The sequence below is a fragment of the Bacillus salipaludis genome (genome assembly GCF_004358205.1).
Genome location: NZ_SMYO01000006.1, coordinates 287,326 through 402,668 on the forward strand (window position 1 = coordinate 287,326; position 115,343 = coordinate 402,668).

The 115,343-nt window shown below is 37.8% G+C and carries 111 protein-coding genes, 2 pseudogenes and 1 riboswitch (2 of these 114 only partly in view); of the genes and pseudogenes, 85 read left to right on the top strand and 28 right to left on the bottom strand.

The window, feature by feature from the left end; all coding sequences use genetic code 11:
* Positions 1-656 carry the 5' portion of an NCS2 family permease gene (locus E2K98_RS14545; RefSeq protein WP_133335261.1) on the bottom strand. Its footprint begins 634 nt before the window's first position, so only the first 656 of its 1,290 coding nucleotides appear in the window; it begins with the start codon at positions 654-656; the stop codon falls past the left edge of the window.
* Between the two features lie 252 nt (positions 657-908).
* Between E2K98_RS14545 and E2K98_RS14550 the strand changes: the two genes are divergently transcribed.
* Together E2K98_RS14550 and E2K98_RS14555 are read left to right on the top strand one after the other, a co-directional pair.
* A complete protein-coding gene (locus E2K98_RS14550; protein ID WP_133335264.1) occupies positions 909-1,157 on the top strand; it encodes a hypothetical protein in 249 nt (82 codons plus the stop codon).
* A 63-nt stretch (positions 1,158-1,220) separates the two neighbouring features.
* Positions 1,221-1,517 (top strand): 4a-hydroxytetrahydrobiopterin dehydratase, encoded by a 297-nt coding sequence (locus E2K98_RS14555; protein WP_133335266.1) that lies wholly within the window; start codon positions 1,221-1,223, stop codon positions 1,515-1,517.
* A 20-nt stretch (positions 1,518-1,537) separates the two neighbouring features.
* Here the strand turns inward: E2K98_RS14555 and E2K98_RS14560 are convergent, their stop codons facing one another.
* The gene (locus E2K98_RS14560) at positions 1,538-2,908 is read right to left on the bottom strand and encodes an aldehyde dehydrogenase (RefSeq protein ID WP_133335268.1); all 1,371 of its coding nucleotides are present in this window, start codon (positions 2,906-2,908) and stop codon (positions 1,538-1,540) included.
* 45 nt (positions 2,909-2,953) lie between these two features.
* On the opposite strand from E2K98_RS14560, the gene E2K98_RS14565 reads away from it, so the two are divergent.
* The 4 genes from E2K98_RS14565 to E2K98_RS14580 all read left to right on the top strand — a co-directional run bounded on the left by E2K98_RS14565 (position 2,954) and on the right by E2K98_RS14580 (position 6,005).
* Positions 2,954-3,376 (top strand): hypothetical protein, encoded by a 423-nt coding sequence (locus E2K98_RS14565; RefSeq protein ID WP_133335270.1) that lies wholly within the window; start codon positions 2,954-2,956, stop codon positions 3,374-3,376.
* Positions 3,377-3,485: 109 nt separating this feature from the next.
* The gene (locus tag E2K98_RS14570; RefSeq protein ID WP_133335272.1) at positions 3,486-4,094 is read left to right on the top strand and encodes a hypothetical protein; all 609 of its coding nucleotides are present in this window, start codon (positions 3,486-3,488) and stop codon (positions 4,092-4,094) included.
* Positions 4,095-4,354: 260 nt separating this feature from the next.
* Positions 4,355-5,296: an agmatinase gene (gene speB / locus E2K98_RS14575; RefSeq protein ID WP_133335274.1), complete on the top strand. Its 942-nt coding sequence runs from the start codon at positions 4,355-4,357 to the stop codon at positions 5,294-5,296.
* Between the two features lie 127 nt (positions 5,297-5,423).
* On the top strand, positions 5,424-6,005 hold the full coding sequence (locus E2K98_RS14580) for a TetR/AcrR family transcriptional regulator (RefSeq protein WP_133335276.1): 582 nt from the start codon (positions 5,424-5,426) through the stop codon (positions 6,003-6,005).
* A 32-nt stretch (positions 6,006-6,037) separates the two neighbouring features.
* On the opposite strand, the gene E2K98_RS14585 is transcribed toward E2K98_RS14580, so the two are convergent.
* Positions 6,038-6,577: a helix-turn-helix domain-containing protein gene (locus E2K98_RS14585; protein WP_133335585.1), complete on the bottom strand. Its 540-nt coding sequence runs from the start codon at positions 6,575-6,577 to the stop codon at positions 6,038-6,040.
* 241 nt (positions 6,578-6,818) lie between these two features.
* On the opposite strand from E2K98_RS14585, the gene E2K98_RS14590 reads away from it, so the two are divergent.
* From E2K98_RS14590 to E2K98_RS14610, 5 genes are all read left to right on the top strand, one after another.
* On the top strand, positions 6,819-7,463 hold the full coding sequence (locus E2K98_RS14590; protein WP_133335278.1) for an alpha/beta hydrolase: 645 nt from the start codon (positions 6,819-6,821) through the stop codon (positions 7,461-7,463).
* Positions 7,464-7,505: 42 nt separating this feature from the next.
* The gene (locus E2K98_RS14595; RefSeq protein WP_133335280.1) at positions 7,506-7,928 is read left to right on the top strand and encodes a DoxX family protein; all 423 of its coding nucleotides are present in this window, start codon (positions 7,506-7,508) and stop codon (positions 7,926-7,928) included.
* A 51-nt stretch (positions 7,929-7,979) separates the two neighbouring features.
* On the top strand, positions 7,980-8,759 hold the full coding sequence (locus E2K98_RS14600; protein WP_133335282.1) for a DODA-type extradiol aromatic ring-opening family dioxygenase: 780 nt from the start codon (positions 7,980-7,982) through the stop codon (positions 8,757-8,759).
* Between the two features lie 145 nt (positions 8,760-8,904).
* Positions 8,905-9,327, top strand: a complete 423-nt coding sequence (locus E2K98_RS14605) for an OsmC family protein (RefSeq protein WP_133335284.1) — start codon at positions 8,905-8,907, stop codon at positions 9,325-9,327.
* A 25-nt stretch (positions 9,328-9,352) separates the two neighbouring features.
* A complete protein-coding gene (locus E2K98_RS14610; protein ID WP_328591977.1) occupies positions 9,353-10,147 on the top strand; it encodes an alpha/beta fold hydrolase in 795 nt (264 codons plus the stop codon).
* A gap of 42 nt (positions 10,148-10,189) precedes the next feature.
* Here the strand turns inward: E2K98_RS14610 and E2K98_RS14615 are convergent, their stop codons facing one another.
* Positions 10,190-11,344 carry a glycosyl hydrolase family 18 protein gene (locus tag E2K98_RS14615; protein WP_133335286.1) on the bottom strand — a complete coding sequence of 385 codons (1,155 nt, stop codon included), beginning with the start codon at positions 11,342-11,344 and terminating at the stop codon, positions 10,190-10,192.
* A gap of 164 nt (positions 11,345-11,508) precedes the next feature.
* Here E2K98_RS14615 and pepF point away from each other — a divergent pair, with 164 nt between their 5' ends.
* The 18 genes from pepF to E2K98_RS14705 all read left to right on the top strand — a co-directional run bounded on the left by pepF (position 11,509) and on the right by E2K98_RS14705 (position 31,775).
* Positions 11,509-13,296 (top strand): oligoendopeptidase F, encoded by a 1,788-nt coding sequence (gene pepF, locus E2K98_RS14620; protein WP_133335288.1) that lies wholly within the window; start codon positions 11,509-11,511, stop codon positions 13,294-13,296.
* Between the two features lie 120 nt (positions 13,297-13,416).
* Positions 13,417-13,992, top strand: a complete 576-nt coding sequence (locus tag E2K98_RS14625; RefSeq protein WP_133335290.1) for a GNAT family N-acetyltransferase — start codon at positions 13,417-13,419, stop codon at positions 13,990-13,992.
* 386 nt (positions 13,993-14,378) lie between these two features.
* The gene (gene pruA, locus E2K98_RS14630) at positions 14,379-16,010 is read left to right on the top strand and encodes an L-glutamate gamma-semialdehyde dehydrogenase (protein ID WP_133335292.1); all 1,632 of its coding nucleotides are present in this window, start codon (positions 14,379-14,381) and stop codon (positions 16,008-16,010) included.
* A gap of 378 nt (positions 16,011-16,388) precedes the next feature.
* Positions 16,389-17,090: a FadR/GntR family transcriptional regulator gene (locus E2K98_RS14635; RefSeq protein WP_235824811.1), complete on the top strand. Its 702-nt coding sequence runs from the start codon at positions 16,389-16,391 to the stop codon at positions 17,088-17,090.
* A 199-nt stretch (positions 17,091-17,289) separates the two neighbouring features.
* The gene (locus E2K98_RS14640) at positions 17,290-17,634 is read left to right on the top strand and encodes a hypothetical protein (RefSeq protein ID WP_133335294.1); all 345 of its coding nucleotides are present in this window, start codon (positions 17,290-17,292) and stop codon (positions 17,632-17,634) included.
* Positions 17,616-18,623 carry a DMT family transporter gene (locus tag E2K98_RS14645; RefSeq protein WP_133335296.1) on the top strand — a complete coding sequence of 336 codons (1,008 nt, stop codon included), beginning with the start codon at positions 17,616-17,618 and terminating at the stop codon, positions 18,621-18,623. The genes E2K98_RS14640 and E2K98_RS14645 overlap by 19 nt, the downstream gene beginning before the upstream one ends.
* Positions 18,624-18,639: 16 nt before the next feature.
* Positions 18,640-18,879 (top strand): hypothetical protein, encoded by a 240-nt coding sequence (locus tag E2K98_RS14650; RefSeq protein ID WP_133335298.1) that lies wholly within the window; start codon positions 18,640-18,642, stop codon positions 18,877-18,879.
* Positions 18,880-18,980: 101 nt separating this feature from the next.
* Positions 18,981-21,017, top strand: a complete 2,037-nt coding sequence (locus E2K98_RS14655) for a hydantoinase/oxoprolinase family protein (RefSeq protein WP_133335300.1) — start codon at positions 18,981-18,983, stop codon at positions 21,015-21,017.
* Between the two features lie 6 nt (positions 21,018-21,023).
* Positions 21,024-22,703, top strand: a complete 1,680-nt coding sequence (locus tag E2K98_RS14660) for a hydantoinase B/oxoprolinase family protein (RefSeq protein WP_133335302.1) — start codon at positions 21,024-21,026, stop codon at positions 22,701-22,703.
* A 38-nt stretch (positions 22,704-22,741) separates the two neighbouring features.
* The gene (locus E2K98_RS14665) at positions 22,742-22,936 is read left to right on the top strand and encodes a hypothetical protein (RefSeq protein ID WP_133335304.1); all 195 of its coding nucleotides are present in this window, start codon (positions 22,742-22,744) and stop codon (positions 22,934-22,936) included.
* Positions 22,937-23,093: 157 nt separating this feature from the next.
* Positions 23,094-24,434, top strand: a complete 1,341-nt coding sequence (locus tag E2K98_RS14670; protein WP_133335306.1) for an aminotransferase family protein — start codon at positions 23,094-23,096, stop codon at positions 24,432-24,434.
* Positions 24,435-24,580: 146 nt separating this feature from the next.
* A complete protein-coding gene (locus E2K98_RS14675) occupies positions 24,581-25,990 on the top strand; it encodes an FAD-binding oxidoreductase (protein ID WP_407921211.1) in 1,410 nt (469 codons plus the stop codon).
* A gap of 1 nt (position 25,991) precedes the next feature.
* Positions 25,992-27,302, top strand: a complete 1,311-nt coding sequence (locus E2K98_RS14680; RefSeq protein WP_133335308.1) for a (Fe-S)-binding protein — start codon at positions 25,992-25,994, stop codon at positions 27,300-27,302.
* A gap of 67 nt (positions 27,303-27,369) precedes the next feature.
* On the top strand, positions 27,370-28,263 hold the full coding sequence (locus E2K98_RS14685; RefSeq protein ID WP_133335310.1) for a 5-oxoprolinase subunit B family protein: 894 nt from the start codon (positions 27,370-27,372) through the stop codon (positions 28,261-28,263).
* Positions 28,256-29,248 (top strand): 5-oxoprolinase subunit C family protein, encoded by a 993-nt coding sequence (locus E2K98_RS14690; protein ID WP_133335312.1) that lies wholly within the window; start codon positions 28,256-28,258, stop codon positions 29,246-29,248. Before E2K98_RS14685 ends, E2K98_RS14690 begins: the two co-directional genes overlap by 8 nt.
* A gap of 5 nt (positions 29,249-29,253) precedes the next feature.
* Positions 29,254-29,502 carry a biotin/lipoyl-containing protein gene (locus tag E2K98_RS14695; RefSeq protein WP_133335314.1) on the top strand — a complete coding sequence of 83 codons (249 nt, stop codon included), beginning with the start codon at positions 29,254-29,256 and terminating at the stop codon, positions 29,500-29,502.
* 37 nt (positions 29,503-29,539) lie between these two features.
* Positions 29,540-30,979, top strand: coding sequence for an NAD-dependent succinate-semialdehyde dehydrogenase (locus E2K98_RS14700; RefSeq protein ID WP_328591978.1), 1,440 nt, complete (start codon positions 29,540-29,542; stop codon positions 30,977-30,979).
* Between the two features lie 25 nt (positions 30,980-31,004).
* Complete coding sequence (locus E2K98_RS14705; protein WP_133335316.1) at positions 31,005-31,775, top strand: LamB/YcsF family protein; 771 nt, start codon at positions 31,005-31,007, stop codon at positions 31,773-31,775.
* A 103-nt stretch (positions 31,776-31,878) separates the two neighbouring features.
* On the opposite strand, the gene E2K98_RS14710 is transcribed toward E2K98_RS14705, so the two are convergent.
* Positions 31,879-32,820, bottom strand: coding sequence for an AEC family transporter (locus E2K98_RS14710; protein WP_133335318.1), 942 nt, complete (start codon positions 32,818-32,820; stop codon positions 31,879-31,881).
* A 200-nt stretch (positions 32,821-33,020) separates the two neighbouring features.
* On the opposite strand from E2K98_RS14710, the gene E2K98_RS14715 reads away from it, so the two are divergent.
* The 3 genes from E2K98_RS14715 to E2K98_RS30955 all read left to right on the top strand — a co-directional run bounded on the left by E2K98_RS14715 (position 33,021) and on the right by E2K98_RS30955 (position 36,324).
* Positions 33,021-34,385, top strand: coding sequence for a sigma-54 interaction domain-containing protein (locus E2K98_RS14715; RefSeq protein ID WP_133335320.1), 1,365 nt, complete (start codon positions 33,021-33,023; stop codon positions 34,383-34,385).
* Positions 34,386-34,506: 121 nt separating this feature from the next.
* On the top strand, positions 34,507-36,102 hold the full coding sequence (locus E2K98_RS14720; RefSeq protein WP_133335322.1) for an amidohydrolase: 1,596 nt from the start codon (positions 34,507-34,509) through the stop codon (positions 36,100-36,102).
* Positions 36,103-36,174: 72 nt separating this feature from the next.
* On the top strand, positions 36,175-36,324 hold the full coding sequence (locus E2K98_RS30955) for a hypothetical protein (RefSeq protein ID WP_155925791.1): 150 nt from the start codon (positions 36,175-36,177) through the stop codon (positions 36,322-36,324).
* 30 nt (positions 36,325-36,354) lie between these two features.
* On the opposite strand, the gene E2K98_RS14725 is transcribed toward E2K98_RS30955, so the two are convergent.
* Both E2K98_RS14725 and E2K98_RS14730 read right to left on the bottom strand, forming a co-directional pair.
* On the bottom strand, positions 36,355-36,750 hold the full coding sequence (locus E2K98_RS14725) for a spore coat protein (protein ID WP_235824812.1): 396 nt from the start codon (positions 36,748-36,750) through the stop codon (positions 36,355-36,357).
* 18 nt (positions 36,751-36,768) lie between these two features.
* A complete protein-coding gene (locus E2K98_RS14730; protein ID WP_133335324.1) occupies positions 36,769-37,059 on the bottom strand; it encodes a ferritin-like domain-containing protein in 291 nt (96 codons plus the stop codon).
* A 188-nt stretch (positions 37,060-37,247) separates the two neighbouring features.
* On the opposite strand from E2K98_RS14730, the gene E2K98_RS14735 reads away from it, so the two are divergent.
* The 4 genes from E2K98_RS14735 (at position 37,248) to E2K98_RS14750 (ending at position 40,898) form a co-directional block, all read left to right on the top strand.
* Complete coding sequence (locus tag E2K98_RS14735) at positions 37,248-37,631, top strand: hypothetical protein (RefSeq protein WP_328591979.1); 384 nt, start codon at positions 37,248-37,250, stop codon at positions 37,629-37,631.
* Positions 37,621-38,115, top strand: coding sequence for an aminodeoxychorismate lyase (locus tag E2K98_RS14740; protein ID WP_133335326.1), 495 nt, complete (start codon positions 37,621-37,623; stop codon positions 38,113-38,115). The genes E2K98_RS14735 and E2K98_RS14740 overlap by 11 nt, the downstream gene beginning before the upstream one ends.
* Positions 38,116-38,474: 359 nt before the next feature.
* A complete protein-coding gene (locus E2K98_RS14745; protein WP_133335328.1) occupies positions 38,475-39,716 on the top strand; it encodes an ATP-grasp domain-containing protein in 1,242 nt (413 codons plus the stop codon).
* 129 nt (positions 39,717-39,845) lie between these two features.
* Positions 39,846-40,898 (top strand): YheC/YheD family endospore coat-associated protein, encoded by a 1,053-nt coding sequence (locus E2K98_RS14750; RefSeq protein ID WP_133335330.1) that lies wholly within the window; start codon positions 39,846-39,848, stop codon positions 40,896-40,898.
* A 175-nt stretch (positions 40,899-41,073) separates the two neighbouring features.
* On the opposite strand, the gene E2K98_RS14755 is transcribed toward E2K98_RS14750, so the two are convergent.
* Positions 41,074-42,459: a UDP-N-acetylmuramoyl-tripeptide--D-alanyl-D-alanine ligase gene (locus tag E2K98_RS14755; protein WP_133335332.1), complete on the bottom strand. Its 1,386-nt coding sequence runs from the start codon at positions 42,457-42,459 to the stop codon at positions 41,074-41,076.
* Positions 42,460-42,800: 341 nt separating this feature from the next.
* On the opposite strand from E2K98_RS14755, the gene E2K98_RS14760 reads away from it, so the two are divergent.
* The 5 genes from E2K98_RS14760 to E2K98_RS14775 all read left to right on the top strand — a co-directional run bounded on the left by E2K98_RS14760 (position 42,801) and on the right by E2K98_RS14775 (position 47,422).
* Complete coding sequence (locus tag E2K98_RS14760; RefSeq protein ID WP_133335334.1) at positions 42,801-43,124, top strand: hypothetical protein; 324 nt, start codon at positions 42,801-42,803, stop codon at positions 43,122-43,124.
* A gap of 318 nt (positions 43,125-43,442) precedes the next feature.
* Positions 43,443-43,850 carry a GNAT family N-acetyltransferase gene (locus tag E2K98_RS14765; protein ID WP_165976275.1) on the top strand — a complete coding sequence of 136 codons (408 nt, stop codon included), beginning with the start codon at positions 43,443-43,445 and terminating at the stop codon, positions 43,848-43,850.
* A 428-nt stretch (positions 43,851-44,278) separates the two neighbouring features.
* Positions 44,279-45,733 (top strand): spore germination protein, encoded by a 1,455-nt coding sequence (locus E2K98_RS14770; RefSeq protein WP_133335338.1) that lies wholly within the window; start codon positions 44,279-44,281, stop codon positions 45,731-45,733.
* 170 nt (positions 45,734-45,903) lie between these two features.
* Positions 45,904-46,035, top strand: a complete 132-nt coding sequence (locus E2K98_RS32050) for a hypothetical protein (RefSeq protein WP_268884103.1) — start codon at positions 45,904-45,906, stop codon at positions 46,033-46,035.
* A gap of 547 nt (positions 46,036-46,582) precedes the next feature.
* A complete protein-coding gene (locus tag E2K98_RS14775; protein ID WP_133335340.1) occupies positions 46,583-47,422 on the top strand; it encodes a YitT family protein in 840 nt (279 codons plus the stop codon).
* A 432-nt stretch (positions 47,423-47,854) separates the two neighbouring features.
* Here E2K98_RS14775 and E2K98_RS14780 read toward each other — a convergent pair whose 3' ends face one another.
* Positions 47,855-48,352 carry an exosporium protein C gene (locus E2K98_RS14780; RefSeq protein WP_133335599.1) on the bottom strand — a complete coding sequence of 166 codons (498 nt, stop codon included), beginning with the start codon at positions 48,350-48,352 and terminating at the stop codon, positions 47,855-47,857.
* Positions 48,353-48,740: 388 nt separating this feature from the next.
* Between E2K98_RS14780 and E2K98_RS32330 the strand changes: the two genes are divergently transcribed.
* Complete coding sequence (locus E2K98_RS32330; protein ID WP_407921212.1) at positions 48,741-49,298, top strand: CotD family spore coat protein; 558 nt, start codon at positions 48,741-48,743, stop codon at positions 49,296-49,298.
* Positions 49,299-49,553: 255 nt separating this feature from the next.
* On the opposite strand, the gene E2K98_RS14790 is transcribed toward E2K98_RS32330, so the two are convergent.
* Complete coding sequence (locus E2K98_RS14790) at positions 49,554-50,183, bottom strand: hypothetical protein (protein ID WP_133335342.1); 630 nt, start codon at positions 50,181-50,183, stop codon at positions 49,554-49,556.
* Positions 50,184-50,605: 422 nt separating this feature from the next.
* Between E2K98_RS14790 and E2K98_RS14795 the strand changes: the two genes are divergently transcribed.
* The gene (locus E2K98_RS14795) at positions 50,606-51,013 is read left to right on the top strand and encodes a hypothetical protein (RefSeq protein WP_165976276.1); all 408 of its coding nucleotides are present in this window, start codon (positions 50,606-50,608) and stop codon (positions 51,011-51,013) included.
* Positions 51,014-51,278: 265 nt separating this feature from the next.
* Here E2K98_RS14795 and E2K98_RS14800 read toward each other — a convergent pair whose 3' ends face one another.
* Entirely contained in the window at positions 51,279-51,491 is a 213-nt protein-coding gene (locus E2K98_RS14800) for a hypothetical protein (protein WP_165976263.1), read from the bottom strand.
* Positions 51,492-51,976: 485 nt separating this feature from the next.
* Between E2K98_RS14800 and E2K98_RS14805 the strand changes: the two are divergent.
* Positions 51,977-52,338: pseudogene (locus E2K98_RS14805) on the top strand (DUF3231 family protein).
* Positions 52,339-52,410: 72 nt separating this feature from the next.
* On the opposite strand, the gene E2K98_RS14810 reads toward E2K98_RS14805, so the two are convergent.
* On the bottom strand, positions 52,411-53,499 hold the full coding sequence (locus tag E2K98_RS14810; RefSeq protein ID WP_133335348.1) for a GerAB/ArcD/ProY family transporter: 1,089 nt from the start codon (positions 53,497-53,499) through the stop codon (positions 52,411-52,413).
* A gap of 434 nt (positions 53,500-53,933) precedes the next feature.
* Between E2K98_RS14810 and E2K98_RS32335 the strand changes: the two genes are divergently transcribed.
* From E2K98_RS32335 to E2K98_RS30965, 13 genes are all read left to right on the top strand, one after another.
* On the top strand, positions 53,934-54,233 hold the full coding sequence (locus E2K98_RS32335; RefSeq protein ID WP_133335350.1) for a heterocycloanthracin/sonorensin family bacteriocin: 300 nt from the start codon (positions 53,934-53,936) through the stop codon (positions 54,231-54,233).
* A gap of 165 nt (positions 54,234-54,398) precedes the next feature.
* The gene (locus E2K98_RS14820; protein WP_133335352.1) at positions 54,399-56,357 is read left to right on the top strand and encodes a putative thiazole-containing bacteriocin maturation protein; all 1,959 of its coding nucleotides are present in this window, start codon (positions 54,399-54,401) and stop codon (positions 56,355-56,357) included.
* The gene (locus E2K98_RS14825) at positions 56,357-58,297 is read left to right on the top strand and encodes a TOMM precursor leader peptide-binding protein (protein WP_133335353.1); all 1,941 of its coding nucleotides are present in this window, start codon (positions 56,357-56,359) and stop codon (positions 58,295-58,297) included. The genes E2K98_RS14820 and E2K98_RS14825 overlap by 1 nt, the downstream gene beginning before the upstream one ends.
* Positions 58,298-58,318: 21 nt before the next feature.
* Positions 58,319-59,911 (top strand): SagB family peptide dehydrogenase, encoded by a 1,593-nt coding sequence (locus E2K98_RS14830; protein ID WP_133335355.1) that lies wholly within the window; start codon positions 58,319-58,321, stop codon positions 59,909-59,911.
* Between the two features lie 317 nt (positions 59,912-60,228).
* A complete protein-coding gene (locus tag E2K98_RS14835) occupies positions 60,229-60,900 on the top strand; it encodes a DUF975 family protein (RefSeq protein ID WP_328591980.1) in 672 nt (223 codons plus the stop codon).
* 166 nt (positions 60,901-61,066) lie between these two features.
* On the top strand, positions 61,067-62,068 hold the full coding sequence (locus E2K98_RS14840; RefSeq protein WP_133335359.1) for a macro domain-containing protein: 1,002 nt from the start codon (positions 61,067-61,069) through the stop codon (positions 62,066-62,068).
* 350 nt (positions 62,069-62,418) lie between these two features.
* On the top strand, positions 62,419-62,811 hold the full coding sequence (locus E2K98_RS31690) for a vWA domain-containing protein (RefSeq protein WP_235824814.1): 393 nt from the start codon (positions 62,419-62,421) through the stop codon (positions 62,809-62,811).
* Positions 62,812-62,814: 3 nt separating this feature from the next.
* Positions 62,815-63,069: a hypothetical protein gene (locus E2K98_RS31695; RefSeq protein ID WP_235824815.1), complete on the top strand. Its 255-nt coding sequence runs from the start codon at positions 62,815-62,817 to the stop codon at positions 63,067-63,069.
* 184 nt (positions 63,070-63,253) lie between these two features.
* Positions 63,254-64,600, top strand: a complete 1,347-nt coding sequence (locus E2K98_RS14850) for a cation:proton antiporter (RefSeq protein ID WP_133335361.1) — start codon at positions 63,254-63,256, stop codon at positions 64,598-64,600.
* 162 nt (positions 64,601-64,762) lie between these two features.
* Complete coding sequence (locus E2K98_RS14855) at positions 64,763-65,500, top strand: DUF2161 domain-containing phosphodiesterase (RefSeq protein ID WP_133335363.1); 738 nt, start codon at positions 64,763-64,765, stop codon at positions 65,498-65,500.
* A 188-nt stretch (positions 65,501-65,688) separates the two neighbouring features.
* Entirely contained in the window at positions 65,689-65,868 is a 180-nt protein-coding gene (locus E2K98_RS14860) for a hypothetical protein (protein ID WP_133335365.1), read from the top strand.
* Positions 65,869-65,892: 24 nt separating this feature from the next.
* Positions 65,893-66,042 carry a hypothetical protein gene (locus E2K98_RS30960; RefSeq protein ID WP_165976277.1) on the top strand — a complete coding sequence of 50 codons (150 nt, stop codon included), beginning with the start codon at positions 65,893-65,895 and terminating at the stop codon, positions 66,040-66,042.
* A gap of 187 nt (positions 66,043-66,229) precedes the next feature.
* Complete coding sequence (locus tag E2K98_RS30965) at positions 66,230-66,379, top strand: hypothetical protein (protein WP_165976278.1); 150 nt, start codon at positions 66,230-66,232, stop codon at positions 66,377-66,379.
* 54 nt (positions 66,380-66,433) lie between these two features.
* Here the strand turns inward: E2K98_RS30965 and E2K98_RS14865 are convergent, their stop codons facing one another.
* Positions 66,434-69,760 carry a polysaccharide deacetylase family protein gene (locus E2K98_RS14865; RefSeq protein ID WP_133335603.1) on the bottom strand — a complete coding sequence of 1,109 codons (3,327 nt, stop codon included), beginning with the start codon at positions 69,758-69,760 and terminating at the stop codon, positions 66,434-66,436.
* 695 nt (positions 69,761-70,455) lie between these two features.
* Between E2K98_RS14865 and E2K98_RS14870 the strand changes: the two genes are divergently transcribed.
* On the top strand, positions 70,456-71,175 hold the full coding sequence (locus E2K98_RS14870; RefSeq protein WP_133335367.1) for a hypothetical protein: 720 nt from the start codon (positions 70,456-70,458) through the stop codon (positions 71,173-71,175).
* 74 nt (positions 71,176-71,249) lie between these two features.
* Here E2K98_RS14870 and E2K98_RS30970 read toward each other — a convergent pair whose 3' ends face one another.
* From E2K98_RS30970 to E2K98_RS14895, 6 genes are all read right to left on the bottom strand, one after another.
* On the bottom strand, positions 71,250-71,417 hold the full coding sequence (locus E2K98_RS30970) for a hypothetical protein (protein WP_165976279.1): 168 nt from the start codon (positions 71,415-71,417) through the stop codon (positions 71,250-71,252).
* A gap of 237 nt (positions 71,418-71,654) precedes the next feature.
* Positions 71,655-72,548, bottom strand: coding sequence for a permease-like cell division protein FtsX (ftsX, locus tag E2K98_RS14875; RefSeq protein ID WP_165976280.1), 894 nt, complete (start codon positions 72,546-72,548; stop codon positions 71,655-71,657).
* Positions 72,545-73,225 carry a cell division ATP-binding protein FtsE gene (gene ftsE / locus E2K98_RS14880; protein ID WP_133335371.1) on the bottom strand — a complete coding sequence of 227 codons (681 nt, stop codon included), beginning with the start codon at positions 73,223-73,225 and terminating at the stop codon, positions 72,545-72,547. The genes ftsX and ftsE overlap by 4 nt, the downstream gene beginning before the upstream one ends.
* 30 nt (positions 73,226-73,255) lie before the next feature.
* Complete coding sequence (locus tag E2K98_RS14885; protein WP_133335373.1) at positions 73,256-74,488, bottom strand: glucosaminidase domain-containing protein; 1,233 nt, start codon at positions 74,486-74,488, stop codon at positions 73,256-73,258.
* Between the two features lie 357 nt (positions 74,489-74,845).
* Positions 74,846-76,342 (bottom strand): sodium:solute symporter family protein, encoded by a 1,497-nt coding sequence (locus E2K98_RS14890; protein WP_133335375.1) that lies wholly within the window; start codon positions 76,340-76,342, stop codon positions 74,846-74,848.
* Positions 76,339-76,545, bottom strand: a complete 207-nt coding sequence (locus tag E2K98_RS14895; protein ID WP_133335377.1) for a DUF3311 domain-containing protein — start codon at positions 76,543-76,545, stop codon at positions 76,339-76,341. The genes E2K98_RS14890 and E2K98_RS14895 overlap by 4 nt, the downstream gene beginning before the upstream one ends.
* Before the next feature lie 367 nt (positions 76,546-76,912).
* Between E2K98_RS14895 and E2K98_RS14900 the strand changes: the two genes are divergently transcribed.
* The 3 genes from E2K98_RS14900 (at position 76,913) to E2K98_RS14910 (ending at position 81,152) form a co-directional block, all read left to right on the top strand.
* On the top strand, positions 76,913-77,863 hold the full coding sequence (locus E2K98_RS14900) for a ribose-phosphate diphosphokinase (RefSeq protein ID WP_026572934.1): 951 nt from the start codon (positions 76,913-76,915) through the stop codon (positions 77,861-77,863).
* Positions 77,864-78,256: 393 nt separating this feature from the next.
* Positions 78,257-79,426, top strand: coding sequence for a tryptophan synthase subunit beta (gene trpB, locus E2K98_RS14905; RefSeq protein ID WP_133335379.1), 1,170 nt, complete (start codon positions 78,257-78,259; stop codon positions 79,424-79,426).
* Positions 79,427-79,643: 217 nt separating this feature from the next.
* The gene (locus tag E2K98_RS14910; protein ID WP_133335381.1) at positions 79,644-81,152 is read left to right on the top strand and encodes a DHA2 family efflux MFS transporter permease subunit; all 1,509 of its coding nucleotides are present in this window, start codon (positions 79,644-79,646) and stop codon (positions 81,150-81,152) included.
* 44 nt (positions 81,153-81,196) lie between these two features.
* On the opposite strand, the gene E2K98_RS14915 is transcribed toward E2K98_RS14910, so the two are convergent.
* Positions 81,197-82,222: an acyltransferase gene (locus tag E2K98_RS14915; protein ID WP_165976281.1), complete on the bottom strand. Its 1,026-nt coding sequence runs from the start codon at positions 82,220-82,222 to the stop codon at positions 81,197-81,199.
* Positions 82,223-82,465: 243 nt separating this feature from the next.
* Between E2K98_RS14915 and E2K98_RS14920 the strand changes: the two genes are divergently transcribed.
* From E2K98_RS14920 to E2K98_RS14930, 3 genes are all read left to right on the top strand, one after another.
* On the top strand, positions 82,466-83,377 hold the full coding sequence (locus tag E2K98_RS14920; protein WP_133335385.1) for a DMT family transporter: 912 nt from the start codon (positions 82,466-82,468) through the stop codon (positions 83,375-83,377).
* A gap of 125 nt (positions 83,378-83,502) precedes the next feature.
* Positions 83,503-83,826, top strand: a complete 324-nt coding sequence (locus E2K98_RS14925) for a hypothetical protein (RefSeq protein WP_133335387.1) — start codon at positions 83,503-83,505, stop codon at positions 83,824-83,826.
* 455 nt (positions 83,827-84,281) lie between these two features.
* Positions 84,282-84,755: a hypothetical protein gene (locus tag E2K98_RS14930; RefSeq protein WP_133335389.1), complete on the top strand. Its 474-nt coding sequence runs from the start codon at positions 84,282-84,284 to the stop codon at positions 84,753-84,755.
* Positions 84,756-84,762: 7 nt separating this feature from the next.
* Here the strand turns inward: E2K98_RS14930 and E2K98_RS14935 are convergent, their stop codons facing one another.
* On the bottom strand, positions 84,763-84,966 hold the full coding sequence (locus E2K98_RS14935; RefSeq protein ID WP_133335391.1) for a hypothetical protein: 204 nt from the start codon (positions 84,964-84,966) through the stop codon (positions 84,763-84,765).
* A 176-nt stretch (positions 84,967-85,142) separates the two neighbouring features.
* On the opposite strand from E2K98_RS14935, the gene E2K98_RS14940 reads away from it, so the two are divergent.
* The 3 genes from E2K98_RS14940 to E2K98_RS14950 all read left to right on the top strand — a co-directional run bounded on the left by E2K98_RS14940 (position 85,143) and on the right by E2K98_RS14950 (position 87,162).
* Complete coding sequence (locus E2K98_RS14940; protein WP_133335393.1) at positions 85,143-85,664, top strand: DUF2179 domain-containing protein; 522 nt, start codon at positions 85,143-85,145, stop codon at positions 85,662-85,664.
* A 92-nt stretch (positions 85,665-85,756) separates the two neighbouring features.
* Positions 85,757-86,182 carry a hypothetical protein gene (locus E2K98_RS14945; protein ID WP_133335395.1) on the top strand — a complete coding sequence of 142 codons (426 nt, stop codon included), beginning with the start codon at positions 85,757-85,759 and terminating at the stop codon, positions 86,180-86,182.
* 80 nt (positions 86,183-86,262) lie between these two features.
* Complete coding sequence (locus tag E2K98_RS14950; RefSeq protein ID WP_133335397.1) at positions 86,263-87,162, top strand: TIGR01777 family oxidoreductase; 900 nt, start codon at positions 86,263-86,265, stop codon at positions 87,160-87,162.
* A 64-nt stretch (positions 87,163-87,226) separates the two neighbouring features.
* On the opposite strand, the gene E2K98_RS14955 is transcribed toward E2K98_RS14950, so the two are convergent.
* Both E2K98_RS14955 and E2K98_RS14960 read right to left on the bottom strand, forming a co-directional pair.
* A complete protein-coding gene (locus E2K98_RS14955; protein WP_133335399.1) occupies positions 87,227-88,570 on the bottom strand; it encodes a TldD/PmbA family protein in 1,344 nt (447 codons plus the stop codon).
* Between the two features lie 3 nt (positions 88,571-88,573).
* Entirely contained in the window at positions 88,574-89,962 is a 1,389-nt protein-coding gene (locus E2K98_RS14960; protein WP_133335401.1) for a TldD/PmbA family protein, read from the bottom strand.
* A gap of 180 nt (positions 89,963-90,142) precedes the next feature.
* Here E2K98_RS14960 and E2K98_RS14965 point away from each other — a divergent pair, with 180 nt between their 5' ends.
* The 4 genes from E2K98_RS14965 to E2K98_RS14980 all read left to right on the top strand — a co-directional run bounded on the left by E2K98_RS14965 (position 90,143) and on the right by E2K98_RS14980 (position 94,512).
* Positions 90,143-90,724 carry a hypothetical protein gene (locus tag E2K98_RS14965; protein ID WP_133335403.1) on the top strand — a complete coding sequence of 194 codons (582 nt, stop codon included), beginning with the start codon at positions 90,143-90,145 and terminating at the stop codon, positions 90,722-90,724.
* A 134-nt stretch (positions 90,725-90,858) separates the two neighbouring features.
* Complete coding sequence (locus tag E2K98_RS14970) at positions 90,859-91,359, top strand: hypothetical protein (RefSeq protein ID WP_133335405.1); 501 nt, start codon at positions 90,859-90,861, stop codon at positions 91,357-91,359.
* A 556-nt stretch (positions 91,360-91,915) separates the two neighbouring features.
* The gene (ltrA, locus tag E2K98_RS14975) at positions 91,916-93,190 is read left to right on the top strand and encodes a group II intron reverse transcriptase/maturase (protein WP_133335407.1); all 1,275 of its coding nucleotides are present in this window, start codon (positions 91,916-91,918) and stop codon (positions 93,188-93,190) included.
* Between the two features lie 239 nt (positions 93,191-93,429).
* On the top strand, positions 93,430-94,512 hold the full coding sequence (locus E2K98_RS14980) for an inorganic phosphate transporter (RefSeq protein ID WP_133335409.1): 1,083 nt from the start codon (positions 93,430-93,432) through the stop codon (positions 94,510-94,512).
* Positions 94,513-94,576: 64 nt separating this feature from the next.
* Here E2K98_RS14980 and E2K98_RS30975 read toward each other — a convergent pair whose 3' ends face one another.
* Positions 94,577-94,732 (bottom strand): hypothetical protein, encoded by a 156-nt coding sequence (locus tag E2K98_RS30975; RefSeq protein WP_165976282.1) that lies wholly within the window; start codon positions 94,730-94,732, stop codon positions 94,577-94,579.
* A 413-nt stretch (positions 94,733-95,145) separates the two neighbouring features.
* Entirely contained in the window at positions 95,146-96,525 is a 1,380-nt protein-coding gene (gene purF / locus E2K98_RS14985; RefSeq protein ID WP_133335411.1) for an amidophosphoribosyltransferase, read from the bottom strand.
* A gap of 154 nt (positions 96,526-96,679) precedes the next feature.
* On the opposite strand from purF, the pseudogene purK reads away from it, so the two are divergent.
* The 7 genes and pseudogenes from purK to purN all read left to right on the top strand — a co-directional run bounded on the left by purK (position 96,680) and on the right by purN (position 103,411).
* Positions 96,680-97,790 (top strand): annotated as a pseudogene (gene purK, locus E2K98_RS14990) (5-(carboxyamino)imidazole ribonucleotide synthase).
* A 64-nt stretch (positions 97,791-97,854) separates the two neighbouring features.
* Positions 97,855-98,574, top strand: a complete 720-nt coding sequence (purC, locus tag E2K98_RS14995) for a phosphoribosylaminoimidazolesuccinocarboxamide synthase (protein ID WP_133335413.1) — start codon at positions 97,855-97,857, stop codon at positions 98,572-98,574.
* Positions 98,567-98,821: a phosphoribosylformylglycinamidine synthase subunit PurS gene (gene purS / locus E2K98_RS15000; protein ID WP_133335415.1), complete on the top strand. Its 255-nt coding sequence runs from the start codon at positions 98,567-98,569 to the stop codon at positions 98,819-98,821. The genes purC and purS overlap by 8 nt, the downstream gene beginning before the upstream one ends.
* A 1-nt stretch (position 98,822) precedes the next feature.
* A complete protein-coding gene (gene purQ / locus E2K98_RS15005) occupies positions 98,823-99,506 on the top strand; it encodes a phosphoribosylformylglycinamidine synthase subunit PurQ (protein WP_133335417.1) in 684 nt (227 codons plus the stop codon).
* Positions 99,493-101,781: a phosphoribosylformylglycinamidine synthase subunit PurL gene (gene purL, locus E2K98_RS15010; RefSeq protein WP_133335419.1), complete on the top strand. Its 2,289-nt coding sequence runs from the start codon at positions 99,493-99,495 to the stop codon at positions 101,779-101,781. Before purQ ends, purL begins: the two co-directional genes overlap by 14 nt.
* A 14-nt stretch (positions 101,782-101,795) precedes the next feature.
* Positions 101,796-102,830, top strand: a complete 1,035-nt coding sequence (purM, locus tag E2K98_RS15015; RefSeq protein WP_133335421.1) for a phosphoribosylformylglycinamidine cyclo-ligase — start codon at positions 101,796-101,798, stop codon at positions 102,828-102,830.
* Positions 102,830-103,411 carry a phosphoribosylglycinamide formyltransferase gene (gene purN / locus E2K98_RS15020; RefSeq protein WP_133335423.1) on the top strand — a complete coding sequence of 194 codons (582 nt, stop codon included), beginning with the start codon at positions 102,830-102,832 and terminating at the stop codon, positions 103,409-103,411. The genes purM and purN overlap by 1 nt, the downstream gene beginning before the upstream one ends.
* A 606-nt stretch (positions 103,412-104,017) precedes the next feature.
* On the opposite strand, the gene E2K98_RS15025 is transcribed toward purN, so the two are convergent.
* The 3 genes from E2K98_RS15025 to E2K98_RS15035 all read right to left on the bottom strand — a co-directional run bounded on the left by E2K98_RS15025 (position 104,018) and on the right by E2K98_RS15035 (position 108,086).
* Positions 104,018-106,330, bottom strand: coding sequence for a thiamine pyrophosphate-dependent enzyme (locus E2K98_RS15025; RefSeq protein ID WP_133335425.1), 2,313 nt, complete (start codon positions 106,328-106,330; stop codon positions 104,018-104,020).
* 19 nt (positions 106,331-106,349) lie between these two features.
* Positions 106,350-107,360, bottom strand: a complete 1,011-nt coding sequence (locus E2K98_RS15030) for a 2-oxoacid:acceptor oxidoreductase family protein (RefSeq protein WP_133335427.1) — start codon at positions 107,358-107,360, stop codon at positions 106,350-106,352.
* 252 nt (positions 107,361-107,612) lie between these two features.
* The gene (locus tag E2K98_RS15035) at positions 107,613-108,086 is read right to left on the bottom strand and encodes a hypothetical protein (protein ID WP_133335429.1); all 474 of its coding nucleotides are present in this window, start codon (positions 108,084-108,086) and stop codon (positions 107,613-107,615) included.
* Positions 108,087-108,244: 158 nt separating this feature from the next.
* On the opposite strand from E2K98_RS15035, the gene E2K98_RS15040 reads away from it, so the two are divergent.
* The 7 genes from E2K98_RS15040 to thiC all read left to right on the top strand — a co-directional run.
* Positions 108,245-108,655 (top strand): hypothetical protein, encoded by a 411-nt coding sequence (locus tag E2K98_RS15040; RefSeq protein WP_133335431.1) that lies wholly within the window; start codon positions 108,245-108,247, stop codon positions 108,653-108,655.
* A gap of 116 nt (positions 108,656-108,771) precedes the next feature.
* Positions 108,772-109,491 carry a TerC family protein gene (locus tag E2K98_RS15045; RefSeq protein WP_133335433.1) on the top strand — a complete coding sequence of 240 codons (720 nt, stop codon included), beginning with the start codon at positions 108,772-108,774 and terminating at the stop codon, positions 109,489-109,491.
* A gap of 71 nt (positions 109,492-109,562) precedes the next feature.
* Positions 109,563-109,943 (top strand): hypothetical protein, encoded by a 381-nt coding sequence (locus tag E2K98_RS15050; protein WP_133335435.1) that lies wholly within the window; start codon positions 109,563-109,565, stop codon positions 109,941-109,943.
* An 812-nt stretch (positions 109,944-110,755) separates the two neighbouring features.
* On the top strand, positions 110,756-110,956 hold the full coding sequence (locus E2K98_RS15055; RefSeq protein WP_026572960.1) for a hypothetical protein: 201 nt from the start codon (positions 110,756-110,758) through the stop codon (positions 110,954-110,956).
* A gap of 64 nt (positions 110,957-111,020) precedes the next feature.
* A complete protein-coding gene (locus E2K98_RS15060; RefSeq protein ID WP_133335437.1) occupies positions 111,021-113,213 on the top strand; it encodes a transglycosylase domain-containing protein in 2,193 nt (730 codons plus the stop codon).
* 144 nt (positions 113,214-113,357) lie between these two features.
* Positions 113,358-113,702 carry a hypothetical protein gene (locus E2K98_RS15065; RefSeq protein WP_133335439.1) on the top strand — a complete coding sequence of 115 codons (345 nt, stop codon included), beginning with the start codon at positions 113,358-113,360 and terminating at the stop codon, positions 113,700-113,702.
* A gap of 123 nt (positions 113,703-113,825) precedes the next feature.
* Positions 113,826-113,939, top strand: a riboswitch (TPP riboswitch).
* Between the two features lie 141 nt (positions 113,940-114,080).
* On the top strand, positions 114,081-115,343 hold the 5' portion of the coding sequence (thiC, locus tag E2K98_RS15070) for a phosphomethylpyrimidine synthase ThiC (protein ID WP_133335441.1). Its footprint extends 507 nt past the window's final position; the window shows 1,263 of its 1,770 coding nt (coding positions 1-1,263); the start codon lies at positions 114,081-114,083; its stop codon lies beyond the right edge, outside the window.

Here is a 115,343-nt window from a genome sequence, read left to right on the forward strand (position 1 = left end):
AATCCTTTGTCCATATGTGAAAAATCAATCACACCTAAAAAATAGGATGTTAGTGTACCTAAAATGATACTAATTAAAAAATTCCCCGGAACCTTTTTTAAAAATAAAAACAAGGTAATCACTAGATTAATAATAGAAGCTAGCACTATCGGAGACGATAAGTCACCTAAAGCCACGAAATTATTCGGGTTCTCTACTATAAGGCCGCTTTTTTGAAGGCCGATAAAAGCGATAAACAAGCCAATTCCTACAGTGATAGCTTCCTTTAATGATGATGGAATCGATTTTGAAATAATCGAAGCTAATTTGGAAAAAGCGATAATCGCAAATAACACTCCGGAAACAACAACCGCTCCTAAAGCTTCCTGATAACTTAATCCCATCGATCCAACAAAGGTATACGTAAATAAGGCATTAATGCCCATTCCGGGAACAATCATTAATGGTGCATTTGGAACAAAGGCTGCGAGCAAGCATCCCACAAGCGAGGCAAATATGGTTGCAATGATTCCTGCTTCGAGCGGCATTCCTGAGTCATGCAAAATATGTCCATTTACTGCAATAATATAGACGATGGAAAAAAATGATGTAAACCCTGCCATAACCTCCTTTTTCAAATTTGTTTTGTGTTCTTTAAGCTTGAAAACTCCCTTCATTATTTATCACACTTTCGTATTCTCCCTCTCCCACCCGCATTTAGTATAATTCTATACTTATGCCGAAAAACATTATAACACATAAATGCAAAAGGAGAACTGGGAATTGAAAGGTTTTTAAAACATTTAACATAATAATCTGAAAAAGATAATTAAATATAAGGAGAGGGTTGTGTCCGAATATGGTAAAATTATGTATGTATAAATTTACCTGAGGCATACTATTAGTAAATGAGTAAAAGGAGTTCTCAAATGCTAATAGAAGAAGGAACAAAGTATCAAATTTCTCAAGGAATTCAAGGTAATTTCAATTCCGCCGAAACGATGACAATCACTAGTAATAATGGAGTAACAGTCCAATTTAGTCTCGGAGAAAACAAAGGTCGGGGTTCCATGCCGGTCGAACATTTATCCTACTTATTAAAAAAGGCAAACCTCACGCAAATTCCAAATAAACGGTTATTAATAAATTTAGAAAATAATGAAGAACAAATCAGCTAGGGAAATAAGACACTGCTTTCTTTTAATAAAGTAGTGTCTTTTATGTTTAAGGGGGAGAGGAAAATGGAAAAATTAAATGATCAGGAAATTCAAGAGAAATTAACGACTATTCAAAGTTGGAAGCTGACAGACACAAAATGGATTGAACGAAAATATCGCTTCAATGAATATTTAAATGGTGTGGAGTTTGTTCAGCAAGTGGCCAACCTGTCAGAGAAGGTCAATCATCATCCGTTTATTTCCATTGATTATAAAATGGTTACGTTAAGGATTACTTCTTGGCATGCGAAAGGGTTAACGGCTTTAGATTTTGACTTAGCCAAAAAATATGATGAATTATTTTTACAAATAAAAAGATAAACCCAGCCATTTGGCTGGGTTTATTTTATAAACATTTTAATTTGTTTTAGAGCGTTTTTGCGGTTCGGATAGCGGAAGGGCAGATCAAAAGAGGTTGTTTGTTTTAGGACACTTTTTTCATGTGAAAAGACGTCAAAACTACCTTTCCCATGGTAGGCTCCAATCCCGCTTTCGCCAACGCCTCCAAAGGGCAGGTAGGGGGAACTGAGATGATAAACCGTATCGTTAATACAGCCGCCGCCGAATGAAATCTGATTTAAAATGAATGACTGAAATTCATTGCTTTCTGAAAAAAGGTAAAGGGATAGCGGCTTAGGCCGGGCATTTATTTTTTCAACCATTTTTTCGGCAATACCATATTCTAGGACAGGAAGGATGGGACCGAAAATTTCATCCTGCATAACGGAATCATTCCACGATATGTGATCAAGAATGGTAGGTTCAATGGTAAGTGATTTCATTTCCTGCTTTCCACCGTAGTAAACTTCTCCATTGGAAAGAAAACCAAGTAAGCGGTTAAAATGTCTCTCACTGACGATTTTTGTAAATGCTCCACTGTTAAATACATTGTGACTATACAGTTCTTCAATGGCGTTAACCAATGCGTTCAAGAATTCTTCCTTAATGTCACGATGAACATATAAATAATCAGGGGCCACACAGGTTTGTCCTGCATTTAAATATTTCCCCCACGCAATCCGTTTTGCTGCCAATTTTAGATTAGCATCCTTATGTATAATACAAGGACTTTTCCCACCCAATTCGAGTGTTACGGGAGTTAAATTTTTAGCAGCGGCTTCCATGATAACTTTACCGACCGAAACACTACCTGTGAAGAAGATATAATCAAAGTTTTCATTTAAAAGGGCCTTGCTTGTTTCAACGGCGCCTTCAACAACGGTGATATATTCTTCAGGAAAGGTTTGTCCGATTAATGTTGCCAATAGCTTTGAGGTTTGCGGCGTCAGCTCGGATGGCTTTAAAACAGCGCAATTTCCTGCTGCAATTGCTCCAATTAATGGGGCAATCGCAAGTTGGAATGGATAGTTCCATGGGGAAATAATTAAAGTTACACCGTACGGTTCTGGATAGATATAGCTTTTGGAACCAATTTGAGCAAGTGCTGCTTTTACTTTTCTGGATTTGGCCCATTTTTTAACATGCCTAAGGGAGAAGCGAATCTCCTCTAGAACAATCCCAATTTCGGTTATATAGGAGTCAAATTCGCTTTTATTTAGATCTCTTTTTAAGGCGGCCATGATTTCCGTTTCATTTGTGCGGATCAACTGTCCCAGTGCCTGTAGGGCTTGAATTCGATAGGAAATTTCTTTTGTTTTCCCACTCTGAAAGAAAGTTCGCTGTTTTGTTAATAAATCATGATAATTTTCCAAAATCTCCACCACCTAACCTTGTAATGTTATTTTATCATATTGTTTTTGTGTATAGAAAAAGATGTAAAAGAGCAAAAGGTCGATGAAGGCCAAAATTCATCAGGGAAGCGAAGAATCGTCCTTCATAAGGTCGAAGCGGTCGGCTTATTAGAAATAAAACGGTCGATGAAGGCCAAAACTCATCAAGGAAGCAAAGGGAACGTCCTTCATAAGGTCGATGAAGGCCAAAACTCATCAAGGAAGCAAAGAAATGTCCTTCAAAAGGTCGATGAAGGCCAAAATTCATCAAGGAAGCGAAGAAACGTCCTTCATAAGGTCGATGAAGGCCAAAACTCATCAAGCAAGCGAAGAAACGTCCTTCATAAGGTCGATGAAGGCCAAAACTCATCAAGGAAGCGAAGGAACGTCCTTCATAAGGTCGATGAAGGCCAAAATTCATCAAGGAAGCAAAGGGAACGTCCTTCATAAGGTCGATGAAGGCCAAAATTCATCAAGGAAGCAAAGGGAACGTCCTTCAAAAGGTCGATGAAGGCCAAAATTCATCAGGGAAGCAAAGGGAACGTCCTTCATAAGGTCGATGAAAGCCAAAACTCATCAAGGAAGCGAAGAAACGTCCTTCATAAGGTCGATGAAGGCCAAAACTCATCAAGGAAGCGAAGAAACGTCCTTTAAAAGGTCGATGAAGGCAAAAATTCATCAAGGAAGCGAAGAAACGTCCTTCATAAGGTCGATGAAGGACAAATCTCATCAGGGGAGCGAAGAAATGTCCTTCATAAGGTCGATGAAAGCCAGAACTCATCAAGCAAGCGAAGAAATGTCCTTCATAAGGTCGATGAAAGCCAGAACTCATCAAGCAAGCGAAGAAACGTCCTTCATAAGGTCGATGAAAGCCAAAACTCATCAAGGAAGCGAAGAAACGTCCTTCATAAGGTCGATGAAGGCCAAAACTCATCAAGGGAGCGAAGAAACGTCCTTCATAAGGTCGATGAAGGCCAAAATTCATCAAGGAAGCGAAGAAACGTCCTTCATAAGGTCGATGAAGGCCAAAATTCATCAAGGAAGCGAAGGGAACGTCCTTCAAAAGGTCGATGAAGGCCAAAACTCATCAAGGAAGCGAAGGAACGTACTTCATAAGGTCGATGAAGGCCAAAATTCATCAAGGAAGCAAAGGGAACGTCCTTCATAAGGTCGATGAAAGCCAAAACTCATCAAGGAAGCGAAGAAACGTCCTTCATAAAGTCGATGAAAAAAATTCATCAAGGAAGCAAAGAAACAATCCTTTATATGTTCGAAGCGGTCCGCTTATTAGAAATAAAACGGTATAGGTTGCCTTAAAATCTTAAAAATATTTTAAAAGAATTGTTTGACTATTCAATTCCTTCACCTTATAATTTAATTAAACTAACTACCGGTAGTTAATACTTAATTTTAAGGAGACAAATTATCATGAAATACCCATTAAGTCCTGATGTAAAACCAGAATTTTGTACAAGCGGAACGTTTATGCGATTACCAGTTGAACGAGAAAATGCGAAGTTAGCAATCATAGGGATGCCTTTTGATACAGCTGCTTCCTTTAAGGTCGGAGCACGTTTTGCACCGCAAGCTATTCGTCAGTCTTCGATGACATTATTTCCTTATCATCCAGTTCATAAGGTATTTCCTTTTGAAGATACGAATGCCATCGATGTTGGTGACATTTCAGTAGTTCCACATAATATCCATCGCAGCTATCAATTAATTGAAGCAGCAGTGTCTGATTTAATGAACAAAAATATTATTCCTATCGGTTTAGGTGGAGACCACTCTGTGACTTTAGCCAATCTCCGTGCTGCAGCTAAAAAGTATGGACCAGTGGCAATGATTCATTTTGATTCCCATACAGATACTTGGGACACTTATTATGATGAAAAATACTGGCACGGTTCACCATTTATTCGTGCTTATGAAGAAGGATTATTAATCCCAGAAAAAGTATTCCAGATTGGAATTAGAGGAACATTGAACGATCCGGGTGACTTAGATGCCAGCTATGAGTTAGGTTACAAAGTCGTTACTACTCCAGAACTTAGTGAACGTGGTTTTGCAGATGTTTTACGTGAGATGAAAGAAGTAATTGGTGACACACCATGTTTCTTAACATTTGACATTGATTTCGTTGATCCATCCTGTGCACCTGGAACAGGAACATTAGAAGTAGGCGGATTTAGTAGCCTTGAAACATTGAAAATGGTTCGCTCCTTAACTGATTTCAATTTTATCGGTTATGACTTGGTAGAGGTATTGCCATCTTATGACCCAACAGGAATTACCTCATTATTGGCAGCAACGCTTGTTCATGAATTTGCTAGTTTAGCAACCTTAAAGATTAAAAAAGAAACGGTATAAATCTTGAGAAAGTTCTGTTTTGGGCAAAACAGAACTTTTTTTAATGAAGGAAAACTGTCTCCTTTAGACTTTTCGTATCATTAGGGTTTATAATTGACGAAAGATGTAATTTTTTCGGGGGACAGTTATGACAAGAGATAAAATTATTGCAGCAGCATTATCACTTTTCGCAAAAAATGGATATGAAGGAACGAGCTTATCTGAAATTGCAAAGGCAGTGGGGATTCAAAAGCCTTCTATTTATAACCATTTCAAAAGTAAAGAAGAGATTTTTCTGACGATTTACGAGAATATTTTGATGTTTCATGTTCAAAAAATTAAAAATATCATGGATAGTATTAAAGGTTTAACAGCTGAAGAGCAGCTCCTTCAAATTCTTAAGGTAACTTTTGAATATTATATTGAGTTTGAGGATCAATCCACTTTTCTAAATAGAGCAATGGTTTTTCCTCCAGAGTCATTAAAGGAACAATTACACCATCAGTTTTTCCGTTCTGAAGAAGAAATGTCTGATATCTTTCGGACGCTTATTAGGGAAGGGATGGAAAAAGGGGAAATTCGCGAAGGGAATATCGAGGATTTCATCATGTCTTTCTATTGTTTAATTGACGGGATTTTCATTGAATTATCCTTTTATGGTGCTGAAAAGATGAAACCAAGGATTGCAAATATCTGGACAAACTTTTGGTATGGGCTTAAAAATGATTAACAGCTGCGGATATTCGCAGCTGTTTTTTCATCTTAAAACAAATCCCTCAGCTCTGTATCTGAATAAATCGAAATTAATACGACTGCTTTTGTGTCACCGATATTCTTAACAAAATGCGGGACACTTGCATTCCAGCTAAAGGAATCGCCTTCTTCTAAAATAATGGAATCCTCTCCCTGTTCCGCCAGGACTTTGCCTTCTAAGACCAAATGACATTCTTCCCCTTCATGCGCATTCGCTTCCCCCATTGACGCCCCAGGGGGGAACTCCACACTCATCATTCGCAATCCGCCTTTTGATGAAATATGTTCGATTTTTAACGTATGAAAAGTTGTTTGCGAACGCTCATTTTTCCTCACTACCCGCATATGGTGTTCTTTTTTTAACAATAAATATGGCAATGGTACTTCCAGAAATTCAGCAATGGTTTGCAAGGTATTAATGGATGGGGAAGTGTTATTGTTTTCCACATTACTGATAAAACCTTTTGAAAGACCAGTACTTTCACACATTTGGGCAATGGTAATTTTTTTTCTCTTACGTATTGCGCGAATTTTTGAACCAATATCCAGAATAACCACCTCGTAAGTTTTCTAATAGGAAACATAATTATATATTAGCAAAAAAATAATTGACATTCTATATGCAATATTGTTATCTTATAAATAAATAATATTCATATTAGGAAACATTATTTCTTTTGAGTTTTGTAATATGAATTTAATATTATTATGTGGATACTAATGTTTTGGATTTTATATTCATAAATAGCCAACCTATTAGTAAAAGAAATAAATGAAAGGATGATCACTCATGAATTCACCGATGATTTATGAACTAAGAAGACCAAAACAAACAGACCCAAATAAAATCTATCCCGCCTTGTTTGTTATGCACGGAATCGGCAGCAATGAACAAAATATGTTGTCTTTAGTAGAGGGACTAGAAGAGAAGTTTTTCATTTTTAGTGTTCGGGGACATTTAACACAGCCGCCTGGCTATGCTTTCTTTACGATTGAAGGCTATGGAAAACCGCATCGATCGGTGTTTGATGAAGGAATTCGCAAGCTAACCAGCTTTATTGATTATGCTAGCGAACAATACCCAATTGATCCAAATCAATTGTATTTGCTTGGTTTTAGTCAAGGTGCAATTGTTTCGATGACGCTTGGTTTAACATTAGGCAATCGGATCAAAGGAATTATTGCACTCAGTGGATATATTCCTGGTTTCGTTAAAGAGGAGTATGATATCAAACCAGTCAATGACTTGTCTTTGTTTATTTCTCATGGTGATATGGATCAGGTTCTTCCATATGAATGGGGAGTGGCCAATGATGAATATTTCAGGGAGTTAGGTGCGGATGTTACGTTCAAAACCTATCATGAAGGACATACCGTTTCATTAATGAACCAGCAGGATTTTATGGAATGGATCATAAACAGTTTAAAGAATTAATTAGAAAAGAATTATAGTGGAAAAATAGAGGAGGAAGAAAAAATGATGAAGAAATATGAGGTTGGTACGATTATTTTACGTGTAATATTAGGGATAACATTTTTTATTCATGGGTTAGCTAAGTTCCAAGGCGGGATTGAAAATATTGTCGGCTGGTTTAGCAGTATGGGATTACCAGGATTCATGGCATATGTTGTAGCTTCTTTTGAAATCCTTGGAGGTATTCTACTTGTTATTGGTTTAGGAAGCAGAGTGGTTGCAGGATTATTTGTTTTGTTAATGGCTGGAGCAACGTTAAAAGTAAAATTAGCAGTAGGTTTTTTAGGAAATGGTCAAATGGCTGGTTATGAATTAGATCTTGCATTCCTTGCAATGGCAATCTTTATCGCAATCAATGGAAGCAAACTGTTTTCGCTCGATTCCCTAATTGTCAAAGGACAAAAAACGAATACAACATCACTTTAATAGGTGAAATCAGAATTTTATTTGGAAATTAAAAAGTGAGGAGGAAATAACATGATACCATCACTGTTTATTGCACACGGTGCACCGTTAATTGCAATTGAAAACAATGAGTATACCCAGTTTATTACCCAGTTGGGTCAATCGATGCCACGTCCAAAAGCGATTGTTGTTTTTTCTGCGCATTGGGAGTCAACTGATCAAAAAGTTAGTGAGGTTGATACGTATTCCACCATTTATGATTTTGGTGGTTTCGACCCGTCTTTATATACGATTCAATATCCCGCAAAAGGAAAATTAGAAATTGCTAAAGAAATTGAAGATTTATTTACCCAAAATGGAGTCCCTTTTCAAATTGAAACGACTCGCGGTTTAGATCATGGCGCTTGGGTAGTGCTTCGGCTGCTTTATCCAAATGCTGATATTCCTGTTATTGCGATGTCCGTTAATCCGAATCTTACACCAGAAGAGCAATATAAAATTGGTAAATCTTTAGCCGTTTTAAGAGAAAAGGATATTTTAGTTATTGGCAGCGGAGGGACCGTTCATAACCTAAGAGCAGTGAAGTGGGCCGACAATGGCGAAGTTGATTCGTGGGCACTGGAATTTGATGAGTGGTTAAGCTTACATTTGAAAAAATGGGATTTAGACTCTCTTTTCAATTATGAAAAGCTGGCTCCAAATGCACAATATGCAGTTCCTCCTTATGGAAATGAACACTTTGTTCCACTTTTTTATGCGATGGGTGCAGCGGATGATGCGAAAAAAGCTACCTTGCTTCATAGAAGTTTTCGTTACGGAAACCTCAGTCACAGTGTTTGGCAATTTGGATAATATTTATTGAAAACAGATCATATTGGTCTGTTTTTTCTTTTTTTGAACAAAAAGATTAAAATGCAGGTCCAATAGGGACATTATTAAATAATTGTACTAATATGGTAAATGATTACTAATTTATATAACAGGGGGGTTCTAACCAATGAAGACAAAAATCGAGTGGACCGAGAAAATGGCGTTTTCCAGTACGACTCCATCAGGTCATGAAATCAAAATGGATGCAGCAGAAGAGGTAGGAGGAACAAATAGCGGGGCAAGACCTACAGAATTACTGTTAAATGCGGTTGCGGGCTGTACGGGGATTGATATTATCTCGATTTTGACAAAAATGCGTTTAAATCCAACTAAATTTCACATGGATGTCGAAGGTCAGCGGGCCGATGAACATCCGAAAAAATTTACTGAAATTCATATTCATTATGCATTAGAAGGGGACCTTTCTGAAGATAAGGTACTTCGCGCCATCCAGCTTTCCATGGATAAATATTGCTCCGTATCCCATTCATTAAGTGCGACCATTCATGCAAGTTATTCAATAAACGGTGGGGAAACAAAAAGTATTTAAATGGCTTTGAAAGGAATGTGACGTTATGATGGAGGTAAAATCTATTCAATTGAAAAATGGAACAATGGACTATATCGATGAAGGGAAAGGAATGCCCATTATTTTTCTCCATGGATTTTGTGGCAGCAGCCGTTATTGGGAGAAAGTCATTCCAAGTTTAGCGGAAAAATATCGGGTTATTGCTCCAGACCTCCCGGGGCATGGAGACACAACTATTTTTAAAGAAAATGATACGATTGAAGTCTTTGCTGATGTCATCAAGGAGTTTTTAGCCGAGTTAAATGTTGATAAGGTTACTATGTTTGGTCATTCACTCGGAGGTTACATAACGCTAGCTTTTGCGGAAAAGTATAGTGAACGGTTAAGTGGATTTTCACTAGTTCATTCCACGGCTTTTCCGGATTCTGATGACGCGAAAAAGGGTAGGGAAGCAAATGTTACAAAAGTCCAAGAGCTCGGAATTTCTGTTCTTATAGATGGATTAGTCCCTAAGCTATTTTCGCCTGAAAACGTCGAGAAAAATGCTGAATACGTTGATACGACGAGACAAATCGGGTATTCAACATCGCCTCATGGTGCAATGAGTACCCTTATTGCCATGAAAAACAGACCAAATCGTAATTATGTCTTAGAAGAGACGACACTTCCTGTCTTATTAATTGCTGGTGAAAAGGACCAGATTATACCGAAAGAAAATACCTTTTCTGTTACCAAATCCAATATTAAGCAGAGTATAATCACAGATTCAGGTCATATGAGTATGTATGAGAATCCGAATGAACTCATTTCTGAAATAGACAAATTCCTAATAGAAGTTTAAACAATAAAGCAGTTATCTCCCGAAAAGATAACTGCTTTGCTTTTACTGATTATACGTATATTGCTTTGATTCCATTAAAGTATCATAAATCGAGCTTGTCAAACTATCTTGACCTTTTGTATCATGACCTGCTTCCCACATCATCATGCCGCCGAAGCCATGGTCAAGAGCCAGTTTGGTTTTCAATTTCATCGTCGTTTCACCGTTATAGTAATAAGTGGTGCCATTCATTTGGACAACATTTTTCGTTGCATTTGCCGGATCTTTATGGACAATTGCGGCATAAGAAACCTGCTTAATTTTAGGATTAACTGGCTGTGCGTAAGCCGGGACACCCAAAACGAGCTTTTCGGTTGAAAGATGGTTTACTTTAAACAGGTTTGTCCAATAGTTAACGATTTTCTCCGTTAACGGGTAGGGAGACAAGTTGGACGCATGATAGCCGCCATCCCATTGTCCGTCATAAGCCATAATATTGACATGATCCGTATATTGGAACATCACAGGATTATAGACGATAAAACCAACAACCGTACCGGCTACAGCATGAATCTTAGAATTAACCGCCATGGATAGTTCTTTGTTTTCTGCATGTAATTTGTTGCTTAATTCTTTTGTGAATTTTGTTAAGTTTTCAGCATCAGCTGTCGAACGAGGAAATTCAAAGTCAATATCAATTCCATCAAGTTTTTCACGGTCTGCAAAACTAGTAAGTTCGCTCACAAGTTTTGTCCGGGAAGCTGGATTGGAAATCGCTGCTTTAAAATAATCATAGGATTCCCCGCCGTTCATATGATACCAGCCGCCTACTGCAACCATTGCTTTGACATGATGGCTATGTGCTTTTGATACCATTGTTCGTAGATTGGTTAGGGCTGTTTTGCCATTGAGACCAATGCTACCGTCTTTCATGGGATGGGCAAATGAAAAAATAACATGTGTGATTTTGGTGTAATCAACCACATTAGGATCACGAAAATCCTGTATATAGCTGATCAGCACTTTTGATTGCTGTTTTGGTTCTTCCCATTTAGGCAATGCCTTTTGTTCCGGCCTTACCGATGATTTTGGTACTTGTTCTATTTTAAGCACTTTTGCTTGTTCTTCCTTTTTATCAGAATATAAAATTCCCGAAATAAATCCTCCAATAAAAATGGTTAAAAGTATCACGGTTAGGAGGATCGAGTGTTTTTTCATGGAGTTCAATTCCCCCCTTATAACTTCACTTATAAAATTGTAACAGAAAAAAAGCTGAGAAAGAGCTGGTAATATCTAGTTCAAATCGGAAGTAAAATATTTTAAGTATTTTAATAAAAATGTGATAATAGTAAATAAGAAAATTGTGGTAAAGGAGTCCTAATATGACAACCTATACAAATAGAAAAGAAATTCCTGTAAATGAAACATGGAATTTAGCTGATTTATATGAAGATCAAAGCAGCTGGGAAAATGATTATAAAAAAATCGAAGATATGACCGAGAAGCTAAAGAAATTTGATGGAAACATTGTAGATGGGCAATCCCTGTACCAATACCTAAAGTTGAGTGAGGAGTTATCTTTTGTTTTTAATAAATTATACGCGTTTTCAATGCTGAAAGTGGATGAGGATACAAGAGAGACCGCGTCTCAAGTCTTACAGGACAGAGCAAAGCAGCTAAGTGTAAAGGTAAGTTCAACGACATCCTTTTTCATGCCATTTTTATTAAGCTTAGATGAGGAAACTTTAAACCATTACATTGCTTCAGAAGAGGGGCTTCAATATTTTAAAGAGGATATATTAGAGTCATTCCGATATAAGCAGCATGTTTTAAGTAAGGAGCAGGAGGAACTTCTTTCTCAATTGGGAGAGGCACTTTCTGTTCCGAGCCATACCTTTGGGATGATCAATAATGCCGATATTAAGTTTGGTGAGGTAACGAATGACACCGGGGAAAAAGTGGAATTAACGAGAGGGATGTATTCAAAATTAATAGAGGATGAGGACCGTGAAAAGCGGAGGGAGGCCTACAAGGCATATTATCAACCTTATGTTCAGTTGAAAAATTCGATTGCCTCGACGCTTTCCGCTGCCATAAAAAATAATGTGAAGCTGGCAAAAATCCGTCAATATCCATCCGCTCTTGAGAAAGCGCTATTTGGTGATAAAGTTCCTAAAGAGGTATATGAAAATCTGATTCAAACGACGAAAAATAATATTGCTCCGATGCATCGCTATACACAAATCCGCAAGGAGAAATTAATGCTTGATGAACTCCGCCAATATGATTTAAGTGTCCCGCTCGTCAGCGGTGCCAAACAAGTGATTTCCTATGAGGATGCATTTGATATTATGTGTAAGGCTTTAGCCCCTTTGGGTGAAAGTTATGTCAGCATCCTTAAAGAGTTTAAAGATGGCAGATATATTGATGTTCGTGAAACACCGGGAAAGCGCTCTGGGGCTTATAATCTTGGCGTGTACGGTATCCATCCGTTTATCCTGTTGAATCATCAGGATGATTTGGACAGTTTGTTTACCTTAGCCCATGAATGCGGTCATGGAGTTCACAGCCGGTTGAGTTCAGAACATCAGCCGCAAATCACGGCTAGATATAGCATTTTTGTAGCGGAAGTAGCCTCCACTGTTAATGAAGTATTGTTAATTAATTATTTATTAAGCAATGAAAAGAATCCGGATTTACGAAAACATTTGCTTAATCATTTTATTGATCAATTTAAAGGTACCTACTTTACCCAGGTGATGTTTGCCGAGTTTGAAATGAGGACGCATGAAATGGCGGAAAAAGGGCAGCCATTAAATGTGGAGGTGTTTAATCAGCTTTATGAAGGCTTATTCCGCGAATATAATGGGGATGAGATTGTGTTTGATGAAGAAGTAAAGTATGGCTGGTCACGGATTCCACATTTTTATCGTCCGTTTTATGTTTACAAATATGCAACGGGATTTGCCTCCGCTATTCATTTAGCAACGAAGATTTTAGAAGGCGACCAGCAAACATTGGATTCCTATATCGAGTTTTTAAAGAGCGGCAGCTCCGATTATCCACTGGAATTATTGAAGAAAACCGGAGTGGATTTGACCACTCCATATCCAATCGAAAATTCCTTAAAACGGTTTGGGGAATTAGTGGAAGAGTTTTCGCAACTATAGAAAAAAGCCCACAACGTTTCTATTTAGTTGGAAACGTTGTGGGTTTTTTAGTATGAAAAATTTAAATCAACACATACTTCTTTTATTAGAGCATTGAAATCGATAATAAGGAGTACTATTATGCATTGGTATGAAAAATTAAATCAATATTTTCCCATTGAAGAGATGAAATCACGAGAACATATGGAAACCTTACTAAAGGAACGGTCTAATATTTATCATAAGGATGAGGGACCACTTCATGTAATGATGTATGCAGAGTTAGAGAATTTTCTCTTTATCGATTACCTCTTTGTTTCAAAAGATGCTCGGGGCCAAGGGCTTGGCCATAAACTTTTAGAAAAAATGAAACAGAAAGAAAAGCCAATTATTCTTGAAGTTGAGCCAGTCAATTATGAAGACAGTGATACTGAAAAAAGGCTGCATTTTTATAAGCGTGAAGGTTTTGAACATGCCACGTCAATTGGTTATCGAAGAAGGTCCTTAGCGACAGATGAGATAAATCAAATGGAAATCCTCTATTGGGCCCCTAATCAAGAGTCTGAGGAAATGATATTTGAGGCGATGAAAAAAACATATGATTTAATACATACCTATAAGGATAAACATTTTTATGGTGAATCCTATGAACCGGTTGACGAAGTCCTAACATTCAACGAAAATACAGAAAGCGAAAATATTTTTAACCAACTATAATGATGGATGAGGTTAACAGTTTCTATTCAAATAGACTGTTAACCATTTTTTTGCACAAATCCATAAAATGCAAATTTATTTTGCGCCAAAGAAATGATATAATATGATTTGTGCAAATGAATTTTGCACTAGAATGATAGAAAATCCATTAATCATGCAAAAATTGAAGTTGGCACAGAACTTGCATTATATCTTTACTGAACAACCAACATGGAGGTTTGCAAATTATATAACATACTGTATTTCAAGAATTATTCAAAATACAAAAAGTGTGGTTTCCTATTCGTAAGTAGCAAAAGAATAGAAGAAGTATGTTATAATTTGTCGGTAGAAGAAATTTCTATATTAAAGTAATAAATTTTTTAAACAGAAAGGAACGTGCAAGAATGACTAACGGAATTTTCAAAATCCCAACACCTAAAAATGAGCCTGGTAACACATATGCTCCAGGTACAAAAGAGCGAGAAACATTAAAAGCAGAATTAAAACGACAATCTGAAACAGTAGTCGATATCCCTGTGATTATAAATGGTGAAAATATTAAAACAGATACAGTGAAACAAGTAGTTATGCCACATGATCATCAACATGTTTTAGCAAACTATTCCCAAGCTGGGGAAGAAGAGCTTCGTGCTGCTGTAGAGGCGGCGATGGCTGCAAAAGAATCATGGGAAAATACTCCATGGGAACACCGTGCAGCTATTTTCTTAAAAGCTGCAGATTTAATTTCTGGTCCATACCGTGACGTAATGAATGCGGCTACGATGTTAGGACAGTCTAAAACCGCTATTCAAGCTGAAATCGATTCTGCACAAGAATTAGCAGATTTCTTACGTTTTGGCGTTGATTATGCAAATCAAATTTATCAAATTCAACCTGAAAGTATGAAGAATGTTTGGAATCGTTTAGATTACCGTGCATTAGATGGTTTTGTATTGGCTATTTCTCCATTTAACTTCACAGCAATTGGCGGGAACTTACCATCAGCTCCTGCAATGATGGGGAACGTTGTCGTTTGGAAACCAGCAACAACTTCTATTCTAGCAAACTACTACTTTATTCGTATCTTAGAAGAAGCAGGATTACCAAAAGGCGTAATTAACTTTGTACCTTCTCGTGGTTCACAAGTATCAGAAGTAGTATTAACAGATCCTCGTATGGCTGGATTCCACTTTACTGGATCAACAAGTACGTTCCAAACTATTTGGAAAACAGTGGGAGAAAACATTACAAACTATAAATCTTATCCTCGTTTAGTTGGGGAAACTGGTGGTAAAGACTTTGTATTTGCTCACGAAACAGCACAAGCAGATAAAGTAGTAGCAAATCTTGTTCGTGGTGCATTTGAATACCAAGGCCAAAAATGTTCTGCTGCTTCTCGTGCCTACATTCCAGCTAGCATGTGGGAAGAAGTAAAAGCTGGTTTATTGGAAGAAACTGCGAAGCTTAAAGTAGGCGATGTCCGTGACTTTACAAACTTCATGGGTGCAGTAATTGATAAACCTGCTTTTGAATCCATTACAGGTTATATCGACTATGCAGCAGCTTCTGAAGAAGCAGAAATTATTGCTGGTGGTACGTATGATGATTCTGTTGGATATTTCGTACAACCGACAATCATTGTGACAACGAATCCAAATTTCAAAACAATGGTAGAGGAAATTTTTGGACCAGTTTTAACAATCTATGTATATGAAAATGATAAATTAGAAGAAACATTGGATGCGGCAGATACAGCGTCTATGTATGCCTTAACAGGTGCTATTTTTGCACAGGACCGTCAAGCAATTGCTCACTTAGAACGCCGTTTATCTGGTGCTGCTGGTAACTTCTATATCAATGATAAACCAACTGGTGCGATGATTAATCAACAACCATTTGGTGGTTCTCGTGGTTCTGGTACAAACGATAAAGCAGGTTCTGTCTTTAACATGATTCGTTGGACTAGTCCTCGTGTTATCAAAGAAAATTTTGCTCCAACAGCAGAAATTGCCTATCCATTTATGGATGCAGAATAATTTAATATGTAATAATTAGTAAAAACCTCTTTTCGTTTTTGACGGAAAGAGGTTTTTTTATCAAACATATTTTTATCAAATACAAAAATTGTTTTTGTTAAGATACATAAATATTATTAAACGCTAAAATTGTCAAAATATATAATAATAAATAGCAAGGGAATCCTCGAAAAAATATTGACAATAACATTTTGCTAATGTAAATTTAATAATATAAAAATTCAGATAAATCAAAAAATAAAATCATTTTTCGAAAGGGCTTTCATAATATGCTCATGCTGGTAATACCAGTATGACCAGTATTTATCAAAAAGCCTACATGTTATGGTTATACTGGTAATACCAGTATAACCAATAAATAAAAATAGGTGATATGATATGATTGAAAATTTACTTTATTTTGAAGTGGCGCAAGAAATAGAGAATAAAATAGGTGCTGGTACTTATGAAGAAGGAGAAAAACTCCCTTCGGAGAGAGAATTGACACAATCCTATAATGTTAGCAGAAATGTTATTAGGCAGGCACTTACAATTCTTAGAGAAAAAGGGCTAATAACGATAAAGCCAGGAAAGGGGGCCTATATTACAAAGATCAATGATGCAATGGTTACTGAAACTTTGAAAAGAGTCGTAGATAAATATGACTCTTCTATGGAAGACATACAAGAAGTACGTAATGAACTTGAGCTTTCAGTTATTAGGTTGGCAGTTAAAAAGGCTAATAAAGAAAATATCAAAGAACTAAAAAAAATTTGTGAAAAAATGGATGGAGATGTAAGTATCAGTAGATTTTTAGAATGGGATTTTAAATTTCATAAAGCTCTTGCTATGTCAACTGGAAATCCAATATTTTCTGTTTTGGTTAATTCTTTTTTTGATATGACGGAACAATCTGCCTTTTTAGTAACTCATTTTACAAGCAATTTTATTAATGTGATGGATAAAGCTCAAGACCATCATTGGAAGTTACTGGAATCAATTGAGGCAAGAAATGTAGATCAAGCAGTTCTAATCATGAAGGAACATATGGATTTATTTGGTGAAGAAATAAATTTATTAAAGATTGAAAAATTAATATGAACAACTACTTGAAGGAGGTGATGAAGAACTCTTAGATCTACAAAAATGTGAAAAGGGGGTTGTAATGAATGGATAAGAAGTTGCCAATTTTTCACCCTGGAATTCCTGCTACAGTTAGTATCGTATTTGCTGTTGTTACGGCACTTTTATGTGCAAACTGGCTCGATCACATTATGAAATTATAGGTAGGAGTGAAAAAATGAAACCACCTTTAAAGTATTCAATATATTCAATTTTGTATTTTTCGGATAATGGGATATGGGAATATGAAATTTACCAGGCATTAAAGGAACATTACAATATACGATCACTTAGTAAAATTCGCTCAATATTACTTGAATTATCAAATAAAAGTTGGACAGATGAAGTAGAGGTGGTAATTCATAATAACTCTATTTTAAGAAAATATAGATTACAAGAAAGACATAAGGAGTTTGTTAAGTACCAACTTACACCTCACAAAATAATTGAAGAGTTAGGTTTGAGAAAAGAAAATGTTACTGAAAATATTGGGAGGGATACTGCATGGGGGCCGAGTCTTTAGAAAAAATTAAATTATTACAAGAATCGCGAAAAGTTCGTGTAGGAATGGTTTATGCCGCACTTGGTGCACCTATGCTTGGGTTAGCATTTGGTTTTGCAGGATCAGCAGGTGCCTTAGCTCCATTTAATAAAGCATTCCCAACTGGTTCAATGGCATTCCAATTTTTTGAATATATGTTTGGTCTTCTTGCAATTTTTATCTACTCTTTCATAGTTGGTAGCGCAAAAGATAATTTTCGAATATTTAAAGCAAAAATTTCGTGGTATGGTGTTTTTACAGCTATGACCGGTATGATTGGCGATTTCCTATTCTTTTCAGCTTCTGCCATAGTGGGTGGAGCAATTGCTGGACCTTTAGCAGCATTGTTTGGATTTTGGGGAGCTGTCATTACATCGCTAGTCTATCGTGAAAAAATACTACAGAAATGGACAATTGTTGGAGTTCTCTTCATTGTAGCTGGAATTTGGGTTGCTTCTGGTGGAATGAGTATTGCAGCTCCAAAAGGTGTTTCGGGTACAGTCGTGTTGATTGGTGCTGGTTTGGGACTTCTTTCTGCAATAATGTATGGATTAGAGAATTTTGCAATTGCTGCAGGTTCAGACATGATTCCAGAAGAAAGTACGTTGTTTTGGAGAGCTGGTTGGGCATTAGTAGGATTAATAATTCTTAATTTTACAATCATGCCTAAATTTACTGATATTGCTAGTGTGATGTTTCAAGAACCTATTTGGTGGGCTTATGCGGCTGTAACCGGTGGTGCTTGGGGAATCTATATGATTGTTTCTCTTTATATTGGAATTAATACAGCAGGTACTGTTGGTGGAGGATTATTGGCAAGTACTGGGTTTGTATGGACCACACTACTTTCAATGACTGTTTATGGTGGAAATTGGAGCACTTCATTATTAATTGGTACTCTAATCATGTTCGCAGGTATTTGCGTTATGTTGCTTCGGCCTTCAACTGCGATAAATAAGTTAAGAAATTAAAAAGGAGAAATGTCAATTGGATGATATTAAAAATGAATATTTAGAGGTCTCTGAAAAAGAAGCCAATTACTTAATTCGTGGTGTCATTGCTAGTTCAATGGTATTTATCATTCCATTTATCATTATTATCGTAAACGGATGGTGGGAACCATTAGGTACTGCAAAAGATGGTTTGCGTTGGGTCGCAACTTCTGCAGCACTAGTATTGTTGGTTTATGTAGCATTAATCTTTGATAAGAAGTATCGGAAACATTGATATCGAATTTAATAGTTTAAATATTGAAAATTAATATAATATTTGTAACAATTAAATTTTTATTATTCCTAATATTGCGAACTCTATAAGGAGGAAAAAGTATGGGTAAATATATTTGTGGTATTGACATGGGAGGGACATTTACCGATTTTGTATCTTTTAATACAGAAACGCAAGAAGTAGAGGTATGGAAAAATTTATCTACTCCAAAGCAACCCATTAATGGTTTATTGACTGGATTAAATAATTTTGATGACCTATCAAGTGTAGACCAAATACGCCATGGTACAACGATTGCGACAAATGCAATTTTAGAAAGAAAAGGTGGAAATGTAGCATTTATTACAACTAAGGGTTTTAAAGATGTCCCATTTATCCAACGAGCTAACAGAAAAAAACACTATGATATGAGTTGGATTAAACCAGAACCACTGGTAAAAAGGAGAAATTGCTTTGAAATTACTGAGCGACTAACTCATAAAGGCGAAGTATTACAGGAAATAATTGAGGAAGAAGTAAAACAAATTGTAGAAGAAATAAGAAATAGAGGAAATATTGATGCTATTGCAATTAACACCCTTTACTCCTATGTAAATCCCACACACGAACAACAATTAAAATCTCTCTTTGAAAAATACCTACCAGAAATTCCAGTTTCAATTTCCTATGAAGTTCTTCCAAAATGGAAGGAATATGAAAGAGGAAGTACGGTTATTGCAGATGCTTATATTAAACCAATTGTTTCAAACTATGTAAAAACATTAGAAGAAAAATTTGAACAAATGACCATCACAAAGAATGTTGGAATCATGAAATCGAATGGTGGAATTATGACCCTTGATGCTACTGATCAGGCACCAATTAACACTGCCGTTTCTGGCCCAACTGGTGGAGTTGTAGCTGGAAAATCAATTGCAAAACAATGTGGAATTGATAATCTTGTAACACTTGATATGGGCGGAACTAGTACAGATGTAGCCGTAATCGTAAACGGAGAAGAAAAATTCACCACAAATTTTGAAATTGAATGGGGAATTCCTATTCAAGTACCAATGATTGATATCCGTACAATTGGTGCGGGGGGTGGAAGTATTGCTTGGATTGATAAAGGTGGAATGTTAAATGTTGGGCCAGAGAGTGCTGGTGCAAATCCAGGGCCAGTGTGTTATGGCAATGGTGGTGAGATTCCTACTGTAACGGATGCCAATTTAGTTTTAGGACGTTTAAATCCTCAAAATTTCCTAGGTGGAAAAATGAAACTGGATTATGAATCTGCATATCAGGCTATGGAAAAGCTGGGTGACCAAATAGGAATGTCCGTTGAAGATACAGCACTGTCCATTTTGAAGATTGCAAATAATAACATGGTTGGGGCATTAAGAATGGTTTTAATTGAACAAGGGTATGACCCACGTGATTTCACAATGCTTAGTTTTGGAGGAGCGGGACCTGTTCATGCAAGTGATATCATTGACATTGCCGGAATTCCAACTTGTATCGTTCCAGTTTATCCTGGCCAATTCTCTGCATTTGGCTTTGTCCAATGTGATGCTCGAGTAGATTTACAACGAACTGTCCAAATGACTTCTAAGTTTTTTGATATTGAACGAGCGAACCAAGTCTTCCAGGAATTAAAAGAAACTGGTATAAACGACTTAGTTTCTCAGGGATACAAAGATAATCTTGAAATCATTACCTCAATTGAAATGAGATATTTAGGCCAGAATTATGAATTAGATGTTCCTTTTGCTTATGATGAAATAAATGAGAGAAATGTAAACCATATTTGGAACACCTTCCATGACATGCACAATGATCGATTTGGTTTTAAAATTGACGGTGAAATCATGGAAATCGTTAACTACAAAGTTACAGTGATCAGTAAGCCTGAGAAAGCAAAACTAAAAAATATTAAAAAAGCAAATGGTGAAATTGCAATTCCAAAAGAAGAGCGTTTAGTTAGATTTGATGATGACTTATTAACAACAGCAATTTATGATCGAGACACTCTATTAGCTGGTCATAGAATTACGGGTCCGGCAGTTATAGAAGAAAGTGCATCTTCCACAGTCATTAGACCTGATCATATCGTAGTAGTCGATGACTTTGGAAATCTTCATATTAAGATGGAAGGGTGATAGTATATGGATTTTGTAAAAATGAATATTATTAATTCTGCTATGATCTCAATTTGCCGTGAGATGGGAATTACTCTCATGAAAACCTCTTACTCTACCATTTTTAATGAAGCATTGGATTTTACGTGTGGACTTGCAAATACAAAAGGAGAATTAATAGCAGTTGCCGATTTCTGTCCAGCAATGATTGGTGGTATGCCTGCGTTAATTGATAACTGTATTAATGAAATCCCTGTTTCTGAAATGAAACCTGGAGATGTTATTCTTCATAATGACCCATACAGAGGTGGATTACATATTCCAGAACATACCGTATTTAAGCCGATCTTTATCGAAGGGGAAGTCGTGGGATATGCAGTCGCGATTGGACATATAGCAGAAATTGGTGGAATTGTTCCAGGGGGATTTGCTGGAGAAGCAACGGAAGTATTTCAAGAAGGTCTTCGATTACCTCCTGTCAAAATCATTAGCGAAGGAAAAGACAATGAAGCCGTATGGAAAATTATGCTGGCCAATGTTAGAACACCAAGACACAATTATGGCGATTTGAGAGCTTTAATCAGTGCTGCAAATTTAGGGGAATCAAGATTAACTGATCTCATTAATAAATATGGAAAAGAAGTTTTTACACAAACTGTTAATGATTTATTGGATTACTCGGAACGTCGCATGCGTGCTGAGTTAAGAGAAATTCCAAATGGATATTATGATTTTGAAGATTATGTAGAAAATGATGGAATTGAAGATAAGATTTTCACAATTAAAGCAAATGTATATGTGGAAGATGAAGAAGTGATCGTAGATTACGAGGGTACTTCTCCACAAGCACGTGGTCCGATTAATGCAACTTATGGGGTTGCTGTTTCTGCAGCCTATAATGCTTTATTGCATATCACAGACCCTGAGATTCCGAAGAATTCCGGATGTTTTAGACCTATTAAAGTTGTAGCTCCTCCAGGTACGGTAGTAAATGTTGATTTCCCTGCACCGGAAGTAGGGGGAAATACAGAAACACATCCCAGAATTGCATTAGCTATTATAGGTGCTTTCTCTAAAGCGGTTCCAGAGAAGGTCATGGCATGTGAAGGTGGTACCCATCTAAACTTTGTATTTGGCGGTTATCACGATGATTACGACGAATACTATGTTTGCTATGATCTTGAAGGAGTAGGTTGGGGCGCGCGGCCATATGCTGACGGAAATAATATGGTCGACTCTATAAACGGAAATTGCCGTACTACTCCAACAGAAGTTTTTGAAACGAGATTTCCATGGCTAATAGAATCCTTTAATTTGAATCAAGATTCTGGCGGACCTGGACAATATCGTGGTGGGTTAGGTGCAGAAAAGGTGTTAAGGTGTTTGGCAAAAGAAATAACAGTAAGTCAAATGACTGATCGCCATGAAATTGCACCATTTGGACTTTTTGGCGGTCAAGAAGGCGGATTAGGTGCAACACTTGTGATGAAGAATGGTGAAAGCGAATGGAAAGATGTAAGAGAAACATTTGGTAAGGTTTCTTCTAGTAAATTTTCTAATATTAAAGTGAATAAGGGAGACAGGGTGAAAATCATAACACCTGGTGGTGGAGGATACGGAAATCCTTGTGAAAGAGATAGAAACAAACTGGAAGAAGATATTAAGGATGGTTTTGTTTCCAAGGAAGCTGCCTTATCAATCTATTAAAGTTTGCAAAGCCATAGATTTTTTAGGGAGATGAGCTAATGAAATTCTCAAGTAATGGATACTATGTAGAAAAATATGAAAAATGTTCTGTTTGTGGAAAGCTAGTTTACGGGAATAGAATTGAGCAATTAAATATCCATGGAGTGCCATCCTTATTTTGTTCTGATTGGTGTGTCGATTGGGAAAAAGTAAGGATGGAGAAAAAGAAACAGGCAAGAAAAGTTTTAATCTAAATATTTTCTTAAACTTGTGGCTAAGATCGGCCTTTCATATAAAAATGAAAGGCCGTATAAGAGTCGATAAAATAATAATGTTGTATTTTTGCTTTTATTGGTACTACCAGTAATACCAATCGAAATAAATTTAAGTTCGAAAGGATGTATTGAAATCATGGTTATAAAAAATAAAGTTCAAGAGTTGGCTGATTTAGATAAGAAGCACTTTCTGCATCCCACATCCTCAATAAAACAACAACAAGAAAATGGACCAGCCTACATTTTCACAGAGGGAAAAGGAATTTATCTTTATGACATTAATGGAAATAAGGTTTTGGATGGAATGTCATCACTTTGGAATGTGAATATAGGACACGGTAGAAAGGAAATAGTAGAAGCCGCTGCTGACCAAATGTCAAAGTTAGCCTATAGCTCCTGTTTTAATACATTTAGCAACGAGCCAGTTATTAAATTAGCTGAAAAAATTTCTCAAATAACCCCTGGAGACTTAAACACAACCTTTTTCACCTCAGGTGGATCGGAATCAAATGATACAGCTATTAAACTCGTAAGACATTATTGGATATTGAAAGGTGAAAAAGAACGGAAGAAGATTATTTCTAGAAAAAAATCCTACCACGGTTTAGCAATGGGAGCTACAAATACTACAGGGTTAAAACCATTCCGGGATTTTTCAAATATTTTTTCTCCAGACTTTTGCCATGTTGATGACCAATCAATCGATGCTCTTGTAGATTTGATTGAAAAAGAGGGACCGGAAACGATTGCTGCATTTATTACTGAACCAGTTCAAGGGGCTGGAGGTGTACATATACCTTCCATTGAGTATATAAAAGAATGTAGAAAAATTTGTGATAAATATGGAATTCTTTTTATTGCAGATGAGGTTATCACTGGTTTTGGAAGAACAGGGAAATACTTTGGAATGGAACATTTTGATGTGAATCCTGACATTATGTCTTTTGCAAAAGGGATTACAAGTGGATATTCTCAATTAGGTGGCGTAGTGATAAGTAAAAGGATCCATGAAGAACTTATTAATCTCTCTGTAGATACTTTTCTACATGGGTATACTTACAGTGGACATCCAACCGCATGTGCTGTGGCACTAAGAAATATTCAAGTTATTGAAGAAGAAAATTTAATTGAAAATGCCAGGCTAATGGGCGAAGAAATGTTAAAAGGATTCAAATGGTTGCAACATACACAGGATATTGTTGGAGAGGTAAGAGGATTAGGTCTTTTAGGGGCCGTTGAATTAGTAAAAGATCGGAAATCAAACCAAAGGTTTGAAAAACCCCTAGCACCTTTGGTTGTGAATGAAGCTGCAAAGAGAGGATTAATTGTTAGGTCCGTTACTTTTGAAGGTCAAGATACGCTTGTATTTTCTCCTCCTTTAATTATCAAAAAAGAAGAAATCCAAGAAATGGTTGAAATTATATCTGATTCTATTTCTACTGTTAAACAGAATAATTATAAAAAAGAACTTATATAATTTACAAGACTTACCACACTTTGCTATTTTAACTCTCCCCTTTTTTGGGGGGAGTTGAAAAAATTAATTTTACATAAAATATTATTCTAAGCTTCACGAGTCTTCTTCAAAGGTATTGTATTTATAGTAAAGGGGGATAGAGTATTTTGAAAGTAATAACAGCTGGGCACATTGAAAAAATAAAAAACATTATAAGAACAGGAAGAGTTCTTACAAACTTAAGTGACCGGTTTAGTTATTCATTTGATGGCTCATTTGGAAACTATCTGCCGGATGTTGTTATTCAAACCAAAAGCGTAGAAGAATTAGCCACTCTCGTAAAATTTGCTAATAAGGAAAAGATTCCAATCTATCCTCGTGGTCAAGCAACGAGCTTAAGTGGGGGTCCCCTCCCTGTAAATGGAGGAATGAGTATAGATTTATCTGTAATGAATGATTTGCTTGAAATCCATGAAGAGGATTTGGTTGCAATTGTGTCACCAGGAGTATTAACCTACAAAATCCATAAGGCAGCTGAACAACGAGGTTTAATGTATCCACCTGACCCCAGTAGTGCCCATGTTTCAACAATTGGCGGGAACTTATCCGAAAATTCCGGTGGACCAAGAGGATTGAAGTACGGGGTTACAAAAGATTATGTGATTGGTTTGGAAGTAATTACTCCTGAAGGAGAAATTATTAGAACTGGTGGGAGGACAGTTAAGAATGTCACAGGGTATGATTTGACGAAATTGATTGTAGGCTCTGAAGGCACACTGGGAATCATAACTAAAGCTGTTTTTCGTCTCATTCCAAAACCCCAAGCTACAAAAACTGTAATGGCAATTTTTGAGAGCTTAGTTGATGCTGGCAGGGCAATCTCAAAAATACTTTCTTCCGGTATTTTGCCCTCAAAAATGGAGTTAATGGATCAGGCTTCAATAAAAGCTGTGGAGAATTTCCAGCCAATTGGCTTGCCAACGGACGTAGCTGCACTCATCTTAATAGAACTAGATGGACATCCTCTCTCCTTGGAAGATGATGCGAAAAAGATATTTAATATATGCAAAACTATAGGTGCAAGAGAAATCAGGATTCCAAATCATAAATCTGAGGAGGCAGACCTTTGGAAAGCACGTAAACTCGTATCACCTGCTATTGCCCGGATTAAACCAACGAAAATCTCCGAGGATGCAACTGTCCCTCGAAGTAAAATTCCCGAAATGTGTGAAAGGCTACAAAAAATACGTGATAAATATAATATTCATCTCGTTGTATTTGGTCATGCAGGTGATGGAAACCTACATCCAAATATTATTTGTGATAAAACAAATTTAGAAGAAATGAAACGTGTTGAACAAGCGATCGAGGAAATATTCATTGCTGCAATAGAGCTTGGCGGTACATTGTCGGGTGAACATGGTATTGGAACCATGAAGGCCCCCTTTATGGAAATGGAACTTGGTACCATTGGTCTTGAAATGATGAAACGCATTAAAGAAGTTTGGGACCCAAATAACATAATGAACCCTGGTAAAATTTTCCCTTACCCAGGTCAAAAATTGGAGTTGATTTAAGTTGGATTTAACTCTCAAACAATTAAGGGAAGAGCTAAAATACGATAAAACCAATAAATGTGTTCAATGTGGTTATTGCATACCTGTGTGTCCCACATATACCACTTTTAAAAAGGAAACACATTCACCAAGAGGACGGATTAATTTAGTGAAAATGGTTGGCGAAGGAAGAATTTCAGAATTGTCGGTCCTCGAAGAATCTTTCGATTTATGTTTGGGGTGTCGTGCGTGTGAATCTGCTTGTCCAACGGGAGTCGAATACGGTTCCATCTTAGAATCTGTACGATTTGCACTTGAAAAGCGCAAATCTCCATTTGTACTTAAGAGGTTGTTACAAAAGGTAATCCTTAGAAAAGTTGTCCCGAGCAGGAAGATTATGAATCTAACAGGTCATACTTTTTGGTTATACGAAAAAACCAAATTACAAAAGGCAGTAAGGTTTTCTGGGATAAAGAAAGTGATTCCAAATAAAATGGGAACATTTGAATCAGTGATCCCCGAGTCTGTTCCACCTAAAGAACGTAGAAATTTATCGAAAGGAATAAGCACGAAAAAGGAAGCTAAATATACGGTGGCATTTTTTGTTGGGTGTGTTATGGATGCCATGTTTCATCGAATTAACCAATTATCTATTAAACTTCTTTCAGAAGTTGGATGTAATGTCATTGTTGTTCAAAACCAAACATGCTGTGGGGCACTCCATGCTCATGCTGGGGACATATATGAGGCACGTCGTTTGGCAAAAGAAAATATTTCTGCGTTTGAACAAATAAATGCAGATTTTATTGTAAATAATGCAGGTGGTTGTGGTGCAATGCTTTATGAATATGGACATTTGCTGGAAGATGATCATGAGTGGGCAGAAAGAGCGAGTAATTTTTCGAATAAATCAAGGGATATAAGCCAGATCATTTTTGCCTGTGGAGGATTGCCAAAATCAGCCTTCCGAAATAATGAACGGATTACATATCAACCTTCCTGCCATATGATCAATGTTCAAAAAGTAAAAAATGAACCAATAGAATTAATAAAGGCTATACCTGGAATAAACTTTATTGAGATGGAACAGGCCGATTCGTGCTGTGGATCTGCAGGTATATATAATATTGTTAATTATGAAGCTTCCATGCAAATTCTTGATGAAAAAATGAAACATACAAAAGCTACAGAAGCAACAACAATTATTACAACTAATCCAGGATGTTTACTGCAGATGAAAATCGGGATTGAACGGGAAGGATTCTCACAATCTATGCGAGCTTTGCATCTAATCGAATATTTAGCTGAAGTATATGGAATCAGCAAGATTTAGTTCTCTATTTAATTCCCGCTTATAATGCTCAGATTTTATTAAGCTAAAATTAATATGAGGTGATGAAATGAGTACATTAAAAGCCACCACTCGATATGAGTACGGCGGAGATGAGTTTGTATTTGTAGAATTATCAGAGGAAATGAGTTTAGAAGCTTTATTTAAAGTCCTTGTCATCACACAAAACTTAGAGAAAAAGCAGCTGCCGGGTATTATTGATATTTGTCCTGGAAATGCCTCATATATGATCAGGATTGACCCCGATATGATTCATCCAGACGATTTAATTAGGGAACTGAAAGAGATTGAAAGAAATATGGATGGTACAGATAATATAAAGATTAATTCCCGATTAATCGAGATACCCGCATTATTTGACGACCCGTGGACACATGAAGCTTTAATGAAATTTAGAAAAAACCACCAAGATCCAAATGCCACGGATTTAGAATATGCAGCTAGAATTAATGGATTTGACAGTAAGGAAAAATTTATTGACCACTTCGTAAGTTACCCCTTCATCGTATCAATGCTTGGGTTCGTACCAAGTCTACCATTCTATTTTCAATTAGTCGATAGAAAAAAACAAATAGAAGTACCTAAGTATGTCACTCCCCGTACATTTACACCAGCAAGAGCAATTGGCTTTGGAGGTGCTTTCGGATCCATTTATCCAGTAGACGGCGCTGGGGGATATCAGTTATTAGGAATAGTTGCACCAGAGATTCTTGACACTGAACAGAAATTGTCAGACTTTAAGGACTCTATGGTATTTTTTAGACAGAACGACATCATGCAATTTAGGAATGTCACGATGGACGAATATAAGGAAATAAGAAGTGAGGTAGAATCAGGAACCTTTAAATATAACATGAAAGAAATTTCTTATAGTCTTAAAGAAATTATAGAAAATCCTGAGGAATTTGCTAAACGAGTAAGGGGGGTTTTAAAGAATGATTAATGTACGAAAATCTGGAATCGAAACCACTATTCAGGATTTAGGCAGAATTGGGTACTATGCCATTGGCATGCCTCCCTCTGGTGCAATGGATAAATATTCCTATAGTATTGCCAATATGCTTGTAGGAAATGGTCGAAATGCAGCTGCATTAGAGTGCACTTATATAGGACCGGAGCTTGAATTTTCACAGGAAACCATTATTTCAATAACCGGTGCAGAAATAGTCCCTAAATTAAATGGCGAAAACATTCCTATGTGGCAGGCGATCGCCGTTAAATCGGGGGATATCTTATCATTCGGTTTTATAAAAAAAGGGGCACGAACGTATATTGCAGTTCGTGGTGGCATAGATGTCCCCATTATAATGGGAAGCCGCTCAACGTATACAACTTGTGGGATTGGGGGCTACAAAGGCCGCTCATTAAAAGAAGGGGATGTTCTAAAAATAGGAGATATGGTAGAAAATGAGGTAAAAACGTCTATAACGATCCCTTCAAATTTTCAATTGAATTTTGATGATATCCATAATATTAGAACAGTTCCTGGTCTTTGTAATTATCGATTAACACGAGAAAGCAGCAAATCATTTTTCGATACAGAATGGACTGTAACCCCAGATGCGAATAGAATGGGCTATCGTTTTAGAGGAAAGAAACTTGAATTTGAACCAAGAAAACAGCCATTTGGTGCGGGTAGTGATCCCTCTAATGTGACTGATTTGGGATATCCAATAGGTTCAATTCAAGTTCCGGCAGGCATTGAACCGATAGCACTTTTAAATGACGCTGTAACAGGCGGAGGTTACGCTACTATTGGAACAATAATCAGTACAGACTTAAGCAAAATGGGACAAATTAAAACGAATGAAAAGGTGAAATTTGTTTCAGTCACACTAGAAGAAGCATTGAAGTCTCGTAAAGAAGACAAGGAAAAGTTAGCAAGAGTAAAAGAATTTATATATGAAAATATATATATGGGGGTATAAGAAATATGTCAAAATATGAATCTATTAATGCTCCACTACCAGGAATCATTTATTTACAGCCAAGTCCAGAGAAGGAACAATATGTTAAGGTTGGGGATATTGTTAAAAGTGGAGATACTATCGCTCTCATTGAAGTAATGAAAACTTATTATGAACTTAATAGTGAACAAGATGGAGTGTTTGAAGGTTTTACCGTAAATAGCGGGGATATTGTAGATGCAGGTCAGGAAATAGGCTCTATAAAGATCGTTTAAGAACAAGTAATTCACAATGAGGAAAGGTTGAGATTTTTTGCATAAATTAATTGATAAAAAACAAATTTATATTAACGGTGAATGGTTTGGAAAGGACCTTAACACGATCGATGTTTATAACCCTGCAAATGGAGAGCTCATAGGAAAAGTTCCGAACGCGGGAGTACTAGAGACTCGAAATGCGATTGAAGCGGCACATGCGGCTTTTACAAAATGGTCCAAAAAAACGGCCAATGAACGATCCGTATACTTAAAAAAACTACATGCATTAATTGAAAAAAATAAGGAAGAACTAGCGACTATTATTACAAAAGAGATGGGAAAGCCGCTTCATGAAGCCAGAGGTGAAGTAGAATATGCTAATTCATTTGTTGAATGGTTTGCAGAGCAATCAAAACGAGTTTATGGTGAAACCATCCCTGCAAGTGATCCCAATAAAAGATTACTAGTCTTAAAAAATCCAATTGGGGTTGTCGGAGCCATAACTCCTTGGAATTTCCCGGCGGCAATGATTACCAGGAAAATGGCTCCGGCACTGGCTGCAGGGTGCACGATTGTAATTAAACCATCTGAATTAACCCCTTTTACAGCAATAAGAATTATGGAACTTTGTGAAGAGGCTGGGATTCCTAACGGAGTTGTCAACTTGGTAACGGGTGATCCACATGGTATTGGGAAGGAATTACTGGAAAACGAAAAAGTTAAAAAAATTACTTTTACTGGTTCGACTCGTGTAGGAAAGCTATTGATGGAACAGGCAGCATCCCAGGTTAAAAAGGTATCTTTGGAATTAGGAGGCCATGCTCCAATTATTATATTGGAAGATGCTGATTTAAATAAAGCTATAAAAGGTGTTATGGGCGCAAAATTTCGGAATGCAGGTCAAGCTTGTATAGCAGGAAATAGAGTTTACGTTCAACCCAAAATATATAATGATTTTATTCAAAAATTAACACAAGAGGTAGAAAAATTAAAAGTAGGGAACGGTTTAGAAAATCACACAGATATTGGGCCATTAATAAATAAACAGGCATATGAAAAGGTAATGAACCATGTACAAGATTCTTGTGAAAAAGGAGCAACAGTCGTTACGGGCGGTTCAGGTGAAATTCAAAATAATGCCTATTACTTCCTGCCAACAGTGTTAACAAACGTAGACAACTCAATGAAAATTATGAACGAAGAAACATTTGGCCCTGTAATTCCAATCCAAAAAGTAGAATCCATAGATGAAATGGTTAAACTCGCTAACAATTCCTCATACGGTTTAGCTGCATATGTATTTAGTGAAAGTTTATCTAAAGGATTAAATATTGTTGAGAATTTAGAATATGGAATTATTGGCTGGAATGATGGTTTGCCATCAACTGCACAAGCTCCATTTGGTGGAATGAAGGAAAGTGGATTGGGGAGAGAGGGAGCAAAAGAAGGAATCGAGGAGTTTTTAGAAATTAAATATGTATCGGTAGGGTTATGAGGCTTTTGGAAAAGAGGTGAACTATATGAATAAGTTAATTGATTTGAATTGTGATATGGGTGAAAGTTTTGGTCTTTGGAGTTTCGGTAAAGATGAAGCAATGATGGACTTTGTCACCTCGGCTAATCTAGCATGTGGATACCACGCTGGTGATCCGAGCACAATGAGGAAATCAGTCGAACTTTGCAAGGAAAGAGGAATTGCAGTAGGGGCACATGTAGGGTTGCCGGACCTATTGGGTTTTGGCAGAAGACGAATGGAAGTCAGTATAAATGATCTAAAAAATTATATTATTTATCAAACTGGAGCATTACAAGCTTTTCTAGATATTTATGGGATGAAGATGCAACATATGAAATTGCATGGAGCTTTATTTAGCATGGCTGCAGAAAGTAAAGAATTATCAAGGGCAGCATTAGAGGCTACTGCTGAGATTAATAGTGAGCTTATAATATTTACAATGGAAAGCACGGAAACATATGCAGTGGCAAAAGAGATGGGATTTAAAGTAGCAAGAGAATTCTATGGTGATCGTGGGTGCGAGCCAAGCGGTATCTTAACCTTTAAATATAACCTTGAGGATATTGGTGGAAGTCCTGAAGCTTCTGCTAAACGTATAGTGAGAGTGTTGGAGGAGAAAAGAGTTATAACTTCAGACGGCACAGATATTGATTTTGAATGTGAAACTTTTTGTATTCATAGTGATACTGATTGCGCCCTTGATATTGCAATTAACACAAAGAATGAACTTGAAAAAGCCGGGTGGTCACTAACCCCGTTAAGAGAATACTTTTGAAAAAACACCTGAAAAGAAAAAATAAACAGGCTCCTGTCAATGTAATTAGCGATAAAAAACAAAAAGACCCTTTCCTTTTTTAGAGGAAAGAGTCTTTTTTGATCTAAAATACACCAATGAAATTAATTAAAAATAGCATAAGTGGAATGGTAGATAATGAAATGATCGTTGAGATGATCGTGGTAAGTGCACCCATTTCTGCGTCTGCTGAATATTTGGCAAACAGAATTGAAGCTATGGTTAAGGTTGGCATCATCGACTGAATCAGAAGTGTTTGGATAATTTTTGGATTTAACTCGAAAAAATGAATTAATAAAGCAACTGAAAAAGGTAAAAGGATTAGTTTAACCATCAAAGGAATCCACAACTGATGCCCTTTTTCCCGTACTTTTCCACGCTGCAATGTCATAATCAGCATTCCAATATAAAACATTGCCAGCGGTGTTGCCAAGCCAGCAAGCTGGTCCGTTATGTGAACAAAAAAAGCAGGGGGCTTTATGCTAAAATAAGCTACAATTAAACCAACTACAATTGCAGCAGTAGGCATATTGACCATCGATTTTAATGTTTGTAAGGCGAACCTTCTATTTTTCTGCAACATAATGACGCCGACCGTCCAAATCGTAAAATCAACTCCGGCGTCAAAGATGGCTGCATAAAGCGCTGCCTCCGGACCAATCAAGGTTGCGCATAACGGAATACCAATAAATCCAGTTGTGCCAAGTCCAGACATTAAGGCAATCTCCCGTTTTTTTGTTGAATCCCCTTGGAAGGTTATCGAGAGAATCCAGCCAAGGGCAATTCCCAGCAAATTAATTAATATCGATAAACAAAAAACAATAAGGATGGATTTAAAGATTCCATCATTCAGATCGACTTTAAAAATACTGGAGAGAATCATACATGGCATGGCAATATTAACGATTATATTAATAAACATCTTCCTTGTTTCGTCATTAAAGGAAAAAGTTTTAGATAGAAGGACGCCTATCAAAATCAATATGGTGATATTTAAGATTGATTGAAAGACGATTGAAAATTCCATATTCCACTTCCTTAATCCACGTAAAATAAACAGATGGATAATTACTGAATTATAATAATATTCACACAATACAGTAAATCTGTCTAGGTGTTTAAGTGGAGCAATTGCTTTTTTTATTGATTTTGTTTTGGAATGAATTGCTATATACTAAAGTAAATAAAAGCAAATCTTTTCTATTTAAAGTAAAAATAGGTGAAAAAATGAAGATTGATGTAAATAATTTTAAGCATTTAAAGGACTATGACAATATTTTGGTAACGGATGAGAACGGAACGATTATTTTCTATGACATGGCCGATCTAAAAGTTTTAAACGAGATGGGTGTTAGACCAGAAGAGTTTATGGGTAAGCATATTCTAAGTTCCTATCAAAATCTTACGTTTGAAAACAGTACGATTATTAACGTTTTAAAAAACGGAGAGGCCGTCTGTAATGTAAAGCAAGAATTAATTGTGAAAAATGGGAATACCCTTGTTCTTGTAAGTTCTACCTATCCGATTAAAGTTCACGATAAAATCATTGGTGCCATCGAGTTTTCTAAACATTATTATTCAAGAGAAAATATACAATCCTTGGAAAAGTTCGCAAGCCACAAAGTCTTTCGAAAAAACAATACAATCTATACGATTGAAAATATGATTACCGCAAATCCAAATATGAAAGCGATTAAAAATAAAATTGGGAAAATCGCTAAAACAAACTCCACGGTTTTAATCTATGGTAAAACAGGGACTGGAAAAGAATTGGTTTCCCAGTCTATTCATAATTTAAGCGACCGGTTCAGCGGTCCCTTTATATCTCTTAACTGTGGTGCGATTCCACCCAACTTGATGGAAAGTACCTTGTTTGGAACCGTTAAAGGAAGTTTCACCGGGGCAGTGGACATGCCGGGGGTATTTGAACAAGCCAATAGCGGGACATTATTTTTGGATGAAATCAATTCACTTGATTTTTACCTGCAGGTTAAACTTCTAAAGGCAATTGAGGAAAAGATGATTAGAAGAATTGGCGGGACAAAAAATATTAATGTAGACATTAGGGTGATTTCTGCCACCAATGAAGACCCTGATTTGTTAGTTTCTGAAAAGCGGCTAAGAGAAGATCTTTATTACCGTTTGGGTGTTGTACAAATTGATTTGCCAACCTTAGCCGAACGGCAAGAGGATATTGAAAAACTGATTAAATACTATATTGATTTTTACAATAATAACATGAATATACACATTGAGGGTGTTGAGCCTGAGGTATTGGAGTGTTTTAAAAAGTATCAATGGCCAGGGAATATAAGGGAACTTAAAAATGCGGTCGAAACTGCTTTTAATAATGTCACCTCTTCTATTATTACAATGGAAGATATTCCGAAGAGAATTCGTGAAAATAAAGAAACACCAGTACCTATTGGCACAGAGAATTTTGATCATCTGAAAGAGGCGGTCGAACATTTTGAAAAAGAAATGATTCAAAGGCAACTAACCAATATGAACGGAAAACTAACGGACGCTGCAAAACGATTGGGTGTCTCCAAACAATTATTGAAATACAAAATGGAGAAATATAAATTATGATGACAAAACGGCTAATAAAATTCTTAGTCGTTTTTTTCTGAATAATAAATCATTATATACCTTCCGTTTCTTGTTTTATTATATAATATATAATATACGGTTTTTCGAGGAGGAAATTTCGATGGCAAAGACCATTTTCACGAATGGAGTATTTTATACACTTGATTCAGAGAATCCAGTGGTGGAAACAGTGGTAGTTGAGGACGGTAGAATTGTAGATTTAGGTTCACATCAGGATATGCAATTGCAATGGGGCAGACACAGTGTACCTACTATTGATTTACAAGGAAAAATGGTTACTCCAGGATTAATTGACAGCCACTTACATTTATCAGGGGTTGCGTTTAACTTTTTAGACTTGGATTTGACAGGCGTGAAGTCGAAAAAAGCAATGCTTGAAAAAATCAGAGAGAAAGCAAGTACCGTTGCACCGGGAAGCTGGCTAGTCGGAATGGGATGGGATGAAAATCTCTTTGAAGATGGAACAACCCCAACGATTGAAGAACTTGATTATGCAGCACCGCATTGCCCGATTTATTTAAAAAGAATTTGCCACCATGCTTTTTTAGTCAATAGCAAGGCCCTGGAAAGATCCAATTATTTTTCTTCAATGGAAATTCCGATGGGTGGCAGTATTATCTTGGATCCGATTACAAAAAAACCAACTGGACTAATATTAGAAACAGCTTCGAAATTGTTTACGAACCACATACCAGAAAAAACATATGAAGAGTTAAAACATGGCTTAGGTCAAGCTATGAAATTCGCAGTGAAAAAAGGTTTAACGAGTGCTCATACAAATGACCCACTTTACTTTGGCGGCATTGATCAAACCTATAGATTGTACGATGAGTTGATTAATCAGGAACAATTTGGATTACGCTGCAATTTACTGATTGATTATCCTTTTCTTAAAGATTTAAAAGAAAGAGGGATGTCCGCTGGCTATGGCAATGATAAATTGCGGATTGGCGCGATAAAGATTTTTGCTGATGGTGCATTCGGAAGAAGAACCGCTTTACTTTCGAAGCCATACCAGGATGCTCCTGGACAATTTGGCGAGGCGATGCATGATCAGGAAACCCTTTATCAAATGGTAAAGGATTCCCGTGAATATTCGATGCCAATTGCTGTTCACACGATTGGTGATAAGGCATTGGAAAATGTCTTAGATATACTGGATCAGTTCCCAGCGGTGAACCATCGTGATCGAATAATCCACGTATCGCTTGTTCGCGAAGATTTGATTCAGCGTTTAGCGAATCACAGCCGGATTGCAGATATTCAACCACGATTCGTGGTCGGAGATTACCCTTGGATTAAAGAGCGGCTTGGTATAGAACGTGAGCAGTATTTATATGCTTGGAAATCCTTACTTTCAGGTGGAGTTTTGTGTGCCGGAGGTTCGGATGCACCGGTAGAACCGGTTGACCCATTGCTTGGAATTCACTCGGCGGTAACGCGCAGAGCACCACAGGATCAGCATGAAGGATGGAATGTAAAAGAAAAGTTATCCATGCTTGAAGCGATTCAAGTGTTTACAATTGGCGGTGCCTATGCAACCTCCGAAGAGAATAAAAAGGGAACTCTTTCAAGGGGAAAACTAGCGGATATGACGGTGTTTTCGAAAAATCTTTTTGAAATCCAACATCCAGATGAATTGTTGGATACTACAATTGAAATGACGATGATTGATGGAAAGATTCAAGAGGTTTAGCTATAAATACTTGATTTAATTTAATAAATTTTAGCCATACTAGAAAGGAGCATGAATAGGGAGGTTGATAGCATGTTCGAGGATTTCTTTGGTGATTTTAAAAATTTGTGGGCTGGAAAACCTATCGATGACATTGATATAGAAGAATTTTATCGTTTGGAGTCCAAGCATACAAGAATTCGCCATGATGAGGATTTGCGAGAAGTTATTCGTGTTCATTAAATTTGTGCGTTTCTTTAAAAAAGCCCGGTATCAATTTACCGGGCTTATATCATTGTACGGGAACTGTGAGGAATAGTTGTTAAACTGTTGATACGCCTGATCCAGTTTTTGTTGTTCTTCGGCTTCGAGTTTGTACCAACCGCTTTGAAACATTAAATGATAGAACTCTCGGCAGCTTTGGTGGGTTTCGTCTAGAATTTGAAGTAAGTCGTTATGTAACTGCTGATGACTTGCTTCCCGAATTGCAATATTCAAACTGTCCGTTATATATTTACAAGTGCTTAGGCCGTCATTCAGAAAGTCGCGGTCGTTCATTTCTGGTCCTTTTACTTTGGGCAATTCACCCGTTTGCGGGTTTGCGATTTGATTTGGGTTTTGTGACTGCTGGCTTTGTTGATTTTGCTGAGCTTGTTGATTCTGCATCATTCCACATAAACCTCCTTACTAAATTTGTGATTGTTGCATTTGTTGTGTTTGCTGTGGTTTCGGGATACTTGCCATCGCCATATTGTTATTAACCTGAAGGTGAGTAAGCAATCTTTGATAATGATTTTGATGCATTCTCCCTGCTTTATCGAGTGCCTGTTTAAATTGTGGATTGGTTGCTTGTTGGGCGAGATGATGAAATTTCTTAAAAGCCAAAAGTTCCCAAGATAGCACGTCTTTAATGTAAAGAAGGTCCTTAGTTGTAATTGCCCTTGGAGGAAAGGGAATAGGTGGTTGATTATTTTGCATGACAAAAACTCCTTTCAACTTTTGTTTCTATCTATAGACTTCACCAATACACACCGTTTTATGAAATGTGCTTGAAAAGAACTTCTTTTCTACGACTTTTTGCTTAATTTAAGAGAAATTTGTCGAAAAATCCATCGTTTCCATGTATAATTACAACTTGTGACCACCTAAAAAAGGAGGAATGCATTATGATGGAATGGACATTAGCGGGCTTGTTTGGAGTCTCAGTATTGCTTTTAATTATTTCGCTGACAAAAACAGCTCAAGCTACAAAAGCACAGAATAAAGGAATTGATTTAGTTCACGTTGAGGTTATGAAAGAAATCAATGATTTGCAAGAATCAATTCGGAATATTGAGCTTGATATTGAAGTTGTCATGAATGAAGCAGGAGTTGAACTTTCTCCTAAGGAAAAAGTGTTTATGCGTGAAATACTAGACTTATATAAACGCAATTATTCAATTGAAAGCATTGCTGAGAGAAAACAGGTTTCTGCAGAAGAAATTAAAGAACTTCTTGCTCCTTACCTAAGATCTAAGGATGAAAGGAGAAGTATTTCAAATGCGGGTTAATCTATTGACCAGTTTTGCAGCAGGGATTCTTATTTCTACCACGATAAGCGGCGCTGTTTATTTTACCAATAAAACAGAAGCTTCAACTAAACCTGTTAAGGTAACTGAACAAACCAAAACGGTGACCGTTCAGCCAACAGAAGATGAGATGAAAACCAAGCTTGCAGCAGCAGGTTATGTTGTTCAAACAAAAGCTGATTATAATAAAAATCTAAATGATGCCAAAGCAGCTGCCCAAAAGGCAGCACCGGCAGATGACAATCAATCGAAAAAAACAGTTTACAGAGTTGTTCTGAATGTAGCAAATGGGATGACAAGTATTGATGTCGGCAGGGCACTTGAAAAAGCAAAAATCATTGATAATGCTTTTAAATTCTCGAAAGATATTGAGAAAAAAGGAATTGAAAACAAGTTACGACCAGGTACATTTGTAGTGGATAGTAACATGTCCCGTGACCAGATTATTTCAACGATATTTAAATAATTATTTTTTTAAAATTAAAATCCCTACATGATTAGCTTTTGCTAAGTTTTGTAGGGATTTTTTTTATTAAGAGATATAACCGTCTGAACATTTTACATCTTTTTTATGAGTGTATAGCCTATTGCTAAGGTCTGATCATCCTTTAATCTATTTTTACCTTAGAGAAGGAGTGCTCATATATTAGCAGACGGTCTTTTCTTATTTATAAATATTTTACTTTTTTTGTAAAAATATGATGTTTGTCCATTCCATCCTTGTAAAAATAAAATATAAATACAACGTGAGAGTGTTTTTCTTCCAGATCATTCTTTAATGAGTTAAATCCTTCAAAATACATTGAGGATAGGATGATAAAGCTAATGAAAACCATAGTTTTTATTGAAACTAGTAAATCTGGGTCGAGTAGAGAAGCAATTAAAGCAGCAGAACGACTTGGCTTTTTTACAGTGTTATTTACCAATAAATCAAAATTCATTGAACAAAGAACAGAATTTCCCGATGTCCATCAAATGATATTGATGAAATTATCCAATTACGATTTATTAAAAGAAAACATCATCAAGTTACAAAAACAAGGTAAACAAGTAAAAGGTATTATGAGTTTTGTAGATCCTTTTGTCCATGTGGCCGCTGCCTTATCACAAGAATTTTGTTGCAGTGTTGTCTCTGTTGATCCAATTTTAAAAATGGAAAATAAAGTTTTAACTCGTAAACTCCTCAAAGACCACAGCATAACTCCTAATTACGCAATATATACACAAGATAAATCCTTAAAGAATTTTATCGAAAAATACAAGAGATATTTACCCCTTATAGTAAAATCTCCATTATCTAACGGATCAAAAGATGTTCTGTTGGCAAATGACGAGAAGGAATTTAAGGCTGCGATAAAACAATTATTAAAGAAAAATGAACAGGTTTTGATCGAGGAGTATCTAACAGGACCTCAATATTTAGTTGAAGCTTTAGTACACAATGGAAATGTGCATATTGTCGCAATAATCGAACAAACAATCAATTTGATTCAACGATTTATCGTAACTGGTTATAGTTTATTTGTGGATATCGAACAAGCTTTTTACGATAAAATCCATGATACAGTAAGTTCCGTTTTAAAGGTTTTTCGAATGGAAAATGGTGCCTGTCATCTAGAAATGCGCTTAGTACAAGGAGAATTGAAATTAGTTGAAATCAACCCAAGAATCTCAGGTGGTTCAATGAATCGAATCATTGAAGTCGGATATGGAATTAATTTAGTAGAGGAAACGATTCAATTAATGTTAGGAAATAAACCAAACCTCACTAAAAAGCATAAGAAGTATGTATATGCACAATATTTAATTGTTGATTCCCTAGGAAGATTAATCAAAGTAAAGGGGAAAAATCGCAGCTTTCAGTATCCCGGTGTAGAAGAGGTGTATATTAAACCCCGAAAAGGACGAATCGTGCGTCCTCCTTTATCAATGGGGGATCGTAATGGATACATTTTGGCATCCTCAGATGTTAAAGGAGAAGCGAAAAAAATAGCCAGGAAAGCAGCAAGCGAAATTACTTTCTATCTTGAACCAATAGACAGATTTCCGGATAGAAATACAATCTGAAGACGTTTTCTTATTCAGTGTGCAAGTCCGAAGTTAGTTAATCGTGAACTTATAATGATTGAACAAAAATTTTAGTTTGAAATGATTATGATTCTGATAGAATTTGAAGAAAGGTGGTAAAGAAGTATAATGACGCTTATTGGAATGCTTCATCACCGGTCAGATCCAAATGATGTAAAGAAGGCGTATGCTTTTGCCGCTGTAGCAAAAGCAGAAGGTGTAAACTTTTTTTACTTTACCCCAGGGAAGGTAAATATAAAAAAGCAAAAAATTTTAGGGCGATCCTATGAAAACGGCGAGTGGATTGAAAAGGAGTTTCCCTTTCCTGATGTCATATATAATGCGAGTTCTCCTGTAAGTCATAAAACTGAACAAATCTTTGATTATTTATCTGAGAAGATTCCGTTTACAAGTCATTCCATAGGAGACAAATTAAGCGTATATAACAGAATAAAACAGGCAAAGGAATTTGAACAATACCTTATTCCTTTTAATAAATTAACTGACATTAAAATGGGTTTGGACATGATCAAACATTATGAAAAGGTTATTATTAAGCCATTGTCTGGACATCAAGGTGGGGGTGTTGTTTATATTGAATATATTGAAAAATATGGAATAGAGAGTTACAAAATGAATGAGGCAGGATCGATATCATCTCCTAATGAAAAAGAATTGTTAAACTTGATATCCCAGAAAATTCAGGAACAAGAACACTTAGTACAAAAGTATATTTCAAGTCAAACAGAATCAGGGCATGTTTTTGATTTTCGATTGCATGTTCAAAAAAATGGAGAAGGTAAGTGGGTTATTACTTCTATTTATCCAAGAATTGGACGTTTGGGAACCATTACATCAAATATGGGTAGTGGCGGTTATAGTACTTACCAAGACACCTTTTTAAAAATGGAGTTTGGTGACTCTTGGTATGATATTAAAAGGTATCTTGAACAATTTGCGATAAGCTTTTCTAACCATTTTGATACTTTATATGAAGTTCCGTTGGATGAATTGGGAATTGATGTCGGAATCGATGAAAACCAAAAATTGTGGTTGTTTGAAGTAAATTGGAGGCCAGGTCCACCAAATATATATAGTGTTGAATTAGATGTAGCTAAAAATACGATCTTATATGCTAAATATTTGGCTGATAAAAATAAACAAAAAAGAGGAAAAAAATAGTATTTGCTTTTATCCCGACTTGCAGCCTAAGGCTGTATTTTTTCTATAGGAAAAAGAATTTTTATTACTTTTAAGGCCTAGAGAATAAGAGGCCTGCTTTAGGCAATATTGTTAGGTTTCGCGATTTAAAAAAAGACGATGTGATTCAATCGTCTTTTCTAATATCTATTATAATCTATCCATTACTTCTTAAATATTCGATCACATCATCGAAGTCTGAGTCATTCCCGCCTGTTTTGAAATAAACAATATCATTTGGGATTAAAAATGAATCAAAAAATCTCTTCATTTCATCTGCATCTGAAAAATGATAAACATTATTCGGATTTATTCCCGCCTCTATGGCTGGCTTTGCAAAATCTTTTGCAATGAATCCTTTGGTGATTAGAACATCGATCCCCAAATCACCGAGTAAATGTCCTGCTCTTTCGTACTCTTCATCTGCATATTGACCCAATGCTGCCATTCTTCCCAGGACAGCTATTTTTCTTTGGGATGGCAAAGCTATACTGCATAATGTTTCTATGCCTTTTCTTAAGGAAGCAGGATTTGACTTCCAAGTATCATCCACCAACGTAATTTGTTTTCGTCCCTCAATTATTTGAAAATGGGATCCCATATGATGAAAAGAAGATAATCTCTTTAAAGCATAGCGAAGATCCACTCCTAAGATTGCAGCGGCGGCAAATGCTGCGGCGGCATTATATACATTATGCTCACCAAGACCGGGTATAAATCCTTTATATTCAATTTCCTTATATTTAATCCTGAAACTCATGCCGGAAGAATTATATTGACATTTTTTAATCCTAAAAATAGCATCCCTGTTTTTACCGAAAGTTATAATCTCTCCCTTAAACCTAGAAGTATCAATCAGCTTGAGATATGGATCGTCTGTATTTAGGATGAGTGTCCCCTCATTGTTCATACCTTGCATTATTTTTGCCTTTTCTGCTAGATAATCATCAAAAGATCGAAATTTATCCGTATGGTCCACATCAATCATTGTCATAATCCCAATATTGGGGTAAAAATACCTACACGATTCCATCATATCCCCTTTTGAAGATACAGCTGTTTCAAATACTGCCACATCTGTATGTTCATCTATTCCCATTAAATAAGGAAGGTTGTAATAACTTGCATTTTTGCTGGATATTGTGGCCTGGACATTGTTTGTTTCTTCTAAAATGTGTTTTAGCATTTCTTTGGTAGTAGATTTCCCACATGTACCCGTAATGGCAACTACAGGAAGGTTAAACAGGTGCCTGTAATACGAAGTGAATTTAAAGAAAGAGTCATTTAGGTCCTTTACCATAATGATTTGCTCAGGATTTAATCTATCCATATGAGAAAATGGTGTATCAGTAACAATAAAAACATTCTTGTAATCTTTAATGGATTCAACAGGAATCTCTCTATTGTTCCAACGAAAATATAATGTATGACTTCTAATTTCATATCTGTCATAAGTGACCGTTTTGATTCTTATACCTTTTTGCTTTTCATTGGGCTGAATGTTCATTGCGGTTAAAATGTTCTCCAATAATAATGTCTTCAAAATGTTCCTCCTAAGTTCCTTTTTTCGAATAAGGCATCTCCCCAATAATGCTGTTTTGTATAGGAATAAGTGATCGAATCACTTTGAATTCAATAGCTAATGTATCATATGACATGTCCCACAATGCAGGTGTGTGATAAATACTCAGGAAATTAGCGGAAAATGAATAATTGTTAGTCATAAACCTATGAGCCTTTAGAATTTGAATAGCTATTTTGCATAAGCTTATTTATTAATTTAGTAATGTCAGGCTTTAGTTCTGCCACTTCAATTTTCCACTAAACTTTTTCAAGTTTTGAAAATTCAGCTGCCTTCATACATATTTAATGGAGGTGTCGAGATTGAGACATAAAACGAGTGAAATTGAGTGTCTTGTATGCAACGGGATTCATTTTCGAAAGGGTTATTTTGTTCCGGAATATGAAAAGTATGATGATCTAACAAAATATAATGAAAAAGCAGAAGGGAAAATAAAATTCTTTTTGCATTCAGAAGAGAAGAATCCATTATTAAATGTTCCCGAGCAAACGGATTTATTTTCTTACATTTGTGAGGATTGCGGTTTTATCATGAATTTTAATCACGAAAAACAAGTTGAGAGTAAGAAGGAGGAGCGAATTAGAAAACAAAGGCAAAAAATGTATGATTGGACTAAATTTAAATAGTACCTAAAATGAAGATTCATGTGTATGGAACAAAAAGGGCTAGACGCGATTATTTGTAGTGTCTAGTCTTTTCTGATATAAGCATAAACAATTAAGCAGGGAGTCATGCGTCCATCCTTTGATCATTAAATGAAAAATGTAAGGTCCAGGAGGGAAAACATCATTTAAATCTAGAATGCATAGTTTATTCAAATTGTAATAAACTCTATTTATATATGAATCATTTTTGTTAGGATTCTTCCATCATGTATCACTGGCACGATTATTGCTTGTAAATAGGTTGAAGATTATTTTCAACAAATGGGGGATGGATTTATCATGACTGTAAAACGATTGAATAATTTCACGGTAAGAAAGGCTGAAAAACAAGATGTTTCTAAACTGTTACCGATCATGCTAAATTACATGATCGATTTTTCCGATGAAAAAATGCATATCCACTTCTTAAACGAAATCTACAACGATTCTACAAAAGGATTACAATTTGTGGCTGAAAAGGATAACAAAATTGTTGGATTCGCAACCTTATATTTTACTTTTGATAGTCTTAAGGACAAGAAAATCGCCCTGCTGCATGATTTATTTGTAATTCCTGAATGCAGAATGGAGAAAGTTAATCAAATTCTATTTGAAACATGCCTAAAATATATTAGAGAAAATGATTTTCTATATATGATCTGTGAAACAACCGAAGGAAATAGCATAGCGAAAAAAGTCTATCAATAAAATCCGGGGCCAGTTTAGGCCCCGGATTTTAACATTTCAAGCTCTTTCTTGAATTTAACCAAGAGGCCAAGGGGCTCATGTTATTAGGAAATGAAAGTGACTGTTGTTAATCGAATCAAATATTGTTTAATGACATGAATCTCACTACTTCGAGATACGCTTTTCAGCAACTAATGTGCTTTTGACGCAATAGGATGTAATAGAACATTAAGGACAAATATCACGATTTTAAATAAAAAGCATTGGAACTAATTGCTTTTTTTGTATAAATTTATTTTCGATTTTATTGCGATACCAAAGTAATAAATTGGCCTTGAAGCCAATTTACCCAAAACAAAATCCGGTGTAAAAAAAGAGTTGTAGTATACATTTTATAAAGCAAAATTTATAAACGACAGGACATACTAAAAATAAAAAGGAATCGAGTTATGACCAGAGCAGATAGTTTAACCTTATCAATAAGTCTAGATAACAATCTTATAGTTTTATCGCAACAATTTAATGGGGGATCCAATCTAAAAATAAGAAAATTAAACGTCGGGGAAGATTTAAAAAGAAAAGCTGCCATTATTTATATAGATGGAATTACAAATATCCAAAACATTCAAGAGAATATATTAGCCCCTTTATTAAAAATGTCGAGCATGGAGAGTATTGAGTCTGTTATAAATGATCATCTTTCAATCATTGACGTAACTGTTGAATCTTCTATCGATGAAATTGCAAAAGGTCTAATAAAAGGGAAATGTTTGGTTCTAATAGACAACTGTAATCAAGGGATTCTTGCAGATGTCGCAAATTGGCAAAAAAGATCTTTGAGAGAACCTGATACACAGCGAACGATTAAGGGAAGCATGGTGGGTTTTAATGAACAATTGAAGGTGAATTTAAACCTTTTGCAGAATATGATCCAAACACCGAATTTGAAGATTGAATCGTTTCAAATTGGAATTGAATCACAAACAGACGTAGCTTTACTCTTTATAGATGGATATGTAGATGAAAAGGTACTCGAAGAAGTGAAAAAGAAAATTAACGGAATTGATGTAACGTATTTATTGGAAGCTCGTGTTATTGAAGACGCTTTGGAGGAGAAAAAAACGTTATTCCCCTTAGTTTTTACATCCGAGCGTCCTGACGTAACTGTATCCGCATTATATGAGGGACGAGTAGTCATTGTTGTAAATGGTATACCTTTTGTATTGATTGTGCCTTGTTTATTTATCCATTATTTTCAACAACCAGATGAATATAATTCAAAAGCTGGACGTTTTGGAATACGGATTTTTCGAATGTTCAGTTGGCTTTTAGCCCTTTTATTACCTGCTATTTATATAGCCATAACTCGGTTTCATACAAATTGGTTTCCTTCTTCATTTGAAAAAAAGTTATTTACAAATTCTGATACATTAATCCCTTTTGTATGGGAAGTTTTGTTTATCCTATTTATTTTTCATTCTCTTCTTGAAGCCACTTTGCGAATTCCAAAAAATACCACTCTTCTTGTTACGCTAATTGGAACAATCACTATTGGCGAGACAGCCGTTTATGCTAAAATCATTCACCCTTTAACAATGATCGTGGTCGGTGTGAACTTTTTGACAGGTATCCATATTGCTAGCGGTGGTTTATGGGGATCTTTAGTTTTACTGCGTCTTGTCTTTATCTGGATTGGGTATTTTTTCGGAATTACAGGCATTCTTATCGGTTTTCTTTTATTAAGTTTTTACATGGCATCGATTAAATCAATAGGTGTTCCCTATTTATCTCCTTTTATTCCATTTCGTCTTCGTGAAATGAAAGACGTAATATTTAGAGGTGATTTACGAGGACTGATTAACAGTAAACATTCCTATCCTCATAAAAAAAATAATGAAAAGTGAGTATTGTACTCATTTTTCCCTAAAGGGCACAGTGTAATAATACGAGGCATTCGTCTTTCCTGTTAAATCCGCATTGGTCATATATAATCTGATGATTCGGGACAAATACCCAGGAATTTATCCGAAAAAATGCATATGTTCTAATGAAAAAGGAAATGAGGAGGATGAAAGTGATTCCTATTTATACAACATATGAAAGAATCGGCCTAGGAGGCCCCGGCTCAGGATTTGGTTATTATCCAGGACTTGGTTTTGGTTATCCACATCATCCGCACCCATACCCATATCATCCATACCATTAACATTATTATAATTTGCCGATAAAAGAGTCCAAATAAAAAATACTACTTCTATGAAACAGGGGGTTCTATTTAAGGGGTTCCCAAATGTTGAAAGACTTAAAAAAGAACCATTTTTGACCACCTTTTACGGTGGCTTTTTTGTTTTACAATAGGTTATCTGAATTTGTGAACAATAAAAGTGAGGAAATTCACGTGACAAGCAGGGGCAATTTGGTCACTGGACAGAAGTTCTGCTGCATAACGGTGCGATAGTTATATGAAATGGATTAGTAGGAATGTTTATATACGAAGAAAGACGCGGGAACGGCGTGAAGAGGGGGACAGAGTGATAACTGCAAACCCTTACCTCTGTATCGAGGGTAAAGAGTAAGAACAATTAACTAAAGCCAAAGAAATAAGATGATTAAAGTTATTTTTGAAAATTGTAATAAAGTTTGAGTAAACTCCTGTATTAAAATAAAAAACAGACTGTTCGATTTAAATGTTCCACGATATAATGGTGAGAGTTTGTGCCTGAGTAAATATTTTATAAGCAGTGAGGTAGTGTATGAAAAAGAGAACCACAGACATTATGTTTATCATTATTGGTGCATTTATTTTTGCGTTAGGTGTTAATTTATTTGTTATTCCAAACGAGCTTGGTGAAGGAGGAGTAACTGGTATCACGATTATTACCTATTATTTATTTAAGTGGTCACCAGGTTTAGTCAACTTAATTCTGAATGCATTTTTATTAATAATTGGTTATAAATTTTTGAATAAGGTAACAACGATTTATACCATTATTGCTGTAGTCTTTAACTCGCTTTTTCTTCATCTGACAGAAGGTTGGAATATTGCTTCTGATGAAATGATGGTGAATGCTATTTTTGGAGGAATCATAATTGGGACCGGGATTGGCTTAATTCTTCGGGTTGGCGGAACAACGGCAGGTACTACCATCTTAGCAAAGATAACACATAAATATTTTGGATGGAGTATTAGCTATGGTCTATTGTTTTTTGATTTAATAGTTGTTTTTTCATCTTATTTTGTCATTGGTGCAGAAAAGCTGATGTTGACAATTATTATGCTATATGTAGGTACGAAAGTGATGGAATTTGTAATCGAAGGCTTTAATCCGAAGAAGGCCATTACGATTATTTCTGATAAACCGAATGACATTGCCAAACAGGTGACTACAACAATGGACAGAGGGGTAACCGTATACTCGGGTCATGGTTATTACACAAAAACCCCAAAGGAAATTCTTTACATTGTTATTAGTAAGCAAGAAGTAATAAAATTGAAACGGATTGTTCAATCTACTGATCCGAATGCTTTCATCGCTATACACGATGTTCGTGATGTGTTCGGAGAAGGATTTATTGATATTTCAAAAGCTTAATTAGAGGTTGTTTTAAAAGTGTTAGAATTTGTAGAGTTGGTATTAGATAGATACCTAGCTGTTTAAATTACTTTTCTACTGGCAGAGTCAGCCCCTTATTAAGGACTTCTTATTTTGACAATTCTTGTTTAAAAAAGTTGTCTCCTGGAGTGCAGGGTTAATCAAGAACGATATTCTTTAAAGTGCTCAATTCTGCAGCAAGAATTGAGCTGTTTCTTTATGTTAAAGGAGAGATTGCTTTAAGAAAAAAAGAACATAAGGAAATTTTATACAAATATCCTGCACCAAGGGAGATAAAACATTTTTTTAAAAGTTAAAAAAGTCCCGACAAAGGGACTTTTTCTGCCTTTTGTGGCAGTCAGACTTCAAGAAAGGACCATTTAGTTAATTGACTCTACTTTTAATATTACTTGTTTATTTCAGTATCGACTTTTAGTCGTCGGATTTATCAGATTTCCGTTCAATTGCCAACGCACTAAACGAGATAGGACCAACTACAGCTGCTTCCGCACATGGTGTTGCATTTTCAACTGTAAGCACGTACGTATGAGATCCAGACCTAACATTTGTATCGATTGCTTGGAATGTTTCTATATAAAATAATTCCGATGAAGGGTCTGATTCAACTCCCGCCTGTGCTTCAAAAATTTGTGAACCATCGCGGAAAATACGAAATTTTAATTGCGATGTTTCTGTTATACCTTCTACACCTACGGTGGCAATCAATTCAACTCTAGTGTTTCTTTTATGAAAGCTGTTCGGAATAGTTACAATGAGAGTTGCAAGTGTTAGACGATTTGGACTGTGGGGGATAGGTTGGGGTTCGGCATCATTCGTGTTATCCCGTGGTTGTGTTGCTTGGTAATCTACAATTTCAAAAGTTCTGTCTCCTGAGTGAGAGCCTGAGCCAAATCCTTCATCATTCCTCATATCCGCCCAACCGGGATTATTTCTATTATCTAGCATTTAATCACCTCACTTTCAAAGCATGTACCATAATATATTCAGGATTTAAAAGAGTGCTTGGGTAAATGTTGAAATAGTAATAAGAACTACGATTGTAATATATGACATTAAGAAAACTGGATCTACATATAAAGAAGAATTTTTGTTCAACTAATGTGTGCAAGAGTTGAAGATTCAACTGTCATTTGGGCGGCTTTTCTTATTGTGCTAAATGGGCAGTTTTCTTGAATAATTACAATAATCTCATAGTGTGTATCATTTTTACAAAATAGGTAATACACTAGTTCACACAAATTTAAGTCACATAGACTAATGTTGTAACAAGACAATTTTACATGGAGGTCATTTATCGATGATGAGAAAAGAATTTCCGAAAGCAGTGCCGCCCAAGAAGGAATTTCCAAAATCAGTTCCTCACATGAAAGAAATACCAAATGTAATACCGCCTAAGAAGGAAATACCAAATGTAATACCGCCTAAGAAAGAAATACCAAATCTAGTGCCGCCCAAGAAAGAAATACCAAATGTAATACCGCCTAAGAAAGAAATACCAAATCTAGTGCCGCCCATGAAACAAATACCAAACGTAATACCGCCGATGAAACCGATGCCAGCCCAATACGTTCCACTTCAAGCATGTCAGCCAATATACTGTCCGCCTCAAATGTTCCCTGCTCAGTATGATCCACCACTAGTCTCACCAGGACAACAATATGTAAAAACAAATTTGTTTAATAATGTGGTGACACATGTTCACCCTTCGCATACCACTACTGTTAACAAGCAAATGATTCATCATCAATACTATTTCCCTCACACAGAATCATGTGTAAACGAATGCTGTGAAACACATACGATGTGCGGATTCCCAGTCAACCCTTGTTGGCCGCCTAGACCATTTGGATACTAGCTTCAAATACCTCCGCTATTAGGCGGGGGATTTTTATTACAGTCGTTTTTACCTCGAAAAGGGGCCTAAGGAAATAGCCTGAAGTAGCATGGCAATAATCGCGCTTGGCTGAAGTCCGTTACGGGGGATAGATAGAGCGACCGGCGTGCTATTTCTTTCGAGATAAGCACAGACAGATTCATGTTAAAAAGAGCCCATTTTTGATATGGGGTCTTTGACATAAGCTTATGAAACTCTTGATTCGAAAATCAAACCTTATTTATTAGCGTTGATCTTTTGTTGCAATTGCTGATTCAAAGCTTTTAGTGTTTGATCGATTTTTTGTAATGCAGAATTGACAGCAGCTTTGTCTTTCTTTTGGACGGCTGTGTCTAACTCGTGATAAATAGCACGGGTTCCTTGTTCTTTTCCTTTATCTTTTTCTTGTTTTTTACCTTCTATTTTATCGAATATTGCGTCTAATTTTTGATGTGCTTTCTGTTTTGTTAATTTTCCATCTTTCACTTGTTGTTCGATAGCATTAATTTCTTTTTTATGAGCTTGATAAGCTACTTGTCGTTTCGCTTTTTCTTTAGTCTCTTGTTTTTTGAAACCTGGTGTTTGTTTTAATTGCTTCACTAAAATGTCACGGTTTACAAGATCTTTTGTTAATTGATCCTTCAGCGAAGCTGTGGCATAATGATTGATTATATTCATGAGCTCTTTCCGCTTTTCGCCTTTGCCATGTTCATAGAGCCCTTCTTGACCTTCTATTTGATCTTGTTTTTGAACAGACGCGTTTGTTTTTGTAGAACTCGTTGTGTGATTGGAAATGGCTGTACCAAAAGCCGGTACTAATAAAGCTGCCGCTACGGCAGGAGCGATTAAACTAGATTTAACTTTCATATTGTGAACCTCCTCAAATAATCAATTGCCTTACATCATCCAATATAGCCACATAATTTGAACAAACCTTGACCAAGATATGAAAATTAGTCGTATTTTTTATGAAAATTTCAGTCTAATATGTGTCACTTTTGACGTTATTTTGCACCTGTTTTAGTCGTTGTCTTACATGATAAAAAACAAAAAAAGCTATCAAAATCTAATATGATAGCATTTTCGTATTTACTTAATTCTAATAACACCAGTATTCTAAGTAAAATGGAGATATCGGCAGATTAAGCTTTCTTTATTAAGGGAGTTCAGTGGAATATAGACATCATAAATCTTCTCCCTACAAAAGAGGCGTTTTTATTAGTACAACCCCAGTACAGAATTCATATGTATAAAAAAAAGCTTGTTTCATGGAGAGGGGAAATTTGTTTATGGTTTTAGGCAGGATGAAGTCATTTTTAGGTAAAATGGTCAAAATTGATCAAGGTTTTCAAGAAGCAGGGGTTGGAAGGTTATTAGATGTTTATGATGATTATCTTGTCCTACTCACTGAAGAAGATGGGGTTGTTTACTATAATAACGATCACATAGAAAGTGTGACAGAGAATACCAAGGAATTCAATATCGTATTTCCAGAAGATATTGAGTACGATAAAGCTAATAATTTACTAAATCTGTTAGAAAATCAAAAACTAAAATGGATCAAAATAAACAGTGAGGGACCAGTAAAAATAGAAGGAGTTTTATATGATGTAAATAATGATATTATTTCATTGATTTATGATGAAGAGATAGTTTACGTCTCCTTCAACCATCTCCATAATATGAGCATAGACTAGAATTTTGAAAAAATAAAAAATGAAGGCGATTTTTAGGGGTAGGGTGTTATTTTTATTTATAGTGGTAGCCTTTAAAAAGCTGTAAAGGAATACCACAAGATGTATCAAATAATGATTGGAATTTCACACCAAATTCCTTTATTACTCTCTTTTAAAATCCCGAACGGGTGCTTTAGTTGAAGAAAGCCGCTGACTTTTTATCAGAGGCTTTTTTGTTTAATGGAATACCTCCGTGATTAAGTATTTATTCAATCACGGAGGTATTCTAATTATTTAATTCCATTAACAATTCGTGGGCAATGTGTTGTTCCAAATCTTTTGGCTTTTCCAATAGTATCCCTCTACGTGACGCAACTGCAATTATTAGTCCCAATTCATAGTACATATTTCTAGAAACTAATCCTCTTGAAATCATTTTCTTCACTTCATAATAAAATTGAATTAAAAATTCACTTGGTAACTTTTCATACAAAGACACTTTCAAAACACCTACTATTCCTACTTTGTTAATAGGAATAATATCAATTAAAACTGAAATTGAAAAGAGTTTTTGCCAGATTCCTAAATTTGTCCCCGAGTAATCAAGGAAAACACTTGATCATATTAGTGGAATTCAAAATACAAATCCTGGTGATATTATTGAATATAGAAGTGAAGATTAAACTTTTATAAAGGAATATGGCTTGGAAAATTCCAAGCCATTTTTTATGCGAATTATAATCAAAAAATATTGGACTTGGCAAAAGCACATCCAAATTTTTCAAGTGTTCCCTCCATTCCTCCCTCTTTTGGGACGGAGTTTATGGATTCAACTGGAATTATTCAAATTTATTTGGAGATAAAAGACCTCTTAGCAGCTCCGAAATCAGCAATCTTTTCTTTAATTCCAAGAAAACTGGATTTGTCAGATCATTAAGTTTGGCTTTTAGTCAAGTAGCAAAGTTGTAAGATGTTCTACATTTCATGGTGAAAAACGTTAGCTTAGCGGGGAAAGATGCTGAAAGCTTTGACACTATTTTAGAAGAGGATCATCTGCCAATTCCCAAAAGATGGGATGGTGAAATTACTGACTCTACCATAAGTCCGTTTTCGGACAAATGATGATGTCTCACGCAGCGTTTCTAGTCAATACAACTCTATCCTATTATGGTGCAGGATTAGGCTCCAGCTTAAGATCGGATATGATTTTAAACTACTATAAGGTTTTTACCCATGCCATGGAGGCTGGTGTGATTTGTTACAATATTATGGTGAAACATGGATGGTTGGAAAAACAACCGGAAGCGGTTGATAGAAAATCGTTGTCACAGGGTTCAGGGAAATGAAACAATTGTATCCTATAAAAAAATTACAAAATTCCTATTTTAAAAATGAAAAGAGCCAAACCATGGTTCTTTTCATTTTTTCTTCACCTTCTTCTTTAGCAACACCAGAAATAAAAGAATTGGAATATATCCATAATTCATAAAAAAGGATATACTCCCTGTAAAATTGGCGACCATGTATATTTGTTGTCTTGTTTTAAAAAAATTGATTGAGATTAATATGATCAATGAAATAATAAAAACTCCATATTTTTGTTTTAAATTCACCACTTTTTTTACAATGCGACTGGCACACCAAATAGCAATACAAAAATTAGGGAGAATGAGAATAAGCCAATTGGCAATTCCAATGTATTCAAATCTCTCGACAAACGGCATTTCAATGATTTTCCACATCGTCAAAGTGGCCCATCTGTTTTTCTGCAGCTGCCCCTCTGAAAAATAAGAAAACGTTATAAACGTTAGAATCGTATAGAGAATCGTGCTAAATAAGACAGCAAGATGGGCCCATTTCTTTGATTTATCCGGTTGCTTAATGAACGGATAAACAAAAAATAAAATTTCATAGCCGAGATAGGTTAGGGACATTTGATAAGATGCCTTCATTAGGTCCATGATCGAGTGGTCAAAGATAGGCAGTAAATTTCTCATATCCCCATAGGGTACCGTAAATAAAAAAGTAAAAAATAAATATGCAGGAAGAACCACTCCAAAGAATGCCACACCTGTTACGGTTCTAAATCCCCCGAAAACGATATAGATGGCTAAACCGCAGAAAGCTAAGGAAAACCAAAAGGTACTAAAATCATCGAACATCCATACTTGTATGACCTCAATAAATATCCTAAGAGTGGTTATGGCGATCATAATAAAATATAAAACATAGGGGATAGATAAGAGTTTACCGATTTTCTTTCCATATACGAAAGAATGAGCGGTCAGAATATCCCCATTAACCGTTTCCATAATTTTATAAAGCATCCATACTAGAATATGGATGCTTAAACCGGCAATAAGAACCGATATCCATGCGTCATATCCTGCAATTTGGGCAATATAGCGCTGGAAACCAAGTGTTCCTACACCAAACTGCATAGAATGAACAAGAAAGAAAACTAAAAAGGGGGATATCTTTACATGTTCAGGCACCGATTGTTCCATGGTTTATCCTCCGGTTCTTACATCAAAAAGCATATCAAAAATATAAAATTAGGTTTTTATTATTTCCTCATTTGGAATATTTATGAATGACAACCGATGAACTGGAAGGAATAGGTGTTTCCAGATTTTTTCGGATTAGTTTATCCGTTCAACCTAACCCCATATCCTACAACACCTCAAAAATTAGCTTATCAAACTTTTTCTCGAGAACTTCAATGATCAAAAGTACTTACTGGAATGAAAACTATAGGCTTTTTCATCGTGAAATAGGCGCATAAATCAGTAACAGCAACCTAATAAGAATCATAATTTGTTGAAGAGAGTTCACGTAGGATTGGTTGGTTGTATTTACACAAAACTGACAAATTACACTTCGTTAAACTCCGGTTTCAGGTATCCTTAAACCTGATTTTAAATACAAAGGGGAGGAAAAAATGCAGAATTTTCATAATGAGCTGCAAGGGTTGGGTATCGATCCTTATCAAGTTGGTGAATTAGTTCCAATGAATCTACAGAGCTATGATCCGCGTGTGTTTCGCTGTGGAGGCTTTGGTCGCTGTGGAGGCTTTGGTCGTTGTGGAGGCTTTGGTCGTTGTGGAGGCTTTGGCTTCCGTTGTGGAGGCTGCTTCGGTTGTGGGGGCTGTGGCTTTGGTTGCGGCGGCTTTGGTTGTGTCGGATTTAGTTGTTTTGGTATTGGTTTTAGCTGTGTTGGCATCGGTTTCGGATTTATTTAATGGGTTTAGATTCTGGAAAACTGCTGAAAAAAAATATGATTTTGTGAAACAAGTGCCCCTGCCTGTACATGTGCCGCAGGGGCACTTATTTTATCATATTGGACAAAAAATCGTACATAAACTGATAGTGCGCAAGTAGTTACGATTAGAATAAGGAGGAGCCGAATGACAAATCTTACCTCGTCCTCACGTTTGAAGGCTAAAAGGGATACATTTTTTATCCCGGATCCAAAGGGTGGAGTTTATTTTAGAAATAACCTAAATTCATTCCGATTGGAAGGTCAAACCATCTATCAATGGATTGAAAAATTGTTGCCGATGTTTAATGGGGAACAAACATTGGGAGCTTTAACGGAGGGATTAACAGGACCTTACCGTGACAGGGTATATGAGATTGCAGAAACGTTGTTCAAGAATGGGTTTGTTCGCGATGTAAGCAAAGACCTTCCCCATCAATTAAGACGTCCAGTTCTTGAAAAGTATGCTTCACAAATTGAATTCATTGAGAATTTTACGGAATCGGGTGCTTACCATTTTCAAGAATATCGAGAGGCTAAGGTTCTCGCTGTCGGCTCAGGGCCCATTTTGGTTTCGTTGGCTTCTGCCTTATTGGAATCGGGGCTGCCCAAACTTAATGTCTTGGTAACTGATACAGTTCCAACCAATAGGCTGCGGCTCCATGAGTTGATCCAGAATGCGAGAAAAATTGATTCCGATGTGGAGTTCGAGGAAGTATCCTATCCTAAAGGAGCCAGGGGAAATTTTTGGAAACAAGTAGTTCAGCCCTATGATTGGATTCTGTATGTGTCACAGGATGGAAATATAAATGAATTAAGGAATCTGAATCAGGTTTGCCAAGAAGAAAAGAAGTCATTTCTCCCTGCTATCTGTTTAGAAAAAGTGGGACTCTCCGGTCCGTTAACCCATCCAGAAACAGAAGTATGCTTCGAGTCTGCATGGCGTAGAATTCATCCATCTCTTGTGGAAGCCGAGGGGGAAATACAGTCATTCTCTTCCACCTCAGGAGCGATTTTGGCAAATGTGTCTGCATTCGAATTTTTCAAGAAGGCTACAGGAATCGCAGGCTCAAACCAAGATCATCAAATTTATTTGCTTAATCTTGAAACGATGGAAGGTGACTGGCTTTCATTCATTTCACATCCCTCGGTAATGTCAAAAAGTTTGAGACCAGGACTGGTTGATGATCTTGATGTAAGACTGAAACAAGAATCTGACAGGAATGAACAAAAGGATTTGCTTGAATATTTCAGTCGATTAACTTCAGAAGAAATCGGCATTTTTCATACCTGGGAGGAACGAAATTTACCACAGCTTCCTCTTTCCCAGTGCTATGTTCAGACCGTTAACCCTGTGTCAGAGGGACCTGCAGAACTACTGCCGGAAGTTGTCTGTTTAGGTCTGACACATGAAGAAGCCAGAAGAAATGCCGGATTGACCGGTATTGAAAGGTATGTTTCAAAAATGATTGATTCACCTGTTTATGGGTTTAGAAATCAGACAGGACATGTTCATGCGAGTCTTCCAGAAGGTTTTATTGGTATTGGTTCAGGAGAAAACATCGCTGAGGCTGTTTGTCGAGGGCTGCAAGCCTATCTGGATGAAGAATTGAAAAATAGAAAAGGGGATCAGCTGAATACGGTTAAGGGTGTACAAATGGGAGCCATAGAAGATAAAAAATGCCGATTTTATTTGAATGCCCTTACTACCTTAAACGGTTCACCTGCCATTGGGTTAAAAGAGGACGTACTTGGATTCCCTGTGGTTTGGGTAAGATCAAAGGGCTGTTGGTACACAGGGGTAGGTTTAAATCCAACCTTGGCATTACAAAATACATTGCAGCAAGCACTTTTGGATGCGCAAAACCAGAAGAATGCCGTAGAGAGACATGAGAAGGAGTCTATGATTTACCTCAAAAAAAATGAAAATAAACTCGAAATCCCTTCTTGTGAGGAAATGACACAATTGGAGCTGTTACAATCTTCCATTCAGGTCTTAAATCGAAACAGCAAACAACTATTGGTTTATGATCTGTCGATTGAGCCGTTTTTAAAACAAGAGTTGGCAGGGGTGTATGGTGTGCAGGTACGAGAGGGGGATTCATAATGACTGCACAGATTCTCATTGACGGAGACGGTTTATTAGCAGAATATGTCTTCGAGCAATTGTCCACTACCTATCAAGTTAGACGTCAAAGCATGAATGAAGAAATTCCCGAAGAAACAGAATTGGCTCTAGTGCTCGACGATGCTTGGTATCCATCCAAACATCGAAAAGCGGATGAAAGATTCAAGGCCGCCGGTATCCCTTGGCTTCGAGGTTTTGTTTCGTTTGGTGAGGGAATTATTGGCCCTTTCGTACGGCCCAGCACTCCGGGATGCTCCCACTGTGCTGACAAACGGCGCTTGCTTGCCGGACCTGACCGCCTTGAAATGTCGGAGATTCAGGCAAGATTGACAATAGGATCAGCTGTCACGCGAGATGCATGGTCATCAAGAATGGGATTAATGCAAATGGCTATCTTCATCTGTAACGAAGTGCAGAAAGTTCTTCAAGGAGATTCCTCGACCTTAGAAGAAAGGATGTTCATTACCAATTTGAAAATGTTAACGAACTCCCGTCATTTTTTCTTGCCTGATCCATTGTGCCCGATTTGCAGTCCATTACCTGAAGACTCACCAGAATTAGCTCAAATTAGGTTAGAGTCCAGTCCTAAAATAAATGGTGAAGGGTATCGCTGCCGCTCGATGGATGAATTGAAAACAGTGCTAGTAGATGACTATCTGGATTTTCGTACTGGCATCATGAATGGAAAAATAGAAGATTTCAGGCTTCCATTTGCAGATGTTTTGGTTAATATGCCGTTGTTTGGAGCGGACGAGGGAGTTGCTGGCCGTACTAATTCATATGAAATGAGTGAGTTAACAGCGATTTTGGAGGGGTTAGAGCGATATTGTGGAATTGAACCTCAAGGGAAAAGGAAGAAAGTTTGTGAAAGTTATCAGCATTTAAAGGAAGTAGCATTAAATCCAGCAAGGGTAGGATTTCATGACCAGATTCAATATGCAAAGCCTGGTTTTCCATTTAAACCGTTTCATCCTGATCAACCAATGAATTGGGTCTGGGGTTATTCCTTCATGCAAGAACGTCCTATACTCGTTCCGGAGCTGCTTGCTTACTACAGTTTAGGCAATGGGGAGGGTTTTGTTTATGAAACCTCCAATGGATGTGCATTAGGAGGGAGCTTGGAGGAAGCCATCTTCCATGGCATTATGGAGGTCGTCGAGCGCGATTCCTTCTTGTTAACCTGGTATGCACAGCTGCCCCTTTCACGTCTTGATCCCTATTCTGCTAACGACAAAGAATTAGAGTTAATGGTTGACCGTATACGTGAAGTGTCGCGATATGACCTATATTTTTATAATTCGACAATGGAAAACGAGATTCCTAGTGTTTGGGCAATAGCCAAAAACAGAAGATCCAAGGGTGTCAACCTCATTTGTGCAGCAGGTGCGAATCCTGATCCTGTAAGAGCAGTAAAAAGCGCGATTTACGAGCTCGCTGGAATGATGGTTAGGCATGACGAAATATTGGAGAAAAACCGGCAGAAATATGAAGAAATGCTCAAAAATCCATTTGCCGTCCGGAACATGGAGGACCATGGCCTGCTATACGGTCTGCGGGAGGCAGAGGAACGGCTAAGCTTTTTATTGGATGATCAGCGGCCATTACGAACGTTTGCGGAGGAATTTAAACAGCCTCCGGTGCATCCCGATTTGAAAGATGATCTCCAGGATATCCTTCAGAGGTTTCGCAGTTTAGACCTTGAGGTTATTGTGGTAGACCAAACGACACCAATTACCAAACGGAACGGTTTATACTGTGTAAAGGTGTTGATTCCTGGTATGTTACCAATGACATTCGGACATCACCTTACTCGTTTCAAAGGGCTAGAAAGGGTCCTCCAAGTTCCAATGAAACTTGGATATTCCAAACAGCCGTTGTTGTATGAACAGCTTAATCCCTATCCTCATCCATTCCCATAATAAAAAGTAGGAGGTGTAAGAGTGAAGCTTGAAACCTTTCTGCATCATCTTCACTTTGATACGGAAAAACTTGCTCCGCCAGATTGGCAAGTGGATTGGGAGGACGCACCACTTCCCTATAAACTGTACCGCGGCTTGCCAGAAATTCCACTATCAGGAGATGTTCCGTTAACTCTCAGGGAACGGGAAGCTCAGGCAGATCCTGGACTGGAGGAGCTCGGGACTTTCTTATGGTATATATACGGGCTTACTCATTATGCACAATTCGCTCAATCCGCCTTCATAGAGGGGACTGAGGAAAATAATGCTGTAAGCTATGCTCAGTTATTCCGGAGATTTGTACCGTCTGGAGGTGCATTGTACCCGAATGAATTATATGTGTATGTAAAGCTGGAGGGTGTACCACAGGGGATTTACCATTACGATGTGGCACATCACCGACTCCTATTGTTGCGGGAAGGAAAATACGATTCCTTCTTATCCAGAAGTCTTGGAAATTGTGATGTTTCTGACTGTTTTTGTACTGTTTTTATCTCGACGGTTTTTTGGAAAAATTTCTACAAATATAATAATTTTTCTTATAGGCTCCAAGGATTAGATGCCGGCGTGTTAATTGGGCAATCGTTAGAAGTCGCCAATCGGATGGGGTTCTCTTCACGGGTATGCTACCAATTTCTTGATCGCTCTATCAATCATTTACTTGGGCTATCTGAACAAGATGAAAGTGTTTATGCTGTGATCCCATTATCTATTCATCCATCTATCTATTGTGATGAAAACGATCATGATGAAGAAAATGTTTCTGCTGTTGAATTATCCCAGGAAGTGCCCTTGCTAAAGCATGAAACCTATAACCGTTCCAAGAGAATCATTGATTACCCGATGCTGAAAGAGATGAATGAAGCATCGTTGCTTGAAACGACACAGTCATTTGTAAAGATAATAAAAGAGAGAAGTCGTAGTAGTAATTCCTTAGGTGCGGAGTTAATCATGCTGCCATTTACGGAATCCCCCACATACGATCTTGCATCAATTTGCAGGGAGAGGCGTTCTCCCGATCTTGATTTTATAATAGGGAAAGTTAGTCAAATACAACTATCCACTTTGTTAAAAGAGACTTTTTCCTTCTCTTATCAGAATGACCTATACGACACCCGTGGGGGGCTTGAGACTCGTGTTTCTTTGTACGGCTGTTTTTATAATGTAGAAGGAGTTCCAAATGGCACTTACTCTTATGACAATAACACTCATGGACTTTGTAGAATATCGCAGGGAGATTTTCGGGAGTATTTACAAAATGGATTAACAATGCCCAATTTAAATCTGTTTCAAGTGCCGCTCTGCCTGCATGTCGTCGGAGACAAAAATCACCTTAAGGAGAAATTGGGGTATAGAGGATATCGGATCCAACAGATGGAAGCAGGCATTCTCTTGCAACGCCTGCTCTTGGTTTCATGTGCTTTAGGAATGGGAGGACATCCACTGCTAGGATTCGATGTGAACCAATGTGATGAACTTTACAGAATCAATTCCAAAGGAAAAACCAGCTTAATCCAAATCCCTGTGGGTCCTTATCGTCCACGGGCCTGGTTAAAGGGGAGTTTGCTTAGCTAGGTGAGACATGCGGACTGTAAAAAATAACATAAGTGTAGTTAGGGGCCTTTATAGGCTCTTTTTGTTTAGGCTGTGTTAAAGGACATTGTTGATTTTTAGCCCTGCTGATTGAAGAGGAAGGCACGAAGACTAGAATATGAAGAAGAAAAGGTATAAATCCAAAAAGCATGACATACATTCTAAAAAAATGTAAAATTGAAAGCTGTTTACTACAATTTTGTTAGTTTAAAATAATGATAGGCAGTTAGGTATTAAAAAACTTACCATTTATTGCTTATGATTATTTGCAAATTATGAGAGAAAAGGAGTACAGAAAATTGAATTTAAGCATTTCAGAAATCAAAAGACAGGCAAAATTATCTTTAAAAGGAAAATGGGGATTAGGTGTTTTATTAACGTTCGTACTATTCCTTCTCAATTTTTTATTACCTACACTGGTTGAAATGATGATGAGCGGCGGCCCTGCTGAATGGATTAAGCAAGAGGATACATCGCCAGGAGGAAGTTTTGTAAGTACCCTCATTACAATTGCGCTCATTCCTTTTACGGTTGGTGTGTATTGGTTTTATTTGTCATTGGTAAGACTAAAAAATCCGGAAATTTCTTATGCTTTTTCGATCTATAAGGATGGAAAAACATCCTTTAAAATGATCGGTGTATCTATTTTACAAGGTCTATTTGTATTTTTGTGGTCCTTATTACTGTTTATTCCCGGTATCATTAAAAGTATTGCTTATTCTCAAACCTATTACTTATTACGAGACCACCCAGAATATTCGGTGCTGGAGGCGATCACAGAGAGCAGAAGAAGAATGAACGGGTACAAGTGGAAATATTTCTTATTGGGACTAAGTTTTATTGGCTGGGGGATTCTTTGTTTGTTCACATTGGGAATTGGGTTCTTGTGGTTGGTTCCCTATGTCTCAACAGCAATGGCTGCATTTTATAATGAAATAATTGATATTCAGGACAAAGACATAGAATATTAAGTATTCATCATATCCTAACATCCAAGAGTGGCTGAAAAGTCATTCTTTTTTCATGCAAAAAAATCGATGGAATCAAGAAGTATGAGGTGTTCTATTTTAAAATTCCTTTCATTCTCTAGGATTGTTAGAATAGAAAAAAGATCTTTTATTGGAAAGGAAATAAATTATGCCATTAGAGATTGTTCGCCAGGATATAACAAAGATGAAGGTTGACGCGATTGTGAATGCTGCCAATATAGCGCTGAAAATGGGCGGAGGTGTAAGTGGCGCTATATTTCGTGCGGCAGGTGCAAGGGAGTTACAAGAGGCTTGTGATAAAATTGGGGATTGCAAGGTAGGGGAAGCTGTTATTACTGGGGGATTCCAACTGGATGCAAACTATATCATTCACACACCCGGTCCCATTTGGCAAGGCGGAATACACCAAGAAGCAGCTCTATTAAAGGCATCCTACTCTCATTCCTTGGAGCTGGCCAAAAAGTATCAATGTGAATCAATTGCCTTTCCGTTAATTTCAACGGGCATCTATGGATATCCGAAAGAGGAAGCCTTGGAAATTGCCGTTTCCACGATCAGTTCATTTTTATTCCATCATGATTTACTCGTATATCTCGTTGTTTTTGACAAAAACTCTTTTGGTTTAAGCAAGAAGTTATTTACCTCTATTCATCAATATATTGACGAACACTATGTAGAGGAAGTCGAAAAAGCGTTTCAACGGACCAGAGAAGAACCATACCTATTCGAACAACGGCAAGAAATCGAAAATCTTCAGCAGGAAGTCTATAAAGAAGCAGAGGAATCATTACTAAACCTATTGAATCAACTCGAAGAATCTTTTTCCGAACGGTTGCTTCGATTAATCGATGAAAAAAGAATGACAGATGTTGAGACCTATAAAAGGGCAAATCTAGACCGGCGGTTATTCTCAAAAATTCGGAATGCTGTAGATTATACTCCCAAAAAGAAAACGGCCGTTGCATTTGCCATTGCATTGCAACTGGATTTTAAGGAAACGATTGATCTGTTATCTGCAGCTGGTTATACTTTGTCACGCAGCAGTAAATTTGATGTCATTATTGAATTCTTTATCCATCAAGCGAATTTCAATATTCATGAAATCAATGAAGCTTTATTTGCCTTTGACCAACCCATACTCGGTGCTTAAAATGTCGCTTTTAAAGCGACCCAGGCTGTCGAAATCTTTCGAAAGCCTTTATTTTATTTGCTCTCTTTAATAATTCACTGTGTTAATTTATTGTAATATTATTAGTGTTTGGTCTTTGCAACAAGTCTGCTGATTTCCGCTCCAGGACCTCCCCGCGGAAAGCGAGTGACCGGAGCGAAATCAACAGGTACTTTAGCAGGGACAATCAATAATTTAGCATTTTAGATTTGACAAAGTAAAAAATTGCCGAGAAAATTACTTTTCTCAACAATCTGTGTCGCTTTTAAAGAGACCATCTCTGATTGGATTATTGTTATCCTTTGATTATCAAAGAACGGAGGATGATCAGGATGAAAAAGGATTTAACGGAGTTAGTGTTTATTTTAGATAAAAGCGGCTCCATGGCAGGACTTGAGGCTGATACGATAGGCGGTTATAATGCGATGCTGAAGAAACAACTAAAGGCGGAAGGGGAAGCTGTTGTTACGACTGTATTATTTGATCATGATATTGAATTATTGCATGACCGGATTCATGTGAAAGGCATCTCTCCGATTACCGATGAAGATTATGACGTGGGTGGTACGACGGCACTATTAGATGCCATCGGTTTAACGATTCAAAAAATCGTGAAGGTGCAAAAGAAAACAATGGAAGAGGAACGGGCTGAAAAGGTACTGTTTGTGATTACCACAGATGGCATGGAAAATGCCAGCAGGGAGTTCTCTAGAGAGAAAATTTAAAAAATGGTGCAGCATCAAAAAGAGAAATATGATTGGGAATTCCTGTTCCTCGGTGCCAATATTGATGCCATCTCTACTGCGGCTCAATTTGGAATCCAAGAGGACTTTGCAGTTGATTATCATGTGGATGAGGTAGGAACACAACTGAATTATGAAGCGGTAAATGAAGCCGTGAGCAACCTTCGAAGTGGCAAAAAGCTTGATCGAAGCTGGAAAAAAGGAATTGAAAGAGACTTTAACGGGCGTACAAAAAAATAATTGGAAAGGAAGACCCCTTTGGCTTCATCTAAATATCATTTGTCGTAATCGCTATGGGGTCCTATGTCCATAACAATAAATCGACATGTCCAAAATAGTTTGGAATGTCTAAACAATTGCCCTCCACAAACTTGTACGACTCAGCATAGGTTATGTTGTGTACTAAATTTAGGGAGGGTTTAGATTGTTTGATTTTAGTTCTATAGAACTTAGTCACTTTTTATTGGCCACTGCCATCTTGTTAGCATTCGCCCATTTACTGGGCTTTATTGCAGAGCGGTTAATGATTCCCCGCGTGATTGGTGAAGTGGCAGCGGGAATTATCTTGGGTCCTACATTGCTTGGCTACTTTTATCCCCATGCTTTTTCTTGGCTGTTTGCCGGGTTTCCACAGGAAGACCGTATGTTTGGGCTTATGTACCAAATTGGTCTGACACTACTTATGTTCTGCTCCGGGTTAAAATTCCACACTAAATTTAAAAAAGGTGATGGAAAAATTACATCTGTTATTATTCTTGCATCGACCATTCTACCATTTGCACTTGGTTGGTTAGCATCTTATTTAATTGATTTTGGTCAGTTTTTAGGTCCAGCCAATAGTGTATTCTCCATCAAGATAGTCGTGGCCATTTCGATTGCTGTAACATCCATACCTGTTATCTCCAAAATTTTCAATGACCTGGGAATCATGCACTCAAGATTTGCGAAGCTTGTGATCGCCATTGCGGGTGTTCATGATACATTACTTTGGGTGGCTCTAGGAATCGCTACAGCGGTTGCGGGGCATGGGGGACCTGTTACGGCTGGAGCTGTTTTAAAAAGTGTAGGGATTACTGTAGGGTTTATTCTTGTTACTATATTTGTTCTCCGGTTTTTGTTTAAAAACTTAACGATTCGAAACGGGAATTTTTTATTTAGAGCCTCTCATGTAGGATATTTTTTATTTATCATGTTTGTTGTCTCTTCGGTTGCAGGGTATTTGAATATCGATACGATTTTCGGTGCTCTTTTAGCTGGAATAGGCGCAAAAATGGCTTTACCACCCACATTGTTCAAACGATTAGAGCAGTCCGTCTTGCATATTTCATTTTCATGGTTTATCCCCGTTTACTTTGCTGTGGTAGGACTTAAATTAGATTTAGCGAAACATTTTGATTTAGTATTCTTTATTCAATATTTGCTATTTGCGACACTTGCACAATCGATCATTGTATTCCTTGCTTGTAAACTGATACGTCAGGATCGGATTACAAGTTTGAACTTTGCAATGGCCATGAATGCAAGGGGAGGTCCAGGAATTGTTCTTTCAACCGTTGCCTTTTCGGCAGGGATTATTAATCAAGATTTCTTTGCCATTCTCGTAATGCTAGCGCTCATCACCTCATGGCTTGCAGGTTCTTGGCTCCGTTTCGTCTTAAATAAAGGGTGGAGGTTAATGCCAGGGGATGAGGATATCGTTCCTGAAAAAATTAATAACGATAGTGATATTATTCATCTGCAACAACAAATTAAACGCGAAAAATTGGAGTAATTATTGTTTGTATATACAAAGTAGATTGTGCCTCAAAAAAATACAAAAGAAGGTAGAAAAATCTATGAGGGTGGTTCTATCTTCTTTTACATAAACGATTTTGGTTTCTTATTTTTCAATGTTAGAATAATAGGTATAGAAAATAGAAATGGTGACTACATAATGAATGAAGGTAAGAAATTACAAGAAAAAGATTTATATAAACCCATTCAAAAATATTTTTCCCGAGAAGGTTATGATGTCTACGGTGAAGTCAAAGACTGTGATATGGTTGCCGTGAAAGGGGAGGAGCTTGCGATTATTGAATTAAAGCTCACGTTAAGTGTTGATTTACTCATCCAAGCAGCAAAACGCCAGCGCATAACAAATCAGGTTTATGTAGCAATCCCCAAACCCAAATATCGATTAAACTCAAGGCGTTGGGCAGATAAATGTCATTTTATCCGCAGACTTGAGTTAGGTCTTATTGTTGTTTCTCCTTCAGGAAAAGGCTTAAAAGCGGACCTGATTTTTCACCCATCACCATTTCATTCAAAAAAGAGCCGGGGGAAAAGCAAGGGGAAGCGGGCGGCAATTTTGAAAGAAATAAGCGGACGAAGTGCTGACTTTAATATCGGTGGTAGTAATCGGACTAAAATTATGACCGCCTATAAAGAAAATTGTATTCAAATTGCCTGTTTCCTGCGTGAGTCTGGTCCCTTATCTCCAAAGGCACTCCTCCAAATGGGGTCTGGAGATAAAACCTCCTCCATCTTAACAAAAAATTATTATGGCTGGTTTGATCGTATAAAAAGGGGCACCTATTGCCTTAGTGATCAGGGAGCAAAGGACATATTGGAATACCCGGAATTACTAGATTACTATTTAAAAAACATGATAAAAGACGATGAGAGTACCTGAATTATTGGTTTATTTTTTCAAATGTACTTTTGGGCTTTTATTCGCCAATCTTACCTTTAATAATTCCATAACAATTCTTTGGGCTTGTTTATCCAAAAGACAAATTTTAGGCACTAAAATCAAATCTCCTTATATAAGAAAATAAAATTACAAATATAGAGGAAAATAGAAATTGGAGGTGAAATATAGTGCCGGAGAATCAACCAAAAGTAAACATACCTTTTTCACCAGAGGTTATTGCGGTGATGAAAGATGATCCCGTTTTTCCTCAACTTGGACATCAAAGCTTTCCGGAAAAATCGAAACAAACAACTGAATTAGGGAACAAAATTTCAGAAGATCAGGGTTCACCTAATTATCCTGAATGATCGAAGCTAGTTAGGGGGTGAAAAATGGACAATAATGATAAAGTTCAAGATCATATCCAACAACCATTAATGTCAACTGGTACCACGGAGCCTGGGTTTGAAAGGGATACTAATAAGTCTAAACAGGAGACTAAACCTAAAATTGGCGAGACAATTGTGGGAGATAAGGAATAGATTGTAATATATCTGGTGACCTACCAAGCAAAGCGACGCAGCCAAAAAACTTTTGGCTGTTTTTTTCATGTGTGGATTTTAGTCTGAACTTTTTGGACAAAAAAAGGCGGTTTTCATTCGCCCCTTTTTAAGTGATTCAATGTAAAATTATACGTTTCATGAATATTCTATAGGGAGCTAAGGCGAAATGAAGCTTATTTTACCGAGAGGTGTGATGGGGATGGGGAAAAGTTCAAATAACAACAAGAAACAAAATAGCAATAGCAATAGCAATAATAAAAACAAAAGCAATAGTTCGAAAAATAGTAACCAAAAGAATAATAAAAAAAATAAATGATTCATTTGAAAGAAGGTCCTCCCCAAAATAGGGAGGACCTTCTCATAAATTACATTACATATTCTCTTCAATTTTCGCCATATAAGCATCCTGGGTGACATTCCCATTGCGCTTTAATTTATTCCATCCAACGGTAACACCTTTTATTGCCGCGAAAATCGATTTGATCACGACATACGTCATCAGCTGCTTGTACAAGATGCGTTGCAGAAACAAGGAAGCCAATGGTTTCGAGCTTTCTTTTTCCAATCTGAATGCGTATAGAGACGTAGCGAAATCCAGTACATAAAACAGGATAAACCCAATGGAGGCTCTGCCTGGGTGCTCGCCAAAAAGGGCGAGAATGAACAAGAAATCCGCAATCGGCGAGATCGTTTGATAAAGATATTGGAATATCCACATGTTTGGCAGGCCGATATATCCTAATGATGGATGCTTTAAATTAAATAAAGCCCCTCGATGTTTCCATAGGCATTGCAGGGTCCCATAAACCCAACGGTAACGCTGTTTTGCCAAGCTTTTAAGATCCTCCGGAACCTCAGTATAGGCGTAGGCCTTTTCTTCAAATTCAATCTTTTTCCCTTGGCGTAAAAGGGTGAGCGTGATATCGGTATCCTCTGCCAGTGTATCTTCTTGAAAGTATCCCGCTTCTTCCACCGCTGTTTTTCTCCATGCCCCGATTGCACCTGGTACAACCGTAATGCAATTGAGCGCAGCGAAGGCTCTTCTTTCCAGGTTAAAGCCGGTCACATATTCGATATGCTGCCAATTTGTAAGGAGATTTCCCTTATTACCTACCTTTACATTACCTGAAACAGCCGCAACCTTTTCGTTTTTAAAATGGTTCACAAGCAAGGAGATGGCGTTTTCGGCAATGAGTGTATCTGCATCAAGTGCCACTACGATTTCTCCTATTGCTTCTTTAAAACCAAGATTCACGGCGGAGGATTTTCCGCCATTGCTTTTTTTAATTAATCGAACCCGAGGATGGTTAGCAAACGCTTTTTGAACCACACCAGCGGTATCATCCTTTGATCCATCGTCGATGACCAGCACCTCAAATGCAGGATAGTCACTCGATAAAATTGAGTCAATCGTTTTGCAAATGACTTTTTCCTCGTTATAGGCCGCAATCACGACACTTGTAAAAGGGGTAAAGCCAGGATCTACCTCCGTTTTTTTATACCGTTTTACCTGTCTGTTGGAAAGGAAAACAAAGAGCAGCAGACGTAAAATTCCTAAAACGATTGCGGAAAAGAAAAGCACGTTTAATCCTGAACGCCAGCCTTGTACGAGCACAAATATCGCTCGATCATAGACAAAATAAGGTCGGTCTGCATCTGCAAGCGGCATGATCTGATGATGATCTTTTCCAATAAGATCTGAAATGGTAGTAAAGGTATAACCCTGTTGTTTAAGTTCTTTTATCAAGATCGGCAATGCCTTTACTGTATGGGAGCGGTCACCACCGGCATCGTGCATCAAGATAATATTCCCTTCCGGCAGTTGATCCAAGACCTGCTTTACAATCTCTTTACTTGAAGGTCTTTGCCAATCTTCCGAATCAATGGCTTCACCGACCATGGTATAACCCATTTCCTGCGCACGCCATATCGGCAGCAGTTCTTCCCTTGTGCTCGGTTCCGCATCGGCGACATAGGGCGGGCGGAAAAGATTCATCGAATGCCCGGTAATTTCCTGAAACAGTCGCTGATTTGCATTGAGCTCAACTTTGGTTTGTGTTGATGTCGTGGAGGCAACATTTGGATGTGTAAAGGTATGGCTGCCGATTTCATGGCCCTCATTATACATCCTTTTCACCAGTTCCGGGTGTTGCAAGGCATTTTGGCCAACGATAAAGAAGGCCGCTTTTATATGATTCTTTTTCAGAATGTCCAATATTTCTGGTGTATATTTTGGATCCGGTCCATCATCGAAGGTCAGGACCACTTTCTTCCGTTCCACATTACCAGAACGAACCACTTCAAAAGGCATTGGTAATTTTGTATAGGATTCATTTTGAATCCAACCCTGTGAATCAGTTTGAATCGTTCTTTTTCCACTTTGTGCTGGAGAAGCAATTTTCAAAATCTCTCCATCACCTGTATAGTGAACGGGGTCAGGACTGACCAGGGTTTCTAGTGTCTTGGAAGGATTAGCCATTTCCTTTGGTTTATTGATGTACTTCCAGATTGATGGATCTTCAGAACCGAGGCGCCAAACCGCAATTCCTTTTGAGCCGCTATTCAGTGCGGTTTTCATTTGATTATAAAAGGTCGCACCATCTAAAAACCAAACAATATGGTTTTTTCCCTCTATTTTGTAACGGAAAAAGGGGTTGCCTGCTTGTTTATTCCAAAAAATTTGCAGGTTGGTGCCGATTCCGAGATTCATGATATCCCCGAATGTCATGGTTTCAGCTGGCCATTTAGCATTTTCCTCCCAATCGTAACCAAAGCTTCCGAGACTTACAATTAATTTTTCAGAAGGGATTGGGAGCTGGTTTAAACTCTCTTTTACCCAATCCGTTTGAGCAACAGGTCCAGGTTTACTCGTAGAGTTGTGCTGGTCATAAAGCATGACAAACATCCGGTCAACTTTAGCGGCTAATGAGGCATAGTCAAAACTATTGTTCATTGGCGGAACATCCATTGTGAACATGAGATCATGTTCATGAAAAGCTTTCGAAGTTTTATCGATAAAAACAGTTAAATTCGCTTTGTCCTTTTGCTGGACGCCTTCAAAATCTATATTGATCCCGTCAAAGTGATTCGTTCTTACATACGCTAACAAATTGTTTATCAAACGCTCTTCAGCCCCAGGTGTCGTAAATAACCGATGGAGAGTTTCTCCATCCCATTTATTGTTGGTGTAATTATTCACTAATGGGAGAACCTTTATTTGGTGTTTTTTTGCCTCGGCCTTTATAGACGAGTCTGTACTTGTCTTTAAGGTGAGGTCAGAATTGAGCTGAAGCCACTCTGGGATGATGGTTGTCATGGAATGGATGTGCTTATTGAAAGACGCTTTGCTGTTTTCATCCCAGTTGACGTAAAAGCCATATACTTCTTGTTTGCTTGATTGATGAATCCCTTGGTTATTCTTTTTTTGAATAAGCGGTGAAGGATTCGTTTTCTGAAACTGTGCGGCTAACTGTTCTTCACTTAAGGGTTGATTAATAGGAACAATTCCGCTCGTTTCAGCTGTTTTACTCAATTGCAGTTCTGGAAACATTGGATCTGTATAAAGGCTATCTATAAAAATCATTGAAACTAATAGGATGAATACACTAAAGCCTGTCGTCATTCGAATGATAATCGACCAGCGTCTTTTAGCAGGATCAAGAAAAACGTGTTCTTGGTCTCGCTCATTTTTTTTCAGTCCTAAATTGTAGAACCAATGGAAGAAAAAGAAGCAAGAAAGTCCGATTAAACCTCCAAAAATCCCAGTTGTAATGGATTGGGTAAGCTGTATTTTTGTTTTAAGGGTGGAGGTTAGCCAGTCATTCATAAATCTTTCCATGGCCTCTAAATTTAGGAACGGTAAGTGACGAACCATCGGAATAAAAATGGTAATCAAGGTTCCAAAGAATAAAGCAATAATATTAAGACGGAAAATGAGGGAAAAGGCAAGCATTAATGGAATTCTAGCACTATATAAAGGTATAAAACCCAAGAAAAATCCAAGTGTACTCGCCACCGCACCGCCACTTCCCGTTACAGGCGCAAACAACGATCGAACCATCCACCTAAAAATTCGATTCATAAAACTCCTCCTTTGTTGGGTGACAGGCACCGTTCGTGGACTTTTTGATGAAATTGTCCGTATGCAGTGGACAGTGTTTTTTCGACAAAAAATGACTACCAACAGAAGGTTAGGATGGCGGTGTAGGATTATGGGGGTAGGGTAGAAGGTTTTCATTTTTTGATGGTTAAGGACTATGTTTTTGGGTTTAATTACCTTGAAGAATAGAGATAAAATAAGTAAATATGACTATATCGAATACCCCCAGAAACTCTTTGAATTGGTCGAATTTTGTAAGGCTATTGCGCGTAAAAAGATAAGAGGAGAACCAAATGAATAAACTGACTAAAGGAGCACTCACGATGGTGTTAGTGGGATCGGTTACGTTTTCTGTCACTAATGCCTTGTTTGGAGATACTATAAAACAAATCACGCAAGGAAAAGATGTAACAGAGCCTGAGAACCAAAAAATTACGGACCAAATGGGCAATGTCGAAAAAACTGGGAAGAATCAACCACAAAAAACAGCAAATAATGTGAACCAAGCGGAAAAAACGGTGAAAGTACAAAAAACGATGGCTGTTGGGAATCTAGTAGATAAAGCGGTGACCGTTGCAACACAAGAAACTGTAAATGACAAAAATGTGAGGACTCTAACAGCAAAAACTCAAACAGGAAAAACGACTGTAAAAGACGTAAAAATCACAGCTTCACATCCTAGTACTGCCCCAAAAACGGTTGTAACGAATGCAAAGAAGAGTGATAAGGTTGTAGCACCAATTCCAAAGAATAATACAACCACTAGAACAACCTCAACGACCACTCATTCAGCAGCCCCTGCGACTCATCCTACTGCTTCGGGTCAAAATTCTACTGCAACAGGGTCAACAGGGAAGGGGGCATCAAATACGAAGCCAGTGGCCAACACTGCTCCAAAGCCCTCAACAACTAAGACTGCGACAACCAATCATGGACAACAGGTTTCACAAGCAGCAAAAGAAAAAGCTGCGATCCGTCAGGCTACCAATGAAAATAATGGAAAGAACAAGTAAAGGATCACCGAGAAGGCGATCCTTTTTTTCAACTCTTTATTTAAATGAGTCTATTTTCCTTAAATTCTTGCATTTTAATATTTTACACATTTAAATATCATATCAACATTTTTCTTTGTATTTTCCATGATCTTTTTGCGGAATTCTTTTGCTTTTTTGAAGGCTTCCATCATTCCTGATGCTTCAATTTTAATCTCTCGAGGACCTACCGGTTCATTCAAGAGAAAAATATATTGTCTCATGTTGTAATCACCCTTCGAACAGTAAATTTGTATAAAGTATATCGTATAATGTAATCGTTTACAATTGTTTTCTATCAGGTTACAGTTTTTAACAAATAGGTGAAACGGAAATTAGGAAACAGAATGGCAGGGAAAGACAAAAAAAAGTGCCAAAGACCAGAATTTATGATCTATGACACTTTTTTATCCAAGTGTATCTTTAATTAGTGTAGAAGGTTATTTCGTTCGATCCAAAAATCAAACCTTTAAAATTCGTCTTAATGATGAAGTAGCTCCCAACATTCCGATGAAAACCCCAAAAAGAAGCAAAATCAAACATGAAATCGGAATGAGGGGGAGAGGGGCGAGCAACTCAATAAAGTCCAAATCGATATATCTCCTAAAATAAAGATAAACAAAATAGTATCCTGTCAGGATGAGAATGCTAGCAATGATTGCTCCTAGCAATCCAATGAAAGAACCTTCGATAAAAAAAGGAAGACGAATAAATCCGTTCGTAGCTCCAATTAATTTCCTAAGCTGAATTTCTTCTTTTCTCGCCAATACCGTAATTTTAATTGTGTTCGTTACTGAATGAACAGCTGCAAGGGTGAGACAAATAATAAAGATGGTCCCAGCCAATCGGGCAATTTTTGTAGAGGTAACCAGGGGACCAACCACGTTTTTAGCATACGCTACTTTATCCACAAGCGCTAATTTTTCTACTTTTTTGGCAACACCTGCTACATCTTTTGGCTGTTCGGTTTTAATCACCAATTCATCATTTAATGGATTATCGTTTTTTAATGTTTGAAAAGCTGCGCCCTCATCTCCTAAATTTTTCATAAAGCTTTGAAGGCCTTCATGTTTAGAAATGAACGTAACAGACGTAACATGATCATACGTTTGAATTGTACTAGTGAGAATTTTTACGTCCTCGGAATCAATTTCCTTTAAATAGGCGTGTATTTCTACATTTTTCTCTACTTTTGTTGTCATGTGGTTTAAGTTGACCAACAGTAAGAAGGTAATCCCGATGAGGAAAATCATTAAAGTTAAAGAACTGACCGAAGCAACCGTCATCCAGCCATTCCTTTTAAAATTATTCATTCCTTCTCTAATATGTCGATTCAAGTAGGATCCTTTTTTCAACTTGTTCGCACCTTCCTTTGATGATCACGAAGAATGCTTCCATTTTCGATTAAAATAACCCGTTTCGTGGTATGTTCTACAAACTCTTTATTATGAGTGGTCATAAGGATCGTTGTCCCGAGTTTGTTGATATCTTCAAAAACCTTCAGGATTTCCCATGCCGTTTTACTATCTAAATTTCCAGTCGGTTCATCCGCGATAATCAATTTTGGGCGGTTCACTATTGCTCTGGCGATAGCAACCCGTTGCTGCTCTCCACCGGATAATTCCTTTGGAAAAGCATTAACTTTCGATTCAAGGCCTACCATTTTTAGAGCATGAAAGACATTGTCACGAATCAAGTTTATCGGTACTCCAATCGTTTCTTGGGCAAAAGCGACATTCTCATAAACAGTCATTTTTGATAACAAACGAAAGTCTTGAAAAACCATCCCAATCGATCTTCTTAACTGCGGAATTCTCTTCTCTTTTATCGTTGATACTTTTATTCCGTTAACGAATAGCTCACCGCTCGTTAATTTTTCTTCTCGTGTAATCAGTTTATTAAGGGTCGATTTTCCTGCGCCACTCTCACCAATCATCAAGATGAATTCACCACTTGAGATCTGCAGGTTAATGTTTTTTAATGCATGCACTCCATTGGGATAGATTTTTGTTACTTCTTGAAACTGAATCAATTTACTCAAACCCCTTTTCAGAAGGTGATGTTAATCATTAAATTCATCTAACTTCCATAAATCATACTGGTAGATTATTTTAAGCAGTTTATTTGCATACCCCGGGTCAGTCGCATATCCTGCGTCGTGTATGCCATGGGCGTAATCTACAATATTGGTAGCATCTTTTAAATATTTTTGATACCTAGGAGTTAATAATAGATTTGCATGATCTAGCATACTATCATAATAGGTTTTATATTTGGCAAATTCGGCTATGACCACGATTTTTTCACCTTTTACATATTCCGTTGTTTCTACTTTGACCGAACCTGCTGTGCCTGTTCCTTTTATTCCAAATAGGTTTTTGGCTTTATAGGCGAGTCCGGATAGACCATTATAACGACCCGAACTTTCCAGAATGATTTGACCCAAAGTAATTGAAGCCGGAACACCTGTCACTTGTTCAAGCTTTTGGGAATCTGGAACGAAGGGAGCGATAATCGAATTGATCTTTACCACATTTTCTTTATTTTCACTGCCATTATGATTGATTAGGTCTAGAATTTCTTTTCCTTTTTTCTGTAACAATTCAAGGGCGATCGTTTTTTCCTGTTCTTCTTTTTCTAATTGTTTTTTCTTCTTTTCAAGAAACTTAGATAATTTTTCTTTTTCCTTTTTGTTTTTCTCTTGTCCTGCTTTTATTTCTTCTAATTCTGCTTTTTCTTCCATCGTTGACTTTTGTAAGGATTGAACTTTACCTTTGATACTCGCAACCTTGTTTTGGTTTGCGATGTATTCTTCAATAAATTCCTTATCTTTGTTTACAATTTTATCATAAGCAAAAAAATGGTCGATAAATTCTCCAAAACTATTAACAGATAGAACTACATTTAGAAATGATATTTCACCATCTGTTCGATAATACGCAGCAACTCTGTCCTTAAATTCTTGTTTTCTATTATTAAGTAAGGTTGTAATTCTCTTTTCCTCTTTATTTAAACGGTTCATTTTCCCTTGAATTTTTTTTAATTCATTTGCTTTTTTTTGAATTTTTTCCTTTGATGTGGTGATTTGTTGATCAAGGGCTTTTATTTTTTCTGCAGTTGCTTCTATTTCTTCTTGGACTAGAACTTTTTGTTGTTTAATCGCTGTTAAGTCATCTTGGATTTGTTTTTGTGAATCCGTTGGAGGTTTAGAGTCAATGCTTTTTGCATTGGCCGCAATCGGAGTTGTCATGAATGTAAGAAAGCAAGCAGATAACAAAATCATCTTTTTATCCATAGTTCAGTTCCTGCCTTTAAGTTTAATAGAATCATTAGTTATCAGATAAAAATTATAGATACAATTCGTATGTATTTGTACTGTATTTATCTTCCTTTTTGATATTAACAGAACTAGGAATAAAATACCATGTAGAAATTGTAACGCTTTATAGACAATATTGTTTCATTTTTGAGGTGATTCCTAAGTTGTATCTTAAAAATTTAATTTCAAGCGTAAAATTTCTTAAAAAATGAGAAAAACCCCTGGATCGATATTCACAGGGATTCTTTTCAATAGAAGAATTATTCTTTATAAACAATCATTATCCTAAAAAAAGAAACATCCCTGAATCTACTGGGATGTCTCTTTAGAAGATTATGCCTCTTTTTTAAATTTGAGAGGCGGCTCGTTTATTCCAAATAACTCTTCCGTGATAGGATTAGTTTTGTTTTTGATTTTACTCACAAACATCGGATTGACGATGACCGTTACGATGATATTCGCCAATAATCCCCAGAATCCTTCGTAAATACCAAAAGACTTTCCGGTCGCATAAACGGTGAACGTGACAATCAATCCGACGAGTAAGCCCAAAATCGTGGCTTCTTTCGTTTGGTTTTTCCAGTAAAGGCTAAACACAATTGCCGGGAAGATTTGAACCATTCCTGATACCCCTAATAATTGAAGTGACACAAGGGCAGAAGGGAAGACCATTCCAAAAATTAACGCCAGACCGATGACAACAAATACCATCGAACGAGTGACCATTGTTAATTTTGCCTGTGTCACGTTCGGATTAATAAAATCCCGATAAATGTTATTTGCAAATAAGTTTGAAGCACCGATGGCCATAATCGAACACGGAATCAGAGAGGCTAGTGCAATCGTTGCATAAGCTAAGCCTTGAACTGTCCCGCCATAGGAAACTTGAATTAAGTTTAACAAGGCAAACCGAGGATTCGTACCCTGTGGCAATACATGATAGGCAACAAAGCCTAAGAAAATAAGCAGAATTAACACAATATTATACAGCGGTAAAAAGATTGCATTTTTCCTTAGTGCATCTGCACTTTTCGCTGTAAAGACCCCTGTAGCTGCATGTGCCCACATGAATAGGGCTAAACCAGAAATGAGTGAAGCGGTTAGAAACCATGGAATCCCTTTTGGCCCGGAAGTAGGGATGGTAAGTAACTGCGGTGAATCCGAAGCTACCTTGTGAATCATTGAACCCCAACTGCCAAAATGTAAGATTGGTAGATTGACAACCAAGAATAACATAATCACCCAAACCATGATGTCCTTTATAACTGCCGTATAAGTAGGTCCCTTAATTCCGCTAAAAAAGGTGTATAGTGCAACTAATAGGAAAGAGAAAACCACTACGACTTTGACATTGATAAAGCCTGTCCCTGCAACGGTTAAAGTATCTTGAATCCCGGCTAACTGTAAATCTATGTACGGGATTAACATTAATACTCCAACTGCTGCAATTAAAAAGGATAAAAATTTACTATCAAATCTTACTTTTGCATAGTCAGCCAGCGTCGTTAGCTTATGGCTTTTCGAAAATTTCCAAAGCTTTGGTAAAAAGAAATAAGAAATAAAGTAGGCAATGATCGTATAGGGAATAGCAAAGAATGCTAAACTTCCACCTGTATAGGCCGTACTGGTTAATCCTAAAAAGGTATAAGCCGTATAAAGATCCGCCCCGACTAAGAACCAAACGAGTAGTGTCCCAAATCTCCGACCGCCGACAGACCATTCTTCAACAGAGCTTCTATTTGATTTATCACGCCCTGATAAAAATCCAATCAAAACAACGACTAAAACGATGGCAGCTGTAATGACCAATGCAGTTAAATTTCCCTTCATGATTCCGTACTCCTTTCTGATTTTTGTAGGCGAAAGATCAAAAAGGTACATAAAGGAGTAATAATCATCCCCAAAAAGAGCCAAAATGCAAGAAATGGTAATCCAAAAATAATCGGTTGGATCCGATTAACAAATGGGATTGCCACAATCATAAATACAATAGGCACCATGGATAGTATCGCAATGATTGTCTTTTTGCCCATTTTAATAAACCCCCTAATTTTTAAATATTTCATCAATTCAAAAATTGACCTCAATAATAGTATCAGTAATTTCCGACTAAGACAAGCGGATTACATGAAAATGTCAAAAAATATTTTATTTTAAAATAATAATAGGGATGGTAAGCGCATTCAATCCATTTAGGAGAATCACGCAAATTTTCAAGTGGGAACAGTGAAAAGGGAGAAAAGTTGCATTTTTCAGGTGATGCCAAGTATAAGCAGGGCCTTGTTTGTAAATAACAATGAAATGTGAAATATATTTGCTATCTCTATTCCTTCAATTCATGTAAAATAAGATGTTGGACAAAGGTTTTTAAATGACGAAACAAAGCATGGAGGATTAAAGGTGACGTATCAACTGCATAAGAAATTTAAAATGTTTTCATTAAATTCAAATCCTAAGCTGGCAAATGAAGTGGCGGATCTTTTGGGCTGCGAACTAGGGAAAAACTCCACTACTCGATTTAGTGATGGTGAAATTCAAATACATGTACAAGAGAGTGTCCGTGGTGGTTATGTATATTTAGTCCAATCTACATCACAGCCAAACAATGAACATATTATGGAGCTCCTCATTATGATTGATGCCATGAAGAGAGCTTCTGCAAAAAGAATTAATGTGGTCATGCCTTATTACAGTTATGCCCGTCAAGACCGCAAAGCTCGTTCGCGGGAACCGATTACGGCGAAGCTGATTGCGAATCTTTTACAAAAAGCGGGAGCTACACGGTTACTTACCATTGACTTCCATTCTCCACAGGAACAGGGCTTCTTTGACATTCCAGTGGATCACTTAACAGGTATTCCGATTCTTGCCGAGTATTTTATGAAAAAACAATTGGAAGATGTTGTCGTGGTTGCTCCACATAATGGAGTAGTGGTGAAAGCGAGAAAACTAGCCAGCCCATTAAACGCACCGATTGCCTTAATTGACCGCAGGAATCCTGAATCCAATGTGTCTGAAGTCTTGAACATTATTGGGAATGTGGAAGGGAAAAATGCGATTATTATTGACGGTTTAGTCGACACGGCATCGAACATTACGTTATCAGCGAATGCATTGATAGAGGCGGGGGCCAAGGCGGTTTATGCCTGCTGCACGCATCCGGTTCTCTCAGGTCCAGCTATTAGCAGAATCGAAGCCTCACCGATTAAAGAATTAGTTGTCACGAACACCATTGATCTGCCAAAAGAAAAGCAAATTGATAAAATTACGGTTTTATCCGTTGCTCCGTTGCTTGCAGAAGCAATTGATCGGATCCATAACGAAAAAGCAGTTAGTCCGTTATTTGAATAAGGTAAAAAGGTATCCTGAAATTAAATCGGGATGCCTTTTTTAATTTGCTGTGTTAAAGGACAATAATGATTTTTGAGCAACGTTGATTGGAGCGGAAGGCGCGAAGACTCCTCGAAAATGCTAACGCATTTTCTTCGTGCGTGGGCGGATTCGAGGATGTAATTCAATGTCCTGTGGGAGTACGGGGCAGGGGAGACCCCACAGGAGCGAAGCGACGAGGAGGCTCCCCGGTCCGCCCACGAACCGCATGCGCCTAGAGCGGAAATCAACAACCAAGTTTAACAGAGTCATTAATTTAACGCTTAAAGTAGTGGGTCAGACGCCAAAATAGTTGGAAAATTCACTTAAATAAAGTATAATAATTCAAAAAGTAGAGAAGGAGACGAGTTGAGTATGACGAGCTTGAGCACAGATAAAAAAGGGTATTTCGGGGAATTCGGAGGAAGTTTTATTCCGAAGGATCTCCAAGTGGTAATGGATCAATTAGAGGAACAATTTTTGCGCTATAAAGATGATCCTGAATTTCAGGAAGAATTTAAATTTTACCTAAAGCAATATATTGGTCGTGAAAATCCGCTTACATATGCTGAAAACCTAACGCGGAAAATTGGCGGAGCGAAAATCTACTTAAAACGGGAAGATTTAAACCATACCGGTGCCCATAAAATTAATAATGCCATTGGACAAATTCTGCTTGCGAAACGAATGGGTGTAAAAAGAATCATCGCCGAAACAGGCGCCGGGCAGCACGGGGTTGCAACCGCAACGGCATGTGCAATGTTCGATATGGAATGTATCATCTACATGGGTAAGCTTGATACGGAGCGCCAGGCATTAAATGTTTTCCGCATGGAATTATTGGGTGCTAAAGTTGTTCCTGTCGAGAAAGGACAGGGCCGCCTTAAAGATGCAGTTGATGAAGCTTTAGGGGATTTAGTGCAAAACTATAAAAATACTTTTTACTTGCTTGGCTCTGCGGTCGGTCCGCATCCATACCCAACCATGGTGAAGCATTTCCAATCAATTATTAGTGAAGAGTCAAAACGCCAAATCCTTGAGCAGGAAGGGAAGCTGCCTACAGCTGTTATTGCCTGTGCCGGCGGTGGAAGCAATGCAATCGGAGCGTTTGCTCATTATATCGACGAAAAAGATGTGCGTTTGATTGGTGTAGAACCAAAGGAAGCTCCTACTTTAACAGAAGGAGTACCGGCGGTCATTCATGGTTTCAAATGTCTCACTTTGCTCGATGAGAAAGGGGAGCCTCAACCAACCTATTCCATTGCGGCAGGCCTGGATTATCCGGGTGTTGGTCCCGAACACAGCCACTTAAAGGTTAGCGGCAGAGCTGAATATGTGACAGCAACAGGACAAGAAGCATTGGAGGCCTTCCAAATTTTATCTAAAACAGAAGGGATTATCCCTGCTTTAGAAAGCTCTCATGCTGTTGCCCATGCAATTAAATTGGCAAAGGAACTCACAAAAGACGATATTTTGATTGTGAATTTATCAGGGCGTGGCGATAAGGATGTAGAACAAGTATTTCATATGTTGAAAAAAAACTAACAGAAATTCTAAACAAAAGGAGAATCCCAGAATAGGGATTTTTCTTTTGTTATTTATCGTTTTCATCAACAATTACAAAATTTCAGGCATTTGCTTGTAGAAAGCAACTAGTTTGACAAAATCCTATTAACCCAATATAGTAGTAAAGTTCATTTGTGTTTGGGTAACCTAACAGGGACTCGTTTTCTTATAATAAAATCAAGGGGGGAATTTTTACTTGGACACCACAAAATCTTCGCAACCATCGCTTCGGACCGCACCCATTTTTGCTGTTTTGATAGCTGGAGCGTTTGTCGCTTTTTTAAATCAAACAGTCATTAATGTCGCATTGCCGCAAATTATGAATTCCTTTCAAATTTCAGCTGCTACTGCAAACTGGTTAAGTACTATTTTCATGTTAACAAACGGAATTGTAATCCCGATCACTGCATTTTTAATGCAAAGATTTACAACCAGGCAATTATTTTTATTTTCAATGGGTATTTTTTCAGTTGGAACCTTTATCTGTGCGATTGCACCATCTTTTTCCGTTATTTTAGTAGGCCGTGTTGTTCAGGCAATAGGTGCCGGAATTCTTTTTCCACTCATTACGAATGTTATTTTTACCATCTTCCCTTTGGAACGTCGTGGATTTGCCATGGGAATCTTTGGGGTTGCATTGAACTTTGCTCCAGCGATCGGTCCAACATGGGCTGGATGGATTATTGAAACGTATTCGTGGCATGTGATGTTTTATATCATTGCCCCAATTGCACTAATAGACTTTTTTATTGCGATTTTTCTTGTGAAAAATGTAACAGAAACAAGCCGTCCAAAACTCGACGTGCTCGGTGTAATTTTATCAACGATAGGATTTGGCGGAATTCTTTATGGATTCACCACTGGAGGAACAAAAGGGTGGTCTGATCCTGAGGTGATTACCTTGTTTATTGTAGGGGGAATCAGCCTAATCCTGTTTGTATGGCGTCAGCTAACAGTGGGGCATCCAATTTTAGAATTTAGAATCTTTAAGTATAAGATGTTTACATTAACGACGATTATTAACGTGATTGTGACAATGGCCATGTTCTCAGGAATGATTTTAATGCCAATCTATATGCAAAATATTCATGGCTTCAGCCCGCTTGAAGCAGGTTTTATGCTACTCCCGGGCGGTGTGGTAATGGGGATTATGTCGCCAATCACAGGGAAGCTTTTTGATAAATATGGTGCAAGATGGTTAGCGATTGTTGGTTTAGCGATCACCATCCTTACCACCTATGCATTGACCAGACTTCATACAGATACATCGTTTTCTTATGTAATATGGGTGTATACCATCAGGATGTTTGGAATTTCGCTCTTGATGATGCCAATTTTTACAGCTGGTTTGAATGATTTAGGACTTAGTTTAAATAAATACGGCACGGCAATGGTAAATACGTTAAGAATGGTTGCCGGGGCTGTCGGAATGGCCTTTTTCGTTTCCATTATGACGAATAATGGGAAAAGCCATGTGGAGACGATTATGAGTCAAAATCAAATTTCACCAACTGATAAAATTCATATGGCACTGGCGATCAAACAGGGAACGGTAATGGGAATTGACGATGCCTTTATGATTGCTACCTATTTAACGATTGCAGCCTTTATTTTGGCCTTCTTTATTAAAAAAAGAAAACCCGGAAGAGAGCAAGAAGAGCCAATTAGAAGAAAAGTTATAAAAAAGGTCCCACAAGCACAATAATGGATTGAAACGAAAAAAGCTTGCATCCATTGCAAGCTTTTTTATTACTTACCAAAAAGTTGTCGGGTTTTAGTATATTGAATAAAGTTGTAGGTAATATACGACATTGAAAAAACAAGAAAAGCATCAATTAGGTTTAATGTTAGATCATGGGTCATATTCCCAATGCCAAATTTGTGAAATATAAAGTCGTCGATATCAATAAATAACACATGAATCGTATAAATTCCTAAAGCGTTGCCGCCTATTTTGGTGATCAACATTCCCTTACCAACTTGTTGATTTTTGATTGTAAACAAAAACAAAAAAATGGTTAAAAGGATCGTGGAGAAAAAATACTCGCCATGCTTGGCAGATAACACCTTTTCGAGCCAGTATCCTTCAGAAAGTTGAAGGGCAAAGAATAGGAAAAAGAAAAAAAGATAGGTTTTAATTTCTACTTTTTTAGACTGTTGGAAAGGGGAAGCAGAAGCAAACCAAAATCCAATTGTTGTATAAAATAGACCAATGAATAGTGCGTCCCGGGTGCTGTCAATGGGAATTTCTAAAAATTGCGAGTATCCTTGACCAAAAAGACCCACTATATTTAAACAAAGACTAAGGATTAATAAAATCCTAATTTTTTTTAGCCTGTAGAATAGATATAATAGGGCAATGCTCCAAGCAAGAGAGATGACAAACCACAATTGATATCCGCTTGTACCTTCGCCATAGTATAGGAGATTTAGAGGAGTTAAGTTCTCGATATATTTTTCTAATTCGTGGCTATGGTATCCTTTGTCTATATAAATTTGAAAAACATCATATAAAACATAAAAAAGTAACCAGCTGAAATAAATCTTTAGGATTTTTATAACGTATTTTTTAAAATATTCGATTGATTTAGGGTTATTTATTATTTTAAGTCCAAACAAATATCCTGAGGCTGCAAAGAAAAAAGGTACAGCAAACCTGGAAAAGTTATCTAGAATGAAGTATCCGAGCTCATGGTCACTAGGGAATGTATGAATGACAACGACGGCTGCTATTGCAAAAAATTTAATAAAGTCGATTGCATAATTTCTTTCCATTGTCATGCCCCTCTGTTTGTTCAAACAAGTAGTCCTTATATTTTGTCCAATTCAGTATGGATTATGTTTATCGTTATGGTGATGTGAGTCGAATTTGGTGAATTTATAACTTTAAAGTGATAAATTCATATTTGAAGAGGTAGTAAATTAAATAAAAAACTTTTTAAACTCAGACGATGAGAGCAAAATATAAGTAGAAAAAGCTTAGGCTGGTTCCAAAGGTATAAAGGGGGAGGATAAATAATGAGAAGATTTTCACCAAAAACATTTGCAGCCATTGCAGGTTTAGTATTGATTTGGGGCTTTAGCTGGCCTCTATATAAAGTAGCATTAGCTTATACCCCGCCAATATTATTCGCGGGGATGCGCCCACTTATTGGAGGAATATTATTATCCACCATTTTGATTCCACAATGGAAAAAAATAAAGTGGCGTGAAAACTGGAGAACTTATTTCATTTCTGCCCTATTAAATACGTTTCTCTTTTTTGGATTACAAACGATTGGCTTGAATTTTTTGCCGGGAGGATTGTTCTCCGTGCTCGTCTATTTCCAGCCGGTTTTAATTGGACTGCTGGGCTGGCTGTGGTTAGGAGAGAAAATGTCCATTATTAAAATTACCGGGCTGGTTGTGGGCTTTTTAGGTGTTGCTGCAGTTAGTTCGGAAGGATTTACGGGACATGTCTCGATCTTAGGGATTGTTTTAGCTCTGGCAACAGCGATTTTTTGGGCAATTGGTGTCATTTATGTGAAAAAAGTAAGCCATAAGGTAGACTCTTTGTGGATGGTGGGCATGCAGTCTCTAATCGGTGGAATGGTGCTTACCGGGATAGGGATTGTTACGGAAGATTGGTCAAGTATCGTTTGGAATGGAAAGTACCTGTTCGGTTTATCGTACGGGTCCATTTTAGGGGTAGCAGCAGCCTATATCCTTTATTTTAAATTAGTCAATTCGGGTGAGGCAACAAAAGTAGCCTCGTTCACCTTTCTTGTTCCACTTATCGCTGTCTTAGTTGGTACTGTATTTTTGGGAGAAAAATTCACTTATTCCCTTTTGGTCGGTTTAATTCTTATTGTGATTAGTATTTATTTTGTAAACCATTCTGGAAAAAAACATGAACTCAATACGAAGGAGCCAATCACTTTTGATGCATGAGATTAAGTAAACGATCCAATCTTCGTTTGTATCAAGATAAAGGTCGCTAATCACCAGAATAGGTATTCCTTTGTTGAATTACTTTTTAATGGTCATACTATTGAAAAATAGTAAGGAGGGTCACAATGCCAAGAAAAACTGTGCAAAATGCCGAAGCATCTGACGAGGAAACCATTGTTACTTTTCCAACTGAAGAAGAAAATGAGGATGAAGCAGAAAAACTTTCCCGAATGTTAGCTGCTGTCATGGAATATCTAACGGATGATGATTTAGAAGAAATGGATATTGAATACCTATTGGACAGCACGGAAGGTCTTCGCAGCTGGTGGGATCAACATCGAGAAAGTAACAAAAAAGTTATAGAGGAAGAAATTAAAAAATCCCTCGGCGACCTGTCCTTAAAAGACCTTGAGAAAATTCGGGAACAAATCAAAGAAATTAAGGAATAATCACGTCGATAGATTATCTCTCATCTCCCAATTTGTTACTGTAGCGATTCTTCTATTAGGAAGGGTTGCTATTTATTTTTATGGCTGTGTTAAACGTGGTTGTTGATTTCCGCTCCAGGATGCTCGCTTTCCGCGGGGCGGGCGGTGAGCATCCTCGGCGCTTTAGCGCCTGTGGGGTCTCACCTGTCCCGCTGCTCCCGCAGGAGTCTCGCACCTTCCGCTCCAATCAACTTTGTTTAAAAATCAAGATTGTTCTTTAACAAAGCCATTTTTATAAAAACATATTTTCATCGTTACTTCGTATGTGACATGCGCCCAATTCATACATATATTTAAAGGGGCTGTGACTCATTCATTGCCATTAAAAGGATCGCATTGAAACCAATACTCTGCACTGATGTGATACTTCAAAAAATTGTAGAGAATTACATGTTTACTAACAGGAGGGGATGTTTATGAAATTCACCATCCAGTATATCCCACTAAACAAAATCAAACCGGATTTATCACAGAAAATTACGGAGCATATAAAGAAACTTCAAAGACTAATGTGGGACTGCATGTATGTTTTAGTGGTCAAAAAAAGCCGGAAAGATGGGACTTACATTATTGTTAGCGGACAAGATCGATTCGAATCCCTGAAAAAACACACTAAAAATATTTATGCGCCATGTATTGTTGATAAAACTAGTTCCGATAGAGTAATCTCCTGGTTTTATCGCTTGTGGAACAAACAACCCCTAGATGACTTTCCTTTAATGCCTCCTAGCTGGTCAATTTTTCGGTCTTTTTTGAAACAAGAGCCCCGGTTTAAAAATCTATCCAGATCCGAACAAATAAGAGTGTTGCTTTTAGCAGCACGTTATAAGAAAACTGTGATTTATACAATGAAAATGACCGTGGACTCTATTCTAAAAACGAAAGTATAATCCATTGTTAATTCGTTCTCTCGGTTATTAACCATCCATCTGGTGTTTTTTCAATATTAAATATATGTTCATCGAAATGTTTTCGAAGGAGTTTGTATTCTTCATTTTCAATTTTAATCTGTGTTTTTTGAATTTGTTTAACGGTAATTTCTGGCTTTCTAACTTCGAATACTAAATCATCAATCAGAAAATAGGTTCTTTGACATTTCATTCTTCAATTCCCCCTTTAATTATTTCATACGTATACAATTCAGCAAAAATGTATCAAACCCTATAAAAATTTTGTAAATTTCATGTTAAAAAACACCCCCATCATTACTGTTCATTTCTTAGAAAAAGCATGTTTTCTTTGAAGAAATAATAAGGTAGGAATGTGGGGGTGTTATTTTGTTTGGCTTTGAACCAATTATCTTCATCATTATTGTGATTAATATTCTCTATGTGACCTTCTTTACATTACGGATGTTACTTGTGATCAAAGGTCAGAAGGTATGGGCCTCAATCATTTCGATGTTGGAAGTGTATGTTTATTTGGTAGGTTTAACGATTATTCTGGACAACCTTAAAGATCCAGTCAATATGGTCGCCTATTGTTTGGGTTGGGGCCTCGGTGTTTATTTAGGAGGTAAAATTGAAGAATACCTTGCTTTGGGCTATGTAACGGTACAAGCCATAGTCAATCCATACGATTTTGAGCTCCCACGTGCACTTAAGAGTCAAGGCTATGGGGTTGCATCTTGGACAGCTGATGAAAAAAGTGGAAGGCGTACCGTAATTCAGGTATTGGTGAAGCGCAGGCATGAACAAAAAGTGGTAAAAGTGATTAATAAAATGTCACCGAATGCTTTCGTCATTTCTTATGAATTAAAAAATTTCCAAGAAGGCTTTTGGGGCAAAGGAACACTTTAGTAAATTCATGTGAAGGATAATTTTGAATAAATGAAAACATATTTGCAAAGCCTTTAGTAAAGGAACTATGTTGGAAGAAAGAGGATAGGAATATGTTTTCACTTCGCGGGGATGCCCATAAAATATACCTTCAATTAAAAAAAGCCTCGAAATTTGATCCATCATTTAAAGAATTAAAAAGGCTTTTAGAAATAGAGGGTATTCAAAATTTTTATCATGGTATTGATACTGAGACGTTAAAAAGAATTTATTATTGTATGATTAAGGAGAAAAATGGGTCAGGGATGATCCCGATTCTTGTTTCAACGATTCCCTGGCTGTTAGTCATATTTGCAAAACAATTGCAAGATTTTGTTTTTCAAGACCATAGTATGGTGTGGGCGATTTTCGCGATTATTTCATTGGTTATCCTCCTATATAGCGTAATCATCCACTTTTACGAAAAATCGTGGGCCGCTGTTCATATTGAAATCATTCAAGCCATTTTAAAAGAACGAAAAAATAGTCAGCAAAAATAATCGTTGCTGGCCGTTTTTATTTTACAATGGGTACAGAGAAAGAGATTCTATTAGAATCGAATCTTGATAGGAGTGAAACAATGAAAATTCTTATTGCAGGCGGTTCAGGGTTTGTGGGACAAAAATTAACGGAGCTTCTTTTTAAAAAGGGCCATGATATCATTATTTTGACAAGAAAAGGGAAGCAATCAGAAGGTACCATAAAGTTTGTTCAATGGATTAAGGAAGGTTCGTCCCCAGAAAAAGAAATTGGCGGGGTAGACGTGGTGATTAATCTTGCGGGTGTATCGATCAATGATGGCCGCTGGACGGAAAATCACCAACGGCAAATCTATGAAAGCCGAATGACAGCGACTGCTGAGTTGTTAAGAATAGTTGAGGCTCTTTCAGAAAAGCCATCTGTTTTTATCAATGCAAGTGCGATTGGAATTTACCCTCCGTCCCATGATACTGTTTATACCGAAAAATCAACGGAGGTGGCCAATGACTTTCTTGGCCGAACCGTTCATGATTGGGAAAGAAAAGCGGCTACGATGATGGAGCATGGAATTCGTACAGTTTTTATGAGATTTGGCGTTGTTCTTGGAAATGAGGGAGGAGCGCTTCCTCTTATGGCGTTGCCTTATCGGTTATTCATGGGAGGTACAGTTGGTTCGGGTGTGCAGTGGGTTTCATGGGTACATATAACGGATGTTGTCCATGCGATTGTTTTTGCGATTGAAAACAATCGTTTGAATGGTCCTGTTAATGTTACCGCACCAAATCCAAAAAGGATGAAAGATTTCGGCAAGACGATTGGAGCTGTTTTACATCGTCCGCATTGGTTTCCTGTACCTGCCTTATTAATGAAGGCAGCTCTTGGGAAAAAAAGCTCGCTTGTTCTTGAAGGTCAACATGTTTTACCTAAGGTATTGACGAATGAAGGTTTTGAGTTCAAGTTTCCGACACTCGAATCTGCTTTAAGGGATTTATTCTATTAAGAAAAAGTCAGTCCCCCACCGTATTAACGCGGCGGGGGACTGACTTCAAAACTGACCTCCAAAATTATTCCACTGTTACCGACAACGACTTCACCAATATCGAGGGGGATCCTACTGGCGTCAGCGGAAAGGTTAAATCTGATCCGATTTCTTCAACGTCCTGTAGCAGCTGATAAAAATTCCCGGCAATCGTCATTAGATTTACTGGGAATGCAATCTTGCCATCCTTCACATAGTACCCATTCGCTGCAAGTGAAAAATCGCCTGAAACTGTATTCGCGCCAGAATGCAAGCCTGATAGACCAGTGATCAAAACACCTTCTCCCATGGCAGCAAGCAATTCATCAAACGATGAATGGGCGGGCTCAATATATAAATTCGATGGCCCCACTTTGACCGCACTCTTATAGGAATCTTTATGGGCATGACCTGTTGTAACAGTCGAATCCTTTTTGGCTGTTTTCTGATTATGCAGCAGGGAATGTAAAATACCTTCCTCTACCAATGTTACTCTCGTAGATGCCACACCCTCGCTATCAAATGTTCGACTTGCGAGACCATCCTCTAAGAATGGATGATCGACAATCGTGATCTTATCAGTAGCAATTTGCTTCCCGAGCTTATCTTTTAAAGAAGAAATCCCCGCTTGTGTATTTTCTGCAGAAAAATTAGCAGCATAAGTCGCCAACAGATGCGCTGCAGCATCATTTCTCAAAAGGACTGGATAATCTTTGCTTTCGATATTCCTTGAGCCTAGCTGTGAGAGTGCTTCATCTGCAGCTTTTTTGGCGATTTCCTTGGCATTCAAGCTATGAAAATCCTTGGTAACAACAAATTCAAATGAGGTTTTCGTTTCCTCGCCATCTTTCACAATCACTTCGACCATGACGGTTATGTGATTCATTTTATCGCTTAAGGACAGGCCCTTATTATTAATCAGATTTTTTGTCATTGATTCAGTTCGGACCATACAATAATCTGTTGCTACAATCCTTGGATCAACAGCATAGATTTCACGTTCAATCTCTTTAATTAATTGGATTTTTTCAGCAGCAGTTACCTCATTCAAGGATGAAGAGTAAAAGCTAGCTTTTTCATACTGAGCACTTCCGGCAAAGATTTCTTCCACTTCATCCTCCTGCACCAAACGAGCATTTTCCTTTGCATTCTCAATCAAAAAAGGGATCGAGGCATCATCTAATTTCTCGGAATAGGCATAGCCCATTTTTCCATTTATGATTCCACGGAAAGAAACGCCACTATCTTCTGCAATTTCGTATTGGTCGATTTCACCTTTGAAAACCTGACAGCCGAATATTTCCTTGTTTTCATAATAAATCTCAACATCTGTAAAACCACTGCATACTGCTTGTGAAAATAGCTTTGCTTGGAATTCTTGAATGTTCATTCTTTATTCCCCCTTTGTCCCGCCGACCGTCATTTCGCTTACCCGTATCATTGGCTGGCCTACATTTACTGGGATACTTCCACTTGAGGCACCGCACATTCCGGCACCATGTCCCAAATTTTTCCCAACCATATCAACAAGCTGTAAGGTTTTCGGGCCATTTCCGATTAAGGTTGCACCCTTTAGCGGTTTTCCGAGTTTTCCATTTTTTACTTCGTACGCTTCCGCAACGGCAAAGTTGTAATCACCTGTTGCCGGATTGACCTGTCCGCCGCCCATATATTTTGTATAAATGCCATGTTCGGTGTTAGCAATGATTTCTTCTGGCGTTGATTTTCCCGGAGCAATATACGTGTTGGTCATCCGAGAGGTAGGGGCAAAACGGAAGGATTGTCTTCTTCCGGACCCTGTTGATTCCATTCCCATCCTTCGTGAATTAAACTTATCAATTAAATAGCCTTTTAAAATACCATTTTCAATAAGGATATTTTTTCGGGCTTTTTCACCTTCATCATCAATATTGATTGAGCCCCACTCATTTTGCAGTGTTCCGTCATCAATATATGTAACAATTTCCGGTGCAACCCGTTCCCCAATGCGGTTTGCGAAAACGGAATTGTTTTTCGCTACAGCAGTTGCTTCTAATCCATGTCCGCAAGCCTCGTGAAAAATAACACCGCCAAATTCATTATCGATAATCACTGGGAATTTTCCGCTTGGACATGGACTGGCATCTAGCATCGTCAAGGCCATTCGAGATGCCTCTTTTGCATAGTGGTCCAGGTTTAGGTTTTCAAAAAATTCAAAGCCTTGATGGGCACCTGGACCGTAGAAGCCTGTTTCCATTTGGTTGTCCCTTACGGCTACAGCCTGGATGGCAAGCCTGGAGCGGACCCGTTTATCTTCAATGAATTTACCTTCGGAATTGGCAATTAGAACATTTTGTTCTTCATCCATATATCGGACGGTGACTTGTGAAATACTAGAGTGATAGTTTTTTGCGGTATCAAAAGCATTTTTCATAATGGTGATTTTTCTTGATTTATCTACCTCTAGGGGCAGAAGATAAACTGGATGACTGGATTCGAAGGATTCTTGGATGAAAGGGGCAGGTTGGATGATTGAATTTCCGCTAATAGCTTGTGCGGCATTTTTGGCTGCTTTTAAAAGGCTATCTTTTCGAAAATCTGTTGTATAGGCATAAACACTTTGAAATCCTTTAAACACACGAATGCCAATCCCAAAGTCACGGCCGGAGAGGCAGGTTTCGACTCTACCGCTCCGCAGTGACATATTACTGGTGAAGCGATCCTCCACAAAGATTTCTGAAAAGTCACCACCAGTAGACAAAGCAGCTGTGAGTACGTCTTCAATTAAAGATTTACTAAGCATAGGGTCCCCCTTCGAATTAAAAGATTTGTATCCTCTTTGATTATATGTGTTAATCTCTTAATCATACAAAGGAAATGCGCTATTTTGGTAAAAATACATTTTTTTAGAAAAGGGACTTTTCTACCATATGTGTGTTATATATAATAAAAAAGTAATCATACAAAAGGAGGATTTGGAGTTTTGTTGTACAACTTTGTTTTATTTCTACATATTTTAGGTGCGGTCATCATGTTTGCCGCAGTAGGAATCACCTTAACAGCGATGATCGCCATGCTCCATTCTACAAAAACGGACTACATACGAATTTGGTCCGCGTTAGCTGTGAAACTTGATGGCCTGCTGCCTTTTAGTGTTATTTTGATTCTACTGCTCGGCCTTTACCTTGTGATTTCCACATGGGGATGGGGGAAACCGTGGGTTGATTTTTCGCTTGCAGCATTAATCATTATGACGTTTATGGGCCCAATCATTAATTTGCGCCGCTTAAAAGCGGTATTAAGCGCTGCAATTACTGAAACCAATGAGGTACCTTCTTCGGGTTTAATTGAAAAAGTCAGAGACCGTGTCCTTTGGAATTCTGTTTTGATTATGACGATGCTGACACTTGCCATATTATTTTTAATGGCGATGAAAATCGCTTTATTGGGCTCCATCATTACTCTAGTAGTAGCAATTATTCTTGGGTTTATTGTCTCAAAAATCGTTCTAAGTCGAGCATCTACTAAGATTGCAACATCTAATAATACATTTATTGAAAAATAGTTCTTTATAAGAACCTTACTAGCCTTTTTAACTAGTGAGGTTTTTATTTTTTCTTTGAAGATGCATCATTTTTTGTTATAAAATTAGATTTATCAAATGCAATTGGATGGAACAGCTGTATGGAGGAATTGTCTATGGTTCGTGTCAAGTCGGTAAAAGTGGATGGTGAAGAGATCCATGTTTTTAAAAGCGCCATTTATATTTTTGAAAGCAGTGCAGGGGTTACTCTAGAGTTAGATTTGATTGTCAGTGAAGTGGTTATAAAAAAATATAAAAAAGAAGAAACGCTCATAATGGAAATAGAATTAAAGGATGGTAGAATCATTAATTCAATTATGCATGTTAAAATCCTGTCAGGCGGATTGCCGCAGCTTAATTTGTTCTGCGAACTGGATGATATTGATGAGTATGGAGATTTCCATCGAATAAACGAAAATGATTCCTGGTTTCCGAATATTGAAGAGGGCATAACAATAGAAGAAATCAGAAGAGTGGAAATGCCGGACGAAGATATTAGTTTAAAACTAAGACTGCCAATTGACCAAGTCGAATGGTTAAAAGGACAAAAAAAAGCAAGCTTAAATGAAATATTTAAGGAATTCATTTGTGATTTTAGGAAAAAGCTGGAATCTTAAATAACTATATCGATATTTTAAATTGGAGCACGCTGATTAAAGCGTGTTTTTTTTATGTGTGCCAGGCATGGCAACTATCTAGGTGGTGAAAGTCCACTGTGGGGGTACACATCGACTAACCACTAAGGAAGCGCAAGGTACTTACCGTGAGGTAAGGGCTGGAGGAAGCGTGGAATAAAATCTTGGCTCGACGAACAGAAATCTGATATTAAGGCTTTATAAAAGGGTGAGGCTCCATAACAAGTCAAAGTCCTAAAAGATGTACGTAACTTTGTAAAGTAAATCAGGCGAGTAAAAGAGGAAAGATAGTTGTCTTACCCTGGGAGGTCTTGCGGATGTACGGGAGTACAGTCGAAAAAGGTTAGCCGCAAGAAGTCAGCAGAAGCCGTAGTAGTGAAATTATTTCATGAAGGGCTGAACAATTTATAGTGTTTCAACACCACGAATGCGTAAGTGACGTACTCCGAATGTATTAATGGTGAAAGTATGAGCGTATCTCAAAGGCTAACCAAAATGGAGCTATCACTTACTACGTGAGAGGGAAGGAGAAACGAGTGTGGAACTTTTAGAACAGATTATTAGTAATCAAAATATGAACGAAGCGTACCTGCGTGTCTATAAAAATAAAGGCGCGAGTGGGGTTGATGGAGTAACAGTCGAAGAACTAAAGCAATATCTGAGAGAGAACAAGGATGAGCTACGTCAGCGCATCAGAACAAGAAAATACCAACCACAGGCTGCCTTAAGAGTGGAAATCCCAAAAGAAAATGGCAAGATGCGCAAGTTGGGAATACCAACAGTAGTGGATAGAGTAGTTCAACAAGCCATTCATCAAGTTCTCAGTCCGATATTTGAAAAGCAGTTCAGTGAGTTCAGTTACGGCTTTAGACCAAAAAGAAGTTGTGAGATGGCTATTATAAAAAGCTTGGAATTTCTAAATGATGGATACGATTGGGTGGTAGACATTGACCTGGAAAGATTCTTCGATACAGTCCATCACGATAAACTCATGCGAATCATCTCTAATACAATAGATGATGGAGATGTCATTTCCCTAATAAGGAAGTATCTTGTCAGTGGAGTTATGGTGAATGGGAAATACGAAGAAACACCAGTTGGAACTCCGCAAGGAGGAAACCTAAGCCCACTGCTGAGTAATATTATGTTAAACGAACTGGATAAGGAGCTTGAAAGTAGAGGACTCCAATTCGTGAGATACGCTGATGACGCCCTAATCTTCGTGAAGAGTGAGAAAGCAGCGAATAGAGTGATGGAATCAATCGTGAGATTTATAGAAAGTAAATTAGCGTTAATAGTCAATGCAGAAAAGAGTAAAATCTCCCGTCCAAAAGATCTGAAATTCTTGGGATTTGGATATTATTACGATTCTAAGAATGAGAAATACCAAGCAAAACCCCATTTTACGTCAATACAAAAATTTCAAAGGAAGCTTCGAAAATTAACAAAGCGAAATTGGAGCGTTCCGCTAGACTACCGAATTTTAAAACTAAAACAAGTCATACTTGGGTGGGTTAATTACTTTAGAATCTCGAATATGAAAAAAGCGATGACTGAGATAGATAAGAAGCTTCGCTCCAGAATTAGAGTTATCATATGGAAGCAATGGAAGGTACCAAAGAAACAAATAAAATCGCTTATTCAATTAGGGATTCCTGAGCAAGAAGCGAAAGGATTAACCTTCTGCCGAAGAGGTTACCGGTATATAGGATTATCGAAAGTTGTTCAAAGAGCAATTTCAAACAAAAGACTAAAGCAGAGGGGATTACCCTCTGCTTTAGAACATTATCTAAAAGTACACACTTTAATATAAATTGAAACGCCGTATACGCGAACCGTACGTACGGTGTTGTGAGAGGGGCGAAAATAATCAACTTATTTTCCCTCTACTCGATTATTTTTAAAAAATTCCCCAACATTTGAATTTTCCTAATTGATTATTGCTGAATGGGACTGTATAATAATCTTCATATAAATTATTCCTATCTGATTAGTATGAATTAAAGTTCAAAACATTAGGAATTTTAAAATGAAGCATAAGGGGAGATTGAGATGTTTTGGACATACATAGCATTTATCATCGCATTCTTTTTTGCCATGAATATCGGGGCCAGCGGGACAGCTGCATCCATGGGTTCTCCGTATGGAGCAGGAGCCATAAAGAATAAGCGATTGGCGATGATTCTTGTGGCACTAGCAGCCTTTCTTGGCGCAGTACTTGGTGGTGGCGAAGTCGTCAAAACAATTGGAAAAGGAATTATTCCGACTTCGATACTCAGTATTGAAATGGTCGCCCTCATACTTTGCGGAGCAACATTAACCCTATTTATCGCCAATCTTATGGGAATCCCGCTATCAACTAGTGAGGTAACAGTTGGTGCGATCGTCGGTGCCGGAATTGCTTATAAAAAATTGTATTTTGATAGCCTTATAGTTATTGTTTCATTTTGGGTCATTGTTCCACTCGTCTCTTTCTTTATCACATTTTTCCTTGGAAAACTAATCTCCAAGGCTGAAAAGCGGTGGATTGGGCTGACCAAGCACGGAAAATGGAAAAAATGGCTGGCGCTATTACTCGTAATAGGAGGCTGTTTTGAAGCATTTTCTGCCGGAATGAATAATGTAGCCAACGCCGTTGGACCGCTTGTTGGCGCCGGAATGCTGTCTGCAAATAAGGGAATTTGGATTGGCGGACTATTTGTTGCTATAGGCGCCATATTATTGGGTGGTCGAGTTATTGAAACAAACGGAAAGAAAATCACCAAACTCTCGTTATTGGAAGGGAGCGCCGTTTCGTTTACTGGAGGAGCGCTTGTGACAGTTGCCTCACTATTCGGATTACCAATTCCGCTGACACAGGTAACCACTTGCGGGATTTTAGGAATAGGCGTATCCCAAAAAGGGTTTGGGATTTGGCAAAAATCTGTCATCCAAAAGATCTTAAAGGTCTGGTTGATTTCACCGTTGGCGTCCCTAGTGATTTCCTATCTGCTCGTTAATCTCTTTATTCAAGGCAATATGTATAATATTTTCATCATCTTGAGTACCTTTATTGCCGGATTAGGTGTATTAAGTCTTTATGCCAACGTCCGAAAGGAGAACAGTACGACTCATGATGAGGGCGGGGGAATCTAACCAGTTAGGAGTAAATGAAATATAATTTTTTAAGCCTCATTCCCTGTAGAATGAGGCTTTTTTACTATTTTTTATTTACTTGTTTACCACTTTTTTTCTGGCTTTGAAAGCTTGAATTTCCAATTTGAAATTCACTGCCTAATTCAATGTCATTTCTATTGTCCTGTTTCTCAATTTGCTCTCGCGTTTGATCCCTATTTTTCATTCCCTGCTTAGACATCCCGTTCCCCCCATTTCATTTTTAAATTTGACCTTTTTTATTATGTGTAAATATCAGGGGGTGATGTATCTCCAAACAAATAAAAATCCAGCGCGCGATGGCTTAATCTCCTCCTTCATTGGGTATTGGTTCGTTTACTCAAAATAATCATACTGAATTTATGTGAACAATGAATTAATAAATTTTAAAATATTATTATTTTGAGAACTAGGATGGATCGTTATGGGTTGTCTAGCTTGATTTTTCCAAGAAACGGGGACTATGAGACCTCGTCAATGCCCGTGAAGCCTGATTTTTCCAAGAAACGGGCACTATGAGACCTTGTCAGTGCCCGTGAAGCTTAATTTTTTCAAGAAACGGGCACTATGAGTCCTTGTCAGTACTCTCAAAGCTTATTTATCTTAACCGGAACTTCATTTCAAGTACAATTTGGTTGGATATGCCCCACTAAAGCAAGCGATACAGCGACTGCTTGTTTCTGCGAGATCTACATCTACTGCCTCCAATAATCCTTCGGTGCTTAAAAAGGCTAAGGTATCTGCGCCGATGACTTGTCCCATTGCTTGCTCATGTTCATGCTTGTTCGCAAATAACTCTTCTTTTGTCGGCATATCCACGCCATAAAAACAGGGGCTTTTTACCATTGGTGAACTAATTCGAACATGGACTTCCTTGGCACCCGCTTGTCGAATCAAATCAACAATCCGCTTACTTGTCGTTCCCCGAACAATCGAATCATCTACTAAAACTACTCTTTTTCCTTCTAAAATTTCTTGTACAGCGCTTAATTTCAGTCGAACCGCCAAATCTCGCAATTCCTGAGTGGGTTCAATAAATGAACGACCTGCATATGGGTTTTTGATGATTCCCATTTCATATGGAATTCCTGATTGCCCAGAAAAACCGAGGGCGGCTGGGACACTCGATTCCGGGACGGCAACCACAACATCTGCTTCTATTGGATGTTCTTTGGCTAAAATTTGTCCTAATTCCTTTCGAATGGCTAATACACTTCTTCCCTGAATGACACTATCAGCACGGGCAAAATAAACAAATTCAAAGGAACAAAGGGAGATGTCACCTTTTGCGGCAAACCTTCCTGTTTGAACCCCAGTTTCATCAACAAGAAGCCATTCACCTGGTTCAACATCTCTCCAAAACTTGGCATCAACTGCATTTAACGCGCATGTTTCAGAAGCGGCGATAATGGAATCCCCAATTTTCCCAAGACTAAGCGGCCTTAATCCGTGACGGTCCAGGCCAATTAACATTTGTTTTTCCGTCATAATGAGTACAGCAAAAGAACCGTCAAGCCGCTTGAGAACATCAGGTCCCGCTTGGGCAAAATATTTTTTACTTGATCGAGCAATTAAATGAGCAATAATTTCAGTATCTGTTGTGGTTTGAAAGATGCTTCCTTGCTGTTGCAGGACATCTCTTTCAAATCTTGCATTCACAAGGTTTCCATTATGAGCTACCGCTAAATTTCCTTCGCTGTATTTAAAGACAAGGGGTTGTGCATTTTGCAGTAAGCTTTCTCCAGAGGTGGAATAGCGCACATGGCCAATGGCCATATTTCCGGTGAGGCCATCAAGGATCTTACGACTAAATACTTGAGTAACCAATCCCATTCCTCGATGATGCCTGAATGATTTTCCATCACTTGCTACGATCCCCGCACTTTCCTGACCGCGATGCTGAAGAGCATGAAGTCCATAATAAGTTAAATCAGCTGCTTTAGGGTGATTAAAGACTCCAAATACCCCGCATTTCTCCTGCATTTCCGAAATCATCTTGCCTTCCTCCTATTGACATCATTTCTTTATTTTGGGCGTAGGGAGAATTTCTATCCTTTTTGATTTTACATTTAAAGATTATTGAGATTGAAAAAGTATAATCAGGTATTGCGGGAAGTCTAAAAATAAACATTTACTTTTGGAGGAGGGAATATTGGTGAAAGTAATTAAACCTGGCTCTACGATTGGTATTTTAGGCGGGGGACAGCTGGGAAGAATGATTTCGATTGCGGGAAGAAATATGGGGTATCGATTTATTACTTTGGACCCGACGCCTGACTCTCCCTGCGGACAAGCAGCCGATCGCCAAATTATCGCTTCCTTTTCGGTGCTAAATGCGGCAAAGGAACTAGCAAACGCTTCAGACGTCATTACATACGAATTTGAAAATGTTGATTCCCATTTAGCTTCAATTTTAGAAACAACGTCCTTTGTTCCACAGGGAAGCAAGCTCCTTCAAATCACACAAAACCGAATTCGTGAAAAATCTACGTTACAGTCAAACGATGTGCCTGTTGCCCTTTATAGTGATTCAATCTGAAAAGGATATCCACACTGCTGTTGATCGCTTTGGCTTTCCCTGTGTCATGAAAACCGCGACAGGGGGTTATGATGGAAAAGGACAATGGGTATTTCATGAAAAGGATCAAATACCCATTGCAGTTGAGGCATTAAAAAATTCAGGTGTAGAAATGATCGTGGAACAATTTATTTCATTTAGTAAGGAACTATCTGTGATTGTCGCTAGGAATTTAGCAGGACAAGCAAAAACATTCCCAGTAGCTGAAAATATTCATATTAACAATATCCTTCATCAATCTATTGTCCCTGCAAGAATTACTGAGGAGCAAAGGAAACAGGCAGAGAAAGTTGCTTTGGAAGTGGCCGAATCACTAAAAGCAGTAGGTTTAATTGCTATAGAAATGTTTCTTACGAAGGATGGTGATATTTTAGTTAATGAGCTAGCCCCAAGACCTCATAATTCCGGTCATTATTCCATGGATGCATGTGTAACCTCACAGTTTGAACAACATATTCGGGCAATATGCGGACTGCCCTTAGGAGATACTACTCTTTTAAGTCCAATTATTATGGTGAATATATTAGGTCAACATTTGAGCAAAGTGTCAGATAACCTGAAACAGCTCCCTTCAACAGCCAAACTCCATTTGTATGGAAAAAAGGAATCAAAAGAGAACAGGAAAATGGGGCATATAAATTTTTTAGGTCCTTCACTTGAAGTAATCTTTCAACAAATTTAAAAAATGCAAATCTGGGACTCATAGAATAGATCCTCCCCAATTGACCAGTAAAAGGAGAGAAAAGATGGAAAAATTAGAAATGCTTTACGAAGGTAAAGCTAAAAAAGTGTTCAAGACATCCGAATCGGGAAAATGTTGGATTGAATATAAAGATGATGCCACAGCCTTTAATGGAGAAAAAAAGGGGAAGATTGCCGGTAAAGGAACAATGAATAACGAGATTAGTGCGATTTTTCTTAGCCTATTAAAGGAAAAAGGGGTAAACAATCATTTTGTTCAACGAATTTCGGGAACAGAACAAATTGTCTTACAAGTTGAGATCATTCCAATAGAAGTTGTGGTTCGGAACATCGCAGCCGGATCACTCGCTAAAAGACTGGGATGGGAGGAAGGGAAGGAGCTCCCGCAAGCCATAGTGGAATACTACTACAAAAATGATGAACTGGGAGACCCTATCATTAACAATGATCACATTGCCCTACTTGGGTTGACTTCAGAATCGGACTTAACCAAAATTCGAAACCAAGCTCTGAAAATTAATAAAATTTTACAAGAATTTCTCAAAATGAAAGACCTTATCTTGGTCGATTTTAAATTGGAATTCGGAAAAACTCTAGAAGGTGAGATTATTTTAGCTGATGAAATTTCCCCGGATACCTGTAGGTTCTGGGATGCCAGCACAAAGGAAAAATTAGATAAAGATCGGTTCAGAAGAGATTTAGGTAACGTTAAAGAAGCCTATCAAGAAATTCTACGAAGAATTGGGGGTACTGTTGGTGTTTAAAGCAATTGTCTATGTAACTTTACGGGAAAGCGTTTTGGATCCACAAGGAAATGCGGTTCACGAATCTCTACATTCACTGGGGTATGATGAGGTTGGAGAAGTACGAATCGGAAAATATATGGAGCTTGAAGTTAATAGTGAGGATCATAAAATGGCAGAGGAACGGGTTAGGGATATGTGTGAAAAGCTGTTAGCCAACACGGTCATTGAAGACTATAGGTTTGAGCTAAGGAAGGGAGAAAATTAAAGTGAACTTTGCTGTACTTGTTTTTCCTGGTTCGAACTGTGACGTGGATATGTATAAGGCTGTTGTTGATACGATTGAACAACCAGTAGAGTACGTATGGCATCTGGAAACGGACCTATCTAAATATGATGGAATCCTTGTTCCAGGGGGATTCTCTTATGGAGATTATTTGCGTCCTGGTGCAGTGGCAAGTTTATCTCCAGCAATGGAGCAAGTCAAGATTGCCGCGGAATCGGGAAAGTTGGTTCTTGGAGTTTGTAATGGGTTTCAAATTTTAACAGAAGCGGGTCTGTTACCGGGTGCGTTAAGGAGAAACCAGCGTTTAAAATTCCATTGTGAAACCATTAATCTCATCGTCGAAAATAACCAAACTCCATTCACTTTAGAATATGAGGAAGGGGAGAAGATTCGTATTCCGATTGCCCATGGAGACGGAAACTATTATTGTAATGAGGATACCTTAAATGAGTTAGAAAAAAATAAACAAATTGTTTTCCGATATGAAGGAAAGAATCCGAATGGTTCAGTTTCTGAAATTGCCGGGATCATCAATCAAAGAGGAAATGTTTTAGGATTAATGCCCCATCCGGAACGTGCGGTTCATAAATGGCTGGGGTCTGATGACGGCAAACGCATGTTTTCATCTATATTAAGTTACTGGAGGAAACAAAATGGAACAGCATAACGAACCAACCCCGGAGCAAATTTACGAACAAAAACTTTATCGAGAAATGGGCTTGACAGACGAAGAATTTGACAAAGTGATCGAAATACTCGGCCAAAAACCTAATTATACTGAAACGGGAATTTTTAGTGTAATGTGGTCTGAGCATTGCAGTTATAAAAATTCGAAGGTAGTTTTAAGAAGATTTCCCACTTCTAGTCCCCACGTTCTTCAAGGACCTGGAGAAGGAGCTGGGATCGTAGACATTGGAGACCAACAAGCGGTTGTCTTTAAAATTGAAAGTCATAATCATCCCTCTGCGATTGAACCCTATCAAGGAGCAGCTACAGGTGTAGGAGGAATCATCCGTGATGTGTTCTCAATGGGTGCCCGTCCCATTGCTTTATTAAATTCACTTCGTTTCGGTGAATTAGATAACCCAAAAACCAAATATTTATTTGAGAATGTTGTTGCGGGGATCGCTGGATATGGAAATTGTATGGGGATTCCAACGGTAGGAGGAGAGATTTACTTTGATTCCTCTTATGAGGGAAACCCCCTGGTAAATGCGATGTGTGTCGGATTAATCGACCATGATCAAATACAAAAAGGTGTGGCAAAAGGGATTGGGAATCCTGTCATCTATGTCGGCGCAGCTACCGGAAGAGATGGGATCCATGGGGCTACCTTCGCCTCAGAGGAGTTAAGCGAAAATTCCGAGGCCAAACGACCAGCTGTTCAAGTTGGCGACCCCTTTATGGAAAAGTTGTTACTGGAAGCTACAATAGAATTGATTGCCTCTGGCCATGTTGTCGGGATTCAAGATATGGGAGCAGCAGGATTAACCAGCTCCAGTTCTGAAATGGCCAGCAAAGCAGGAAATGGCATTGAATTAAACCTTGACCTTGTTCCACAACGGGAAAAAGGAATGAGTGCTTACGAAATGATGTTATCGGAATCTCAAGAACGAATGCTGGTCGTTGCAAAAAAAGGAAAAGAAGAGGACGTAGAAAAGATTTTTAACAAATGGGGACTCCATTCTGCTGTAATTGGAAGAGTTACCGATGATAATCAACTTCGAATCCTACATCAAGGAGAAGTAGTGGCAGAAATTCCTGCGGATAAGCTGGCGGAAGATGCTCCTGTGTATTGTAAGCCCTCTAAAGTGGCTCCTTATTATGAAAAATACGCATCATTGGACCCTGCCGCACAATTTGAAAAGCCAAAGGACTTTAACTCAATATTGAAACAACTGTTAGCATCCCCAACAATTGCCAGCAAAGAATGGGTATATCAGCAGTATGATTATATGGTCAGAACCAATACCGCTGTCATACCAGGATCCGATGCGGCAGTTGTGGCGATCCGTGGAACACGGAAAGCTTTGGCGATGACGACAGATTGCAATGGAAGATATGTGTATCTTGATCCCTTTACTGGAGGCGCCATTGCCGTAGCAGAAGCAGCTCGCAACGTCGTTTGTTCCGGTGCTGAACCACTTGCTATAACGGATAATTTAAATTTTGGCAGCCCGGAAAAACCGGAAATCTTCTGGCAGTTCGAAAAAGCAGCAGATGGCATTAGTGAAGCCTGCCGGCAGCTGAATACTCCGGTCATTGGCGGTAACGTCAGTCTCTATAACGAATCAAATGGAGAAGCGATCTTTCCTACACCAACCATTGGGATGGTGGGCTTAATTAAGGATGTCGAACATATAACAACACAGGAATTTAAAAAAGACGGGGATTTAATCTTTTTAGTCGGTGAAACGAAAGCGGAGATTGGCGGGTCTGAATATCAAAAATTAGTGACAGGAAAAATTGAAGGACGCCCGCCTCAATTAAATCTTGCGTTAGAACGAAACATCCAAGCTTTTACACTCAAGACAATTCAAGAGGGTCTTGTTCAGTCAGCCCATGATGCTGCTGAAGGAGGATTAGCTGTTGCGATAGCTGAAAGCTGCATTAGCGGGAATAGTGGCGCAGAAATTCAAATAACGGATGAACTGCGAACAGACATCTCCCTGTTTAGTGAAACTCAATCTCGAATTGTTCTTTCTGTCTTAAAGGAACACGTCGAAAAAGTACAAGAAATCGCGAAATTAATGCAGGTTCCAATAATGGAAATCGGCAAGGTAAGAGGAAAAGAACTGTCGATTTCACATAATGGGCAAATCGTCATTTCACAGCCAATTGCTGAACTCTCCGAATCCTGGAAGAATGCTATTCCGGATATCATGCATTCAAATCGATTAAAAAAGCTGAACACACAAGACATTTCTGCAAGTTTATCGTAAAGGAGTGAATCAAAATGAGTGATGCCTACCGCAATGCCGGAGTCGATATTGATGCGGGTAATGAAGCCGTTGAACGAATGAAAAAGCATGTAAAAACGACGTTCCGACCGGAAGTTTTAACTGGGTTAGGAGGGTTTGGTGCACTGTTTAAACCGAACCTGCTGGAAATCGAGGAACCAATTTTTGTCTCTGGGACAGATGGGGTTGGGACAAAACTAAAAATTGCCTTTGCAATGGACAAGCATGACACAATTGGAATTGATGCCGTTGCCATGTGTGTAAATGATGTAGTTGTCCAAGGGGCTGAGCCTCTTTTTTTCCTCGACTATCTTGCTTGCGACAAGATCATTCCGGATAAAATTGAAGCCATTGTCAAAGGGATTGCAGAAGGATGCCTACAGGCAGGATGTGCGTTAATTGGCGGAGAGACGGCTGAAATGCCAGGGATGTATCAGAATGAAGAATACGATATTGCCGGGTTTACTGTAGGGATGGTCGATCAAAAACACCTTATCGATGGATCAAAAGTAAAAGAGGGTCAAGTGCTAATTGGTTTAGCCTCTAGTGGTGTACATAGCAATGGCTTTTCTCTTGTCCGTAAAGTTCTATTAGATGATGCAAAACTCTCCTTAACAGACTATGTCGAAAAATTGGGTGCACAATTAGGTGCAGTATTACTGGAACCCACTAAAATTTATGTAAAATCTGTTCTTTCCACGATAAAGAAATTTCCTGTCCATGGAATGGTACATGTTACAGGGGGTGGCTTTTACGATAATATCCCCCGCATTCTTCCACGTGGTCTGCAAGCTGAAATTTACGATGGTTCATGGAGTATTCCAAAGATTTTTACCTTTATCCAAGAGACAGGAAATATTTCAGACTATGATATGTTTCGTACTTTTAATATGGGAATTGGTATGATTTTAGTCGTTGACACTAAGGATTCTCAGGCTATTTTAGACCACTTTCAAGGGCTAGGGGAAGCTGCATCTGTGATTGGAACAGTGCAAAGAGGGACCGAAGACGTCGTGTTCAAGAAGGAGTAATCATGAAAATTGCCGTTTTTGCTTCTGGAACAGGAAGCAATTTTGAAGCGATTCTGGAATCCATTCAATTAAAAAAAATAAAAAACGTGGAAGTAGTTTTGTTAGTCAGTGATAACCCCAATGCACTTGCAGTCACGAAAGCAAAAAATGCATCGATCCCAGTGTTTAGTTTTCAAGCAAAGGATTATCCGGACAAACTTACCTATGAACAAGAGGTTCTTGAGAAATTAACCAACCACCAGGTGGATTTTATCGTTTTAGCAGGATATATGAGATTGCTGGGACCTGTTTTGCTAAAGGCTTATGATGGAAAAATTATTAATGTCCACCCATCCTTATTACCTGCATTTAAAGGAAAAGATGCCATTGGTCAAGCGCTTGATTATGGGGTAAAGGTGACGGGGGTAACTGTTCATTTTGTAGATGAAGGCATGGATACAGGACCAATCATTGCTCAGGAGTCCGTTCCCGTCACTATGTCCATGACAAGAGAAACATTAACAATCAAAATTCAGGAGATTGAGCACCGATTATTACCAGAAGTGATCCAAAGTCTTGCTAATAAGGAAACAACGATATGAAACCAGCAAACGGTAACAAATTTATTGGAATTGTCAGGACGATAAGTTGGTGGGGAAGGAAAGTTTTTTCTCTTTTGAATATTTATGTCAGTGCCCTATGAGCATGATATTTTATAGGAACGGGAACTAAGAGACCTTGTCAATGCCCGTCAAGCTTATATTTTCAAACGAACGGGCACTATGAGGGCTTATCAATGCCCGTCAAGCTTATATTTTCAAACGAACGGGCCGGGCTCTATGAGGGCTTATCAATGCCCGCAAAGCTTATATTTTTAAACGAACGGGCACTATGAGGGCTTGTCAGTGCCCGTCAAGCTTACATTTTCAAACGAATAGGCACTATGAGGGCTTGTCAGTGCCCGTCAAGCTTATATTTTCAAACGAACGGGCACTATGAGGGCTTGTCAGTGCCCGCAAAGCTTAAATTTTCATTCGCGCGGTCACTAAGAGCGATTGTCAATGCCCGCAGAACCTGCTTTTTCAATTAAAAGGTCACTTAAACGCTTCAGTATATCTAAATTTCTGCAATAACACTTCAAAAATCTCTAGCTCCATATAAAAAATGCACACGAGACCATAAATCTCGTGTGCATAGCTTAACCCAATTTATAAAAACGGACTCTCGTGCTTCGCCTTCAGCCTCATCCAGCGGCGCTCCACTTCATCATCAAACATCTGCAGCATCTCTTTACTTTCTTCCCTAAGCAAATGCTTCGTTTTTCCCATCATCTGCAGCCATTCAGACACCGCAACCCGCTTCTTCTTACTCTCAGGGTCATACGTAATCGTCGTAATGCCGCGTTCGACTTCATAAAGAGGGAAGAAACAAGAATTAACCGCCGCTTCCACAATCGTCTGGCCTAATTCATCCTTCGATTTCCAGTTCAATGGGCACGTAATCAAAATCTTGCCGTACACCAAACCCTCATTCTGCGCATACCACTGGGCTTTGGCAGCTTTTTTCAATAGATCCCGATCAAACGCTTCCGTTCCGGTAAAAACATACGGAATATGGGTAGCGGCCATAATTTGTGCCGTATCCTTATGATGAAACGGCTTGCCATTTTGAAAGCTGCCGACACTTGAAGTACTCGTCATATGACCCATCGGCGTCGAATAGGACATCTGGCTGCCCGTGTTCATGTAACCCTCGTTATCATATTCAAGGATAATCATTTTATGGTTGCGCAAGGCCGTACCGATCGCCGGACCCATGCCAATATCCATACCGCCATCACCCGTCACCATCACAAAGGTGAAATCATCGCTCAAGCCGAGATCATCCAGCTCGCCCCGGCGTTTTCGTTCATGGAACATTTCGACAAGACCGGAAAGAGTAGCAGAACCATTTTGAAAGAGGTTGTGAATATAGGTCGCTTTATGGGCACTGTAAGGGAACCCGGTTGTCACCACCATGGCACATCCAGTATGAAATAGGGCAACAATATCTCCTTCAATTCCTTTAAAAAACAATTCAAGGCCAGAGAAAATCCCACATCCAGGGCAAGCACCGTGCCCGGAGGCGAGCCGTTTTGGCTTTTTCGTTAAGCTTCGTAACGGGGGGATTTTCACCTTTAATTCACCGGTTTTTCCATCTGGGGTTACCGTGATTAAACCAGTGTTTAAGTCATCTTTTTTCATCGGGTTTAAAACACGTTTTGGTGCATATTCAGGTCTGCCGGGATTATGCCCAAAATAGTCAAACGCCTGATCGACCACACCTTTTTCATCGGCATCCAAAGCTATTTGGAAAAAATGCTCCGCATCATCGGCATAAAAATCTTTGCCCCCTAGGCCATATACTCTATTAACTACTTTCGTATGACTGTTCCCAAAGGTTTGTAAAGCTGCCCTTACTTCGAGTGCCATGTTTCCGCCGTGGGCACCATAGGAGTCTGCACGATCGCCAACTGTAAGCGCTTTTACATTTTTCAAGGCTTCTACTAATTTTTGTTGCGGGAAGGGACGAATCATATTAGGAGAGATGACTCCGGCTTTAATCCCTTTTAAACGGAGCCTGTCGGCTACATCCTTACAAACTTCAGCCGCAGAATTTAACATAAACACTGCAATCTCTGCATCATCCATCCGATATAAATCAAGAACAGGATATTCGCGTCCTGTTAATTCTGCATACTTTTTTGAAATCCTTTCGAAAACCTGCTCCGCTTTATACATTGCTTCAGATTGCTGAAAGCAATTATTCATATAGTCCGGTTCATTCATATAAGGCCCGATGGTCACTGGGTTTTCCCGGTCCAAAGCATGAGGGAAGTCCCTTGGCGGTTCACCAATAAACTGTTGTACATCTTTTCGATCTTTCACTACTAGTACCCGCCGTTTTTGGTGAGAAGTAAAATAACCGTCAAATGAAACAATGACTGGAAGCCGTACTTCTGGATCTTCTGCTAATTTAATAGCCATAATATTCATATCATAGACAATTTGCGGGTCACGGGCCATCAAAATCGGCCAGCCGGTATTTAAGGCGAAGTATAAATCAGAATGATCGCCGTGGATGTTCAAAGGTCCGGAAACGGAACGGTTGACCAAATTTAAAACCATAGGAAAACGTGTACCGGACTGCACCGGAAGTTGCTCTAGCATGTAGAGAAATCCGTTTGCACTGGTTGCGTTAAAAACTCGTCCGCCTCCAGTCGAAGCCCCGTAGCAGATACCGGCGGAGCCGTGCTCGCCATCAGCCGGAATTAAAACAATATCGTGTTCGCCTTTGGCTTTCATGCTATCGAGGAACTGGGCCACCTCGGTGGAAGGAGAGATTGGATAATATCCCATCACATGATAATTAATTTGGTGGGCTGCATAGGCCGCCATTTCATTGCCGGATTCAAAAACAACGGTTTGTTCCGCGGAACCCTTTGGAACCTGTAATTTTTCTTGGTTTAAATCGATCGACATTTATATACCGCCCTTTCCTTTAATTTTGGTTCACTAAATCGAATAAATGAGGGACACGATTCTTGTCGGCGTAGCCGTCATTGTATTCTCTTTCTCCTGATAAAGCATCAACTGGGCAAGCTGTCACGCATTTTAAGCAGCCTTTGCAATATTGATAGTCAATCCCTTTCAGGAACATTTGCGGCCGGCCCCGTTTGTCTTCTTTTTCCTCCCAGACAAAGCAAAAGTCCGGACATGCAGTGTCACAGGCTGCACAATTAATACATTTTCCTTCGTGAAAATGCGGGAGCATACCCGCTCGCGAAATACTTAAATCTTTTAAAATGCTGTTTCCTGGATTGGTAATGGTGCCGCCAATTGCCTGAGTTTCATAGCCAAGCAGTGGTTCCGCTCGTTCAAACGGTTTTAGTTCCGTGCTATTTTCTAAAGTATACGTTTTGAATTTAACTTCTTGATAGCCACGGTCAAATGTACGGAGGTTGGGTTCAACAAGGTGGGGGTATTTTTTCTCAAAGGTGCGCCGAATGGTTTGTTTCATGGACTCAGGGTCTAGGAAGTCTAAAATACGGTAAAGCGCCCCAAGCATTGCAGTATTGGCTTTGGTCTTTTCATCTAAGGCGATTCCGGTTGCATCAACAATGGCAATCGTTCCGCCCTGTATTTTCATTTGTTGTTTAAGTTCATCGGGAGATTTTAAAGAATTTACTAAAATAGTACTGTCAGGATAGATTCCATTTGTACAGTTGATGGTTTTAAAAAGGGCATCATGGAAAATGCCGACCACGTGGGGGCGTTCAATCGGTGTTGTATCTCGAATGGTGGTTTCAGGATCGCAAAATCGGATATGTGCTTTTACAGGGGATCCTTTTTTCTCAGAGCCGTAGGATGAAAAACCGATCCCATTTAGTCCGTTTCCAACGACTCCATCCTCGGAAAGTAATTTTCCCGCAAGATTTGCACCTAATCCGCCGATCGATTCCAGTCGGATTTCAAAAAAACCTAATTCATTCACTTTTGGTAATTTTGACAAATAGATTCCTCCAATCCTAACAGTAGTATTAATATTATGAATTATCAATAAATTAAACATCTTTATTGTAACAGGATAAAAAAATAAATACAACAGCTTCTGTTTATAAATCATTTATATGTGTATTTCGGTGCGTTTATGTTGAGGTTATAAGGGTTTATAAAAAAATAAGAATTAAAGGTTGATATAGCACAGTGTTTTTACTGTTGTATAACAATATGACAAAAAAGTGAAGGAGTATTCCTTCATTTTTTATCTATAGTATAAAGATTTTCGAAACAGTTTTTCATATAGTAATTGAAAACCATACATGAAAAATGATTTTACTAAAAAGAGCAATGATAATTGAAATTTACTTAAACGAACAAGGGTGACGTAACCAATTTTTTTAAATAAATCTAGCCCCAAATAGGTAAAGATAGCATCGACGATAATATTGACTAAAAGGTATAAGTTAAACTTTCCGAAGGTGAATTTTAGGACCCAAAGGGAACCAACTAAAAATGGACCAAAGATTAATGGCATTTCACCTAATACATTCGGTTTAATTTTATATGGAAACCACCACCATTTTCGTTTCTCAGCTAACATACCTTCAAACATTAGATAAACACACATAAATAGTGCACCTGGTAGAAATCTTTTAACTGTTTTCCCACCAATAAGTGGGAGTGAAAGCCAGGGTAGTATAAACATTAGCAGAATTAAAAATTTTGTATTTTTCATGCTAAAACATCCTTTAGGGTATCTTAATATATTTATTTTTCCTATTTTAGGCAGGTTTATGTAGTATAAAATATTGCATTTCAAATATTGTAGAGATTGGAATAAAAAGGAAGATAAATAGAAAAAATAATTAAAATATACAAAAAAAGGAAATTGCCATGAGGATTATTGCAGCATTGTTTTCGATCATTATGCCGGGATTTGGTCAGTTCTATAATCGGCAAATGATTAAAGGTGTGCTTTTTGTTGTGTTTGAACATTTTGATAACATGGTAGGGAAAATTAATAGTGCGATCCAGCTTGATTTTAATGGCTTTCACCAAAAAGCACTCGAGACGGTCGTATATGATGGATTGTTATTTTATCCAGGATTTTACGTTTATGTTGTTTGGGATGCCTGGTTTTATGCAAAGGAAGGGGCGAATAAAATAACTTCTGCTATTCCCTTTATCATTGGAGGTTTTTTAGGGGAGCTATGTGCCATTTTTTCAGCTAAATTACCGTTCCCATCCTTGACAGCAGGCTTGCTTATGGTAATACCAATGGTAATCGGCATGGTTATTTTTTAGAAAAGAATAAACGATGATAGGATTAAAAGTTCATTAATAAAAAGTCCAGACATACATATTAAAGGAGGACGACCTATAGATTAATTAAAACTGAATTTAAAGGGGAAAGAATCCTTATGGAATTTTTACAAGAATTAATCCATCATTTTAGCCCATTTTTGTCCTTAGAGGCTGTTGCAAAAATTATCTCAGATCCCGCTAGCTGGGGTGTTATTGGCACCCTTGTCCTTCTTGAGGGATTATTATCCGCCGATAATGCTGTTGTTTTGGCAGTTATGGTCAAGCACCTGCCGAAGGATCAAAGAAAAAAAGCCTTATTCTATGGGATTTTTGGAGCCTATTTTTTCCGTATATTCGCAATTGGATTAGGGGTAACTCTAATCAATATCGCCTGGATTAAAATTATCTGCGGCCATTATCTGTTATGGATTGTATTTCAAAACTTTATCAACAAAAAAGAGGAGGAAGGCGAAGTCCATGCTAAAAAAATGGGATTTTGGAGGACCGTTTTAACCGTGGAACTCATGGACATTGCTTTTAGTTTTGACAGTATTATTGCTGCTTTTGGTGTATCCAATCAAGTGTGGGTACTCTTTTTAGGTGGAGTGTTAGGAATCTTAATGATGCGCGGTGTGGCCCAAGTTTTCCTTACCTTGATTGAAAAAGTACCGGAGCTTGAAACAACTGCTTTTATCTTAATTGCGATTATCGGCGTAAAAATGATTGCCTCTGTATTTGGATTCCATCTTGACCATATCGTCTTTTTCAGCACGTTAGTTTCCTTATTTTTGGGGACCTTTATTGTTCATTTCTTTAGAAAAAAAATAATTTTGTAGGGCCCCTCCTGGTTGTTTCGCCGTTGCCCGAACCTTCATTTTTCATTTATTAATATATATGGAGAAAGTCGGTGGTTTTTTTGGCAAATGGATTTTATCATACGGAAGTTATTGATATCGTAACAAGCGTAACGGGAGGAGCAAAATGCAGGATGCATTTTCAACTGACGACAGAAAGTATGACTGGCGGGGGATTAACGACGATTACTTATACGATTACAAACTTTCTAGATTCAAACTGTATGATTTTTTACTTAACAGTAGATGAGCATTTGTTTCCTTTCGATCCGGGCATCGCTCCAGGCAGTATCGGAACAATTAAATTCTCCAGAACTGGTGCTGCCGTTCCCGCAATCGGAGATGTCTATGTGGAATGCGGCGGCCTCGAATTTGAATTCGGCTCATTATGTACCGCTGTGTTAAAGGGAGATTGCGGTGCGCCAACAGAATAACACCTTGAAGGAAGTTCGATCAGATTGGAGTTCAAGATTTTAATTTCCAGAAGTTCTATTTGGGATAATCCTATTTTAGAATAAATCTCGTTTATTTGTGCAGAATAATAACCATAAATTAATGGAGGTTATTATTTTGTTAAATAAAAAAACAAAGTTAACATCATTATTTTGGATAGCTATACTTGGTTTAATATTAACAACTATTTACACAATAGTCTTGGGTATTTTAGGTTACAGAACCATGAACAGGATTGATTTTATCTATAAACAGAATAAATAAGGAAAAAACAGTTAGAATCAGATCGCTCATTTGGGCGTTTTTTTTATCAATATTGGGATATCTTACCAACAGTAAATATATGGTAGGTTGGGGTGTAATGGTTTATGGCAATTTTTTATCGACCTACACTATAAAGCCTATTTATTATATGGAGTCCAGTATTTGTTTGAGAAAATAAAAAGCTTTAATCGACAAGACACCTAAAATTGAAATCCCTTACTCGAAAAGAGAGTGGGCAAAAAACCCAACGTTCAAAGTGCATTCTTTGAGCGTTTATTTGTTTTCTCTTATTAAACAGCAAAAAAGAAGAATCTTTTTTATGGCAAAATATGACACCTCTTGGTACAATAATCATCAAAATAAGTTCTAATCTAGTTAGGCCTGAAAAAATTAATTTATACCCCCCTAAATCAACGGGGCTCTGTCGAATGAATATGATTGTACGATAACCCTATTTTGGTAGATAATGAGATTGTATTTGTAAAAATAATGAAAATGTTTTTAGGAGTTTTTGAAAGGGAGATTTACATTGAAGGAATATATTGTTTGTTATACATTGGATCATGATATTAAACGCGTAAAAATTTTAAAAGATCAAGAGGTTAAAAAGGAAGAGATCAAACAAGAAGTGTTAGATAAGGTTCTCCAGCATTCTTACATTGTGGCAAATTGTGAACAAGGGGATTACCGGATCAATTCTTCCTCCATTCGATATATACGAGTTTTATAAAGCGTGATACAATGTTCACTTAGTAACAACATTGTGCAACTTTTAGCAACGGGAGAGAGAAAGAATGTCAGAAACCTATCGCTACCGTGAGGAACGAAAACAAGCGGAAAGAGAAAAACAAAGAGAACAAAAAAAGAAAAAATCACCGAAAAAAGGTTCTCTATGGAAGAAAATTTTATTGATTTGTATCGTACTAGGTGTCCTGTCCATTGGAGCAGGTGTCATTACGTTTGCTGCTATGGTTAAGGATGTTCCTTCATTGGATGCATCTAAACTTGTCGACCCGCTTTCAACGAAATTTTATGATCAAAACGGGAAGTTTCTTTATGAATACGGGAAGGAAAAGCGAACGAAAATCACCTATAATCAAGTTCCAAAACAGCTTGAACATGCCTTTATCGCCACAGAGGATTCGCATTTTTATGAACATCATGGAATCGACATCAAACGGACCGCGAAGGCAATTTTCTTAAATGTAACAGGAGACTTTGGTTCCCAAGGTGGAAGTACGATTACACAGCAAGTCATCAAAAGGTCATTTTTAACCCCAGAAAAAACAATAAAACGAAAGGTTCAGGAATGGTACCTGGCCTATAAATTGGAGCAAAAATATTCCAAGCATGAGATTTTGATGATGTATTTTAATAATATTTACCTTGGCAACCGTTCCTACGGAGTTGCTGCGGCAGCAAAAAATTATTATGGAATCGACGCAAATAAATTAAATAAATTAACGCTTCCGGAAGCTGCAATGATTGCCGGTCTTCCGCAAAGCCCAAATAATTATGACCCGACAAAATCAATAAACAAAAAGGCAGCGACGAACCGTCGAAATCTGGTTCTAGCTTCTATGCACAAACAGGGTTATATTTCAAAGCAACAGATGCAGGATGCGATGAAGGTTCCCGTAACCAAGGGATTGGTGAAGAAAAAAAATGAAGGGATGCCTTATGAAGCATTTATTGATGCAGCTGTAAAAGAAGTGGAAGGAAAGCTTAAGGGTATTGATATCGGTACGGATGGTTTATCCATTTATATGACCCTCGACCAAAAAGCGCAGAAATATGCAGATAAATTGATGGACAGCAATGAGATAGTCAACTATCCGAATGATCGATTCCAAGGAGCTTTTGTATTTTTAGATTCAAAGACAGGTGAGGTTAGAGCAATTGGCAGCGGTCGGAAAGATTATAAAGCCGGATTCCGCGGCAACAATTTTGCAATTGATCTTGTCCGCCAACCAGGCTCTACTTTTAAGCCAATATTAGATTATGGTCCTGCCATTGAATATTTGAATTGGTCGACACATCATATGTTAAATGACCAACCGACAACTTATTCCACCGGCCAACAGATTCAAAACTGGGATCGTCGCTACCATGGGATGCTTTCAATGCGGACAGCATTGGAATGGTCTTATAATATACCTGCCCTACTCACGCTCCGCGAGGTCGGTATGGACCGGGCAAAAAACTTTGCTGAAAAATTGGGAATTACCTTTGATCACGATCAAATTTATGAGTCTTATGCAATCGGCGGAAATACGGTTAGTCCATTAGAAATGGCGGGTGCCTACAGTGCGTTCGCTAATCAAGGGGTATATAATCAGCCGCATTTTGTGACAAAAGTGGTGTTCCCAAATGGTAAGGTTGTCAGTTTTAAACCAAAACCAAAACAGGTTATGCATGATTATACTGCCTATATGATTACGGATATGCTTCGAGATGTTGTACATTCTGGGACAGGGAAGGCTGCCAATGTTCCTTGGCTGGATGTAGCCGGTAAAACAGGGACAACTAATTTTGATGCTCAGACAAGCTACCGTTATGGTTATCCACTTAATAATGTTGCGAAGGATAGTTGGTTTACAGGTTATACTCCGCAATATACGATGTCGGTTTGGACGGGGTATGTAAAGAATGGCTCCGGTAACTATTTGCCTGGAGATACCACCCATATCGCGCAAATCATGTTTAGTAAAATGATGCAAGAATTTGATAAGGGCAACTCCACCTTCCAGCAGCCGGCTGATGTATATCAAATGGGAAATGATCTTTATATTCGCGGTGCAGCCGAGGTACCACCGCCACCTAAGCCGGTAGTTCAGCCGAAAAAAATCCAAAAGATAGTGGAAAAGCAACAGAAAGCTGATGAAAAGCAACAGAAAGCTGAAGAAAAACAACAGGAAAAACCTCCTGGACATCAAAAAAACCAAGAGAAAAAGCAAAAAGGAAATGGAAAAAATAAAAACCATTAAGTTCTTTAATGACTGTCTGAAATTCAATTTCAGCAGTCTTTTTTATTACTAAAACTGGAATATAATGAAAAAAGGTGAATAAACCAAATCTTCAAAGTTAACTCTATATACTAACGGTCAAATTGACGGTATGAGGTGTTTTCTTTGCAAGATTGGTGGATTTATCAACATTTTATTAATACGATGTGGTTTATCTTGTTCCTAATTTCCTTACCTGCAGCACTGGGACTTTTCATCCTCTATTCCTATTTAAAAAATAATAAACAAAATGGTAGTCAGGAAAGTAATCAAAATAACCAAGACCAACAGCAAGATAATAAGCAAAATCAAAGTAAGCAGAGTAATCAAGAAAACCAAAACGATCAGCAAACAGACAATCAAGAAAACCAAAACGATTTGCAAGCAGACAATCAAGAAAATCGAAACAATCAGCATGCCAACAATCAAGGAAATCAAACAAGTGAAACGAAAGAAGAACAACCAACTTGACGAAAACCAGAAAAAATCTAGGTCTATTTTCTTATTTCAATAAAAAATAGAGAAAAACGCTTTTATAATCTAAAAACCTATGTTATTTTTTATAGGTAAGTTTCATATTGTATATTGTTTCCAATGCTCTACTAGGGGGGTCCGATAGCTCGGACTGAGAGAAGAATGCGTTAAATTCTTTGACCCTTCGAACCTGATCTGGATGATACCAGCGTAGGGAAGTAGTTATGAAGGCGTCCATTCATACAAACGCGCCGCTACTTTTTGACGATTTAATCAGGTTCTGTGTAAACAGAACCTTTTTTTATTGTCATTCATTCTCCGTAATGAACGATGCTGTATCTTCCAGATTTGGAAAATATTAAAGGAGGAAGTTGCATGCAAACGGAAATGAACATTGAATTAAAATCACAATTTACAGGAAGTAAGAAAGTTTATCAAAGGGGATCCAGGCCGGATATCCAGGTTCCAATGAGGGAAATTAGCCTAAACCGAACTGTCACTACTTTTGGTGAAGAAGAAAATGCCCCTCTTCGAGTTTATGATACAAGCGGTCCCTATACAGATGCGAATTATGATATCGATATTCGCAAAGGGTTGCCCGCTTTACGTCGAAAGTGGATTCTCGAAAGAAATGATGTGGAGGCATATGAAGGTAGAGAGATCAAACCTAAGGATAACGGCTACCTTGATGGGGATGAACGCGCCAACCTTGAATGGTTCCCAAATTTAAATAAGACACCTTTAAGAGCAAAGTCTGGAAAAAATGTTACACAAATGCACTATGCCAAAAAAGGTTTGATAACTCCCGAGATGGAATTTATTGCGATTCGCGAAAACTTAGATCCGGAATTTGTTCGAGATGAGGTAGCCCAAGGCCGAGCAATTATTCCTGCTAACATCAACCATCCTGAAAGTGAACCGATGATTATTGGTCGAAATTTTCATGTAAAAATCAATGCCAATATCGGAAATTCGGCCGTCACTTCCTCCATTGAGCAGGAGGTTGAAAAAATGACATGGGCCACACGCTGGGGAGCCGATACCATCATGGATTTATCAACCGGAAAAAATATACATACAACAAGAGAGTGGATTATCCGTAATTCACCTGTTCCAATTGGTACGGTACCTATTTATCAAGCATTAGAAAAAGTAAATGGGATTGCTGAGAATTTAACGTGGGAGGTGTACCGGGATACGTTAATCGAACAAGCGGAGCAAGGTGTAGATTATTTTACAATTCATGCCGGTGTGTTATTGCGCTATGTTCCAATGACTGCGAAACGGACAACAGGGATCGTATCTCGAGGCGGTTCCATTATGGCCCAATGGTGCTTAGCTCACCATCAGGAAAGTTTCCTGTATACGCATTTTGAAGAAATTTGCGAAATCCTAAAGAAATATGATATTTCTGTTTCACTCGGAGATGGACTACGTCCAGGTAGTATCGCGGATGCAAATGATGAAGCTCAATTTGCCGAGCTTGAAACACTTGGAGAATTAACAGAAATAGCCTGGAAGCATGATGTCCAAGTAATGATAGAAGGTCCAGGGCATGTGCCAATGCACAAGATTAAAGAGAATATGGATAAGCAATTAGAAATTTGTAAGGAAGCTCCTTTTTATACATTGGGTCCG

What these genes read in the sequence shown, in the direction of transcription:
- E2K98_RS14550 (WP_133335264.1), top strand. Translation starts at nt 909, where the DNA reads ATGCTAATAGAAGAAGGAACAAAGTATCAAATTTCTCAAGGAATTCAA.
- E2K98_RS14555 (WP_133335266.1), top strand. Translation starts at nt 1,221, where the DNA reads ATGGAAAAATTAAATGATCAGGAAATTCAAGAGAAATTAACGACTATT.
- E2K98_RS14570 (WP_133335272.1), top strand. Translation starts at nt 3,486, where the DNA reads ATGAAAGCCAAAACTCATCAAGGAAGCGAAGAAACGTCCTTCATAAGG.
- speB (WP_133335274.1), top strand. Translation starts at nt 4,355, where the DNA reads ATGAAATACCCATTAAGTCCTGATGTAAAACCAGAATTTTGTACAAGC.
- E2K98_RS14580 (WP_133335276.1), top strand. Translation starts at nt 5,424, where the DNA reads ATGACAAGAGATAAAATTATTGCAGCAGCATTATCACTTTTCGCAAAA.
- E2K98_RS14590 (WP_133335278.1), top strand. Translation starts at nt 6,819, where the DNA reads ATGAATTCACCGATGATTTATGAACTAAGAAGACCAAAACAAACAGAC.
- E2K98_RS14595 (WP_133335280.1), top strand. Translation starts at nt 7,506, where the DNA reads ATGATGAAGAAATATGAGGTTGGTACGATTATTTTACGTGTAATATTA.
- E2K98_RS14600 (WP_133335282.1), top strand. Translation starts at nt 7,980, where the DNA reads ATGATACCATCACTGTTTATTGCACACGGTGCACCGTTAATTGCAATT.
- E2K98_RS14605 (WP_133335284.1), top strand. Translation starts at nt 8,905, where the DNA reads ATGAAGACAAAAATCGAGTGGACCGAGAAAATGGCGTTTTCCAGTACG.
- E2K98_RS14610 (WP_328591977.1), top strand. Translation starts at nt 9,353, where the DNA reads ATGATGGAGGTAAAATCTATTCAATTGAAAAATGGAACAATGGACTAT.
- E2K98_RS14615 (WP_133335286.1), bottom strand. Translation starts at nt 11,344, where the DNA reads ATGAAAAAACACTCGATCCTCCTAACCGTGATACTTTTAACCATTTTT.
- pepF (WP_133335288.1), top strand. Translation starts at nt 11,509, where the DNA reads ATGACAACCTATACAAATAGAAAAGAAATTCCTGTAAATGAAACATGG.
- E2K98_RS14625 (WP_133335290.1), top strand. Translation starts at nt 13,417, where the DNA reads ATGCATTGGTATGAAAAATTAAATCAATATTTTCCCATTGAAGAGATG.
- pruA (WP_133335292.1), top strand. Translation starts at nt 14,379, where the DNA reads ATGACTAACGGAATTTTCAAAATCCCAACACCTAAAAATGAGCCTGGT.
- E2K98_RS14635 (WP_235824811.1), top strand. Translation starts at nt 16,389, where the DNA reads ATGATTGAAAATTTACTTTATTTTGAAGTGGCGCAAGAAATAGAGAAT.
- E2K98_RS14640 (WP_133335294.1), top strand. Translation starts at nt 17,290, where the DNA reads ATGAAACCACCTTTAAAGTATTCAATATATTCAATTTTGTATTTTTCG.
- E2K98_RS14645 (WP_133335296.1), top strand. Translation starts at nt 17,616, where the DNA reads ATGGGGGCCGAGTCTTTAGAAAAAATTAAATTATTACAAGAATCGCGA.
- E2K98_RS14655 (WP_133335300.1), top strand. Translation starts at nt 18,981, where the DNA reads ATGGGTAAATATATTTGTGGTATTGACATGGGAGGGACATTTACCGAT.
- E2K98_RS14660 (WP_133335302.1), top strand. Translation starts at nt 21,024, where the DNA reads ATGGATTTTGTAAAAATGAATATTATTAATTCTGCTATGATCTCAATT.
- E2K98_RS14665 (WP_133335304.1), top strand. Translation starts at nt 22,742, where the DNA reads ATGAAATTCTCAAGTAATGGATACTATGTAGAAAAATATGAAAAATGT.
- E2K98_RS14670 (WP_133335306.1), top strand. Translation starts at nt 23,094, where the DNA reads ATGGTTATAAAAAATAAAGTTCAAGAGTTGGCTGATTTAGATAAGAAG.
- E2K98_RS14685 (WP_133335310.1), top strand. Translation starts at nt 27,370, where the DNA reads ATGAGTACATTAAAAGCCACCACTCGATATGAGTACGGCGGAGATGAG.
- E2K98_RS14690 (WP_133335312.1), top strand. Translation starts at nt 28,256, where the DNA reads ATGATTAATGTACGAAAATCTGGAATCGAAACCACTATTCAGGATTTA.
- E2K98_RS14695 (WP_133335314.1), top strand. Translation starts at nt 29,254, where the DNA reads ATGTCAAAATATGAATCTATTAATGCTCCACTACCAGGAATCATTTAT.
- E2K98_RS14705 (WP_133335316.1), top strand. Translation starts at nt 31,005, where the DNA reads ATGAATAAGTTAATTGATTTGAATTGTGATATGGGTGAAAGTTTTGGT.
- E2K98_RS14710 (WP_133335318.1), bottom strand. Translation starts at nt 32,820, where the DNA reads ATGGAATTTTCAATCGTCTTTCAATCAATCTTAAATATCACCATATTG.
- E2K98_RS14715 (WP_133335320.1), top strand. Translation starts at nt 33,021, where the DNA reads ATGAAGATTGATGTAAATAATTTTAAGCATTTAAAGGACTATGACAAT.
- E2K98_RS14720 (WP_133335322.1), top strand. Translation starts at nt 34,507, where the DNA reads ATGGCAAAGACCATTTTCACGAATGGAGTATTTTATACACTTGATTCA.
- E2K98_RS30955 (WP_155925791.1), top strand. Translation starts at nt 36,175, where the DNA reads ATGTTCGAGGATTTCTTTGGTGATTTTAAAAATTTGTGGGCTGGAAAA.
- E2K98_RS14725 (WP_235824812.1), bottom strand. Translation starts at nt 36,750, where the DNA reads ATGATGCAGAATCAACAAGCTCAGCAAAATCAACAAAGCCAGCAGTCA.
- E2K98_RS14730 (WP_133335324.1), bottom strand. Translation starts at nt 37,059, where the DNA reads ATGCAAAATAATCAACCACCTATTCCCTTTCCTCCAAGGGCAATTACA.
- E2K98_RS14735 (WP_328591979.1), top strand. Translation starts at nt 37,248, where the DNA reads ATGATGGAATGGACATTAGCGGGCTTGTTTGGAGTCTCAGTATTGCTT.
- E2K98_RS14740 (WP_133335326.1), top strand. Translation starts at nt 37,621, where the DNA reads ATGCGGGTTAATCTATTGACCAGTTTTGCAGCAGGGATTCTTATTTCT.
- E2K98_RS14745 (WP_133335328.1), top strand. Translation starts at nt 38,475, where the DNA reads ATGAAAACCATAGTTTTTATTGAAACTAGTAAATCTGGGTCGAGTAGA.
- E2K98_RS14750 (WP_133335330.1), top strand. Translation starts at nt 39,846, where the DNA reads ATGACGCTTATTGGAATGCTTCATCACCGGTCAGATCCAAATGATGTA.
- E2K98_RS14765 (WP_165976275.1), top strand. Translation starts at nt 43,443, where the DNA reads ATGACTGTAAAACGATTGAATAATTTCACGGTAAGAAAGGCTGAAAAA.
- E2K98_RS14770 (WP_133335338.1), top strand. Translation starts at nt 44,279, where the DNA reads ATGACCAGAGCAGATAGTTTAACCTTATCAATAAGTCTAGATAACAAT.
- E2K98_RS14775 (WP_133335340.1), top strand. Translation starts at nt 46,583, where the DNA reads ATGAAAAAGAGAACCACAGACATTATGTTTATCATTATTGGTGCATTT.
- E2K98_RS14780 (WP_133335599.1), bottom strand. Translation starts at nt 48,352, where the DNA reads ATGAGGAATGATGAAGGATTTGGCTCAGGCTCTCACTCAGGAGACAGA.
- E2K98_RS32330 (WP_407921212.1), top strand. Translation starts at nt 48,741, where the DNA reads ATGATGAGAAAAGAATTTCCGAAAGCAGTGCCGCCCAAGAAGGAATTT.
- E2K98_RS14790 (WP_133335342.1), bottom strand. Translation starts at nt 50,183, where the DNA reads ATGAAAGTTAAATCTAGTTTAATCGCTCCTGCCGTAGCGGCAGCTTTA.
- E2K98_RS14795 (WP_165976276.1), top strand. Translation starts at nt 50,606, where the DNA reads ATGGTTTTAGGCAGGATGAAGTCATTTTTAGGTAAAATGGTCAAAATT.
- E2K98_RS14810 (WP_133335348.1), bottom strand. Translation starts at nt 53,499, where the DNA reads ATGGAACAATCGGTGCCTGAACATGTAAAGATATCCCCCTTTTTAGTT.
- E2K98_RS32335 (WP_133335350.1), top strand. Translation starts at nt 53,934, where the DNA reads ATGCAGAATTTTCATAATGAGCTGCAAGGGTTGGGTATCGATCCTTAT.
- E2K98_RS14820 (WP_133335352.1), top strand. Translation starts at nt 54,399, where the DNA reads ATGACAAATCTTACCTCGTCCTCACGTTTGAAGGCTAAAAGGGATACA.
- E2K98_RS14825 (WP_133335353.1), top strand. Translation starts at nt 56,357, where the DNA reads ATGACTGCACAGATTCTCATTGACGGAGACGGTTTATTAGCAGAATAT.
- E2K98_RS14840 (WP_133335359.1), top strand. Translation starts at nt 61,067, where the DNA reads ATGCCATTAGAGATTGTTCGCCAGGATATAACAAAGATGAAGGTTGAC.
- E2K98_RS31690 (WP_235824814.1), top strand. Translation starts at nt 62,419, where the DNA reads ATGAAAAAGGATTTAACGGAGTTAGTGTTTATTTTAGATAAAAGCGGC.
- E2K98_RS31695 (WP_235824815.1), top strand. Translation starts at nt 62,815, where the DNA reads ATGGTGCAGCATCAAAAAGAGAAATATGATTGGGAATTCCTGTTCCTC.
- E2K98_RS14855 (WP_133335363.1), top strand. Translation starts at nt 64,763, where the DNA reads ATGAATGAAGGTAAGAAATTACAAGAAAAAGATTTATATAAACCCATT.
- E2K98_RS30960 (WP_165976277.1), top strand. Translation starts at nt 65,893, where the DNA reads ATGGACAATAATGATAAAGTTCAAGATCATATCCAACAACCATTAATG.
- E2K98_RS30965 (WP_165976278.1), top strand. Translation starts at nt 66,230, where the DNA reads ATGAAGCTTATTTTACCGAGAGGTGTGATGGGGATGGGGAAAAGTTCA.
- E2K98_RS14870 (WP_133335367.1), top strand. Translation starts at nt 70,456, where the DNA reads ATGAATAAACTGACTAAAGGAGCACTCACGATGGTGTTAGTGGGATCG.
- E2K98_RS30970 (WP_165976279.1), bottom strand. Translation starts at nt 71,417, where the DNA reads ATGAGACAATATATTTTTCTCTTGAATGAACCGGTAGGTCCTCGAGAG.
- E2K98_RS14885 (WP_133335373.1), bottom strand. Translation starts at nt 74,488, where the DNA reads ATGGATAAAAAGATGATTTTGTTATCTGCTTGCTTTCTTACATTCATG.
- E2K98_RS14890 (WP_133335375.1), bottom strand. Translation starts at nt 76,342, where the DNA reads ATGAAGGGAAATTTAACTGCATTGGTCATTACAGCTGCCATCGTTTTA.
- E2K98_RS14895 (WP_133335377.1), bottom strand. Translation starts at nt 76,545, where the DNA reads ATGGGCAAAAAGACAATCATTGCGATACTATCCATGGTGCCTATTGTA.
- trpB (WP_133335379.1), top strand. Translation starts at nt 78,257, where the DNA reads ATGACGAGCTTGAGCACAGATAAAAAAGGGTATTTCGGGGAATTCGGA.
- E2K98_RS14915 (WP_165976281.1), bottom strand. Translation starts at nt 82,222, where the DNA reads ATGGAAAGAAATTATGCAATCGACTTTATTAAATTTTTTGCAATAGCA.
- E2K98_RS14920 (WP_133335385.1), top strand. Translation starts at nt 82,466, where the DNA reads ATGAGAAGATTTTCACCAAAAACATTTGCAGCCATTGCAGGTTTAGTA.
- E2K98_RS14925 (WP_133335387.1), top strand. Translation starts at nt 83,503, where the DNA reads ATGCCAAGAAAAACTGTGCAAAATGCCGAAGCATCTGACGAGGAAACC.
- E2K98_RS14930 (WP_133335389.1), top strand. Translation starts at nt 84,282, where the DNA reads ATGAAATTCACCATCCAGTATATCCCACTAAACAAAATCAAACCGGAT.
- E2K98_RS14935 (WP_133335391.1), bottom strand. Translation starts at nt 84,966, where the DNA reads ATGAAATGTCAAAGAACCTATTTTCTGATTGATGATTTAGTATTCGAA.
- E2K98_RS14945 (WP_133335395.1), top strand. Translation starts at nt 85,757, where the DNA reads ATGTTTTCACTTCGCGGGGATGCCCATAAAATATACCTTCAATTAAAA.
- E2K98_RS14950 (WP_133335397.1), top strand. Translation starts at nt 86,263, where the DNA reads ATGAAAATTCTTATTGCAGGCGGTTCAGGGTTTGTGGGACAAAAATTA.
- E2K98_RS14955 (WP_133335399.1), bottom strand. Translation starts at nt 88,570, where the DNA reads ATGAACATTCAAGAATTCCAAGCAAAGCTATTTTCACAAGCAGTATGC.
- E2K98_RS14960 (WP_133335401.1), bottom strand. Translation starts at nt 89,962, where the DNA reads ATGCTTAGTAAATCTTTAATTGAAGACGTACTCACAGCTGCTTTGTCT.
- E2K98_RS14970 (WP_133335405.1), top strand. Translation starts at nt 90,859, where the DNA reads ATGGTTCGTGTCAAGTCGGTAAAAGTGGATGGTGAAGAGATCCATGTT.
- E2K98_RS14980 (WP_133335409.1), top strand. Translation starts at nt 93,430, where the DNA reads ATGTTTTGGACATACATAGCATTTATCATCGCATTCTTTTTTGCCATG.
- E2K98_RS30975 (WP_165976282.1), bottom strand. Translation starts at nt 94,732, where the DNA reads ATGTCTAAGCAGGGAATGAAAAATAGGGATCAAACGCGAGAGCAAATT.
- purF (WP_133335411.1), bottom strand. Translation starts at nt 96,525, where the DNA reads ATGATTTCGGAAATGCAGGAGAAATGCGGGGTATTTGGAGTCTTTAAT.
- purC (WP_133335413.1), top strand. Translation starts at nt 97,855, where the DNA reads ATGGAAAAATTAGAAATGCTTTACGAAGGTAAAGCTAAAAAAGTGTTC.
- purL (WP_133335419.1), top strand. Translation starts at nt 99,493, where the DNA reads ATGGAACAGCATAACGAACCAACCCCGGAGCAAATTTACGAACAAAAA.
- purM (WP_133335421.1), top strand. Translation starts at nt 101,796, where the DNA reads ATGAGTGATGCCTACCGCAATGCCGGAGTCGATATTGATGCGGGTAAT.
- E2K98_RS15025 (WP_133335425.1), bottom strand. Translation starts at nt 106,330, where the DNA reads ATGTCGATCGATTTAAACCAAGAAAAATTACAGGTTCCAAAGGGTTCC.
- E2K98_RS15035 (WP_133335429.1), bottom strand. Translation starts at nt 108,086, where the DNA reads ATGAAAAATACAAAATTTTTAATTCTGCTAATGTTTATACTACCCTGG.
- E2K98_RS15040 (WP_133335431.1), top strand. Translation starts at nt 108,245, where the DNA reads ATGAGGATTATTGCAGCATTGTTTTCGATCATTATGCCGGGATTTGGT.
- E2K98_RS15045 (WP_133335433.1), top strand. Translation starts at nt 108,772, where the DNA reads ATGGAATTTTTACAAGAATTAATCCATCATTTTAGCCCATTTTTGTCC.
- E2K98_RS15060 (WP_133335437.1), top strand. Translation starts at nt 111,021, where the DNA reads ATGTCAGAAACCTATCGCTACCGTGAGGAACGAAAACAAGCGGAAAGA.